A 115,343-nucleotide genomic window follows, 5' to 3' on the forward strand; every position below is an offset into this window, starting at 1 on the left:
TTTTATCAGATTTATCTTTAGCAGTTTCTACAGTTGTAGTTGTTCCGCTTGTGTTTTCTTCTTTAGCATCAGTAACAGTAGTTTTTGTAACGACTGTTTTTACTGCTTCCGGTTTAATAGTTGGAGTCAATACTTTTTTAGCAGGAGCTCTACGTGCTGCCGGTTTTGCTGTAGTTACAGCTGTTTTTGAAACAGATGCTGCCGGAGCTTTTGCTGTAGCTGCTGGTTTTTTTACAGTTGTTGCAGCAGGTTTTGCAGTTACAGCAGGTTTTGCTGTTGTAGCTGCAGGTTTAGCCGTTGTCGCAGTTTTAACTGGAGCAGGTTTAGCAGGTGCTTTTGCTGGTGTTTTATCTTCAGCTTTTGCATTTTCTGCAGCTGGCTGAATATTTTCTGTTGTAGGTGAATCGATTTTCTCTGGAGTTACTTCTTCGTTCTTGTTTTCCATATAAATGTGCTTTTAAATGAGGATTATTAATAACAATGTGATCAAATTGTTAATTTATGGTTAAGTAAAGATAACTATAAAACAAGTCTCCCAATGTTAAGTTTTTTGTTAAAATTAAGAGTTAAACGTTTGAATGTTAAATGTTTAATTTTTTTAGTAAAATTAAAACTTGAAATCTCTTAACAATTCTACATGAAAAAATAGAAGAAATTGCTGTATAAATGCGGAATATTGTTAAAAAGTGAGAGGTAAAAAGTGAATTGTAAATAATAAGACGTAAAATGTATTTTACTTGATGTTTCTTTTGAAAACGAATGTCCTAGCCCCGATGGGAGGGAAAATCCTTTTGTGCCGGGGTTCGGCACAAAAGATTTGGAAGGACAGCGGGATTAGCTCCTAAAAATTATTCTGATAAATATTAATTCTCTGCAATTTACTTCGTCAGTTCGTTATCGCTTGTGTCCAGAATTTTGAAGTTACTTTTTGGGGCTTCGCATAAGGAACAGCAATAATCTTCGCCTAAATCTATAAATAAAATACCTTTTGGAATACCTTGGCTTTCATCTCCAAATTCTGATTTATAAAGCGTTAAGCATTCCAGGCATTGGTAAATATCTTGTTGTGGTTTCTCTTTTTTTTGAGTTTTTTCGATGGATTCTGTTGCTGCATTACCGAGTTCGTCGAAATATTTTCGGCTTAATTCAATTAAAATCGTTGGCAGTTCGAGTTTGTCAATGTCTTGGGAATGCACAATATATTCACGGGTATTTGGATCGAAATTTTTTGCATATAATACATTATAGGTATCGCGAATTTTAATGGATTCTAAAGCGGCAGGAAGTTCATTTTTTTCAATTACGATAGAAGTAAAATAATGTCCGTCACGATTGTATTCGGATATTCCGAAATTCAATCCATAAGTACTAATGTCAAACTGATCGAGCGTACGGACTAAAAATGTTTTCAGATTCAAGGCCCATTCCATTGCAACGGGTAAATGCCAGTTGAGTTCTAATAGGGAATGGCGAACATTGATTCCTCTTTTGCCTAAAAATTTTTCCCATTCTAATTTTCGATCTTTTGGGATTCCTTTTATGATAAATGATTTCCAGGGCGTAATACAGATTTTCCCGATTTTACAGTCGAAACACAAATCGCACATTTCTTTTAGGAAATCGAGGTCATATAGATTATTTCGCCAATAAAGCCCCAGCCAATATTGATCGATTCCCATTCTGTTCATTCCTTCATAATACGGAAATGGATAAAAGGGAATGTTCAAAGGTTTGTCGATTGTTCTGTTATTGGTATCTAAAGCCTCACTTACGAGGTTAAAAATCAAATCGATTCCTATAGATTCTTCGGCAGTAATTTTTTCGATTTCGTAATAAAATTTGGCAATATCCCAGCTGTAAATCAAGACAGGATAAACTTCCATACGTTCCCATTTTGGTAAACGAATATATAGGTACCAATAATCTTCGTGTTCTGAAGCAATAAAATTTAAATGCCCTGTAAACAACGGAACCAATTGCTGCTTTGGATCGTTTATATTGACTTTAAGTTTTGGCTGTTCTTTAAAAAGCTCTAATATATAAAGGAATTTATTCCCGGTAAGCCAATTGGTATTTCTGAAAATATCGGTCGAAACATATGACGAAACTATATTATTCCCGCTTTTTTGATCAGGATAAACAAAATGATGTTTGCCTAAAGCAGTTTTATCCAAAGATTTAAACCCTTTCGGGAAAATAATATCCTGTCTCGATCCAAATGAAATAGAATCCAGTCCTTGATCTGCAGCCATATTAACGACTTCTCTCAATTCTCCCGGCGAAATAACGCCTCCTTTTACTATTAATCTTGTTAACTCCATTTTTTTTGTTTTAGGTTTCAAGTTTCAGGTTTCACGTTGCTGGATTGTGTTGATTTAAACGCAAAGTTCACAAAGGTTTTTCGCAAAGTTTTTAAAGGTTTATATTCTGTGTGTAAAATTGTTTTCTATTAAAAGCTCACAAAGCAATACGTTAAAGCTTTGTATACAGCTTTGCGAACTTTGCGAAAAACCTTTGTGAACTTTGCAGTAAAATTTATGTTCAAAGAAAAGTAACTTGAAACATGAAACCTGAAACAAAATTAACTAAACTTTACACTTCGCCAATATCTCTTTAACCTCTGTTTTACAGCTTCCGCAGCCTAAGCCGGCGCCTGTGTTTTTGCATAAATCGGTAAAATTATTTACGCCGCTTTTGATTGTTTCTTCGATGTTTCCGGCTCCAACCTGACTGCAGGAACAAACTAGTTTTCCTAAAACAGGTTTTGCGTTTGAGCTTCCTCTTAATAATAAATTTCGTTTGTCTGATAATTCGATTTTGCTTTCGATCATTGTTTTGAATTCGGCAAACTCGTTTTTATCGCCCATTAAAATAGCGCCTACAAGTAAATCATCTTTTACGATGCATTTTTTGTAATAGCGTTTTTTCAAATCGGCAAAAACAATTTCTTCAAATGAATCGTCATTTTCAGGAATTTCGATATCGCCAATACTGCAAAGATTTAAATCTTCGAGTTTTAAAATATTCATCAAAACGGAACCTTTATAATAACTGCTGATATCTCCCGCTAAAAAGTTGGCCAGAATATCGGCCTGTTCTTCGGCGGCAGAAGTGATTCCGAATAATTTATTATTGAATTCGGCTATTTCTCCAATCGCAAAAATATCTGGATTTGAGGTTTGTAAATACTGATTCACTTTTACCCCGCGCCCGCAGGAAAGACCGCTTTCTCTTGCAATTTCTATATTTGGAATTGTTCCGATGGTATATACAATGGCATTAGCGGTAATGATTCTGCCGCTTTTCAGTGCGATTTCAATTTCGTTTGGATTATCAGTTTCAAAAACGGTGCTGACTTCGTTATCAAAATAAATCTGAATATCACGAAGTTGTACTTCTTCGGCCAATAATTTACTGGAAATTAAATCGAGCTGACGTTCCATTAAGCGAGAAGCTCTTTGAATTATGGTTGTTTTTACTTTTTTATGTTTTAAAGCGGCAGCCAATTCTAATCCTAATAAACCTCCGCCAATAATGACAACATGTTGTTCTTCGGGCGGAAGATTGGTGCTGTCAAGATGTTTTTTTAACCGATCTGCATCTTCTTTTCTTCGTACTGTAAATCGGCCCGGTAGATGAAGTTGTGCATTTTCTGGAATAAAAGGACGGCTACCGGTGGCTAAAATTAACGAGTCGAAAGTATGTGTTTCGCCTAAATTGTCTTTTATAATTTTATTGACTGTATCTATTTTATCAATCGCAACTCCAGCTTTCATGGTAATGTTGAGCTTGTTTAGAGCTTCGCCGTCTTTTACTTTTAAAAGCTGTTCCCAAGTGAATTCTCCTGTCATATATTCCGGCAGTAAAACACGATTGTAAAACGGATTTATTTCATTCGAAAAAACAATAATTTCATCGGTTGTATTGAATTCACGATAGTTTTGAATGAACCTAAAAGAAGCTGCACCGGCACCCACAATTGCGATTTTTTGAAATGGTTTTACATATTTCGTAATCGAAACAGTTGTGAATTTAAAATCAGGTTCTTTTGAAACTGGATCAACAACTGTATTGGTTAAATTGTTGGTTCGGTTTAAATCATTTTCGAGTTGTTTTCCCCAATGCATGGGCAGGAAAACGACTTTTTCTTTAATGGAATCGGTTACTTTTGCTTTTACACGAACTTCGCCATTTTTACTTGTAACGGTAACAATATCACCATTTTTAATTTCATTTTTAAAAGCATCAATTGGATTTATTTCTAAAACCGGACTCGGGATATGAGTCAGCAATCTTGATACTTTTCCGGTTTTTGTCATGGTATGCCATTGATCGCGAATTCTTCCCGTTGTTAAAATAAACGGAAATTCAGCATTTGGCTGTACCGATGTATTTTCTATTGAAACCGGAAGGTTAAAAATGGCTTTTTGTGATGGTGTATAGAATTTTTTATCCGTAAATAGGCGGGGAGTTCCTGGATGTCCGTAATCTGGAACGGGCCATTGAAAAGTACCTTCGGTTTTTAGACGATGATAATTTAAAAATGAAATATCGATGTTTGTGCCTTTAGTAAGCGCACAATGTTCTTTGTAGATTTCTTCGGCACTATTGAAATTGAAACCGTGAAAATTCATTTTTTTAGCAAAACGAATTAAAATTTCAATATCCGGAAGTGCTTCTCCGGGTGCATTTATTCCTTTTGAAAGATAAGAAATACGACGTTCTGAGTTCGTCATTGTTCCTTCTTTCTCTAACCATCCGGCTGCTGGCAAAAGTAAGTCTGCAAATTTTGCGGTATCGGCGTTATGCGAAATATCCTGAACAACTACGAATTTAGCGTTTTGAAGTGCTTTTTCAATTCTTCTGGAATCTGGTAAACTTACTAATGGATTGGTACAAATAATCCAAACGGCTTTCATTTTTCCAGATTCTAAAGCGTCGAACATTTCGGTTGCCGTTAAACCCGGTTTGTCTGAAAGTTCGTCAACGCCCCAAAAATCAGCTACTTCTTTACGGTGCTCTGGATTTGCAATATCTTTGTGTGCGGCCAAAAGTGTTGCCATGCCGCCAACTTCACGTCCGCCCATGGCATTAGGCTGTCCAGTTAACGAAAATGGTCCAGAACCCGGTTTTCCAACTTGTCCTGTTAATAAAGATAAATTTAGTAAAGCGGTGTTTTTATCAACGCCAACAGCACTTTGGTTTAATCCCATTGCCCAAAAAGAAAGGAAACCTTTTGCTTTTCCGATAGTATCGGCGGCGAGTTTAATATCGTTTACCGGAATTCCGCAGAGTTTAGAAGCTTTTTCTAAAGAAGTTCCTAAAACTAGGTCTTTATATTGTTTGAAATTTTCTGCGTGATTTTTTACGAAATCATGATCTACATATCCTTTTTCGATAATGCGTTTGGCGATGGCATGATATAAAATAATGTCTGATCCGGGAATAATCTGTAAATGTATATCGGCAAAAGCGGCTGTATCTGTTCGTCTCGGATCAATTACGATTATTTTTGTTTTCGGATTTTTTTCTTTGTGCTTTTCAATTCGTCTGAATAAAATGGGATGACACCAAGCCGGATTTGCACCGGTAATTAAAAGTGTATCGGCAAGTTCAATATCATCGTAAGCAATTGGAACAGAATCTTCTCCAAACGTTTTTTTATATCCCACAACAGCAGAACTCATGCAAAGTCGGGAATTGGTATCTATATTATTGGTTTTCAAAAAACCTTTTACGAGTTTATTTACCAGATAATATTCCTCGGTTAAACATTGTCCCGAAATATAAAATCCAACGCTGTCAGGACCATGTTTTTTTATAATAGAAGAGAAAACAGCGGCAGCGCGATCAAGTGCAGTATCCCAACTCACACGTTCCAGCGGATAAGATTTACTGCCGCGCATTTCAGGATATAAAATTCTGTCTGAAGTATCATTTACTACATAATGCAGATTCATTCCTTTAGAACATAACATTCCTTTATTAACCGGATGATCTTTGTCGCCTTCTACCATTACGCCGTTTTTGGCATCGTTGGTTATGATTATGCCGCAGCCAACGCCACAATAGGAACAGGTAGTTTTGATTTTGGTATTTTGCATTACAGCTCTTTTTTAGATACTATTTCTTGAATCTGCAGAGATTTATATAAATCACTTATACAAAAATAAGTATTTTTACGTATAAATACGTATTTTTAGAAATTATTTTTCTATTTTTGATGAAAATAAATGAGGAACAACAAATTAGTTTTTAAATCGATTAAAATTTAGGACTCATGAAAGACGAGCAAGCCATTTGTTATTCCTGCGCCAACGAAAACTGTTTTATTAAAAAACATCTGCATCTGGAACAAATGAAACAATATGTTCAGAAGAAACATAGTTTTGTTTGCAAAAAATCGCAGCAGTTTATTATCGAAGGAGCTCCAATTCAAGGCCTTTATTTTATTTGTAAAGGAAAAGTAAAAACAGTTAAAACCGGAATTAACGGTAGAGAACAAATTGTTCGTCTTACTAAAAATGGAGACACAGTTGGTTTTCGTGGTTTCGGTACCAGCAAACGCTATCTGATTGGTGCTTATGCTTTGGAAGATACAGTTTTGTGTAATTTCAGCAATGAAACCATGATGGAAATTCTTCAAAATGTTCCTGAATTTACTTATGCCTTAATGTTGTTTTATGCTGATGAACTCAATAAAAGCGAAAACAATATACGTAAAATTGCCCATATGAATGTACGTGAGCGCGTAATCGATTTGCTATTGTACATTCACCGAAAATTTGGGCAAATAAACGGTTTAATTGAAATAGAGCTTTCAAGAAAAGAAATCGCAGACTTCGCTGGAACTACTGAAGAACAGGTTATTCGCGTTCTCTCAAGTCTTAAAAAAGAAGCACTTATCAAAACAGTCGGCAAAAGAATTGGTATTCTTACTATTGCTAAACTTCAGTCAGAAATAATGGAACATAAGTATTTTTAGGGGGTTGAGGTTGTTTCAAGTTTCATGTTTCAGGTTTCAGGTTTCAGGTTTCAGGTTCGCTAAATAACCATTGCAATCACATTCTCCATTCATCTCTCATCCCTCATCTTGCATCTCTCATCTTGCATCTTACATCTTACATCTTGCATCTTACATCTTGCATCTTACATCTTGCATCTTACATCTTGCATCTTACATCTTGCATCTTGCTTCTTTTTCACCATTCCAACAATTATCTAATTCTCTCATTATCGAATTAAGTTTAATTACGTAATTCCAGAAACCTCTTATTTTACAGAGTCTGGCGCCAAAGTCATGCGAAAACGCAGAAAACAAATTGAGTTTCAAACGCTTTTTTTGGGTTAAAAAAAATGTTTTGATATGGTATAAGTGTTGTACTTAAGTATTAATACGTATATAAATTTGCTCCATAACCAATCAAAACATATTATTATGAACAAGTTAACCAATCCTATATTAAAAACACACAGCATTAATTTTTTATCAAAACTTTCGAAATCTATCCTATTAGGTTTTGTATTTACGTTTTTGGGAATCTATGAAGCAAAAGCACAATTTACACTTACAGGTCAATTAAGAGACCGTGTTGAAGTGCGCGCCGGACAAGGAACTTTGCAGCAAGAAGGCGATAAAGCGGCTTTATTTACAAGTCAGAGAACAAGATTAAATGCGGGATATTCTGGATATAGATTTAAAATTTTTACGGCTTTGCAAGATGTTCGTGTTTGGGGACAAGATGCTTCCTCTATCAACAGAACAACGACAGAAGCGAATAACGGAATTTTATTGCATGAAGCCTGGGCAGAGATTTTTTTGAATGATACTGTAAGTACAATTCAGAATCTGTCTATAAAAGCAGGACGTCAGGAAATTGCTTATGACGATCAAAAAGTCTTGGGAAGTTTAGATTGGCTGCAACAAGGAAGACGTCATGATGCGATCGTCTTTAAATTTGCCAATAAAGGCTGGATTGCAGATGTTGGGGCTGCTTTTAATCAGAATAAAGAAAATAATACAGGAACAATTTACAATGGTACAAATCCAGCTTATGGTGCAGGAACTAACGGAATTGGCACAATGTACAAGTCGTTTCAATATGCTTATGTGGGGAGAAAATTCTTCTTTGGCGACTTGTCCTTTTTATTTTTCAAAGATGATTTCAACAAATATACTTTAACGACTGCCGGAACTCCTCCAGTCACTACAAAAGTAAACGGAACAGGAGTTTGGAGCCGAAATACAACAGGAATTTACTTCAATACCAATGTAACCCGAAAATTAAATTTAACTGGAAGTTACTATTATCAAGGCGGAAAAAATAAAGACGGACGATCACTAAACGCCAATTTGTTTTCGATTACGTCAACATTACAAGTAGGAAGAAAATTGTTTATTGGTCCCGGAGTTGACTTTTTATCTGGAGATGACGGAACAAAAACAGTTACGGCCGATTCAAAAGACAATCGCTTTGATCCACTTTACGGAACACCTCATAAATTCTGGGGAAGCATGGATTATTTTTATGCTGCAAGCGGTTTTGGAAAACAAGGTTTGCTGAATTACTTCTTCAAAATAAAATATAACGCCAAAGATAATCTAAGTTTAGCATTGGATATCCACGGTTTTGAGTCGGCAAATACTTTATCTAATGGTGCTGGTGGAAAACTAAATTCTTATTTAGGAACCGAACTTGATTTACTTGTAAAATACAATTTAACCAAAATCATCAATATCGAAGCAGGTTATTCTTTCATGAAAGCCACAAATTCTATGGCTTCTGCAGCGGTTAAAAATATTGCCAATGCTGATTTAAACCCACAGTTTGCTTATGTAATGCTAAATATCAAACCCAATTTTTTAGCTAAAAAATAATAATCAACAACATTTAAAATTTGTAAAAATGAAAAATATACAGATAAATACAACTGAAGTTTTTAAAAGAATAGTACTGACTTTAATACTCGTTTTAGCCGTTTCTTTTACAGAAGTTACAGCTCAAAATGATCCTGTAAAACTTGGATTTATTCCGTTAACAGATTGTTCTCCAATTGTAATGGCAAAAGAATTAGGATTGTTTAAAAAGTATGGAGTTGAAGTAGTGGTAACCAAAGAATCTTCATGGGCCAATGTTCGTGATAAAATTTTAACCGGTGAATTAGACGGGGCGCACTGTCTGTATTCAATGCCGTTTTCGGTTTATACCGGGGTAGGAGGGAAAGCAGGTTCTGAAATGAAAATCGCCATGATGCTGAATGTTAACGGTCAGGCCATAACACTTTCGAATGATTTTTGCGGGAAAGTAGGTTTTAAACAAATGAATAAAGTTGCACCTGTTGTGGCGGCCAAACTTAAGGCAGAAAAAGAAGTGACTTTTGCCATGACTTTTCCTGGAGGAACACACGATTTATGGCTAAGAAACTGGATGGCTATTGCTGGTGTAAATCAAAAAACATCTAAAATTATTACGATTCCACCGCCTCAGATGGTAGCAAACATGAAAGTTGGAAATATGGATGGTTATTGCGTAGGCGAGCCTTGGGGCGGTGTTGCAGTAAAACAAGGAATTGGTTTTACACAAATCGCTTCACAAGATATCTGGAAAGATCATCCCGAAAAAGCTTTGGTTGTTAATAAGGAATTTAGTGAAAAACGCAGAACTGATCTTGTAAAAGTAATGAAAGCTGTTCTGGAAGCTTGTATTTGGCTGGACAATCCGGCAAATCGCAAAAAAGCGGCTGCAATAATAGGGAAAGTACCTTATGTAAATGCTCCTGCAGATGTTATCGAAAATAGATTAATGGGAAATTACGATTTGGGCTGCAATCAGGGAACAGAAGTTTATACTAAAGATTATATGCTGTTTTACAAAGGCGGTTTGGTTAATTATCCTAGAAAATCATACGCGATTTGGGCAATGGCACAATATGTTCGATTTGGGTATTTGAAAGAAGCCCCAAATTATAAAGCAATTGCCGACAAACTGATTTTACAGGATTTATACGAAGAAGTGGCTAAAAGTATGAAAGTAAAAGTGCCAAATGATGATATGAAACCTTTCTCGCTAACGATGGATAAAACAGTTTTTGATCCTTCAAATCCGGAGGCTTATTTAAAAGTGGTTAAAAAATAATTTTCAAATTTAAATCAGAATATCATGTCTAATAAAGATACTTTAACGCTAAACGATATCGCGGATCAAACAGAAGTTTTGATAGAAAACACCGCAATGGATGCCGGAAAAAATGAGAAATGGAAATTGATTTTAAATTCAATTTCTATTAAACTAAAATCAACTGGTTTTGCAGGAATCGGAATTGCTTTGTTTATTGGTTTTTGGAGTTTATTGAGTTTTTATACTAAAGAGGCACTCCCTGGACCTTTGGCCACCTTTACAGTTTTAAAAGAAATGCTAAGTGATCCGTTTTATGATTATGGCCCCAACGATAAAGGAATCGGACTGCAATTATTCAATTCAATAAAAACCGTTTTATCGGGCTTTTTATTAGGTTCTTTAGTTGCAATCCCAATTGGGATTTTGATGGGAGCGAGTACGATTTGCAAACAAATTATGTACCCAATTGTTCAGCTTTTAAAACCAGTTTCGCCTTTGGCATGGTTTCCCATTGGATTGGTCGTTTTTAAAGATACCGGCTTGGCAACGATTTTTATCGTTTTCATTACGTCTTTATGGTCGACTTTAATCAATACTTCTTTTGGAATCGCTTCAATCCCTCAGGATCATAAAAATGTAGCAAAAGCGTTCGGTTTTTCTAAGATGCGTTATCTCACTAAAATTTTAATTCCGTTTAGTTTGCCTCATATTATTACCGGATTGCGTTTGAGCATCAGCGTGGCGTGGCTTGTAATTGTAGCAGGAGAAATGCTTTCAGGCGGTGCCGGAATAGGATTTTTTGTATGGGACAGCTGGAATGCCTTAAGTTTAGAAAAAGTAATTTCTGCTATAATCATTATTGGAATAGTTGGTTTATTATTTGATAAATTTTTCACTTATGTAGAAAATAAAGTAGCGTATAAACCGTAGGTGAAGGTTCAAAGAAGCAAAGGTACAAAGGTTCAAAGGGTTTTGCTGAAACCTGAAATTTTGAAACCATCAGAAATCTAAAATCTAAAATCAACAATCTAAAATTATATATATGAGTTATTTAGAAATCAAAAATTTAGAGATATCATTTCCAACTCCAAAAGGGAAATACATCGCTGTTCGCGATATTAATTTATCCATTCAAAAAGGAGAAATCATTTCGATTATAGGGCATTCGGGCTGTGGAAAATCGACTATTATGAATGCTATTGGCGGCATGCTGACACCAACTGGAGGTTCTGTCGAATTAGCCAGTCAAAAAATAAAAGGACCGGGACCGGATCGCGGAATCGTTTTTCAGAATTACTCGCTTTTACCTTGGTTAACAGTAGAGGAGAATATCTTTCAGGCTGTCGATTCGGTTATGAAATGTTCCAAAAAAGAAAAACACGAGATTGTGATTCAGAATCTTAAAATGGTGAATTTATTCGAACATAAAAATAAACTGCCGGGACAACTTTCGGGCGGAATGAAACAACGTGTTGCTATTGCGAGGGCTTTTGCAATCAATCCGGGAGTATTGCTTTTGGATGAGCCTTTTGGAGCTTTAGATGCCTTAACAAAAGGATCAATGCAATTGGAAGTTTTGAAATTATGGAACTTAGACAACAGAGAAAAAACAATCATAATGATTACGCATGATATTGAAGAAGCGTTGTTTTTATCTGATAGAATTGTGGTATTGAATAATGGTCCGGCATCAACCATAAAAGAAATTGTAGAAGTGCATTTACCCAGACCAAGAAACAAAATTGAAATCGTGAAGATGCCTGAATATATTGCTTTAAGAGATAAATTGCTGCATTTATTGACGGACAAATTCTCTATTGAAGATATGGGAATGAAGTATAAAAATTAATTTGAATTTAATTGAGATGTTCTGTTGAGACGTACTGCTGTGCGTCTCAACATTTGTAAATTAGTTATTTTTTCTTCCAACAAATCGAATAACAGAACCTTTTCCGTTATGAAATAACCCTTCGTTGAGTTCGATTTCTTTTTCTTCTAATTCGATGATTTCATAATTAGGAAAATCGGATTTGATTTCTTCTATAGAAAATAGAGATTCGATATCTTTTGGCCCGCCTACTTTTTCATTTACAGCAAGATATTCTAAATGCTTTTTGCTGAAAGCTTCAAAAATAATAATCCCATTTTTGTTTAATAATTTATCAAGATGTTTGTGAATTGCCGATTTAATTTCTGCCGGAAAATGAGCATAAATTAAAGCAATCGCATCAAATTGTTCTTTCTGAAAATCCAGCGTTTCTAATTCGCCAACTTGATAATCAATTGAAACATTGTTGTTTTCGGCAAGACGAATGGCTTTGTTTTTTCCTTCTTCGCTAATATCAAAAGCCGAAACGTTCCAGCCTAATTTTGCTGCAAAAATGGCATTTCGTCCTTCGCCTTCGGCAGGAAAAAGAATAGAGCCGGAATTTAGTTTTTCCAGTTGATCTTTTAAGTAATTGTTGGGTTCTTCGCCGTACGCAAATTCTTCGCTGCTATAACGGTTGTCCCATCGCTGAGTCCAATTGTTCATGGTTTATATATTAAATTTAATTATTAAAGGTTTGTGGTCACTAAGTGCAGTCCAGTCTTGATAAGTTCCTATTTCGACACTTTCCAGAGTTTCAATAAAATCATTTGAAGCAAAGCAGTAATCCAGATGATACGGTTTGTTTTCGTGTCTATAAAGATATAAAGTTGGATGCTCTTCTTTGCCTTGCATTTGATTAAAATATTTATGATAAGTACTAAAAATATTCTTGTCTCCCAATTTGTTTACAACAGTTGTATGATTTCCTTCTCTTCGTGGTTTATCCCAAATGGTATTGCTGTTGAAATCTCCAATTAAAATGGTTTTGGTTTCTTTAATTAGATTTTCATAATAATTAATTGCTTTCCAAACCTGGGTTACATATTGTCCGTCTTTATCTTCAGGATTATTGGCCCAGATTGCAAATAAGATAAAATCTAATTTTCCGCCAGTAACGGCTATTGGTAAAATGTTTTTGAAATTTGGATTATGACAATCCAGCAATTGAAATCGATAATCGCTATAAGAGAAAACGCCAATCCCTTTGTGTGGATTTGTTCCGTACCAAAGAATATCGTTTGGTAATTGTGTTCCGATTGGAAACTTTAATTTTTCAGGATTTTCACACTCAGAAATTACAGCAATATCAGGATTGTGGGCTAGAATGAATTCTGCTTTTTTTCTGAATGCCATGTTGCAATTCCAAGCTATGAGTTTCATTTGTTGAAGATTTTGAATAAACTATTTATTTAATGTAGCTTTTATTTTAGTTCTTTTAGAATTATTTCTAATTCCTTAGCTTGTTGAGTATATTGAGTAATTGTTGATTCTAAATTCACTTTTAAATAGTATTTTTCATTTTTAATATAATTTATCGAGATCATTCCTTGCCTAACTGAGGTTATCAGTGGTTTAGTCCTATCGTCATGTCTAAGTTGAGTTAAGATACCTATTAAAGGCTTATAAAATTTATCATCAATATGGTATATATTGTATAAAGCATTTTCTCGATAAGGGATTATCTCATTTTCAAACAATATTAATATAGGTTTTACTCTATCATCGTTTATTGAGCTTTTGCCAATTTCCTTATCAATTTCCACAGCATAGTCTCCAAAAATTCGATGTAATTCTTGAAGATTATTATTTAGGCTTGTTGTGTGAAGAGAAATTTCACGTAAATAATCTTTAAATTTTATATTTAAATTTTCAAATATTCCTTTTTGTATACTTATGAAAGCTTGAATCTTATTTGATATTTTTATTGACTCACTGTATTTTTTAGATCTATACTTTTCAAGATATTTTATTAATTCAGGTTTGTCCAAAGAGTCGAAAGTTTTACAATCCAAGGAAGAATATATAGTCATTTGAGGAACTTCGGCCTTTTCTTTTTCGTGTTCAATTAAAAATGTTTTTATAATCTCATTCTGCTTGTTAATAGGAGTTTCAAGTGAATTAAGTTCAATTTTCCATCTTTCACCATGTTTTTTGATTCTTTTTCTATCTGTTAAAAAATCAATACTTCTATTAATAAAAATACCAAGCAATAATGTTAATATGGGCAAAATATCTTTAAAAGTATTAGAATTACTACTAGGCTTTATATATATGTTTAAGTTTTTGTCGTTTACTTTATTTGAGTAAACTTTAGTTGAGGCTTTGGTATTGTTTTGTGAAGGAATGAGATGAAGGTTTTTTTTGGATTGAGGGAAAGATATGATCGTTGAAAAGAAAAAAATGAAAATAAAAATATGCTTCATGTTTTTAGTTATTTTTTGTTACAGTCAAATATATCCATTTAAAAAATAAAAATAGATTTCTACAGATATCAAAAAAATACCCTTTTCCAAAACTGAAAAAGGGTAGATTAAAAATGTATATTTTAGAAACTTAGATTAAAGATTGCTTTGTTTTTTTATCTTAACCAACAAATTTTGTTTCACCATTATTGATATCAATTTCTGCAAAATTATGTTTTCCGATAACGATAAGCAGTTTGTTTGTATTATATCCTACATATCTTATTTCAGGTTGCCCCACTTTTGGTTTTCCGCAAACAGAAATTACATTGGTCTGCCATTTCAATTTACTTCTTTTGTAGGCTGATATGGTTTGTAAATCATTTTCAACATAATAAATAATGTTGTCTTTTTTAATTCCTCTTTTTTGCGTTTTTGCAAAATTTATTTCTGAGTTTTTTGAAATTAAAGCATCATTGTATTTTTTGCCAATACCAGGCTGCGTAACAATGAAGGTTAACATTGATAGTTTTAAAAATTGTTTCATTTGGGGATAGAATTTGGGGTTCGTAATCGATTCAAATATAATTAATTAAACGAGATATACTAAGTTTTTTGTAAATAAAAAAAATACCCTTTTCCGAAATAGGAAAAGGGTAAAATATTGAAGTGAATTTTGAAGAAAAATTATTTTTTCCAGCTAAAAATTCTAGGATTTACAGAAATCATTAACCACGCCCAATTGTTGGTATGACTGGCATCTCCGCCTTTAATAAATTCTAAAGTTTTAGATCCAAACATTTGAGAGTAACCTCCTGAAACTGTAATGTCTTTTTTGAAATTGTAACCAAAAGTTGCATCAATCTCAGTTCCTAAATAAGAATCTAGTTTTTCAGCTGGCGTAACTACATCAGCAGCTGATAAAAATATATGCGGAATCAAAGCAAACTGCCATTTGTTTACATTATAATTCAATTTTACAAATGCATCTTGTAAACCAACATTTTTTAAGTGATTTCCAACGTAAAAATAATCCATATAACCGTTAAAACCGTGGTTGGTTCCAAAAATAGGATTGAAAGATTTAATAACAGTACTTCCGTCATTTGTATCTTTTCCAGAAAGGAATTCATATCCTAAACCTGCTTTAAAAGATTCTGTTATTTGATATCCAAAGTTAGCAGCGGCATTCCAAGCGCTTACTTGTTGATCTGTACTTTTTCCTGTTTGTCCGTATGCCCAAAAATTAGTATCAATTTTACCTTTTTTATAAGTTAGATAAGGTCCAAAAGTCTGTGTGTAATCTACTAACAGTTTGGTAGAAGGAGCAGGCTCAGGAGCATATTCGTAACCAGTATTCAGTAATAGAAAACTCACCCCTAAAGCTTCGTTAAATTGGTTATGATACCAAGCATATTGCAAAGCTTTATAATTGGCAACTGTATAAGGAGTCTGAACTACATTTTCGGCAGTAGAGTTATAAGCTCCTCCAAAATCTAATTTCTGTTTTTCAGTATGAAACGAAACCGTAAGTGCATCATGGCTTTGTGCTTGTTGTCCCCAATCTTGTTCACCCAAAATACGCTGATTATCATATGAAAGTACCTGACGTCCCATTCTGGCGCTCCACTTTTCAGTGAAATTATATTGTGCCCAAGCCTCAAAAACAGCAACTCCATTTTTATCTGCTGTAGCTGTTGGTGCAACATCTCCCCAGGTTCTGGTGTTTTGCAGGGTCAATTTTACAATTAAATCTTCTTGTTTATAATTGAAATTTAAACGAGAACGCTGTGAAATTTGAGAAGTTCCTTCCTGGCCTTCTTGCAGAAGCTGTTTATATCCGTTTCTGTATTCAAAACGAGGCCTTATTTGTAAATTTACATCTAATTCTTGTGCTTGTAGAGCTGCGCCAGTACCAAAAAGGAATAGAGCAATTAATTTTATTTTTTTCATAAAACTGGTATCTTTTTTTGATGCCATAAAATTATAAGAAAATTAAGCCTTTACTAATGATAAAAGTCATTATTTTTCAATTTAATTGGCTTACAGGCACAAGCTGCTGCTTTTCAATTGTTTTTACAGATACAGGTTGTTTTTTGCTAACGCTTTTGGTAATTGCATAATGCATCCAAACCAAGCATCCGGTTGAAAAAAGCAGTATAAAAATCCATGAACTTGACCAGATTCCGGTTGCAGTTAATAAATATCCAAAGATAATAGGACCAAAGAAACCACCCAGACCACCAATCATTCCAACCATTCCGCCCACAACGCCAACTTCATTTGGGAAATACTCCGGTATATGTTTGTAAACTGCCGCTTTTCCAATTCCCCATGAAATTCCAATTAGGATTACCAAAACCAGGAATACCCACATATTGGCATCAAACTTAATAACTGTAATTCCTTTAGCCAGAAGTTCTTTTTTCTTTACACTTTGGTTTTCTGCAACAACAACTTGCTGCCATGACGTAGAAGTTGGAAAAATAGCATTTTCAGTATTGTTTTCTTTTTTCTGTGCGACCGCAAAATCTGTTTCACCAATCTTAATATTGTCGTTGGTAACAGCTGTAATAGTTCCTTTTTTGGTTGCCAAAACTCCTGGTCCTGCAGTTGTAATTTCCATTTTCGGGACAGCTAATAAAGCACTTAAAATTACCGATGAACCTAATACCCAATACATCACTTTTCGTGCACCAAATTTATCTGATAAATAACCTCCAAAAGCTCTAATTACGCCAGAAGGAAGACTGAACATCGTAGCAAACAAACCGCCCATAACTAAACTGGTTTGATAAACGTTCATGAAATTTGGCAATAACCATTGTGAATAAGCTACAAAACATCCAAAAACTAAAAAATAATACGCTCCAAAACGCCAAACTCTTGCAGATTTTAAAGGAACCAGCATTTGAGAAACGGTTTTGGTATTGTTTTCTGGTTTTTTATTTTGAGTAAAAATCAAAAAAGCAATTCCAATTACAACTAGAGAAACAGCATATATAACAGGCAGTATTTTCCAGCCGTTTTGAGGATCTTCAATTGAAAAATGATTTAATAGGGAAGGAGCTAAAAAGGTTGTTATGGCTGCGCCGGCATTTCCCATTCCGAAAATTCCCAGAGCGCGTCCCTGCCATTCTTTTGGATACCAAATTGAGGTATATCCAATCCCGACAGCAAAACTTGTCCCAACCATTCCGAAGAAGAAACTAAGTAAAGCAAACATAAAAAAACTGTCGGCGTAAGGAAGAAGAAACAACGGAATTGAGCTGAGAAGCAGTAAAAGCGAAAAGACATATTTTCCACCATATTTATCCGTCAGGATTCCAATTGGGAGACGCATGATTGAACCCGTTAAAATAGGAATACCTAAAAGCCATCCTACCTGAACAACGCTCCAGTGGAAAATTCCGTTATCGACTAAAAAGGTTACTAAAACCCCATTTAATGTCCAGCAGGCAAAACACACAGTGAATGCCAATGTGTTTAAAAATAAAATTTTATGTGATTGCGATAATGAGTTTGTATTTTTCATAGCACTTATATTTTTTTTGTAAAAATAAGTACTATAACTTAGTTAAAAGATGCGAAAACGCAGTTTTTTAAAAATAATTACGTATTTATACGTATTTTTTAAATCAAAGAATACTCAGTTGCTTTATTAGAAAGTTCCATTAAGTTTTTTACTTTCAGCTTTTTCATCAGGTTAAAACGGTGTACTTCGGCAGTTCGTTTGCTGATGTCAAGTGCTTCGGCGATTTCTTTGTTTCCTTTTCCGGATAGCAAAAGAGTCAGAATTTCTTTTTCCCTTTTGGTAATCATCATTTCGTCACTTAAGTTTTGCTTAGGTTCTAATGGATTTGAAGGATTTGTCAATTGACCAATTAAGATAGATGAAATGTCCCCGCTGAAATATTTTCCGCCAGAAGAAACAGTATGAAGTGCTTTTAAAAATTCTTCTTTACTGGAACCTTTCAGTAAATACCCATCGGCTCCGGCTTTTATAGATTTCAATACGTATTCTTCCGATTCGTGCATCGAAAGCATAATGATTTTTATGTTGTTATTTTCGCTTCTAAGTTTTTCTACTAATTCGATACCAGTTAAATTTGGCATACGAATATCAGCTATAAGTAAATCGGGTTTGCTTTCAGCCACTACATCAAGAGCGTCGGCACCATCAATTGCTTCGCCTACAACCTCAATGTTTGCTTCATTTTCCAAAAGAGATTTGATTCCGTCTCTAACAAAAACATGATCATCTGCCAGCACTACACGAATGATATTACTCATAATTTACTTAATTTAGATTCTGGATTTTTACGTATATTCATCTATAAAGAAGACGCTAATATACGTACTTTTTTTAAAAGTAAATTCCAATTTTTTGAAATTCTAAATTCCAAGATTAAAAAATCATTAGAAAAACGCAATATCAATGACAATGGCAAAAATCAATTTCAATATATCAATGCCAAATTCCAAAATTGAGGATAGTTTTAGCTGTCAACTTTGTCAAAGTTTTGAACTTTGACAAAGTTTGGTTTTTAATTGCCTCCAGCTTTAGCTGGAGGTTTTGTAGATAAAACAAAGGGCTTTAGCCAAATGTGTAAGTTTGGCTAAAGCCTTTTTGATACTTGTTTGTGTGCCTCCAGCTAAAGCTGAAGGCAATTGATTTGGTTTATTTTGTTATTGTTGGATTTACTTTGCGTGGGCTTTGACTTCGCTCAGCCTGACAATACTACTTGCAATTTTGGAATTTGGAATTTAAAATTTGGAATTTCTACTTCAGTATCGGAATATTAAATGTAATCCTTGTTCCTTCGCCTGGAATTGAGTTAATGAAAACGCGGCCGTTAATGTATTGGATTCTTTCTTTCATGAACAATAATCCCATTCCCGATTCGCTGTTTCGTTTTTTATCGACTGAATTGATATCGAAGCCTTTTCCGTTATCATCAACAATAATACTTAAAAGGGTTTCGCTATGTGAAAGACCTACAATTATATGTGTTGAGTCTGCATATTTTATGGCGTTGTTGATGGCTTCTTGTGTAAGACGGTAAATATTGATTTCGATTAGGGAATCTAAGCGCTGGTCAAAATCGGTTTTATTGTAGAAAAGGATTTCTTTTCCGGTTAGTTTTGAAAGTTCCTGTGTCAGTTTTGCAAGAGAAGAAACGATTCCGTGATCGCTTAATTCCGGAGGCATTAAGTTGAAAGTTGCGGTGCGGACGCCTTTTATAATGTCAAGTGAAAGTTTCTTTAGATACTCGATTTTTTGAGCAGCTTTTTCTTTGTCATCTAAATTGATACTTTCCAGACTGAACTTTAAACCGGTAAGCATTTGGCCAATTCCGTCGTGAATTTCTTTCGCGATTCGGTTTTGTTCGTTTTCCTGATTTTCAACGATTTTGCTCGAAATAATTTTTTGCTGATTGATTTTTTCAGTTGTGTTTTCAAGATTTAAACGTTCGACTTCGCGCTGTGCTTTTTTGCGTTCGGTTATGTTGAAACAAACAATCAAAAGTTCTAATTCGTCTTTTTTAATTATTACGGGAACCATCGATAAATCGAGCCAAATGGTTTGATCGTCTCTGTTTAAAATTTTGATTTCGCCCTGCCAGCCGCTTCTTTGTTTTTCAAAAATAAGTCGGTCAATATTGATTTGCTCTTTTTCATCAACGGTTAAAACTTCTGAGAATTTTTTGTTGGATGAAAATTTGGTGTAGTTTAAAAGCTTAGCGAATTTTTCTCCAATATGAATAATCGAACCATCGGGTGCAACTCGGCAATAGAGTAAAGTATTTTCCATTGCGTAGTTGAGCGATTTTAATTCTTTAACCGAATTTTCTTTGATTTCGCTGATAATTTCAGTGTCGTAAGCCAGTTTTAAAGCTTTCTTTTCAGAAGATAAAAGTCTTGTAATTAATCGTTCTATTTTCTTGTTTGTTGGCTTGAAAATGAAGAAGAATTCTAGGAGAAGAACCAATAATGTAAAACCAAAAATCCAATATTCAATTTTGCGCTGCTCTGTTACTTTTTCGTGTGCCTCGAGATCATACTGTGTTACAATCTGATTCATTTTTAAAAGAAAAGAACCTTCGTTTTCTAAAATTATCTGTACGGGTTTTTGATTTTCTGCAGGTTGTTTTTTCTGTTTTAAATTCGATAAAAACAAATCAGTAGCCTGCGCGATTTTATTGAAAATCGGATTGATTTCCAGATATAATTTGTTGAGTGTTTCTGATTTTTCTTTTGGAAAAGCCAAACTGTCACTGCCGTTTTCGAGCGCGTTTTGGTTTTTCTTCCAAAGTGATAAAACGTTTTGTAAATGTGAGATTTGTTTAGAAGAAGCTGTATCAGAAACATAATGCAGAATCAGAACTTCTTTTACGATTTTCTGGCTCATCATTCTTTGTTTTCCCGAAAAGTTGATGATTTTAGAATCACTTAACTGCTGATTCAGATTGTACTGAACTAAAACCTGACTGATAATTATGGTTAGGGCAATAGTAAGAAGAGCAAAAAAATACAGACGGCGTAAATTTTTGAATGTGATTTTATCTTCTTCCTGATTGCTTTTTTTCATAGAAATCAAATTACAATCCTAAAGAAGCTTTTATAAGGTTTAAATTTTCTTCAGAATAATTGATTTTTAAGGCTTCCTGATGTCCTTTGTCAGACATTTTATCCCAGGTTTTTTTGATGATATTTTTTAGTTTTTCTTCGTCGTGTTTATGAACAAAAGGTTCTAAATAATATTCTAAAAATACAAGGCAGATAACATCTTCTAATAATTGTGTTTCGTGATCTTTTTTAAGTAATTTTTTTTCAATTAAAAACGAAACGCGATCGATGAAAGCCTGATCGTAACCTGCTTTTTCAAGAATTTCGGCGGTAGTTTTAGCGTGGAATTTTTTCAATTCTTCTCTCCATTTCAAATAACCCACACGATCCATTGGGTACGATTCGCGTGCAACTTTCCATCGGCAGATGTGCTGTGCCTTTGAAGCAATCTGAATTTCTTCGGATGCATTGGGTTCAAACTGCATCAGTCTTTCGTACATCCTGTTTGAATACAATAATTCTTTTGGATATTCTTTGTTTTGGTAGGTTTCAATGTTTGGATCCTGTGCGTTTTCAGCATCAATCCATTCGCTGGCTTTTTGAAAAGGTGTAGTCATTTTTTGGTTTGATAATAGATTTCAAAGATACGGAATTAAGTTTTTTTTCGCCACGAATTTCACGAATTAGCACGAATTATTGTTTTTGTTTTTTTTGCCACAGATTAAAAGATTTTTTGGATTTAATCTGGTGTTAAGTTTTTTTGCCACGAATTTCACAAATTCCACTAATTTAATTCGTGCTAATTCGTGAAATTCGTGGCAAACAATTTTAATCCTTTTAATCTGTGAAATCTGTGGCTTTAAAATTAATCTACAAATCCCACGAATACTTCGTTTTCAATAACTTTAATTGGATAGGTTGCAATTTTTAAATCATCACCATTTAAGTTAGAACCATCTACTAACGAGAATGTTTTTTTATGCATAGGGCAGGCGATTTTTGGGATATCATCTGCAGATCCTGTCATTCCTCTTGAAAGTACCATTTCCATTTTGTGCGGACATGCGTTTTGACAGGCGTACCATTCGTTACGGCGTGTAAAATTAAAAATAGCAATCTGTTTGTTTTTGTATTTAATACAGCCTCCGCGATTAGTAGGGAAATCTTCAACTTTGCCCGCTTTGAACCAAATTGTTGCGTCGCTTGGATGAACTGTTTCGTATTGACTTAAGATTTCTTCCATTTTGATTGAGTTTTGATTTCCTGTTTCTTAGCCCTCTTTTTACAATCAAGAGAGTTTTGATGGCGCAGTAAAAAAGAGGGTAAGAAGGACAGCAAACGTTATTGATATTTTTTTATTTTTTGGAGCTTATTTTTTATTTTTTGAAACACATAGAGACATAGACTTAAAATTGAAAAAAGAATTGTCAAAAGAAAATCATTTCTAAACTAGAGAAGTGAAAAACATTTTTGGGTTGCAAAATCTATGTCTCTATGTGTTTTGTATATTTTAATTTATGACCAGGCTTTTGGCGCTTTTTGATCTCTTAGCGGAACAAAAACAGCATTATCGTCTTTCTCGTCTGAGTTTACAAAATGATTAAAGCGTTTTAATAATCTTGGTTTTTCCAGAACTTGTTTCCATTCGCATTCAAAAGTGTTAACTAAAGTCTGCATTTCAGCTTCTAATGTTTCACAGATTCCTAAGCTGTCTTCAATGATAACTTCTTTTAAATACTCTAAACCTCCGTCTAATTTTTCTAACCAAGTTGAAGTTCTAATCAGCGGACCAGCGGTACGGATATAATACATTAAGAATCTGTCCATGTATTTGATAACCGTTTCTTTGTCGATTTTTTCGGCTAATAAAACAGCATGTTTTGGATTTGCACCGCCATTTCCGGCGATGTATAAATTCCATCCGCCTTCAACTGCAATTAATCCGAAATCTTTTCCTCGGGCTTCTGCACATTCGCGAATGCAAGCCGAAACACCACCTTTTAATTTATGCGGAGAACGGATTCCTTTATATCTGTTTTCAAGTTCGATAGCAAATCCGGCACTGTCGTCCATTCCGTAGCGACACCAAGCGTTTCCAACGCAGCTTTTTACAGCACGAAGAGATTTTCCGTAGGCGTGACCGCTTTCAAAACCGTTATCGATTAAGATTTTCCAGATTTTAGGCAAGTCGCTTAAATGTGCCCCGAATAAATCGACTCTTTGCGCTCCGGTAATTTTAGTATATAAATCGAATTGTTTGGCAACTTCTCCAATAACAATAAGCTTTTCAGCTGTAATTTCTCCTCCGGCAACTCTAGGAACTACAGAATATGTTCCGTTTCGTTGAATGTTGGCTAAAAATCTATCATTTGTATCTTGAGTAGTAACGTGTTTATTTGCCGTATCGTTGTAAATACTAGAGAAAATCGAAGCCACAACAGGTTTACAAACCTCGCAGCCGTCGCCTTTTCCGTGATGATCTAAAACATCATAAAAGTTCTCGTATTTATTGATTTTTACCAAATCGAATAATTCCTGACGAGTATAGCTAAAATGCTCGCAGATTACTTCTTTAACTTCTTTTCCAAGTGATTTTTGAGTGGCTTTTACCAAATCTGAAACCATTGGTTTACAGCCGCCGCAGCCAGAAGTAGCTTTTGTTGCTTTCACAACATCTGAAAATGTAGCGCAGCTTTCGTCTAAAATTTTACAGCAGATTGCACCTTTAGTAACATTTTCGCAAGAGCAAATTACGGCAGTGTCCGGCAAATCCATTACGCTTCCTAAACTTGAACCTTCAGAACCGTCGCGAGAACCTAAAATTAAATCTTCTGGATTTTTAGGCAGAGCCATTGCATTGTTATAAATCTGAAAAAGAGAGTTATAATCGCTTGCATCTCCAACCAAAATGCCGCCTAAAAGCGTTTTAGAATCCTTGGTAACGTTGATTCTTTTGTAAACACCACTTAATTTATTCTCATAAATAATGGCAGTTACGTTATCATTTTCGATAAAAGGATCACCAAAACTCGCAACTTCGACACCAATTAATTTTAGTTGTGTCGACATATCGATGGTTTCTCTCATGGTTTTAGAACCATTTAAGATTTGCTCGGCAGCGACATCGGCCATTTCGTAACCTGGAGCAACAAGTCCGTAAATGTTTTGATTGTAAAGTGCCGCTTCGCCAATCGCATAAATAGAAGGATCTGATGTCTGCATTTGATTGTTTACCACAATTCCGCCTCTTAAACCCACCTCAAGTCCTGAAACTCGAGCTAATTCGTCGCGAGGTTTAATTCCGGCAGATATAACCAACATGTCTACTTTTAACAATTCGTCGTCAGCAAACATCATTCCCGTTATACTTTCTTTTCCATCTATATATTGTGTTGCTTTGTTAAGATGAATTCCAATATTTAATTCTTCAATTTTTGCTTGCAGCATATCGCTTGCGCCTTTATCTAATTGTCTCGGCATTAATCGCGGGGCAAATTCGACAACATGCGGATTCAATCCTAAATCCCTAACGGCTTTTGCTGCTTCAAGACCTAATAATCCTCCGCCAAGAACAGCGGCTTCGGTTGCACCTTTTAGTTTTATCTTTTTGGCATAAGCCATAATAGCATCTAAGTCTTCAATGGTTCTGTATACAAAAACACCTTCTTTTTCAACTCCGTCAATTGGCGGCACAAAAGCCGATGAACCTGTTGCTAAAACTAAGTAATCGTACGTATGTGTTTTTTCTAAATGGGTATGTATTGTTTTTTCGGTACGATTTATATCTGTAATTAATTCAGATGTGTTTAGAATAATATTGTTTTCGGCGTACCATTCGGTTGTTGACAATGATAAATCATCGGCGGTTTTTCCTCCAAAATATTCACTTAAGTGAACACGGTCGTAAGCGCGTCTTGGTTCTTCACCAAAAACGGTAATTTGATACTTTTCCTGTCCTGATTTTGCAATGAATTTTTCGCAAAATTTATAACCAACCATGCCGTTTCCAACTACTATTACTCTAATCATGATTTCTTTAATTAAGTATTACTACGCAAATATAAGTATTTATACTTATAAAATACGTATTAAGTATGTTTTTTTAAGTAGAAGCAGTTTCTTTTGAATACGTATTTCATCGTAATCTTTTACGTAGTGCGGGTTTTTAGCGAAATGGAATACTAATAATTATTTTAAATTTGAAAAGATTCTAAATAAGAAATTCAAAATAATGTCGTAAATTCATAAGAATTTTACTTGTATTTTGTTAAAAGGTCTTATTTCAAATAAAACGTTATGAAAAATATATTTTCACTTTTGTTCGTACTTTCTTTAATAGCAGGCTGTAAATCTACAACGGGCAAAACTTCAAATACACAAACTACTTCTGAATATGGCTCTCAGGAAGATGAGATGAAATATTATTTTACTGCAACCGGAAATGAGCCTTTTTGGGGTTTAAAGATGGGAAATGAAGAAATCATATTCACTTCTTTAATTCCGGGAAAAGAAAAACTTGTTTTTGCGCCTGTTGAAGCAATCAAAGCGATGGATACAAATGTTAAGATGTATAAAGCTGCTAATGAAACTTCGATAACGACCATTACAATTCAACAGGTAGATTGCCAGAATTCAATGTCGGGTGCCATTTCACCTTATAAAGTTTCGATAGAAATTAAAAATAATACTGAATTAGAAACAAAAAAGATTGGAGGCTGCGGAAAATATAATACCGATTATCGATTACATGATATTTGGGTTTTAGAAGAACTCAACGGATTTAAAGTTTTCACAACCGATTTTCAAAGGGAATTGCCAAGAATCGAAATTAACTCTTCTGAAAATAGATTTATGGGTTACGGAGGCTGTAATGCGATCAGCGGGACTATTTTTTATGAAAAGGATTTGCTTCGATTCTCTAAAGTTATTTCGACTTTAATGGCTTGTGCGCCGGGAAATAAAGAAGGGGAGTTTACTAAAGCACTTCAAAGTACGACTACTTATAGTATTGAAAATAACAGATTGACATTATCAAATCCTTCTGCTAAACTTTTAGTTTTTAGAAAGGTAGATTGATTTTTAGGCTTTTAAAAATGTCTTAGAATGGTTTAAAAATAACTTATAGTATATATCTAAGGTTTAGCGCTAGAATATTTTTGTAAAATAAAACTTATATTATTTATTTTACATGAAAAAGATTTTAATGTTATTTATTGTTGTATCATTAGCTTACAGCTGCAAATCAAGTAAAACTACAAATTCTGTAGCTGCGACTAATGAAAACGCAATCGAAAAGAAATTACAGCAAACCTGGATTTTAGAAAACTTAAACGGAAAAGTAATTACTGATAAAGATTTTTCTAACGCTCCAAAATTAGAAATGTCTTCATCAAGTTTTTCTGGATCAACAGGATGCAACGTTATTAAAGGAAGTTTGGAATCTGATGGTGCCGGAAAACTTAAATTCCCTAATCTTACATCAGAAACTAAAAAATGTGATGCAAAAAAAGAAGGTGAATTTATGCAGTTATTAAGAACGACTTCTGGTTATTCTATTGAAAATAACAAACTTTATCTTTCTAATCAATTTGGACTTACAATGTCTTTCAAAAAAGGTTAATTCACAAAAGGCTTCGATTAATTTCGAAGCCTTTTTTTATTGAATTATAAGATAAAAAATCCGCACACACCCGCATTTTCGCGTAAGCGAATCCGTTTAATCCGCATGCCATCTCACATTGCTATTCCAATAATTCTTTAGGATCTTCATCATCACCTTCAACAAAATCTAATTCTAAAGCTCTCACAGTCTGCACTGCATTTCCTGCAATTCCACGAATCGATCCGTACATTCCTAAAGTATTGTGAACTACTTTTTCGATTTGTTTTTCACGTTGTTTCCAGATTCTTTGCATCGCTCTTTTTTCAGCATCAAGATCGCCTTGCATTTGCGTAAAACCTTCTACAATTCCTTCAATCTGTAAACGGAATTCGTTGCTGGTTAAAAAGTCATACAACATCGACATTTTATCACCTTTGTTTTCCTGTGCCTGAACGGCCTGACTTACCTGAATTAATGACTGACGTAAAACAGCGCTTAAACCTTTAAATTCTTCATAGGTACAAATCCAAATTCCGTCGCGCATTCCCATACGTTCCATTCCGGTCGGCATAACTTCGGTTACTAAAACACCAATATTGGCTCTTTTGGTTCGAATATCGTTTTTAAACTTTTCAATCCATGAAGGTTGAAAAGCTTTTGTTCTTTTACTTTCGTAATAAATAGAACCACAATTTTGCAGTTCGCGCGTGTTTACAATTTGAAGACAATCGGCGCCATTTGCGCCTTTTTTGATTTCATCAATAGTGTCAAGAGGGAAATTATTTGCCAGCCATTCTTCAATTGCTAATTCCATTACTTCACCTTGCAATTGCATAGAACCTTGTTCCTGCTTGCGTTTCATTTCTTCAATCAGCTTTTTTTGATCGTCAGATTGTTTTTGGTATTCTTTGATTTTCAGCTCGTTTTTTTCTTCTTCCTGTTTGCGGATTTTATCACGTTCTAAAACCAAAGTGGCATTTAATTGCTTTTGCGCTTCGGCTTCAATTGCTTCTTTCATTTCCAGTTTTTCACGCTGTAGTTTTGCAATTTCGCCTTCCATTTTATTTAATTCCCTGATTTTTTCTGATTTTTCAGAGAGTTCTTTTTCCATTAAAAGCAAACGATCTTTGTTTTCTTCTTCTAGTTTGGCTTTTACTTTTTCCGAAATTTCTTTTTCGGCCGTTTTTTTCTCACGCTCTAAACGCTCGGCAAAAAGTTCGTTTTCCTGTTTTTTTTTAGCTTCAAATTCGGTTTTGGCTTTTTCAAGCTGCTCGTTTTTAAGTTCTAATTCTTTATTTTGGATGGTAGCTTTTTGTTGAAATTCTTTGCGTATACTATCTTCCAATTGATGTTTTAAAACATCATTGACATCGATGGGGGTTCCGCAGTTTGGGCACTGAATTGAAGATTGTTCAGCCATTTTTATTGATTTTATTTTGTAGCATTATAATTTGCTAAGGTATTTAAAAGTTCTCTTTTTATGATATGGATTTCTGTACTAAATTGTAACGAATTTTTTGTATAGCTACGAATTACACGAATTTTCACGAATTGTTTTTTGAAGTGCAAATGTTTCTTAAGATTTTTATTAATGAATCTCGCAAAGTCGCGAAGGCGCAAAGTTTTTTTTAGCCACAGATTAAAAGATTAAAAGGATTTTTTGAATTGCCTCCAGCTTTAGCTGGAGGTATAAAAGTTGATTTAGATAAGGCTTTAGCCAAATCAGTAGCTGTTTGGCTAAAGCCTTTTAAACTTAATTATTTCCCCATCCAGCTAAAGCTGGACGCAACTTATAAATGAAAACTTTGCGTCTTCGCGACTTTGCGAGATTAATTTCAGCACAAAACTTAGCGAGGCGCAAAGTTTTTTTAGCCACAGATTAAAAAGATTAAAAGGATTTTTTGAATTGCCTCCAGCTTTAGCTGGAGGTATAAAAGTTGATTTAGAAAAGGCTTTAGCCAAAAAAACTATTAGATTTGGTTAAAGCCTGTAAACTTAATTATTTTTCCATCCAGCTAAAGCTGGAAGCAGCTTATAAATAAAAACTTTGCGCCTCTGCGACTTTGCGAGATTAATTTCAACACAAAACTTAGCGTGAACCACTTTTCTTCAATAAAAAATCGACAGCAGTTTTTATTATTTCAGAATCGTCTTCTTTTGAAGTGATAATTGAAACATCTGTACGCAAATTGACTTTTTTCAATTCAATAAAACCAATTTCAGGATCTTGATTATTCTTGGCAATATTTATAGGAACAATCGAAATTCCTAATCCGTTTTTGACTAATTGTACGATTGAATTAATATTATTCGCTTCGTGAATAATCTTCGGCGTAAAGCCATAAAATGCACAAAGTTCTAACAAAACTTCATGATAATGCGGTGCGTAATCTTTATTGAAGAATACAAAAGTTTCCTCTTTTAAATTTAAGATCTCTTTTTCAGATTTTAACTGAATGTCATTCTTATTGAATACAATTGAAAATCCATCCTGAAACCATAAATGCGATTTTATTTTAGGAGATTTTATAGGAGAACGTATAATTCCCATTTCGATTTTTCCTTGTTCTAAAGCATCAATTTGCTTTGTGGTAGAAACTTCAAAAAGCTTGAAATTCACATATGGAAATTGTATTTTTAAATGTTTTATTAAATCTGAAATAACTGCCGAATAAATGGAGCTGATATAGGCAATCCTGAATTCGCCCGAAACATTTTCGGCAATCTTTTTTGTTTTCAATGAAACACGCTCCAAATTCTGAAAAAGTGCTTTTGCTTCTTTTTCGAAATATTTTCCAGCTTCGGTAAGTTCTACTTTTTTATTGTTCCGAATGAAAAGCTTCGCCTGAAGTTCTTCTTCCAATTCAATAATTTGACGGCTTAATGGCGGCTGAGAAATAAAAAGTTTCTCTGAAGCCTTTGTAAAGTTCAGTTCTTCGGCTACAGCCAAAAAATATTTTAGATGACGTAATTCCATGATACTTTAAAAGTATTGTTAATTGATAAAAATAGTATTTTTAACGTATTTATGAAAAGGATAGTTTTGAAAAAAATATATGGACCACGGGTTTTACGGATGAAACTGGTCAACACAGATTATATTATTCTGCTTTTACATAAAAAATAAACCAGCGTAAACCTGTTTAATCCGTAAAACCCGTGGGCAATAAAAAACAAAACACATGAAAAAATCAACTATTACTGAAATTAAAGAACGATTTGACAATGATGTCGAACGATTTTCGAATTTAGAAACGGGGCAATTGTCTACAATAGATGCGAAAGTTTCGCTAGAATTAATTACGGAAGCTTCAAAAAGAATTGTTCCTAATGCCACTCATGTTTTGGATATTGGCTGCGGTGCCGGAAATTATACTTTAATGATGTTGTCTAAATTGCCAAATTTAAACTGCACGTTGGTCGATTTGAGTTTACCAATGCTGGATAAAGCTTTAGAAAGAGTTTCGGCAGAAACAAATGGTAAAGTTGAAATTAAACAAGGAGATATTCGGGAAGTTGATTTACCAGAAAATGGTTTTGATATTATTTTGGCAGGAGCTGTTTTGCATCATTTAAGAGATGACGGAGATTGGGAAACTACTTTTACAAAGTTGTTTAAATTATTAAAACCAAGCGGCTGTTTTATGATTTCAGATTTAATCACGCAGGATATCGATTTGCTGAATGAATATACCTGGCAGAGATATGGGGAATATTTAGAAGGAATAGGAGGGGCAGAATATCGCCAAAATGTATTTGATTATATTGCTAAAGAAGATACGCCAAGATCTATGAATTACCAATTGGATTTGATGAAAAAAGTGGGTTTCAAAAGCGTAGAGATTTTACACAAGAATATGTGTTTTGGTGCTTTTGGCGGAATTAAATAAAAAAGATTTGCCACGAATTGCACGAATTTTTACGAATTATTTTTTATTTAAACTGTTTTAATCAGAACAAAAAATTAGTGAAAATTAGCGAAATTCGTGGCAAAAGCTTTAAATAATATCTACAACAATTTTTCCAATTGCAGAATTATCACTAACGGCTTTGTGGGCTTCTATAGCATTGTCTAAAGTGAATGTTCTAGGATCAATTAGTGGTTTTAGTTTTCCTTCTTTAATTAATTTTGTGGTTTCTTTTAAGATATCGCCGTGATGTTTTCTTCCTTCGTTACCAATCATTGGGCGTAAAACAAAAACACCGTGAATACTTGCAGAATGAAGTGAACTTATTGCTAAAGTATGGGTTCCAAATGCATAACAGCTGCTAATTTGACCGTAATGACGAATGGCTTTAAATGAATCATCAAGAGATTGACCTCCAACGGTATCATAAATAATATCAAAACCTTTTCCGTCAGTATATTTATTCACGTAATCTTCAACAGTTTCGGTTTTATAATCAATAGGAGTTGCTCCATACGATTTTACAATTTCTGCTTTTTGAGAAGAAACCGTTGCGTAAACATCAGCACCAAAAATTTTAGCCAGTTGTACAACCATGTGTCCAACGCCTCCTGCGCCTGCGTGTACCAAAACTTTGTCCCCTTTTTGAACTTTTGCTCTGTCAATTAAACCTTCCCAGGCTGTAAGCAATACCAGCGGAATCCCTGCTGCTTCTTTCATGGTTAGGTTTTTTGGTTTTATAGCTAATAAATCAGCATCAACGGCAGTATATTCTGCTAAAGTTCCCTGAAGACCAAGAACACCACCGGCAAGTCCGTATACTTCGTCACCAACTTTAAACTCCGTTACGCCTTCGCCAATTTCTTCAATAACTCCGGCAAGATCTGTTCCTAAAACAGCAGGTAAAACAGGCGATGCATAAGGCGAAAGTCCAAGTCGGATTTTGTTATCGATTGGGTTTACGCCGCTTGCGTGTATTTTAACTAAAACTTCTCCTTTTTTAGGAGCTGGTTTTTCAATCTCAGTTTTTACGAATTCAGATTCGTATGTATTTGTGAAAAGTGCTTTCATAGCTTTACTTAATTAAAGTATTTGGGTTGTTTTGTAAACCTGAATTGGTGCAGAAGTTAATGCTTCGCTTTTGCTGATGAAATCCTGTAAATGTGATTGATTGTTGTGAAGATCTAGGCCAGTTTGGTCTTTCCATTCTTCCCAAATAATAAATACGTTTTCAGAATTGTGAAGATCATAGCGTACACAAGCAGCTTCTTTTCTTGTTTCGGTAACCAAGTTATTCAATAAGCTTTGAAGTTGTTGAATGTTTTCTTTTTTACTTTTAATAATGGCTGTAATAGATATCATGATTATAAGGTTTTAAAGGTTTCTTCTAAATGTTTGGTATAATTTTCTTTGAAGATGACAATGTTTTCTGCAGTTGCACCTTTTTCAACGTCGTGGAAATGGAACCCGTTTAATTTTTCCATTCCTACAAATTTATTCATTTTATGGAAACCAAACATAACTCCTTCGTCTACAGATGTTTCTTCGAAGAATTCTCCCGGAAGTGTAAAGGCTGTTGCAGGTGCATTCCAACTTGTGGTCAGCATATATTTGCGTCCGTGTAACATTCCGCCAGTTCCGTAATTGATGTCAGGGTTTACTCGGCTTCTTCCGTCGCTTTTGTAAATTCCTTTTTGGTGTCCGGCTGTAAAAACGTCGTCGATGTATTTTTTGAAAAGATTTGGCAATTGAAACCACCAAACTGGTGTGTGATATACTACAACATCTGCCCAAACGAATTTTTCTACTTCTTCGTCTAAATCAAAATCTTGTTTGATGTCGGTTGTTTTAATCTCGAATTTGTTACTGTTTTTTAAGTATTCGATTGTCCAATCTGTAACGGTTTCATTGAATTTTCCACCTGAATGTGCAAAATTCTGACTTCCGTTGATGATAAATATTTTCTTCATTTTACTTTTTGTTCTGATGAATCTGGGTTGCGTGAGGGATAGGAGTGGAAATCCTTTTGTGCCGGGGTTCGGCACAAAAGATTGGAACGGATAGCCCGGCCCTTGGGACACGCCCGAATTCTAATTATTTAATTTTTTGAGATTTTTTTTTTGAAACACATAGAGACATAAATTTTTTTTTAAGATAGTTGAAAGAAACTAGTTTCTAACACATAGCCTATGTATGTTAATGCAAGTGAAACGTCTTTAACGACATTGTAAATCTATGTTTCTATGTGTTTAAATATTATTTAAGTTTCGAAATCGCCTGATTAATGAAATCCAATTCTGAAGCTGATAAATCGAAATCCATTGTTTTTGCGTTTGAGATTGCTTGTTCTGCGTTTCTGGCTCCGGCTAAAACAATTGTAATTCCTTTTTGTAAAGTTGTCCAGCGTAAAACTAATTGCGAAATTGAAATGTGTTTTGCATTTGCCAATGAACTTAATTCTTCTACCAATGTTTTTACTTTTTGAAGATCGAATTGACCAAAATAGCCATTTCTATGGTCGTTATCTTTTAATTTACTGTTGGTGAAATATTTTCCGGTTAACAAACCTCTTTCCATCGGACTGTAAGCAATGATTCCGATATTTTCCTGAATCGTAAGCGGCACTAAATCGGTTTGAATTGCCTGATTCAGCATACTAAAAGGAACTTGATTTGAAGCTAACTGAATTGTTTTTTGTGCTTCTTTAATTTGTTCTGCATTGTAATTACTAACTCCGGCTGCTCTGATTTTTCCTTGTTGAATAAGGATTTCTAAAGCTTCCATAGTTTCCTGAATTGGAGTAGTGGAGTCTGGCCAGTGAATTTGCAATAAGTCGATATAATCAGTTTGAAGACGTTTTAAGCTTTCTTCAACTTCTTTTATTATGTTGTTTTTTGAAGCGTATTTATAGATTGGTAATTTTTTTCCGTTGTCATCGGCATCAAAAAAGAAATCGCCTTTTCCGTTATTGCTTCCGTCCCAAACCAAACCAAATTTGGTTAACAATTGTACTTTTGAACGATCTTGAGATTTTAAAGCTTCGCCAATCATTTCTTCACTTAAACCAAATCCGTAAAAAGGAGCGGTGTCGATTGTGGTTACGCCATGAGCGATTGAAGCGTGAATGGAGTCGATTGAATCTTTCTTTTCGTTTCCGCCCCACATGTTTCCGCCAATGGCAAATGCACCGTAAGTTATGGTTGATAATTCAAGTTCTGAGTTGCCTAATTTTCTATATTCCATGATGTTAAAATTGATGTCTTAAAATTATTTGACAAAATTATACCATTTTTTTAACTGTTAAATTGTATAAATTTGTCTTTTTTAGGTATATTTGCATACTGAATTAATTGCTGCAGATTATGAAAAAAGAAAATCTATATGAACCGTTTACAGTATCTTTTGAAACATTGGATGAATATCCGGATGTTGGAGATCGTCATAATTTCTTTGAATTGGTTTACATTTTGGGCGGAACAGGAACGCAGTGTATCAACAAAAATATTTTTGAATATGATGCCGGACATATGTTTTTATTAACGCCTGAGGATTGTCATAATTTTACAATTGAAACCGAAACGAAGTTTTTCTTTTTAAGGTTTAATGATATTTACTTGAAGAATTCCAGTCTGCAAAACGAAAATATTCAGCGTTTAGAATATATTCTGCAAAATGCTAATCATCAGCCGGGTTGTATTTTGAAAAATGATGCCGATAAATGTTTGGTGAAAGTGATGGTGGAAGCGATTATTCGTGAACATCAGGATAAGGATGTTTACAACCAGGAATTGATTCAGCAATTGGTCAATACGTTGATTATTATTGTAGCACGAAACATTGCGAAGTATTTACCGGAGCAGGTAAATATAGGTTCTGAGGCAAGAGCGATGGATATTTTACAATATATTCAAACTAATATTTATTATCCGGAGAAAATTAAAGCGGAATCTATAAGTGATTATTTCGGAATTTCGAATACGTATCTAGGCCGTTATTTTAAGAAACATGCCAGCGAAACGATGCAGCAATATATCAGCAATTATAAAACGAAGTTGATTGAGCATCGTTTACAATTCAGTGATAAGCGTATTAACGAAATTGCGTATGAATTTGGTTTTACGGATGAAAGCCATTTTAATAAATTCTTTAAAAAACAGAGAGGGAATAGTCCTTCGGAGTTTAGAAAAACGATTCGTATTAGTGCGTGATATGATGGCACGCGGATGACGCTGATTTAGACAGATTTTTTTATTTTTTTGCCACAGATTTAGAGGATTAAAATGATTTTTTAATCTGTATTATTTGGTTTTAAATCTTGAATCAAAAGCCATTCTGGCTGTACTTAAGACTTTAATTTTTGATGCGTCTTTATGTTGCGGATTTATCAAATAATTAAATTCCTGCGGTACAATACTGCTTGGAACTTTTAGAACTGCGGCTTCGTTATAATCTATAAAGTCGTCGCCAATTGTCTGGGTTATTAAAATAGGTGGTTTAGAATCCCAGTCTTCGGGTAAATCTTCCAGATGCACTTCTTGAATAGTGATTTCGTCCGGGATTTCAATTTCTACATAAAAACGATCGACAGGTAAGTCTTCACTTAAATCTAAATGAACTGAAACTTCGAGTGTTGCCAGGGCTCTGCTTTCTGCTGCATATACCATTCGGGTATTAAGGCTGTTCCAGCGATAACCTTCAGACATTGATGCGCCAATTCCCTTTAAAGTTGCTGCCAAGTATTTTTCTCTTTCAATTCTAAATACTATCATTATGCCAGGTTTCCGAATTCCAATCGATTCAAGCTGAATTTTACTTCGTTAATTCCTGTAATTGTATCTAGCATATTTTCTGGTGTATTTCCTCCAATAGACAGATTTGGTTTTTTTAGCCATCGTTGAAATTTTTCTTCTTCATCATTGAAAACCTCCAAACCGTAATCTATTAATTCATTAATTAAAATCACCAATTCGCTGTCTCTGCTGTCTAAAAGAAGATGCTCACTTTTCTTTTTGTTATAAGTTGTCTGCGGAATTCCAACAATTGTCAAAACTGATTTTACAGGATTGTTTAATCTTCTGCTGATGACTTCAATAGAATCATAGGGAATGCCTGATCTTATGACTTCAACGCGCTCAAGTTTATTGCCCCAGCTGTATTCTTTACCTCCAGAGTTTAAGGTAGATCTCTTAATTGAGATTACTTTTCCTGATGCATTTTCAATACTTCTTTTAGTATCAAAAGGTTCTGTTTTTTGTTTTATATTTTTCATAAGACAACTTATTTGCTGTAAAGATACAACAATTTTGTTGCACGATCAGAAAGTTGTTGAAAAATGTAAGCGTAATAGTCCTTCGGAGTTAGAAAAACGATTCGTATTAGTGCGTAAACACGAATTACACGAATTACACGAATTTGCACTAATTTTTTTTACCCACAGATTAAAAGGATTTTTAATTTGTGCTAATTCGTGGAATTTGTGTTTTAAATAATTTTCTTGATTACGCGTAGTTTGTGAGTGTGTTTGTTTAATTCTGGATTGTAAATTCCTGTGTGATCTAAACGGTCAATACGTACTTTTCCACTTGCGTGAATGATGTAATTATTCTCCATAATGATTCCAACGTGGATGATGTTACCTTCGTCGTTGTCAAAAAAGGCTAAATCACCAACTTCACTTTCTTCAATAAAACTTAAAGATTCTCCTTCGAGTGCCTGCTGTGACGCATCGCGATGAATTTTATATCCGTTTAGTTTGTAAACCATTTGTGTAAAACCGGAACAATCGATTCCGAATGGCGTTTTTCCGCCCCATAAATACGGAGCATTCAAATACATGAAAGCGGTATTTATTAATGCACTTTTTGGTTTTATACCGCTAGTTTTTGTTCCTTCAAAATCAAAATTAGAAGTATTGATTTCGTTGTTGTTCAGAAATGATAAAGATGCTCCAAGCGGAATTGGAAGTAATAGGTTGTTAGGTGCAGTGATGTAGTCAATCAAATCTGCATTCAAAATAATGGCTTCTTTGCTTAACTGATTATACTGTTCCTCAGAAATTATCTGATATTGTTTAGAATCTACCCAGCCTATATAATCATCAAACTGAATTTTTATTCGTGCCCACTGATTTTGGCGTTCTAAAATTTCGATGTGTTCGCCAAACAAAAGTTGTGTAACGATTTCACTTCTGTCACTAGGCTCAGATCGAACGGGTACTATGGCAAGATTGCAGATTCCGAACATTTAGATAATGTATTAGTTAAAAATTAGGAGTTATTAATTTTTAATAACTCCTAATGAAATATTATTTAAGCTCTTTCGATAACAATTGCAGATGCGCCGCCGCCGCCATTGCAGATTGCAGCAGCTCCGGTTTTAGCATTGTTTTGTTCTAAAACGTTTAGTAAAGTTACAATAATACGAGCTCCTGAACAACCCAGAGGATGTCCTAATGAAACTGCACCACCATTTACGTTTACTTTATCGTTATCTAGATTTAAGATTTTTGAATTGGCAAGTCCAACAACTGAAAATGCTTCGTTGAATTCGAAATAATCAACATCGCCAATTGCAATTCCTGCTTTGTTTAAAGCTTTTGGTAATGCTTTTGCCGGGCTTGTAGTGAACCATTTTGGTTCTTGTGCAGCATCGGCATAACCTTTTATGTAAGCTAAAGGTTTTAGACCTAAAGCAGTCGCTTTTTCTTCAGACATTAAAACTAAAGCAGCAGCACCGTCATTGATTGTTGAAGCGTTTGCAGCCGTAACTGTTCCGTCTTTTGTAAAAACAGCACTTAACGAAGGGATTTTATCCAATTTTACATTGGTATATTCTTCGTCTTTAGAAACAATAATTGGTTCTCCGCGTCTTTGCGGAACTTCAACTGGAACAACTTCATTGTCAAATTTTCCGGCATCCCAGGCTTTTGCGCTTCTTTCATAAGACTGAATAGCGAAATTATCTTGTTCTTCACGGCTGATGTTGTATTCAGTTGCACATAAATCAGCGCAAACTCCCATTGCGTTATTATCGTAAGCATCTGTCAAACCATCTTTTTGCATTCCGTCGAGCATTGTTGCAGGGCCAAATTTGTTTCCGGCACGCATTTGTACGTAGTGTGGAATTAAGCTCATGCTTTCCATTCCGCCGGCAACTACAATTTCTGCATCACCGCAGGCGATTGCCTGTGCGCCAAACATTACAGCTTTCATCCCAGAGGCGCAGACTTTGTTTACTGTTGTGGCAGCAACTTCTACTGATAATCCTGCAAAAAGGGCAGCCTGACGAGCCGGAGCTTGTCCAACGCCTGCCTGGATTACGTTCCCCATGAAAACTTCATCAACTAATTTTGGGTCTAGGTTAATTTTTGAAAGGGCTCCTTTTATGGCAGCAGCTCCTAATTTTGGTGCGGGTACGGTAGATAACCCTCCCATGAAACTTCCGATAGGTGTTCTAACGGCAGAAACGATAACAACTCTTTTGTTCATTTTCTGTTTAATATTAGTTAATGTAGCAAATTTACTCTTTATTTGAATAAATTCAAATTTTGCGTCAATTCGAATGGATTTTAAATTTAAGATCAATTTTTTGTTAATTCTATTTGTTTGATTGTGAAGTGTTTTAAAAAAAAGTTTGAAAAAAGATAAAAAAAAGCACAAAAATAGTTGTGAGAAATAGAATGTTGTTCTACATTTGCAACCGCAAAATAGGACACGTTTCCTTGAGCTTGGAGAGGTGCCAGAGCGGTAATGGAGCAGATTGCTAATCTGTCGACGGGTAACCGTCGCCAGGGTTCGAGTCCCTGTCTCTCCGCTTAATTTTTGCCTCGGGGTGTAGCGTAGCCCGGTTATCGTGTCCCGATTGAGATCGGGAAGACCACAGATACAAATCTATGTCTAATTCGGGGTGTAGCGTAGCCCGGTTATCGCGCCTGCTTTGGGAGCAGGAGGCCGCAGGTTCGAATCCTGCCACCCCGACTAAAACTTTAAGCGATAAAGTTTTAAAATAAATGGACGCATAGCTCAGCTGGATAGAGCACCTGCCTTCTAAGCAGGCGGTCGAAGGTTCGAATCCTTCTGCGTTCACGAAAAGCCACTCATATCGAGTGGCTTTTTTGTTTTTATACAATCCATCAATTTTATAAAAATTTTACTGAGGAGTTTGTTTTTTGGTAACTTGTTTATTTTGTTGATTTTAGAATTGTATTTTTATACTGCAAATTAAAATCTTAATCAATGGAATCTCTTATATTAAAATATAAAAGTTTAGGAATAGCTGATGTATTGCATTATGAGAAATTCAATTTAATTTCCATAAGTCATCATTCTACCAAAATTGAAGGTTCTACTTTAACAGAATTAGAAACTCAAATTCTGCTAGATGACGGTTTGACTCCAAAGGGAAAGCCTGTTAATGATACTTTAATGGTCACTGATTATTTTAAGGCACTACATTTTATTGTTGATAAAGCAAGAAATAAAACAGCAGTTACAAAAAAGTTAATAAAAGATATTAATTCTTTTGTGATGAAAAGTACAGGAGGAATCTACAATACTATTCTTGGAGAAATTGATGCTAGTAAGGGGATGTTTCGAAAAGGAAATGTTACAGCCGGGATTTCTTATTTTCCAAATTATGATAAGTTTGAAAGACTGACGAATGAATTGGTCTTGTCTATTAATTCACGAATGAATACTGATTTATCAATAGATGAAAAATTAAATTTATCTTTTGATGCCCACTTTAATCTTGTAAGCATTCATCCATTTTATGATGGAAATGGTAGAACTTCTCGTTTGATAATGAATTATATTCAGGCTTTTTATGAGCTTCCTTTAGCAATTGTAAATAGTGAGGATAAACAAGAATATATTCAGGTTTTGATTGATACAAGAGAAAAAGAAGATATTAAAATTTTTAGAAACTTCATGAAAAAGCAATATGAAGAATATCTTTTAAATGAAATAAAAAAATTCGAAGACAGCTTTTCATCAAAATCAAATAAAGGATTTAGTTTTCTTTTTTAAAATGAATTTATAGAATATCTGTTTTGATTGGGATAGTCGAAGGTTCGAATTCTTCTGCGTTTACGAAAAGCTACTCAAATCGAGTGGCTTTTTTGTTTTGGTATATTTACTTAAAAGTGCTTTTTGTATAAAAATTTGTACATATTTTTAATAGTATAAGCAAAAAAGTCCCACCGAAGCAGGACTAAAGATTTTCATCTACGGCATATAGCCTTATTGTGATAAGATTAAAGATTAGAAATTTTAATCAGTCACAAATATATAGAAAAAATATTCTGGTTAGAAAAAGGAAAACCGTAATTGTCTTAATTTTTTTTATAGTAAATTCCATGCAGATTAAATTTTAATAACTATGGCAAAAATTTTAGGATTAGATTTAGGGACTAACTCAATAGGTTGGGCGTTAATTGATGATAAGTTAAATAAGATTTTAGGAATAGGAAGTAGAATATTTCCAATGGGTGTAGAAAATCTTGGCGATGGTGATAACGAAATGTCTAAAAATGCTAGTAGAACTGGAGCAAGAGGAGTCCGACGCCAATTTTTTAGAAGAAGATTAAGAAAGAAAATTTTACTTCAAAAACTTTCTGAAAATAAGATGTGTCCAATGGATGCTAAAGATTTTGAAGATTGGAAAAAAACAAAATTATTTCCAACTGAAAAGCTGGCAAAATGGTTTGCATTAAATCCGTATGAACTTCGACAAAAAGCTTTAAATGAAAAATTATCATTAGAAGAAATTGGCAGGATTTTTTATCATTTAATTCAAAGACGTGGATTTTTGAGTAATAGCAGAAAAGGAGGTAATGACGATGGGGCTATTTTTAAAGGGAATGCAAAGGAAGGAAAAATAGGAATTGATGATACGTTAGAAAGTATTGAAGGGAAAACATTAGGTTCTTATTTATATGAAATATACCCAAAACAGAACCAACCTTTTCAGGATGGCTTGGAAAGAATTAGAAATAGATATACAACTCGTAAAATGTATGTTGACGAATTTGAATTGATATGGAGTAAACAAGCACAATTCTATTCAAATTTAAATGAAGAATTGAAAACTTTATTTGGAGGAAGAAAACTGGATGGTTACAAAGAAGATGGAGTTTTATTTCATCAACGGCCATTGCGCTCGCAAAAACATTTGGTTGGCAATTGTTCTTTTGAGCCAACGAAAACTAAATGTCCAATAAGTGCTATTCCTTTTGAAATGTTCAGAATTTATCAATGGGTAAATACAGTTGAATATAATGGAAAGAAGATTGCTCAGGAAGAAAAAGATAAAATAATTGAGCAATTATTATCATCCGATAAAATTGAGTTTAAAAAATTACGAAAAGCGATTGGTAAAGAAAGTGCTGAGTTCAAATTCAATTATAAAGATGATGATAAAATTGTTGGAACATATACTATTTCTAATCTGTCAAATAAAAAATTCTTCGGTAAAAAATGGTTTGATTTTTCAGATAAAGAACAAGAAGATATTTGGCATGTTTTATATTTTTTTGACAGTAAATCAAATCTTAAAGAATATGCTGTTAAAAATTGGAATTTTACAGAAGAACAAGCTGTTGCAATATCAAAATTTAATGTAAAAGATGGTTATGCAAGTTTGAGCAGAAAAGCAATAGGAAGTATTTTGCCATTTATGCAACAAGGATATATGTATGATGTTGCTGTTGTAATGGGAGGAATTAAAAATGCTTTTGGCGATAGTTGGCAAAATGATACTGTTGAAAATAATCAAAAGCAATTAGATTTAATTGATAATGTTGAAGGAATTGTCAGATCAAAAACTTCTGGAGGTTTTATAGATATAGTAAAAGATTTACTTCGTAAAGAGTTTGGATTTAACGAAAAACAATTAAAAAAACTCTATCATCATTCTGCGACAATTGATGTAGCAGCATTGTTAGAAAAATTGCCTGTTGGCAAAGAAGCCGATAAGGAAATTCAAGCTATTAGAAATCCTATAGTTATTACTGCATTGTTTGAATTGCGGAAGCTTGTTAATGAATTAATTGATGAATATGGGCAATTTGATGAAATAAAAGTAGAAATGGCTCGTGATTTAAAAATATCTAAATCACAACGAAATAAAATTCGCAGAGATCAAAAACGATTGGAACGAGAAAATGATAGAGTAAAAAAGGAAGTAGAAAAATACACAAGAGTTTCTCACGATAATATTTTGAAATTTAAACTTTGGGAAGAGTGTAAACAGACTTGTGCATATACAGGTATTCCAATTCCTATTGCTAAATTATTTACAGGTGAAGTTCAAATAGAGCATATCCATCCTTGGAGTCGTTCGCTAAACGATAGTTTCAATAATAAAACATTGTGTTATGCGGATGAAAATAGACGAAAAGGAGATAAAACACCTTTTGAATTTTATGGAAATGATGAATCTAATTGGTCAAGTATTAAAGAAAGAGCATTGAAATTATTTTCTGATACAAAAGAATATCCAAATGCATATCAAAAATTCAAACGATTTGTACAACAAAAGTTTGATGATGACTTTTCTTCAAGACAATTAAATGATACACGATTTATAAGCAAGGAAGCTAAAAATTATTTGACTCAAATATGTAATAAAGTATCAGTTTTTCCAGGGCAAATGACTGCAAATCTGCGTCAGAAATGGGGTTTAAATACTGTTTTAAATGATGAGAATGCTAAAACGCGTGAAGATCATCGTCATCATGCAATAGATGCTTTGGTTATGGCTTGTGGCAAGGCCAGTTATTTGCAAGAATTATCAAAATGGAATCGTTATAATAGAAATTATGATTTAAAAGATTTTCCTATGCCATGGGAAACATTTCGTTTTGATGCGGAAAAAGCAGTTGATAAAATATTGATTTCTCATAAAAGACTAAATAATATTGTAACCATTAGAACACATAAAGTAGAAAAAAATGGAAAAACATATATCAATAAAGGAGTTGCTGCACGAGGTCAATTACATAAAGAAACGGTTTTTGGAAAACGAAACTTTAATGGAGAAGAAGCATTTCACGTTAGAAAAACAATAGATAGTTTAACCACCGAAAAGCAATTAGAAAAGGTAGTTGATGAAACCATTAAAGAATTAATACATAAAAGAATTCAAGAATTAGGAGGATTTGTAAAAGGATCCATTCCTTTAAATACATTTTTTATTGTTGATGAAAATGGAATTAAACAACCGCAAATATTTTTGTCTAACAAAAATGGAAGTCCAGTTCCTGTTTTAAAAATAAGAATGAAAGAAAATATAGGTGGTGCTGAGCAGTTAAAAGATAATCTAAATCAATGGGTAAATCCAAGAAATAATCATCATGTATTAATTTATAAAGATGAAAAAGGAAATTTAAAAGAAGAGGTAGTTACATTTTGGACTGTTGTAGAAAGAAAAAGAAAAGGATTTCCAACTTATCAATTGCCAGCAGATGGAAGTAAAATAATTACCACTTTGCATATTAATGATATGTTTTTATTAGGATTAAATGAAGATGAAATTAATTGGGAGAATCCTGATTTTGATTTACTAAAAGAACATTTGTATCGAGTGCAGAAATTGTCATCTAAGTTCTATGAATTTCGACAAGGTTCACAAGCATCGATTCAAAATAATTTTTTGCCATTTTACAGAAGAATCACTGGTTATGGAGAAGGAATAGGAGGTTGGTTAACTCACAATCCGATAAAAGTAAAAATTTCAGTTTCAGGAAAAATTTCAAAATATAATTTTATTTAAAAATTTGGTGTAAATTTACACCAATTGAAATTATTGTTATGACACGACAAAGTATATCCTTAACTGCACCTAATGAAGAGTGGTTAAAAAATCAGGTTAGTAAAGAAGAATTTAGTAGTAAAAGTGAAGCTATTAACTATTTGATTAAGCAAGCTCGTTCACAAGATGAATATTATGAGTTTGTGAGGGCTAAAATAGATAAAGGAGAAAAAAGCGGTTTTGTAAAAAAACAAACTAGAGAAGAAATGTTATCAGAATTCAAAAAAGATCTGCCTAATGTATAGCTATTATTTAAGTAGCGAAGCCAAAGAAGATTTAAGAAGAATTTATTATTATGGGGTTGGTAAGTTTGGCGTTAATCAAGCGGATAACTATTTTAATATGTTTTATGATTGTTTTGATAGAATAGAGGGAAATCCTTTTTTATTTCCATCAGCCGACCACATCAAGAAAGGATATCGGTATTGTGTTTGTGGTGTTGATACTATTTACTATCAAATCAATGGGAATAAAAGGATAGAGATTATTACCATTATTGGAAGACAAGATTTTGATAGTAGTTCTTTGACATAAGCAATTCAAATCTTAAACATCCAAACCACAACGGAAAGGTATGGCATTCACCCAGTAGGAATACCATACCTTTCCGTTGTGGTTTGATTAAAGATTAGAAAACACGATATTTCTATAGCCATTTTAAGGTAATTTCATTATGTTGTGGTTTGATTAAAGATTAGAAAACACGATATTAACATTTATTGGATATATTTTTAATCAAAAGTTGTGGTTTGATTAAAGATTAGAAAACACGATATTTCAATCAATTTATTAAATTCTGTCCAGTCTGTTGTGGTTTGATTAAAGATTAGAAAACACGATATTAATTGAAACAGTATTATTTTATCAAAGCGGTTGTGGTTTGATTAAAGATTAGAAAACACGATATTAGGATCCGGGACACACGACATGTAATACTGTTGTGGTTTGATTAAAGATTAGAAAACACGATATTTATCCTATAAAGTAATGTTCGAGATAGACAGTTGTGGTTTGATTAAAGATTAGAAAACACGATATTCCCTTTTACTTTTAAAGTTTCAGGATCACAGTTGTGGTTTGATTAAAGATTAGAAAACACGATATTCAAACGTAACTGAATTTATGCTTTGGGATGGTTGTGGTTTGATTAAAGATTAGAAAACACGATATTGGAACAATGCAATTAGTTGAAGAAACTATGTTGTGGTTTGATTAAAGATTAGAAAACACGATATTTATCGAATAACATTCCAATTCTTATAGATGGTTGTGGTTTGATTAAAGATTAGAAAACACGATATTTGAACTTGCACAACTTATTACTAAAAACAGTTGTGGTTTGATTAAAGATTAGAAAACACGATATTCAAAAGGCCTTACACCAAAACTTTCTTTATGTTGTGGTTTGATTAAAGATTAGAAAACACGATATTTCGTTGTTTTTTATTGATGTTCTCATTGTTGTTGTGGTTTGATTAAAGATTAGAAAACACGATATTGCTTACAAAGAATTACGCTTACAACAACATGTTGTGGTTTGATTAAAGATTAGAAAACACGATATTTGGAATATTTTTATAATTTTACAGTCTAACGTTGTGGTTTGATTAAAGATTAGAAAACACGATATTTATTTTATCATTTATCCAACCGTATTTATTGTTGTGGTTTGATTAAAGATTAGAAAACACGATATTAAAAATCAAAGTCAAACTTTTGATTATATGGTTGTGGTTTGATTAAAGATTAGAAAACACGATATTCCTCCATAAATTATGAAGCATAAAACAATAGTTGTGGTTTGATTAAAGATTAGAAAACACGATATTTAACTTAAAAAATGCAACATAACCTATTAGTTGTGGTTTGATTAAAGATTAGAAAACACGATATTGATAAATCATTAAAGTATTCATCCCAGTCAGTTGTGGTTTGATTAAAGATTAGAAAACACGATATTGACGATATAATGCTCCGTCATGCACGTATAGTTGTGGTTTGATTAAAGATTAGAAAACACGATATTGAAAAATATAAATCCCTTGACCTGAGTCTGTTGTGGTTTGATTAAAGATTAGAAAACACGATATTCAGATTCAAAAACCACTTGAAGAGGGATCTGTTGTGGTTTGATTAAAGATTAGAAAACACGATATTATAGTTTAATTAGTGCTTAAATCGGTTATTGTTGTGGTTTGATTAAAGATTAGAAAACACGATATTCTTTTCGTACTTTATATCATACAATTCAGGCGTTGTGGTTTGATTAAAGATTAGAAAACACGATATTTGAGCGGCTTATTTAATCTATCATAGAAATGTTGTGGTTTGATTAAAGATTAGAAAACACGATATTCTGTTGATTAATTCCCGTAGCCCCGGCCGTGTTGTGGTTTGATTAAAGATTAGAAAACACGATATTCTAGATATAGATTACTTATACCTTTATCTAGTTGTGGTTTGATTAAAGATTAGAAAACACGATATTAAGCAAAACCGATAAAACAAACCACAAACGGTTGTGGTTTGATTAAAGATTAGAAAACACGATATTACAGGTTTGTTGTTGGTGTAATCCCATATTGTTGTGGTTTGATTAAAGATTAGAAAACACGATATTTCTTCCGGCAAATGAGAGCCATTCTCAAGGTTGTGGTTTGATTAAAGATTAGAAAACACGATATTTTTCTTTGTTTGAAAATTTATCACCAGCCAGTTGTGGTTTGATTAAAGATTAGAAAACACGATATTTGTGGAATTTTTAACGTCTTTTGCTGTTATGTTGTGGTTTGATTAAAGATTAGAAAACACGATATTATAACCTGCTATTTCGATACGATAGTCTTAGTTGTGGTTTGATTAAAGATTAGAAAACACGATATTAAGATAAAACGAACATTATCGCCTTTTCCTGTTGTGGTTTGATTAAAGATTAGAAAACACGATATTAAATGAAAAAATATATAAATGAAGCTGAAAGTTGTGGTTTGATTAAAGATTAGAAAACACGATATTATTTTACCGTCGTGTTTCATTTTGATCTTAGTTGTGGTTTGATTAAAGATTAGAAAACACGATATTTTTGTTCTGCCATCTGAACTAACACCCGAACGTTGTGGTTTGATTAAAGATTAGAAAACACGATATTAGTTGGCTTGTTTCCTTCTGATATATAATGGTTTAGATTCGAATATCGTTTAAAAAAATGTCTCTTTTATGGTTTGATAACCCATAATTGAGGCATTTTTTCTATTACAGGGTTTAGTGAATAAGGTTTTAGTCTATGAGACTTATTGAAGATTATAAAGCAATATTAAAATAACTCTAATTGTGTAGGTTGAGGTGCAGAAGGTAAGGCTGCTTTTCCCCAAAAATTCAAAATATTACCAAATTGTTTATCAGTTATTCGAAGTACACTTACTTTTCCTAAAGGTGGTAATAGTTTGTGGATTCTCTTTTCATGGACATCAGCGCTTTCACTGCTTGCACAGTGGCGTACATAAACAGAATATTGCATCATTGAAAATCCATCTTTCAATAAATTGTTTCTAAATCCAGATGCATTTCGTCTGTCTTTTTTTGTTTCTGTGGGGAGGTCAAAAAAAACAAACAGCCACATTATTCGATATCCGTTAAGCTCCATAATGCAGGATATTTAATTTTTTTTCGATTTCCTGTAAAACATTGTTGGAGTGAACTGGCAGTCTTTTGTAAAGCAACCATTAAAGGACTTTTCTCATCTTTAAAATAAACCGTTCTGGTTAATATTTGTAATAACTCTGCCTTAATAACAGTGTTTAATTCTTGTTCATCAAAACGCTGCATGATATCAAAGACTTTTTCATCTACGATAGGACGAAAAGGTTCCATAATATCGTCGGCAAGGGCAAAAGCATTGTATTTACTTTTGTGATGGATTCCTAATGTATTCAGCAGCCCGCTTCCAGAAAGAGCTCTTGCAGTTGCAGCTCTTAAAATTGCATAACCATAATTCAGAAAATTATTAGGGTAGTCACCATATCGTTCTCGTTTTATCCCATCAAATTCTAAATTTGGCTGAGGGAAATATTTCCAGTATTGCTGCGCTGCAACTCCTTCCATATTAGATGAATCCCCGCTTAATACTTTACTGGCCAGAAATACAAAACTATTTTTGGAATTAGTTATTTTTTCGAGTAATTGGCCTTGGTTTTTAATTTTTTCAATTATAGTTTGCTGCCATAACTGCTTTTTTAACGGTATAGAAGCATCAATTTGATTTTTGAATATTTCCTGTTGAATATGATGACTGTTAAGATTTAAAAGCATTCCGTTAGGGAGGTGATTCTTTCCGCAGATAATAATAGAAGTATTGTTATCAACAAGTAAATTCATAGCAGGAATACTGAGGTAGATTTCATTATGATCAAGTATAAGAAAGCCAATATCCTCAATAGGAATAGTGCTCTCTTTCATTTCTGATTTTAGTACTAATTGATTATTTTTTACAGTTATCGAAAACTTGTTTTCAATTAAAATAGATTTTTTTAGCATAAATTTAATTTGAAATTATAAATAATCGTTTCCTCTGCCTAAATATGCATATTTAAATTATTTGTATAAAGTTCGGCTTTAAAGAAATGTTGTTTTTACGGTTTTCCATAATTTACGATTTTAGTTTCAATATTAATAGAAACAAAACCTGGCGATAAAGAAGAAAAATTCGTCTTTGTAACTTTAGCAGCAATTGAAAAAAGGAACGAGAGTTAAGTGATATGAAAGAAAACTTACTGTAATTAAACAAAATTGAATAGGCAAATGAAATAAAAAAGACAGTTTTAAATTACATATTGATACATTTCTTAGATTTGTATAACCACTCAAAAACTTTTAATCATGCCGGTAATTGAACAATCAGAATATAATTTTCCTTCTATTATTCATCGCAACAGGCACGTTTCGACTATTTATGCTGCGTTGTTTAAAAAGTTTGATGTTCCAGGATACACAAGGGAAAAACTGGAATTGAATGACGGTGATTTTATCAATATTGATTTTCTTATAAATGATCCAAAAAAAGCAGTAATTCTGTGTCATGGTTTAGAAGGTGATTCCCGAAGAACGTATAATAATAGCTGCGCGGCTTATTTTCAGCAAAAAGGATTTTCTGTTTTCGCATGGAATAACCGTACCTGCGGAGGAGAAATGAACCGCCTTCCGAGACTGTATCATCACGGAGCAGTTGATGATCTGGATGAGGTGGTTCAGTTTGTTTTGCGAAAAGGATTTGAAGATGTTTATATGATTGGATATTCAATGGGAGGTGTTCAGCTTCTGAATTATTTTGGATGGACAAAAATCGATGAACGCATAAAAGCCGGAGTTTCTATTTCTGTGCCAACGCATATTGCAACAAGTGCCGAGATATTGAAACAAGGCTTTAACAGGGTATATTTAAAGAATTTTACAATTGATATTAAGAAAAAGCTGAAATACAAAGCGGCACAATTTCCTGATTTTATAAACCGTGATCAAATTGATAAAATTACTTCTTTTGATGAGGTTGACCAATATTTTACAGCACCGCTGCACGGATTTGCAAGTCGTGACGATTATTACCAGCGAGTTTCTCCTGAATTTTCACTTAAAAATATTACTACTCCGGTTTTAATTATTAATTCTTTAGATGATCCTTTTTTAGGTGAAAGATGTTATCCAAGAGCCATAGCGCAAGAAAGCGAATATGTTTATCTGGAAACGCCAAAGTATGGCGGGCACTGTGCTTTTCCGCTGCGAAACTCAACGTATTCTTATGCAGAAAAAAGAGCGTATAAGTTTTTTAAATCTTATAGAACTACGGAGAATAGTAAAACGGAATATTAGTAATTTCTTTTTTGAGTCATTTCCAGTAAATTTTCCATACTATCCGGAATCATATATAATAACAGATTGTCTGAAGTTGTTGGAAGCCCCTCATAGGAAACGGCGCCCAAATACTGCTCGGCAAAATCAAAACTATATACCTGCCAGTTCTGCGTGTTTTTTACCAGTTTAAATTCTAAATTGTGCTGTCCGTCTGTGCAGGGAATATATTTAAAATCTTCATCAATTCCTTTTCCTAATGCTTTCACAAAAGCTTCTTTGCGTGTCCATAACGTATAAAACATGGTTTTTTTATCATCAGCATTCTGAATCATTGACCTTTCGTGATCGTCAAAGATATCCGGAAGCAGGTTTGTGAATTTAAAATCGTTAGATAAAAATTCAATATCCAGCCCCACTTTTTTATGTGAAACCGCTATCGCCGCATAATCTTCCGAATGCGAGATATTGAAGTGCAGCCACGGGTGTGAGGCTAGATATGGTTTTTTATTAAAGTCATAATCAAGATGAATATTTTTTATATCTGATTTTGTGTAAGCTCCTAAAATAAGTTTTAAAATCGATCTGTATATAATGAATCGGTCCCGGTCTATTTCCTTATAAAAACGTTTTGCTTTTTTGAGTTCAGGTGAATTTAGAAACTGCGATAAATTAGATTTAAGCTCAATGAAACTGGGCAGATAAATACTGTAAATGATGATGTCACTAGTATCTAAAGAATATTCTTTACCAGAAACCAATGTAGCGCCCTTTATATCCGAAAAAGAGATAAAGAGCTTAGATGTTTTCATTTTTTTCATCTAAGATGTCTTGAAGTAATCTCGCTAAAAATATATCATTTGGCGGGGCTACAATGTCTAAATGATTCCCAGAGATATTATGAATAGTTACGCCTCCCAGCGCAGCCTTTTTCCAGCCAAGATGTGTAGGGTCAAGTCTGTAATTAATGTCATCTTTAGAGCGAAATAAATCGACTTCAAAGTTTTGCGGTTTAAGGTGATAACGATCTACAATTTTTTTAACCATGCTGTCAGCTTCTATAAACTCTTTAAGCGCCAGTTCTTCTTGTTCGGTCATTTCATCTTTTTTACCAAAATGTCTTTTCAGGATATATTCTTTTTTTCCGTTAATACGCATTTTAAAAGCTTTCCAGCTCAATAACATTTCTTTTAAAAAATCTAACCTTCTATGCGTAATATCAAAGTATCTAACGAGTTGTTTACGTCTGTAACTTCCATAATAATAAGAAGAGTCCACATAAGAATCCAGTAATGCTGTTAAGCTTACTTTTCGTCCTTGTTCCTTTAATTGACGCGTCATTTCGAAAGCCACAATTCCGCCAAAAGAAAAACCAGCCAAAGCATAAGGCCCTTTTGGATTTACTTTTATAATAGCATCAATATAATGAGCAGCCATAGCTTCAATGGATTCGTACCAACCATCAAAACCTTTGGGTTTAATACCCTGAATGGCATAAATAGGCTGATCTTCATCAAAGTGTTTACTCAAATTGATAAAATTTAAAACATTAAGCCCAGCTCCGTGAATGATAAAAAGAGGCACTTTATTTCCGCTTGGGCTTATAGGAACTAAACAATCAGAATAAATTTCGGTACCCGTATTCAGCAGTTTTGCAAATTTCTCAACAGTCGAATATTTAAATAATGCCGATAGAGGAATTCGTATACCAGTATATTTCTCTATTTCGATCATGACTTTTACTCCTTTAATGGAATGTCCTCCCATTTCGAAGAAATCACTAAAAATATCGATATTCTCTAAACCAAGGCTTTCTTTCCAAATAGCAGCCACAATATTTTCTTCTTCTGTGCGGGGAGCAGTATATTCAAGTATTTTGCTTGTTTTATATTGTGATAATGCTTTACGATCTATTTTGCCGTTAAGCGTTGTTGGTATTTTATCCAATAAATTAAAATCATGCGGCATTAATTGTGCAGGCAAACGTGCAGCCAAAGTTTCGCGCCATAAAGGGATTTGAATTTCGGCATCCTCTATACGGGAATCAGGAACAACATGAGCTATAAGAAAGTTTTCATTAGCTAATACAACAGCATATTTTATACCGTCAAGCTGCAGCAATGCGTGTTCTACCTCACCGGGTTCAATACGCTGTCCTCTAATTTTAACCTGTTGATCCAGACGTCCTAAACATTCTATTTCATTGCTTGGAAGTAATCTTCCTAAATCACCTGTACGATAAATGATGTCGTCTTTATTAGTAGAAAAACCGTTTTTAATAAATTTTTCTGAGGTAAGTTCAGGTCTGTTCCAATATCCTTTTGCAACACCATCACCGCCTATGGCAATTTCACCAACCTTACCCGGAGCCACAAGCTGTCCTTGTTCATCAATGATATAAATTTGTGTATTGGCAATAGGCTTACCAATAGTTATTAAAGTATCATCGGCTTTTACTTGTTTTACAGCAGAATATATCGTGGTTTCCGTTGGCCCATAAACATTCCACAGTGTATTACATTTACTTGTAAGTTCTCTGGCAAGATCTGCTGGCATTGCCTCACCGCCGCATAATGCCTTAAGCGGTAAAGGTTCATCCCAGCCAGAATCCAAAAGCATGGACCAGGTTGTGGGAGTAGCTTGCAGAAAACTAATATTTCCCTTTTTTACTAATTCAAGTAAAAGTCGTCCATCTCTGGCAGTTTCCTGATCCGCAAGTATTAAAGTTGCACCTATAGTGAGCGGTAAATACAGTTCCAGACCAGCAATATCAAAAGAGATAGTAGTAATCGAAAGCAATCTGTCGTTTTTACTAATACCGGGTTCTAAAGTCATACTACAAAGTAGGTTAACTAAGTTTTTATGCGTTATAGGAACGCCTTTTGGATTACCCGTTGATCCAGAGGTGTAGAGTATATACGCCATATTATCAGGACTCACAACAGAAGATAACGGCGATGCATCATAATGGTTTAAGGATTCCATAGCATCTTCTATAAAAAGCGTTTGCGGCCATGATGGCAAGGATGCAAATAATGTTTTACTGGTCAATAAAACTTTTGCTCCAGAATCAGTAAGCATAAATTCTAAACGGCCTTTAGGATATTCAGGATCCAGCGGAAGATAAGCCGCACCACACTGCATTATGGCTAACAAACTATAAAGCAGTTCCGGACTGCGCGAAACAGAAACAGCAATAATATCTCCGGACTGAACGCCTTGTGCTTTTAAATAATGGGCTAATTGATTTACTTTTTGGTGTAACTCCAGATAAGTAGTTTTTGTTTCATGAAATTCTAAGGCTATGTTGGTTGGCGTAAGTTCAGCTTGTTTTTTTAATAACTCGGTTATGGAAACATCCGGATAAGATATTTCAGTATTATTTAGAGCTTCATAATCAGCTAAATAATGACTTCCAAGGATGTCTGATAAAGGCTTATCTGCACCAGTTATTAATTTATGGATGATATCTTCAAAGGTATGCATCATTTGATTGATCGTTTCCGGCTTGAATAAAGTAGTATTATAAGACCATTGAAATATAGGCCCTTTTTTGGTTCTAAAAATATGAAGCTGAATTTCAAAAGTTGCATATTCTCTCGGGTTAACCTTAAATTCATGGGAAAGTTCCGCAAATGAAAAATCGCTTTCTATATCCCGATTCATATCGGCTGTTAATACAGCTGGCACCAAAGGAATTCTGGAAGAATCTCTGGCAATAGCCAAACTTTTAAGAAGATGTCCAAAACTTACCTGCTGATTTTCGTAGGCATCAAATAATTGTGAATTTCTTTGTTTTAAGTATTCTAAGAAAGTAATATCGGGATTAATTTTACTGCGTAAAGGAAGCAGGTTTGCACAATCCCCAATCAATTGTTTCATGCCATATAATGTATTTCCCGATGAAGGAAACCCAACAACTAAATCATTCTGACCCGTGATTTTGCATAAAAAAACTTCAAACGCAGCAAGCAAAGTGGTAACTAAACTGCAATTAACACTTATGCCTATATTTTTTAAGGAATCGGTCATGGTATTATCAAAAGGAAAATCAATACGATTGCTATTATAAGTTCGCAAAGAAGGTCTTGGATAATCCAGTGGTAATTCGATTGTAGGAGTCGATTCTTTATAAATAGTAAGCCAAAAATTTTCCTGCTGTTTGTGTTCATTCGTTTCCATAAATGAATTCGCTTTTTCGGCATATTCGCTAAAGCGTTCCGGATTTGGAAGGTTTGTTTTTTTGTTTTCTACAGAGGCAGAATAAAGTATACCAAGTTCTTCTAATATGATATCGACGCTTAGTCCGTCTCCAACAATATGATGAATGGTTAAAGTTACCAGATATTCAAATTCGTCAATTTTAACCAAATTAACTTTGAATAATGGGCCGTTAACAAGATCAAAAAGTGCATTTACTTCTTCTTTCACTAAAGCTTCTATCGAAAGTTCTTTTTCAGCTGTATTTAGGTCTGAAAAATTATTATGTGAAATTTTAAAATCAATATCGCTGTAAATACACATATAGTGTCCGTCTGGACTAAAAACGGCTCTCAAGCATTCATGACGCTGCACTAAAGTTTTTACGGCCTGTTCAAATGTGTCTATTATTAAGTTGCCTTTCAATTTAATAGAAACAGACAGGTTGTACGCCTTATTAGCATCACTGCCTCCAAAAATACAATCTGACCATATTTCCTGCTGTGAATTTGTGGTTTGAATTACTCTTTCAATTTCAGGTAAAAACGGATTAAATTGAACTTCAGTTTCAGTTTTTATTTGAGATTTATTTTTCATTGTTATCATAATTCTATTTTTAAAAGTAATTGCACAGTTTTTAAATTGACAATCTGAATTATTAATTATGTTTATCTGACTCTAATAACATCGTTTTATTAAACTTTCCTTTTTGAACAGGATCTTCAATAAACCATGCCGGATTTCCGTTTTCGTCCCGTCCCAGTTTACTGCCATGAATAGGAGGTTCGTTTGCCATTATGGTATATTTCTTTTCTTCAGAATTAGTTTCAAGAAACAGCTGTCCGTTTATTTTTGAAAGGTCAAAAGCTTTTTCTTTTTTATGAGCGCCATTCGATCCGTTTGTGCCGACTCGATTTTCAGGATTAAATGTAAGGGCATCAAAATGTTTTACTTTTAAATTGACGAATGAAGTACTTCCGTTTGCAGATGAACTTTGAAAACCTTGCAGTTGATCTACTTTTTGGCTCAAAAGCTGAATTTGCTGGATAATTTGTTCTAATGAAGTTTGATTTTGATTTACTGATAATGGAGCTTCATTTGTTAAAACAGAAGGCAGAACAGTTTGGTTAGAAACAATTTCGGTTTCTTTAATTTCAACTTCATTTTCTTCAGGAAGATTTAAATCAATATAATCTGCCAAAAGCAATGGAGTAGGATATCCTTCATTGAGTTGTCTAAAAGTGATAGGTAAATCAAATTCTTTTTTCAGTCTTCCTGATAATTGAGTGAGCGATAAAGAATCCAATCCTAATTCCAGGAAAGTAATAGAAGCCGAATCAGGATCATAAGTTATGCCCGACGCTTCTCTTATAATTTCTGAAATTCTAACTGATATAGATTCCTTTCTTGATTCTTTTGTTGTAGCAGGAACACTTTCTGTTTCTGCTGAAATGGCTATATTCGGAATTATATCAGAAACTGTACTTTTTTGAACTATGGTTTCAATAACATTTAAAGGCTCAATCCAGCACGGTTTTCGATCAAAAACATAACCCGGTAATTCTATTTTTTGTCTTTGCTGTTCGTTGTAGAAAGATTTCCAATCTGGGCTTATTCCTTTTGCCCATAATTCACCAACAGTATTTAATAAAGTCGAATATTCATTGTCTTGTTCTTCTTTAGGAAAATTGATGCTCGAAAAAGCAGGTATAACTTTACCAGCCGCCTGCTGACGTGCCAGCGTAATAAGGGTTTGACCCGGGCCTACTTCTAATAAGATATAATCTTCTAATTCAAATGCAGTATCCATTGCATCGGCAAATCGTACCGTATTTTTTAAATGGCTAACCCAATAACTTGAACTTGTGGCTTCTGTATCTGTAAGCCAGGTTCCGGTTGCTGTTGAAATAATAGGAAGCCTCGGAATACTTAGTTTTATTTTTTCTATTTCATCTTTAAAAGAATCTAAAATTGGTTCCATCATAAAGGAGTGAAAAGCATGACTGGTAAGAAGCAGTTTGTTTGGAATATCCTGCGCATCCAATTCCTGATTAAATAAGGCAATATCCTCTTTTGTACCCGAAGCCACACAAAACTGACTTGAATTTATGGCAGCTACAGAAAGTGTATCAGGAATCAGTTCATATAATTTTTCTACCGGAACACGTACCGCTAACATTGATCCGCCGGGAAGTTCGCTTATCAATTTCCCTCTAATGGCAACAATATGAAGGGCATCTTTTAAACTCATAATTCCGGCTAAATGTGCTGCTGCAAATTCACCAATACTATGACCGCAAAGAAAAGTAGGTTTTATTCCCCAGCTCATCCATAACTGCGCCAGTGCATATTCTGTAACAAACAAACTTGGCTGCGTTAAGCGGGTATCTTTTAAGCGTGCTTCGGCCTCAGGCGAATTTGTTTTTGGATAAAGGATTTCGCGGATATCTAATTTTAAATCCTCCATCAGCAATTCGGCACATTTGTCTACGGCTTCACGATATACTTTTTCGTTATCATAAAGCGTTTTTCCCATTTGCAGATACTGTGCGCCTTGTCCCGGAAACAGAAATCCCATTTCACTAGGAACACTTTTTAATATGGAAGATTTAGTACTTTTTGCTTTTAAGGAAATTAATTTTTCGACCGCATCATCTGTAGAATTTGTTACCAAAAAGCTGCGTTGATTAAAACCCTCTCTCGTAATATTCAATGAATAAGCAATGTCTGCTAAAGGAATATTTCTTGATTTATCAATAAAATGACCCAATGCGTTTTCATAACCTAATAAACTGTTTTGGCTTTTTGCAGACCACATTAATAATTGAAGCGGTCGGCTAGCTGAAGAGGGTAAAGGTTCTGCTGTATATTCTTCAACAATGGCATGAACGTTTGTGCTGCCAATTCCGAAAGAACTTACACCGGCTCTTCTGATGCTGTCCGTTTCCCATTCAATTAATTTATTATTGATGTAAAAAGGACTGTTTGCAAAATCTATATTTGGATTGGGTTCGTTGAAATTAACCATTGGCGGAATCTGTTTATGGCGCATGGCTAATAATACTTTCATTAAACCCGCAACTCCGGCAGCCGCGGTGGTATGTCCCATATTGCTTTTTATAGAACCTAAAGCGCAATAATTGTTTTTTTCCTGTTTGCCATAGGCTATTTTAAGTCCTTCTATTTCTATTGGATCTCCTACGGGAGTTGCAGTTCCGTGGGCTTCCATATAGCTGATTGAGGAGGGGGATATTTGGGCATCATTAAAAGCATTTATAATTGCTCCGGCCTGACCTCGCGGACTTGGTGCCATAAAACTACCTTTGTCTCCGCCGTCATTATTTACTCCAACTCCTTTAATTACGCCGTATATAATATCGCCATCTTTTTCTGCTTCTTCCAGTCTTTTTAGCACCACAACTCCGGCGCCATCACTAAAAACAGTTCCTTTTCCGGCAGCGTCAAAAGATCTTGTCGATCCGTCAGGGCTTTTGATAAAACCGTCATCATAAAGATGACCGCTGTTTATGGGACACGTTACGCTCGATCCTCCTGCAAGGGCAATATCGCACATGCCGGTTCTTATGGCTTTTACGGCTTCGGCAACAGCTAATAGTGAAGTTGAGCAGGCAGAATGTACGCTAACCGAAGGCCCTTTTAAATTTAAATGATAAGAAGTACGCGGTGCAATAAAATCTTTTCCGTTTACGGTATAGATTTGTAATTCGCCTACAGAACTTTTCAATTCTTTGTTGTTGAATATATTATTCTCATAATAGGTATTGATTTCACTTCCTGTATATACGGCGATGCTTCCTTTATAATGTTTCGGAAGATGTCCCGCTTGTTCCAAAGCTTCAAACGAAATTTCCATAAACACACGTATTTGAGGATCCATAGCGGCGGCAAGCTGCGGATTTAGTCCGAAGAAATGAGCATCAAATGTTTTAGCCGAAGGTAAAATTCCTCTTGCACCTATATAAAATGGGTCTTTACGAAGACTTTCGGGTAAACTTGGATCTAATTCTTCTTTGGTAAATAAAGAAATGGTTTCTTTTCCCTCTTTTAGGTTTTCCCATAATTCTTCTATAGTATCAGAACCTGGAAATCTTCCGGCCATACCAATTACAGCAATGTCTCCGGTAGTGGTTTGTTTGCCCGTTTGTTTAAATGCAAATGAATCTTCTTTAGTATTATTTTCTTCTAAAGTACTGGCAAGTTCCCTAATGGTAGGATGAATATAGATTTTTGAAACCGATATATCCAGTTCTAATTGCTGTCTCATTAACGAGGTTACTTTTTGTGCCAATACAGAACTTCCGCCCATATCAAAAAAATCATCATCGATACCAATGCTTGCTATTTGTAATTCTTCGCTCCAAATTTTTACAATATCTTTTTCTAATTGCGTATTCGGTTTTTTGAACGGCGGTGCAGAATCTGGTCTGTTATGTTCAGGAACAGGTAAGTTTTTTTTATCCACTTTTCCATTTGGAGTAATTGGAAATTCGTCTACCCAGATGTATTTAGATGGTAATAATATTTCGGGCAACACTTTTGAAAGTGCCTCATGAATTGGTTTTTCATCCTGTAATTCAGCACTAGATTTTAAATACGCCACCAGTTTATCTTCATTACCAAAATAATTGCTGACGATTACGGAAGATTGTTTTATTTCAGGAATACTATTTAAGGCGGCTTCTATTTCGCCTAATTCAATACGGTGCCCTCTTATTTTTACCTGATGATCGATGCGGCCTAAGCATTGAAATTCTCCATTTGGGAGTAATTTCCCCAAGTCTCCGGTGCGATACAAAATAGCGTTTGGTTCTGAAGAAAACGGATCCGGAATAAATTTTTCAGCAGTAAGTTCCGGACGATTCCAGTAACCTTGTGCGACTCCGTCTCCGCCAATTACGATTTCTCCAATTGTTCCGGTTTCAACGGCTTTTCTTTCTTCATCTAATAAATAAATTTGTGTATTGGCAATTGGAAAACCAATTGTTATTAGTTCATCATCTGCCTGAATTTGTTTTACTGCCGACCAAATCGTTGTTTCCGTCGGGCCATACATATTCCAAAGTGAATCGCATTTTGAAATTAATTGGCGGGCCAGGTTTAAGGGCATAGCTTCTCCACCGCATAACGCTTTTAAAGCCAGTGGTGTTTCCCATCCGGAATCAAGAAGCGACTGCCACGTAGTAGGTGTAGCTTGTAATATTGTAATTTCTTTTTTCTGTAAAAGATCAAGTAAAAGATGACCGTCACGAGTAGTTTCATAATCGGCAAAAACTACTGCTGCACCTTTAATTAGCGGCAGAAATAATTCAAGACCAGCAATATCAAAGGAAATTGTGGTGATGGATAATAACCTGTCTTCGATATGTATACCCGGTTCAATTGCCATACTGAACAGGAAGTTTATTAAATTTTTATGTGTAACAGTTACGCCTTTAGGTTTTCCGGTAGATCCGGAAGTATACATTATATACGCTGCAGCATCATAAGAAACAGAAGCTGAAACAGGAACTGCAGGATATTGATCAAGTGCAGCTAAAACGTCTTCAATTACTATCGTTTTAGAATAAGCAGGCAATGAATTGACAAGTGATTTTGTAGTCAGTAAAAAACTGGCCCCAGAATCTTCGAGCATAAATTCTAAACGAGCCGCCGGAAATTTTGGATCTAATGGTAAATAGGCCGCGCCACATTGTAAAATGGCTAAAAGAGAAGCAACTAGGTTAGGAGTTCGCTCCATAGATACAGCAACAATTTGTCCGGAAGATAAACCTTGAGCTAAAAAGTAATTCGCCAGCTGGTTTGTCATTTTTACTAACGCTGTGTAGGTAACCTGTTCTTCTCCAAATTCAAGTGCTATTGAATTTGGAGATAAAGCAGCCTGCTCTGCAAAAATCTCCGGTAACGTACTTTTAGGATACGCCATTTTGGTCCAACTTCTCTCGTTGGCTAAATCATTGTTGTTAGCTCTTTTCATTTTAATGGTATTAAAATTAGAGTGGAACAAATAATAAGATTCAATTAATGGGAAACTAAAGAAAAACACGACTTACATCCGGGTTTACAGCTCATTATTAAAAATGACTGTATTTTTTATTTACAATGGTCTGCTTCGTTAATAAATAAATGAGAGGTTATAAGTAGTTTTTAATCATTGATTTGGCATTTATTGAAATTATAATTATGTCCTAGTAATCAATATGTTAATCAAAAAAAGTAATTTTTTTTTACTAATACTTGCATTTTCTGTATAAAGCTATTATTATCGATGAATTGCATATTTTAAATTATTTGAGACATTTTTTTTTAAATTGACCTTCGGTTTTAAATCAATTTTATGCTTGCAATTTTCTCATAAAATAAGGCGGGCTTTTTTTAAGATAAAATTACAGTCAAAATTATCTGCGGACTTATTTTTAAAAGTCAATAATTCCTTATTCAGACCATTTTTTCCTTTGTAAGGAAAAACTTTATTTTGGTAATTGTTTGTTGTAGAAAAATATTTAGCTTTGCTGTTTGTAAATATCTTGTATTCAATAAGATAACTGTTAATTTAATACGGAATTTTTTATAAAGGCACCCCATAATTAAAGATTAAATAAAAAGGATTTAGTGATATAATTTAGTGAAATAAATTGCCGTTGTATTTAAGTATCAACCAGTTTATACTAGCGTTAAATATTTAATTTTTAGAACTATTATTTAAGTTATATCGGCAGCTATTTTTTTAAAATAATCGCAGTAATTTATAGAAAAACATTTTTTTGATGTAGGTAAATAGTCATTAAAATACTACATTTTGTGTAGTTTATCGGAAATAAAATTCGTTATATCGATTTTATTTTGCTATTAAATATTTTTGCAGCATAAATTATAAGGCTTATAGAACTGTGAAGTATTTAAACATAAAAACCCTAAACCTACTCATAATTATGATGGCGTTTATCCCTTTTAAAGGGATTAGCCAGACGCAGACAAATGATACCATGGAAACTATAATTCCATCCGGAAGCAACGCAACCGGAAGTTCAGGTTCTGTAACATATTCAATTGGACAAGTATTCTATACCTACATTGGAACAGGTTATAACGTAGCTCAGGGGATACAGCAGCAAGAATCAGATGAAACTCTGGATAATCCGGAAGTTGAGGTGCCTGTAGTATCCATATTAGTTTTCCCAAATCCGGCAGCAGATTTTGTTAATGTAAGCATGAAAGCACCAGAGTTAGAAAGTAAAGACCGATCGTACAGACTTTATGACATTCAGGGCAGGCTATTAAAACAAAACAAAATTAATCAAACAGAAACTCAGGTTAATTTAAATAACCTAACACCTTCTCTTTATATACTTGTGGTATATGTAGACGGCAAAATTTTGGAATCATTTAAAATATTAAAAAAATAAAGAACAAGACAATGAAATCTGCGCTTACCATACTAGTATTATTTGTGACTGTTACGCTTAAGTTATATGCACAATCACCAGAAAAAATGAGTTATCAGGCAATTATTCGATCACAGAATAATGATCTGGTTGCGAACTCGCGAATAAGCCTAAGAGTTATTGTACATCAAAGCAGTGCAGCGGGAACTATTGTTTATCAGGAAACACATTCTGCGACTACCAATAACAATGGTTTGGTTTCTCTTGAAATAGGAACCGGAAATATTACTACTGGTACCTTTAGTGCAATTGCATGGGAAAAAGGCCCATACTTTATAGAGACACAAGTTGATGTAAGCGGCGGAGCTAATTATAACATTATGGGAACTACGCAGCTTTTGAGTGTGCCTTATGCATTACATGCAAAAACAGCCGAAAGGTTGGTAGGCACTGCTACTACAACGCCAAGAGCGGCAGTTATTCCGTTTACCTCTTCCAGAAACATTACTACTACAGATGTAAATAATACAATAGAATGTACCGCAACATCTACATTAACATTAACCTCTAATTTTACGAGTATGCTAACAGGCGATACTATTAATTTAGAAGCTCATAATGGTGCGGTATTAACCATTCAGGCATCTTCTGGAGTAACAATAAACTATACGGCAAGCGGAAGCGCAAAGTTTACCAGCGCTGCCGGGAACGTAAGATTTGGATTTCTTAGAAAAACAGGCACAAATTCCTATATTATATCGGGACAATGAAAAAGTTACTATTTTTTTTACTCTTTTCAACAGCAGTTTTTTCACAAAACTATCAATATGCTCTTGAAGAAGTTCCGGTTACCGTACCGGAACCACCAACAGGCGTAAACAATCAAATAGAAGAAATTAAATATTTTGAAGCCCACTTATTGCCGCTTGCGCAAAAAGGAACGCTTCAGGCTGCTTTAGATCAATACGGTTCTGTACGTTTAGAAAAAGGAGATTACTCTGGAGTTGATCTTGTGATGAAAAGCAATCAACGATTATACGGACATCCTACATTATCTAAAGTATCGAATATTAAAATCGCTGCCGGAAGTACCAATGTTCACATCGAACAACTTTCGTTTGTAGACCGCACCGTTACTTTTGAACCTGGCGCGCCCATAACAAATTGCGTTCTTAAAACTTTAAGATACGTTTACATCAATGCAAGCGGAGCACAATTAAATAATAATGAGCTGATCAATATCGGCGGACAAATTAAGTTTGACTGCAGTGCATCAGGTTATTTCAGAAATAATAAGATTATCAAGCATCAAGCACAGTCTATTTCCAATCAATTAATCATGAAAGGAAATACCACAACGCCAAGTTATGGAAACGTAAATCTGCATTCTAATTATTTAACTCCGGCTGGGGACGCAACAGATATTGACGGATTACAATCGGCTACTTTTGTTGGTGTTGACAGTGAAGGATGGAACTTAAACGGACAGGGCACAAAAGCAATGTTTACGGCTAAAAATATGGGTAATTTAAAGATTACCGATTTTGGAGGCGGAAATGCTTATTCTGCTGTTCAAACAGGATCTTATGATATTGATGCTCAAAATGTATCCTTCTTAAATAAATACCTGCGTACTTCAAATGATGTGATATCGGCAAGAACCAATATGTTTTTAATTGATGGAGAAGGGGCATACAAAAGAGGAAGCGGAACTGTAACAGGTTTTGATTTACTGGGGAATTTAGACAAAAGCAATGCGATAAAATATAACGGAACAGAGCAAACCAGTACGATTACAAATACAGCTGTTACAACTGCTATTAGCAATACTATTTTAGGAACAAAATATACACCTTGGGCGAGAACAGCATGGGAAACACTGCCAGATCCGTTGGGACCAAACTGGAAAACTGAAAGAACCGGAAAAACAGATCAAAGAGCTTATATTCAAGATCTTATTGATAAGAATGGAATTGCAGAATTACCGGAAGGAATATTCTATATAGGTGGTACCTTAAATGTTCATCTTGATGGAAATCATGGTATAATAGGAAAAGGAACAGGTAAAACGGTAATTGTGGGTCTAAAAGATGATTTTCCTTTAATTACATTAGACACAGGAACTGATACTAATTTTGTTTTGGCCTATTTAACATTACAAGGCGGCAGCACGGGTATATATGCAGGTAAAAGAAATGGTGTTGGAATTGGCCAGATTGCTTATGCAAATTTAAGGTTTATTACTTTTAGAGATCAGACAAACGGAATTCACCTGTATCAAATTATGGGACTTGATAATAACTTTTTTGAGTATTTAGGTTTTGTAAATTGTACAAGAGGTTTCTTCCAAGAACCATTATTACCATACGCAGGTGATTATAACACATCGAGTTATGTTGATAAAACGATGTATTACAAAAGTCAGTTTATAAATTGTACAACGGCAATGTCAATGAAGGCAACCCGACCAAATAACTTAAATGCCTGGGTAGACTGTAAGTTTGATAGAGGCCAGACTGCTTTAGATATGGGAGCACAAAATTATCCTGTAATTGCTAATTGTGATTTTAGTAATTATACCGGAGCGAGCGTAATCAACAGTAATTCAATTTCGATATACAGTTCTAACTTTTTCAATAACACTTCATCAGCGGCAACTTTAAATGCTATGATTACTTATATTGAAGGATGTAAATTCTCAGACAGTTCTAATATGTTTGCACCTGTAGTCTACAATTCGACTTTTCATTATATTTTAAATTCAACAGTTGCAGGAAATGTAGTCGTAGCAAAACCGTCGAACTTATATTATGATTCTTCTGCGATTTATGTAAATTCTACATTATCAGCAAATCCTACATTAAGTAAGCTGTTAGTAAATGTAAAAGTGGGCGTGCCGACCGTAATAATTAATACAACACCAAATCCGTATCCTCAGTTTTTGGTAACGCAATAAAAAACTTACATAACAATATAATTAGAGGTTCAGGTTAATTTAATCTGAACCTCTTTTTTATTCTTCAATTTCTGATTAACAAGAATATTTTTTAATTACTTCAAAAACCATCAAAATCTTATTATAAATCTTACATAATCAAGGTTTTAATGCGGCTGATAATGCTGGGTTTCATATTTTTTTGAGAAGTTTTTTTGCCGTTTTCACCTCAATATGATAGCTGTAAAAGGCTGCAAATTGTATTTTATCGGATTTTAAAATCCGTTGAACAGATTTATTATTATAAACTGAAAACAATATATATTTTTAACCACGATTTAAAAAGAATACTAAATAAAAACGGTCATTTAGCTTTATTCTTTATTAATAATTAAACAGTTATTGAAAAATAGTAATTTTTTTACAAAGTATAATGAAAAACAGATTATCACTCTATTGTATTTATTGAGGTGCAATAGTAATTTCAAAATAAGGATTATTTATATTTTTTTGTTTTATGAAATATAGTGTATACGAAAATATTAGAAAAATAAGAGAATTAAAAAATTTAACCAGAGAGTTTGTAGCGGCAGAACTAAAAATGAGTACCAGCGGTTATGGCAAAATTGAAAGAGGTGATGTTGATTTAACAGTATCTAAATTAATTGAAATTTCAAAAGTTTTAGAGGTCTCAATTGAGTTCATATTCAAATTCGATGTTTCGATTTTTTTTAATGATACAAATAGATAAAATATCTGGAAAATAGTAAAGAAGCTTAAATAGATAAAATAAATAATTAAAATTGAAGGTTATGGAAAATTACTACTTAAGAATAAAAGAGTATCGGTTGCAAAATAATCATACTCCAGAATATGTTGCCATTCAGATGGAAATAAGTGTAAAAAAATATGAAAAAATTGAAAATGGAATGATTGACCTAAAATTGTCAAAACTGGATAAACTGGTTAAAATTTTAGGAATCAAAAAAAGTGAAATTTTCAGATTAAGCAATTAATATTTTTTTTTTAAAAAAGAGTTCACTTATAAGAACTCTATTTTTATTTATGTTATTACTTATGTTTTACTTTTAAAACATATCCCAAAGATTCTAAAATTAAAACATAATGCGTTTTTGTAATGTCTTTTATAACGGCATTCTGATCACAAAAAGGCCCGGAATTCAAATGTATTTTATCTCCTATTTGGTACTGCATAACTGAAATTTCCTTAGCAGTATCTCCACAATTAAGCCATTCTTTTATCGTCTCGATTTCCTGGTCTTTTACAATTGCATGTCTTCCTAACCAAAATAAATACCTCACAACACCGGGAGAATAAAACACCATATTTCTATCTTTTTCGGGTATTTGCACAAAGATATAGTTGTTAAATAACGGTACTTCTACCTTTATTTTTCTATCAGATCTTTGCTGTGTTTTTTTAATCAAGGGGCAGTAACAATTAATGTTATACTTCGTTAATTGTTCTGCTGCTCTTTTTTCCCATTTAGGTTTTGTATAGACTACATACCACTTCATAATTCTTAATTTATTTATAGTAATTGTAAATCAGTTTAAAATAAGATAAGCTGTATTGGTATTTATTTTTTCTGAAAATTGTCTTTCTTAATAACTGTTAATAATCGTTAAAAGATAAAGCTGTTTTGGAGGAACATTTCAGTATTAATATAGGATGTAAATTTAATCTGGAGAGACTAAAATTATTTACGGTTTTCATGCTAATTTTTCCTTATTTAGGACATTTAGTTACAAAAAAGTAATCCCTTATCAGCTTCATTATCATAATTTTATCTTAAATTATTGTTGTATTTAGATTGATGTTATGGATTTTAATTTTCTGTTTTGCATAACAGGATTTAATCTTTTTAAAACAGTCAAAAAGCACAATTTTTTAATTTTTATACCCTTAATTTTTTTCTTTTTTGAGTAGTACGAATTGTAACTATTCACGGGGAACCCATTTTTTAATTTAAAAAAATAGTGCCAAAACCCCAGTAAACAGGTTCACAATATTTTTTCACAAATCATTACTCCATTCATAAACTGATTATTTAATTTAAAACATTAAAAAGATGAAAATTGGAATAACCTTTAGTGCTTTTGACTTGTTACATGCGGGGCATGTAAAAATGCTTGAAGAAGCGAAACAAAATTGTGATTATTTAATTGTTGGCCTGCAGACTGATCCAACGTTAGACCGCCCAACAAAAAACAAACCAACACAAACTGTTGTCGAAAGATACATACAGTTAAAAGCGTGTAAATTTGTTGATGAAATTGTACCTTATGCAACAGAGCAGGACTTAGAAGATATTTTGAAATCTTTTACTATTGATATGCGTGTTTTAGGAGATGAGTATAAAGAGAAAGACTTTACCGGAAGAGCCTACTGCGAAGAAAAAGGAATTGAGTTGTATTTTAATACCAGAGACCATCGTTTTTCGAGTACTAATCTTCGTCATGAAGTATATCAAAAAGAAATTTTAATACATTCTAATGGCAATTAGTACTACTATTACTCATGTAGTTTTAACCGGCGGAATTGGCAGCAGATTATGGCCTCTTTCCAGAAAAACACTTCCAAAACAATATCTTGAACTTTTTGACGGAGAATCACTTTTTGAAAAAACAGTAGCTCGTAACGAAAATGTTTCAACAAAAATGATAGTAGTTGGAAATATTGAAAACTACAAAATGACGAATGTGATTATGTCAAAACTGAATAAACATTTTACTCATATTGTAGAAGCCGTCCCCCGTAATACAGCCGCAGCAATTGCCTTTGCCGCATTTGCATCAAAACCAGACGATATTTTATTGATAACCCCCTCAGACCATATTATAGAAGGCAGCGATTTATACAATAATGCTTTATGGCACGCTATTGTATTAGCCAATCAGGATTATATAGTAACCTTTGGCATAGAACCAACTAAACCGGAAACGGGTTACGGTTATATCGAATTTGAAGATGAAAATGTAATTGCATTTCATGAAAAACCCGATTTTGAAACGGCAGTAAAATATCTTAAAAAGAAAAATTATTTCTGGAACAGCGGACTTTTTTGTTTCAAAGCCGGAAAGTTTTTAGCAGAACTCGAAAAACAGGAACCCGAAGTTTTCAAAGCTTCAAAAATAGCTTGGGAAAACAATACAAATGGCTTTTTGAATTACGAGTTGTCGATAAAAATTCCTTCTACAAGCATTGATTATGCGGTTATGGAAAGAAGTAAAGATATTAAAGTGGTTCCCGCTCATTTTGGCTGGTCAGATTTAGGTTCTTTCGAATCGGTTTATGATTATTTGGTTCAAAAAGGACATCCCATTGATGCCAACAGAAATATTGTTATAGGAACTTCATTGCATACCACTTTTATTGGCGTTAAAAATTGCATTTTGATTTACACCGCCGATGCTTTGATGGTTTTGCAAAAAGAAAATTCTCAGGAAGTAAAACAAGTTTACCAGCAATTAGAATCGATTGCTTCGCCGCTGCTGTAAAATAAAATTTACGCTATGATCAATAAAAAATCCATAATATATATTGCTGGACATAACGGAATGGTGGGAAGCGCCATTTGGAGAACGCTGACTGCAAAAGGCTACACGAATCTTATTGGAGCATCCAGCAGAGAATTAGATTTAAGAAAGCAAAAAGCAGTTCGGGATTTTATCAGAAAAACAAAACCCGATGTAATTATCGATGCCGCCGCAAAAGTGGGAGGAATTCAGGCAAACAATGATTTTCCGTACGATTTTTTGATGGAAAACATGCTGATTCAAAACAACCTTATCAATGAGGCACATCGTTTGGCGGTAGATAAATTCATTTTTTTAGGAAGTTCCTGTATTTATCCAAAATTTGCACCGCAGCCGTTAAAAGAAGAATATTTGCTCACAGCTCCTTTAGAACCCACTAACGAATGGTACGCTTTGGCCAAAATCTCCGGAGTAAAATTATGTGAAGCCATCCGCAGACAATACCAAAAAGATTTTGTCAGCATGATGCCAACCAACTTATACGGCACTCATGACAATTTTGATTTAAACAGTTCGCATGTTTTACCTGCCATGATCCGCAAGTTTCACGAAGCCAAAGAAAGCAATAATGCCGTAGTAATTTTATGGGGAACGGGAACCCCCATGCGTGAATTTCTATTTGTAGATGATATGGCAGAAGCAGTAGTTTTTGCTTTAGAAAATGAGCTTCCGGAGCATTTGTATAACATTGGAACAGGAAAAGATTTAACCATAAACGAACTGGCCGCATTGGTACAAAAAATTGTAGGTCATACCGGAGATATTCTTTGGGACGACACAAAACCTGATGGTACACCACGAAAATTAATGGATGTTTCTAAAATGCACAGCATGGGCTGGAAACACCAAACAGAACTCGAAGAAGGAATACAAAAAACCTACACTTGGTTTTTAGAAAACATCGAAAATTTCAAACAAAAGGTTTACTGATCTTTTGCCCTTCAAATTACCCCAAACCCCTTTATCGTTAAGACTTTACAAAATTTGCGACTTTGCAGCATAATGCCTTTGTGCCTTACAATCAGATTATGAATCCATTGAAAAAAACAGCCCTAATTACAGGAGTTACAGGACAAGACGGAGCCTATTTAAGTGAATTTTTATTAGAAAAAGGCTATATCGTACACGGATTAAAAAGACGTACTTCTTTATTTAATACAGATCGAATTGATCATTTATACCAGGATCCTTATGTAGAAAACAGAAATTTTATTCTGCATTACGGAGATATGACAGACAGCACGAATTTAACCCGAATCATTCAGGAAGTTCAACCCGATGAAATCTACAATCTGGCTGCCATGAGCCATGTAGCCGTTTCATTTGAAACTCCGGAATATACAGGAAATGCTGATGGTTTAGGAACCTTACGACTTCTGGATGCCGTTCGTTTGCTTGGATTAGAAAAAAAGACACGAATTTATCAGGCATCGACTTCAGAATTGTATGGAAAAGTACAGGAAGTTCCGCAGTCTGAAACAACGCCGTTTTATCCGCGTTCGCCTTATGCCGTAGCCAAAATGTACGCCTATTGGATTACTGTAAATTACAGAGAAGCTTACGGAATGTACGCCTGCAATGGGATTTTGTTTAATCACGAATCACCCATTAGAGGCGAAACTTTTGTAACACGTAAAATTACCAGAGCAACGGCACGAATAGCTTTAGGACTTCAGGATAAATTATATTTAGGAAATCTTGACGCACAGCGCGATTGGGGACATGCAAAAGATTATGTACAAATGATGTGGATGATTCTTCAGGCCGATGAACCGGAAGACTGGGTAATTGCGACAGGAAAAACCACAACAGTTCGTGAATTTGTACGAATGAGTTTTGCCGAAGTAGGTATTGAACTAGAATTCAAAGGAAAAGGAATAAATGAAAAAGCTCTTGTAAAATATTGCAGCAATCCAGATTATCAAATTCCGATTGGTAAAGAAGTATTAGAAGTTGATGCCAATTATTTTAGACCAACAGAAGTAGATTTACTGGTAGGCGATCCCACAAAAGCCAGAACCAAACTGGGCTGGAAATGCAAATACGATTTAGAATCATTGGTAAAAGAAATGATGCAGTCTGATTTAAAATTAATGGAGAAAGAACAGCATTTAAAAGAATTCGGTTATACGATCTTAAATTATTTCGAATAAAAAAGTATCTAAATGAAAATCAAAAATATTTGCTGCTTAGGAGCCGGTTACGTCGGAGGACCAACAATGTCAGTAATAGCATTGAAATGTCCCGAAATAAAAGTAACAGTTGTAGATTTAAATACAGATCGTATTTTAGCATGGAATGAAGAAAATTTAGATAAACTTCCTGTTTACGAACCCGGACTTGCAGATGTAGTTCGTGAAGCAAGAGGACGTAATTTGTTTTTTTCAACCGATGTTGATGCAGCAATTGAAGCCGCAGATATGATTTTTATAGCCGTAAATACGCCAACAAAAACATACGGTGAAGGCAAGGGAATGGCTGCCGATTTAAAATTTGTAGAATTATGCGCCAGACAAATAGCCCGAATAGCTAAAAATGATAAAATTATAGTCGAAAAATCTACGCTTCCTGTTCGAACAGCCCAAACTTTACAGACTATTTTAGATCATACCGGAAACGGAGTAAAATTTGAAGTACTTTCTAATCCCGAATTTTTAGCCGAAGGAACTGCCATCGAAGATTTATTTAATGCCGATAGAGTTTTAATTGGAGGAAATCAAACTGAAAGCGGTCAAAAAGCCATTCAGTCTTTGGTTGATATTTATGCACATTGGCTTTCGCCGAAACAAATTTTAACTACAAATGTATGGTCTTCCGAATTATCAAAATTAACCGCCAATGCCTTTTTAGCACAGAGAATTTCATCCATTAATGCCCTATCTGCTTTATGCGAAGCCACCGAAGCCGATGTTGATGAGGTTGCCGCAGCCATAGGAACCGATAGTAGAATTGGTTCTAAATTCCTTAAAGCTTCGGTTGGGTTTGGAGGATCTTGTTTTCAAAAAGATATTTTAAACTTAGTGTATTTGTGCCGTTATTTTAACCTGCCGGAAGTTGCTAATTATTGGGAACAAATTATTATTCTAAATGATTATCAAAAATACCGTTTCGCTAAAAATATTATCTGTTCACTTTTTAATACCGTAAGTGGAAAAAAAATAACCTTTTTAGGCTGGGCTTTCAAAAAAGATACCAACGATACCAGAGAATCTGCAGCAATTTATGTAGCCGAACATTTAATCGAAGACGGAGCAGAAATTCATGTTTACGACCCTAAAGTTTCTGAAGAAAAAATTAAAGCTGATATGCGCTATTTATGGGAATTAAAAGGACTTTCTGAAGAAAAAATAAAATCAAAATTAAATCAGATTTTCGTTTACAAAACAGCGATTGAGGCACTCGATGAAGCTCATGCCGCTGCGATATTAACAGAATGGGATGAATTTAAAACCTACGATTGGGAAAGTATTTACAACAACATGTACAAACCCGCTTTCCTGTTTGATGGACGAAATATTCTTGATTTTAAAAAATTAGCCGCAATAGGTTTTCAGGTAAAAGGAATTGGAAAAAATAATTCTTTTAGTGCTAAATTAAAAGTAGAAAATGAACTGGTCATTAGATAAAATAAGACAGCACCAGCATTTCGATAAAAGTCTAAATTTTATAAAATTAATTTCGATTGTAGGAAGTACAGAAGTAATCCTAAAATTAATTGGATTTGTTTCCGGGATATTAATTGTCAGAATGCTGCCTGTTCAGGAATACGCTCTATACACGCTCGCTAATACTATGTTAGGAACTTTAGTAATGTTTACAGATTCCGGTATTTCAAACGGAGTCATGGCACTAAGTGGCAAAGTATGGAAAGATCCTAAAAAACTAGGCGAAGTGCTAGCGACAGGTTTAGATTTAAGAAAGAAATTTGCCTTTATAGCCTTAACCGTTTCTACCCCCATAATCATTTATCTATTATTAAAAAATAACGCAAGCTGGTTATCGGCAGTTTTAATTTTTCTGTCCTTGATTCCGGCTTTTTACGCAGCCTTATCAGATTCTTTACTAGAAATAACACCCAAGTTACATCAGGATATTTCGAGTTTACAAAAAAATCAATTACGAGTTGGATTTGGACGATTGCTATTAGTTATCCTTACAATTTTTATTTTTCCCTGGACATTCGTCCTTATTTTGGCTTCAGGAATTCCGCAGATATACGGCAATTCAAAACTCAAAATAATCAATAAAAAGTTTGTAGACAGCCACCAAAAGCCAGATCCCGTAATTCGTAAAGAGATACTCAAAATTGTAACCCGCATCCTGCCCAATATTATATTTTATGCGCTATCAGGACAAATCGTAATTTGGATATTATCTGTTTTTGGCAACTCTACTGATTTGGCAAGTATAGGAGCGTTGGGCAGATTTGCGGCACTCATGGCTTTTTTTACCACAATATCAGGCACTTTATTTTTACCCCGATTTTCAAGATTAGCAGATGATAAAGAAATCCTTTTAAGATATTTTTTATTTTTTCAGTTGATCCTTTTTTTGGCAGCAGGCTTTATAATGCTGATCGTATTTTTATTTCCTGCCCAAATGTTATGGCTTTTAGGAGGTTCTTACAGTTCATTATCATCTGAACTTTTTTTGATTATGTTATCCAGCTGCATCGGATTAATTGCTGCCATGAGCGGTAATTTAATAGGCAGCAGAGGACATTTTTTAAACCCAATTTTTGTAATTGCGCTCAATTTAGGAACCGTTATACTAGCTTATTTTATTTGGGATTTAACAAAGCTTCGAGGCATTTTGTACTACAGTATTTTTAACCAGTGTCTTTCATTATTAGTAAATTATATATTTAGTTTTTTAGTAATAATTAGAGTCAAGAAATAAATTAAAAATTAAAAATTAAAAATTAAAGGAATAGATTATCAATATAAACATAGCCCGCGGTTTCAACCGCGGGAACGCAAGATTGTCACAACCCGTTTCCCGTGGTTGAAACCACGGGCTATGTTTGAATAGGTTTGAGTGAATTATTTGGAACACAAAGAGATTAACACAATCTATATCTTCATGATTAAAACCAAGAGCTATATTAAAAACTATAGAATTAAAACATGAATAAATTACCAGGTCAAGGCGGACTTACTAAAAAAATAACCATAGCAAAAGGCAGAGCAAACCGTAAAAAGTTTGCCAGACAAGTAGCAATAGGATTATATCATTTGGTAAACCAAGTCAGTAAAAAAAAAACTATTGAAATGGAGGTCGCCAGTTTTTCCTCTTTCAATGATTTTCACGAGCAAGTTTTGTCTGTTTTATCGTTTATTCGCTACGTAGGAAAACCAATTAAATGGACACTTTATTCAGACGGTACACATACTCAGGCACAAATAAACCAACTCGAAAGTAATTTTGATTTCCTTAAAGTATCCGAAGGACTCGACTGGAGCGAAATAGAATCCTTAAAAGGTTTATGCAAAGAAGAATTAGAACCTTATGAAAACTATCTAATCGATTATGCTAAAAAATATCCATTAGGAAAAAAACTGTTTTACTATTTAAATCATCCAATCGAAAAACCAACACTATTCATAGATTCAGATATTCTATTTTATGAACACGCCAATGTTTTAAAACTAATACTAACAGAAAAACCAAAAGCAAACGGCTGGTATATGCCAGATGTAAGCTGGGGTTGTTTAGACAGCCGTTACAAAGCCCTAAACTCTGAACAAATATATCAGGTAAACTCCGGTTTTATTTTTGCCAATGAAGCTTTTAAGAACATAAAAGAATCGCTGGACTTTTTTAAAACCTATAATTTCACCTACGAATATTTTAGCGAACAAACCGTTTACCATCATTTGCTAAAAAATAATTCCTATATGCCTTTAACACCTAAAACCTTCATTTTAGACTCAGGCGATCAATTTGATTTTTCGTATTTATTCAGTCCAAAACAAATGGCAGTTCGGCATTATACAGGGCCTGTTCGTCATAAAATGTGGCAGAAAAATTATAAATGGCATTTAAGCTTATAAACCGATATAGATGAAAAAAGGTATTGTTTTAGTGGCCAATTTAAAAAGTCAGTGGTACAGCGAAAACCTAATTTATTCCATTAGAAAAAGCGGCTGTACATTGCCAATCCGATTAATTCATTTTGGAGGAGAAAAAGTAAATTCTCAATATATCTTAAATGAAGTTGAATTTTTAACCGTAGAAGATTTTTCGGAAGAAGCCAGAAGTTTTATAAAAAACCTGAGAAGTGTTTTAACAGAATGCCCAATGGGATTTTTGTACCGTTTTTTAGCATTCTTTTCAGATTGGGATGAATTTATTTATACTGATAATGATATCGTGGCACTAATGAATTGGGAACGTTTGTTTGAGTTTGCAAATGGACATGATTTAGTTCACGCCGATACAGAATACACAACTTGCGGCATACACAATTATCTGCTTCCTGAAAAAGTAAAAGAAAATTTCGGAAAAGACAGTTTAAACTCCGCCATAACAGCCGGACACATATTGGTCAGAAAAAGTTCAAAAATGATTGCAGATATGAACGCAGCTGTAGAATGGTTCAAACAGCATCCTGAAATTCCAAAAAAACACGATCAGTCCTTATTGCATATCGCTTCATTATTGGGAGACTGGAAATTACTCAATTTATGCAAACCTCCATACAACTGGCTCAGTTCATGGTCTGGAGATTATACCAATAGTTTAGATTTAATTCATGCCATTCAGGGCGGATACAAACAAAACACAGATTCATACAAAATTTGGTATTCCCAATTGTCTGAAGAATCTAAAATAGTGGTCAATAAACAATCTTCTTTTCGCGCTTTAAATGTACCCATTAGTCATTTGCATTATTCCGGCAGAGGCCGTTTGGGAGCAGAATCAATCGATGAATTAATGTATTCCAGCCAGACTGATAAAGAGCGAATGATGAATTTGTATAAAGTGCAAAGCTCTGATTTATTTTATATTACCTATATCAAACATCAATCAAAACGTGTTACAAGAAGACTCAAACGCATCTTAAATTTATAATACTATATGATGAATGCAGCAGTTTGCACTATTTTCGAGGGTCACTACCATTTTGGAGTAGCTGCACTTTCTAATTCACTATATCAAAATGGATTTAGAGGCGATATTTATGTAGGTTATCGAGGCAGATTACCCAAATGGGTATTAAGAGGCGAAAAAGAAACAATTGGTAAATGGAAAGAAGCCATTGTCCTAACTCCGGTGCAGGACATAAAATTGATTTTTCTGCCCATAGTGACCAATTATAATATGGCAAATTACAAGCCTGATTTTATGCTGGAACTCTGGGAAGGCCCGGCAAAAGAAGCAGACGCCATGTTTTATTTTGATCCTGATATTGTGATAAACGATTCATGGGCGTGTTACGAACAATGGATAAACTGCGGTGTTGCACTTTGCGAAGATGTTAATTCACCTTTGCAGGAATTCCATCCCCGGCGGCAAGGCTGGAAAAACTATTACAAACACTACCACATCGATTTGCACTTTAAAAACGCGATTTATGTAAACGCCGGTTTTGTTGGACTTCTTAAAAAAAACAGCTCATTTTTAAATTTGTGGGTTCAGATGCAGGAACTTATGGGACCTGCAATTGGGGGTTTAGAGAATTCTATTTTTTTGAATCAATCCTACAATTCAACGGTTTTAAAAAGAGAAGGATTCCAGATTTTTGATAAACCGGATCAGGATGCTTTAAATGTGGCGATTGAAGTTTATAATGATCCTGTAAGTTATATGGGAAAAGAAGGAATGGGTTTTTCTGAAGGTGATTCAACAATGTCCCACGGAATGGGAAGTCCAAAACCCTGGAAAGCACACCATTTATTAAGGGCCGCTCAGGGAAAAATCCCTAGAAATTTAGATGTTATTTATTGGAAATATTGCAGTGAACCCATATTGGCACATTCTAAATGGGAAATTACACGAAAATTAATAGGTATTAAAGTAGCCAAAGTTATTGGAAGATTCTATAAAGTGTAAATTTTTTTAAAACGGATAAAAAATTATGATTCCAAAAACAATTCATATTTGCTGGTTTAGTGGTGAAGATTATACGCCATTTATAAAAGAATGTATGGCTACATGGAAAATTCACCTGCCTGAATTTGAAATACGAATATGGAATAAAGATAGTTTTGATTTTGATTCGATTCCTTTTGTAAAAGAAGCTTTTCAGGCCAAGAAATGGGCTTTTGCAGCAGATTACGTTCGCTTATATGCCTTATATACCGAAGGCGGTTTATATCTGGATTCGGATGTTAAAATACTGAAACCGTTTAAGGAAACCTGGTTTGATTATGACTTTTTCAGCGCGCACGAAATACATCCCGGTTTATTTGAAGATGCAGGCGGACTTAAACAATTAAACGCTTCTTATTTACCTGTAAACGGGGAAACTATTACAGGATTTGCAGTTCAGGGAGCCATTTTTGCATCGGTGCCCAATCATCCGTATGTCAAAGATTGTTTAGAACAATATAAAAACCTGCAGCTATTTGGTGAAGACGGAACTATGAATTTAAAAAAAGTCATAATAGGTTCTGTAATAACTCCGGTAGCCGAAAAATACGGTTATACGTATCAAAACAAAGAACAGGTTTTAAGAGAGAATATGCTGATTCTTCCGGCCAATATTCTCGTAGGAAATTCTATTTATTTAGACAGAAGATCCTACGCAATTCATTTAATAAACGGCAGCTGGCGCGGAAAAAAAGGCATCGAAAAGTTCCTGCATTTAGTCCGGAACCATTACCCCAGATTGTTTCCCGTCGTCAATTTTATTGATAAAAGCATTAAAAAAACCTATCGTACATCAAAATACCTGAAAACAATTATAACAAAAAACACATCCATTTTTTTGAATTGAAATTAGATCAGTTTGATTCACGAGAAACTAAAAGACCTCCCCTATAAAATTCAATAATTAAATCACGAAATGGAAATACTCTTCATTTGCGGCTCTGCAGAAATTGGTAACGATGGTGTAGGCGATTATACCCGCCGCTTATGTGGTAAACTTATAAAATCCGGCCACGATGCACAGATTTTATCTTTATGCGATCACGAAGCCGTTTCTTTTACCAGTGAAACTCAGGTTGTAGAAGAAACTCCCGTAATCGTACATCGAATTCCAGTTGCAGCACCAAACGATCAGCGTTTAATTTGGCTGCAAAAAATCCTGAAAGATTTTGAACCAGACTGGATTTCGCTGCAATACGTTCCGTACAGCTTCAACCCAAAAGGATTACCGTTTTGGCTTCCTCCATACTTAAAAAAAATTAGAGGCAATCATAAATGGCATATTATGTTTCATGAATTGTGGCTGGGAATTGATACCGAATCTTCTATTAAACACAAATGCATTGGAAAATTACAGCAGGTAATCGCCAAAAAAATAGTTCACAATACAAAAACACATTCCATAAATACTCAAAATAAATTATACCAGTTCTTTCTTCAATCTCAAAATATCAAGGCTGAAGTTTTGCCCATTTGCGGTAATATTCCGTTAACAGCCGTGAAAAAAGAACCAATAGCATTTGCTCAGTTTGTTTTGTTTGGCACCATTCATAACGGCGCTCCTTTTGAAGATTTTATTAAGGATTTAAACAGCAATTCAGATAAGTTTGAGAAACCTATAAAATTTGTTTTTATCGGTAAAAATGGGCCAGAACTTACTAATTATACATCGATATTAGAAAAATATAATATCCGGTATGAAGTTCTGGGCATACAATCTGAAAATGTAATATCGCAGGTTTTGAGAGACAGCGATTTTGGAATATCAACAACACCGTATTTTCAAACAGAAAAAAGCGGTGTTTTTGCAGCGTACAAAGAACATCAAATCAATACGATTTGTGTTTCAAGAAATTGGACTCCAACAAAAGGGCAGTATGTAATTCCGCAGATTATCAAATACGAAAAAAACAATCTGAATATAACACCGCAAAACGTTGAGGTTTCAGATCTAAATGCAATTGCTGCGCAGTTTATCAATTCAATTTCGGCAGTATGAAATTATTGGTTTCACATCCAACTTTAAACGCAAATTCAAAAAATCTGGTAACCGGTTTATTGAAAGAACAGCAGCTTTTTAAACTGTTTACTTCAATTGCGATATTTCCCGGACAGTTATTATTTAAGCTTGGAAATAATCCGAAACTAAAAGATTTAAAAAGAAGAAGTTTAGACGAAACCTGGCAGCCTTATACACGATCAAAATCCTTTTTTGAATTGGGACGTTTGCTGACTTTAAAATTCAAATTAGATTTTTTAATCACACACGAAAAAGGTTTTTTCTGTATTGACAAAGTGTATCAAAAACATGATAAATGGGTTGCTGATAATTTAGCCGAATTTAAAAAAGAAGGCCTTTTAGGAGTTTATGCATACGAAGACGGAGCTTTATCTACGTTTAAAGCAGCAAAACAATTAGGACTTTACTGTATTTACGATTTACCAATTGGGTATTGGAAAAGCGCCAGATTATTAATGCAGAAAGAATTTGACATTAATCCGGCTTGGTCAGACACGCTTATAGGTTTCAACGATTCAGTGGGGAAACTGAGCAAAAAAGATGAAGAATTAGCTCTGGCAGATGTAATTTTTGTCGCCAGCAGTTTTACCAAAAAAACATTAGAAAACTATAAAGGAAACCTGCCCGAAATAAAAGTAATTCCATACGGTTTTCCGGCAGTTACCAGAAAAAAATACTACGAACCTCTTTTAGATCGAAAACTTAAAATTTTATTCATTGGCGGTTTATCGCAGCGAAAAGGAATTTCCTATTTGTTTGATGCAGTCGAAAAAATGGAAGACAAAGTAGAGCTCACAATTGTAGGACATAAAGCTGTATCAAATTGTGAAGCATTAAATCAGGCTTTAGAAAAACACAATTGGATTCCGTCATTATCTCACGATGAGGTTTTAGAGTGTATGTACGAACATGACGTATTTGTTTTTCCTTCTCTTTTTGAAGGGTTTGGTTTGGTTATTACCGAAGCCATGTCGCAGGGAATTCCAGTTATTACAACCAATCGTACCGCAGGCCCGGATTTAATAGAACACGGAAAAGACGGATGGATTGTTCCCGCCGGATCTTCAAAAGCCATAAAAGAAGTCATTACTCAAATACTCGAAAAACCGGAACTATTGGAACAATTCGGGTTTGCCGCTCAAAACAAAGCACAAACCAGACCGTGGTCAGTGTATGGAAAAGAAATGGCCGATGCACTTTCTTCATTAAAAGATTTTGTAAACAATTAGAAAAATGGACACCCCAAAAGAACAAGATTTAGAACAATCTTATAAAACCTTAAAAATAGCCATTTGGCTGTATTTTTTACTGTGGGTTTTTGAAGGTGCACTCCGTAAATGGATTTTGCCAAGTCTGGCTACGCCGCTTTTAATTGTGCGTGACCCAATTGCAATTTTCATCATCATAAGAGCTTTTTATCTGGATGTAAAATTTATAAACGGCTATGTAGTTTTAAGCGCCATTTTTACATTATTAGGTTTGGCGATTACACTTACTTTCGGACACGGAAATCTATTTGTAGGCCTTTACGGGGCAAGAATTATGCTTATTCATTTTCCGCTGATTTTTATAATTGGAGCCGTATTTAAAAAAGAAGATGTCCTTAAAATGGGACGTGTCATGCTGGCTGCCAATATTTTGATGACTTTGATTATTTATCTTCAGTTTACAAGTCCGCAGACAGCTTACATTAATACAGGTTTGGGCGGAGAAGGAAGCGCAGGTTTTGATGGCGCAATGGGATATTTCAGGCCATCGGGAACATTTTCGTTTACAACAGGATTATCTGCTTACTATATTTTGGTTTCGGTATTTGTATTTTATTTCTGGCTTTCAAAAGAAGCCTGCTCTAAACTTTTACTTATTTCCAGTACTATCGCCTTAATAATTGCTTTGCCGCTAACCGTGAGCAGAACAGCAGTTTTAGGCGTTTTATTAGTTGGTTTTTTTGCTTTTGCAGGATCAACAACCAGTGTAAAATCATTAATACGATTAATATCGACCGTTTTAGTAATTGTAGTTTTATTTATGGTTTTACAAAAAACAACTTCCATTTTCAATTTGGGAACTCAGGTTTTTATGAGCCGTGTCGATACAGCAAAAGGACAAGAAGGAGGATCAATCGTAATGCGAACCATAAACGGATTTACAGAACCTATCACGACATTATTAAAAGCACCTTTATTTGAAGGGAATCTAGGAATGGGAACCAATGCAGGCGCACAGCTGTTGACAGGCCAAAGAAAATTTTTAGTTTCAGAAGGCGAATTAAATCGTGTGGGCGGCGAGCAGGGACTTATTTTAGGCGGCGGTCTTGTCGTTTTGAGATTAGTTTTGGCCTTTGGACTTTTTTATAGCTCTATAAAATTACCGGGAAACTATAAACTATTGCCCTTAACATTTTGCGGAACGGCTTTGTTTTTAATTACCCAAGGCCAATGGGCTCAGCCAAGTATGCTGGGCTGCGCGGTGATTGCAACAGGTTTATTATTGGCTGGTATGAACATCAATTTGAAAACAGAATGATGAAAATTGTCCTTTTTACGCATCCTTCCTTTACAGCTCATCAAAGCATGCCTCGCTATGCCAATATGCTGCTGAACGGAATGAAAGAAAGAGGACATGAAGTAGCAGTCTGGAGTCCGAAAGCGAGATTTTACAAACTTCCTATAATGAAATCCTTTAAAAAATGGCTGGGTTATCTGGATCAATATTTTGTATTTCCATTAGAAGTAAAACTAAAATTACGCAATTCATCACAAGATACTCTTTTTGTATTTGCAGATCAGGCGCTTGGTCCGTGGGTTCCATTGGTAAAAAACAGAAAACACGTTGTACACTGCCATGACTTTTTAGCCTTAAAATCGGCATTGGGAATGGTGCCTGAAAATCCGACATCTTTTACAGGAAAGCTGTATCAAATTTATATTAGAAGAGGTTTTTCAAAAGGAAAAAATTTCATTTCCATTTCAAAAAAAACACGACAAGATTTACACCAATTGCATTTGGGAGAAATCGCCAATTCAAAAGTATGTTACAACGGATTAAGCCGTCCGTTTTTTTCTCTGCCAAGAGAATCTTCAAGGGATTTATTAGAAGCAAAATTTAATATACTTTTATCTCAGGGTTACATTATGCACATTGGAGGGAATCAATATTATAAAAACCGACAAGGTGTTTTGGAGATTTACGAAACCTGGAGAAACCTATACCATACAAATATACCCTTGGTTTTGATTGGTGAAGAACCATCAGAAGAATTAAATCTTCTGCACAAAAAATCACCATTCAAAAACGATATTCATTTCATCACAAACCTATCAGATGAACATGTTAATAATGCCTATTCCGGAGCAATTTGTTTATTGTTTCCGTCATTAGATGAAGGTTTTGGCTGGCCTATTATTGAAGCAATGGCTTCTGGATGTCCGGTAATCACGACCAATAAAGCTCCAATGAATGAAGTAGGCGGAATGGCCGCTTTTTACATTGAGAAAAAACCAGCAGATCCTGCACAATGGCAGCAATGGAAAGAGGAAGGCGCAAAAACAATCGAAAAAGTATTGAAATTAAGCCGGCCTCAGCAAACGGAAACAATTGAAAGATCTTTTACCCAGTCGCAAAAATTTACAACAGAATATTTCCTTGATGCTGTCGAAGTTATTTACAAAGAAATAAATCAAATTGTATGAAAGTAATCCATTTTATTGCGGGGATTGACAAGGTAGGCGGAGGAACTACAGAATATATGCGATTATTAAGCACGGCTTTATCAAAACATATGGAAATAGTGGTAGCAACAAAAAAAACGGCTCATCCTATAGATATTCCGGGCGTAAGAATTAAATTTTTTAAAGGCGGCATTTTGAGATGGTTTGATATGCTTGAAGACTTTAGAATCTTTTTAATGGCCGAAAAACCGGATATAGTTCATATTAACGGAATCTGGAGTCCGCAAAACTGGGGTTTTCAAAAAGTAGCGCAGGAAATAGGAATAAAAGTAATCCTGTCTCCACACGGAATGTTAGAACCGTGGATCATGGCTAACAATCCGTGGAAGAAAAGATTAGGATTGTTTTTATATCAAAAAAAAGCCATTCAGGATGTTGCCTTTTTACATACAACTGCCGAAATGGAAGCACTCAATATTCAGTATTTAGGATTTAAACCGCCTATTTCCATCATTCCAAATGGTATTGACCTGAACGATATTAAAGGAATTAAAGAATGTTACGGAACAAAAAAAATGGTTTTTATATCCAGAATTCATCCCAAAAAAGGAATTGAATTACTGCTGGAAGCCTGGCGTCATTGCAAGACTGATGGATGGAATCTTGAAATTGCAGGAAATGGCGATAAAAATTATATAGCGCATTTAAGCAACAGTGCCAGAGATCTCAAAAATGTAAATTTTGTCGGCGCAAAATACGGTAACGAAAAATGGGATTTTTTACGATCTGCAGATGTTATGGTGCTGCCAACACATAGCGAAAATTTCGGAATTGTAATTGCTGAAGCGCTGGCTCTTGGAGTTCCGGTAATCACAACGCAGGGCACGCCGTGGGAAGATCTTGAAATACACGAATGCGGCTGGTGGATAAATTTATCGGTTCCAAATCTTGAAAAAATCATTACGCAAGTATTGAATACAGCAGCTTATGAACTAGAAAGTATGGGCAGAAAAGGAAGAAGACTTGTAGCAGAAAAATATGAAATTAAAGCTGTTGCCAATCAAATGAACGACTTGTATAAAAAAATACTTAATTAATTACAGTTTTGGATTTATCTACTTATAGTCATTCTTTCAGCTTAAAAAACAAAATTTCAAGATTGATCTGGAATTTTGCACGGCTGATAATATTTCGCCCATTTGCTTCCCGTTTTTTTAAAACATGGAGAGTTTTGGTACTGAAATGTTTCGGAGCAAAAATAGATTGGTCGGCGCATGTGTATGCTTCCGTAAAAGTATGGGCGCCGTGGAATTTAGAATTGGGCAAAAATTCCAGTTTAGGCCCTAAAGTCGATTGTTATAATCAGGGAAAAATAAGCATTGGCGATAATACTATAATATCTCAAAAAGCCTATTTGTGCGCCTCAACCCATGATTATACTAAAAAAGATTTTCCTCTACTATTAAAACCAATTACAATAGGAAACGGAGTATGGATTGCTGCCGATGCTTTTATTGCGCCGGGAGTTTCTGTAGAAAATTATTCGGTTATTGCCGCCCGTTCCGTAGTTATTAAAGATGTTGAGGAAAATTCCATAGTAGGAGGAAATCCTTCCAAACTAATAAAATTTAGAAGCTTTGAATAAAATTCCAATTTCCGTAATCGTTTCTGTCAAAAACGAAGCGCAGAATTTACCCTTATGTCTGGATAAATTAAAGCGATTTTCACAACTAATTGTGGTCGATTCAGGCAGTACTGATGATACCATAATTATTGCAAAAGCTATGGGAGCCGAAGTATTGCAATTTCAATGGAATGGTAAATTCCCTAAAAAACGCAATTGGGCATTGCAAAACGCAAACCTTCTTAACGAATGGATTTTGTTTCTCGATGCCGATGAATTTGCTACAGATGAGTTTGTCAACGAAATAGAACATAAAATTCAGGATCCCATTTATAACGGTTTCACGATTCGTTTTGAAAACTATTTTATGGGAAGAAAACTCAAGTACGGATATGGGTTTCAAAAATCGGCACTATTTAAGAAATCAAAAGGGGCTTACGAAAAAATCGAAGAAGATTTATGGAGCCATTTAGATATGGAAGTGCATGAACATCCTATTATCGAAGGTAAAGTAGGCGTTATCAAAGCAAAAGTGGTTCATAAAGATTTTAAAAATCTGGAACATTATATAGACAAACACAATGCTTATTCTAGTTGGGAAGCCCAGAGATATTTACAAATCAGGAAATCTAAAAACACGCTTTTATCCTTAAACCAAAAAATTAAATACGGACTTCTTAATACAGGATTGCTTCCTGCGGTTTATTTTTTTGGAGCTTATTTTTTAAAGCTGGGTTTTTTAGATGGAAAAGAAGGATTTTATCTGGCACGTTTTAAGTCACATTACTTTTTTCAAATTCAAACAAAAATTGATTTAATCAAAAATAAATAGAATTATCATGAAAAGAATTTTGATAACGGGAGGAGCCGGATTTGTAGGTTCACATTTATGCAAAAGATTATTGAATGAAGGAAACGAAGTAATTTGTCTCGACAATTACTTTACCGGAACCAAATCGAATATTATTGATTTAATCGATAATCCGTATTTTGAAATGGTGCGTCACGACATAACAGAACCTTATTATGCTGAGGTCGATGAGATTTACAATTTGGCTTGTCCGGCATCTCCGGTACATTACCAGTACAATCCAATTAAAACCATAAAAACATCGGTTATGGGCGCAATCAATGTATTGGGATTAGCAAAACGCGTTAAGGCAAAAGTGCTCCAAGCCAGTACAAGTGAAGTTTACGGCGATCCTTTGGTACATCCGCAAACCGAAAGTTATTGGGGACATGTAAACCCAATTGGAATTCGTTCTTGTTATGACGAAGGAAAACGCTGCGCCGAGACTTTGTTTATGGATTATCACAATCAAAATAAAGTGGCCATTAAAATCATCAGAATTTTTAATACCTACGGCCCAAACATGAACCCGGCAGACGGAAGGGTGGTTTCGAATTTTATTGTTCAGGCATTGCAGGGAAAAGATATTACCATTTTTGGAGACGGTTTGCAAACGCGTTCGTTTCAATATGTCGATGATTTAGTCGAAGGCATGATTAGAATGATGGCTTCAGATCGTGATTTTTTAGGCCCTGTAAATCTGGGAAACCCAAACGAGTTTACCATGCTGGAACTGGCGCAGGCCATTATTGAACTGACAGGTTCATCATCAAAAATCATTCATCTTGGTTTACCGCAGGATGATCCTAAACAAAGACAGCCGGATATTTCTTTGGCGCATAACAAATTAAATGGCTGGAAACCTCAAATAGAATTACGCGAAGGTTTGACTGCTACAATCGAATATTTTGACCAATTATTGCTAAATCAGGCAAAGCCTTCTTTTTCTCAATTTCCTTATTAAGGAAATAATATAAATAATTTTCAACTTAAAACTTTGACTTTTAGGGGTTTTAACGACAATTGAGGCGGTTCATCGAGAACTTTTTTTAGTAGAAATCTTTTGTTTTAGTTTTATATGGAAATTATGTAACATTTTTATCTTAAAGTATAATTGCTGATGAAAATTACCATAATTACAGTATGTTACAATCGTAAAGCTACGATTGAAAAAGCGATTCAAAGTGTGCTTTCACAAAATTACCCTGATATCGAATACATCATTATCGATGGTAATTCTAAAGATGGAACACAGGAGATTATAGAATCTTATAAAGATCGAATTTCCAAATATATTTCAGAGCCTGATAAAGGAATGTATGATGCCATTAACAAAGGTTTTCAACTGGCAACAGGAGATGTAATTGGTTTAATGCATTCTGATGATGAGTTTTACGATCGAAAAGCGATTTCAAGAATTGCGGCCCGTTTTGAAAATGATAATACTATTGACGGAGTTTACGGCGACGGAATTTATGTCTCCAATGATAAAGAGGAACGTTTAATCCGCGATAGAATAGGAGGCGTTTTTAGTCTCAAAAGAGTTAAAAAAGGATGGCTGCCCCTTCATCCTACGGTTTATTTAAAAAAAGCTGTAATAGATAAACATGGTTTATACAACCTTGATTTTAAAATAGCATCAGATACCGAGTTTCTGCTCCGCTATTTGTACAAGCACAAAATTAATATGAGTTACATCGATGCCTATATCGTAAAAATGAGAATGGGCGGCATGAGTACCAGTTTAAAACGTGCTTTTGAGGTTTTATACGAAGACTATAAGATTTATAAGTTTCACGGTCTGGCAGCAATATTTGTTGTCTTTCTTAAAAAAAGTATCGCTTTGAGGCAGTATATAGTTCATTAATAAAAGGATAAATATTGATCGATCAGTATTTTTTTCATCATAGTGAACATAGGTCTTAAGCAGATTTATTTCAATAGAATTTAGAGTAATTAAAAAACACTAAAATATACTACGATGAACATGAAGAAAATTTTACTTCCGATATTTTTATTGCTTTTATTAATGCTTCAGTCTTGTACCACAAAAAAAGAAATGCTGTATTTACAAGATTTAGACAGCTATGCAAACTCGACTTTAGTTTATACATCGACCAAAATACAGCCTAACGATATTTTAAAAATTGATGTAGGAGATCTTAATCCTGTGGTAGCCGCGCCTTTTAATATGAATGTGGGAACTACCAACGGACAAACTTCTGTAGAAATGATGAAATTATCAGGTTATTTAGTAACTCCGCAAGGAAATATCATGATGCCTATTTTAAATGAAGTGAAAGTAGGCGGCTTAACGCCAACTAATGTTGAACAGAAAATAAAAGAGCGTTTAATAGGCGAAGGTTATTTAGTAAATCCTACCGTTCAGGTTAGAGTTCTCAATAATAAATTTACCATTTTGGGAGAGGTAAATTCACCCGGCGTAATCCCTTTTAGCGAAGAATCTATCAGCTTGCTCGACGCCATAGGACTGGCAAAAGATTTAACCTATTCTGCCGTTCGAACAGATATAAAACTGATTAGGGAAGTTGACGGAAAACGTTTGGTTTTTCATATTGACCTAACCACAGCTTCCTGGATGAACAACCCAAATTTCAGAATCAGGCAGAACGATGTTATTGTGGTTGAACCTAATAAACTAAAAGCAAACAGCGGTGGTTTAATCAAAGATCCTATACAGGTTTTGGGAATAACAGCTTCTCTTTTAGCCGTCGTTTTACTTATAGCTCAGTAAAAATGAGCAGTTTGAAATTATGATTATTGTTACGAATTCTGTTGTATAATTAATTGAATAATTATGGATTTTAAAAAAGAATTTTTAAAGTATCTCAAGTTTTGGCCTTGGTTCCTGCTTAGTTTAATTTTATGCGTAGGTGCAGCATTCATTTTTATTAAAATAGTGCCGCCAACGTACCAGACTTCGGCTATGATTTTTTTGGATAAAAAACAAGAAGACAAAACGAAAATAATAACCATTAGTACCGATCAAAAAAATAACGAAGATAATTTAGACGATGAAATCAGATTGATTACATCCAACGAGTTTTTGCTGGGTGTAGTAAAGAATTTGAAACTAAATGTGAGTTATTTTGAGAAAGTATATACCACACAAAATAATGCTGTTAACGAAGTTCCCTTTGTTTTAAAACTAACGGTTTCCAGAGATTCTTTACCTCAGGTTTCGTATGAAATTAAAATAGACAAAGGAGGATTTATTATAACCGATCCTGTTGCAGAAAAAAAATTCCGTGTGAATGGATATGATGGAAAAGAAGCGGTATTCGGTCTGCCATTTAAAATTAGATTAGCCTCAAAAGCAAAGAAAAATGCATCGTATTATTTTGATAAAGAATATAAAGTAAATCTGGAACCAACAGATGCTGCTTTAAAAGAATTAAAATCATCACTTATTGTTTTATCCGATGAAAAATCAAAAGGAACAATCGAACTAAATCATATCAGTTCTGACCCTGTACGTTCACGAAAAATATTAAATGAAATTATCGTTTTACTGGATAAAAGCATTGTAATCAACAAACAAAAAACGTTTACCAATACGGTTACTTATCTAAATCAAAGGATAAAAAGTTTTACTAAAGAAAAAGATTCTATTGAAAGTGTAAAAGAAAAATATCTGCAAAACAATGAAATAGCCGTAATGGACAATTATATTGCCGAAAAAACTGCCGACAGAAGTCAGAAAACGGAAAGTTCCTTACTCAACGAAAAACAAATTTCACTTGCCAATTATGCCATTAACGATATCAGAAAAAGAGAACCCGGACAAACTTTAGGCACTAATTATAATTTAGAATCATCGATCGTCAATCAAATGCTTTTAAATTATAATACAAAGCTCATGGACAGTGAATTAATCCTGCAGAGAGCACAAAAAAACAATCCGGCTTATATTACTTTAATGACGCAGTTAAGAGTTTCAAAACAAGAAATATTGAATTCTTTAGAAGGGTATTTAAACTTTCTGAACCAAAACAATATCGTCAATAAAACTCAGGAAACTATTGCGGCTTCAAAAATTAAAAACATTCCTACGCAAGATAAAATATTGGGTAACATCAATAGTAATCTTAGTATGAAAGAAGAAACCTATGTAGCATTATTACAAAAGAAAGAAGAAGCAGTTTTAAACGGAGCAATTCTGGAATCCAATTTAAAAACCTTAAACGCACCTGAAACAAATTATTCAGCCATATTTCCTCAGCCTAAATCCTTTATGCTGGGCGCGTTTCTGTTTGGTTTACTGCTTCCTTTTGGGATAATATATGTTCGTTTATATCTGGATACCAAAATACATAACGAAGAAGATATTCAAAAAGTAATTACCAATATTCCTATTTTGGGACACATTCCTAAAATAAATACCAGCGAAAAGTTAGAAAATACAGCGACTTCTCATTCGTTAATAGCAGAGGCAACGCGTACTTTAGTTTCAAACATTCGCTATTTACTGCACAAAAAAAAGGAAGACAAAGGAAATATAATCCTGTTTACGTCTTGTATTCAGGGAGAAGGAAAATCCTTTTGTGCCTTTCATAATGCGGTAACTATTAGTAATCTCAATAAAAAAGTATTACTAATTGGCGTTGATTTAAGAAATCCTCAATTGCATGAATATTTCAATATCAATAAAAACGTATCAGGTCTTACCAATTATCTGGCGAATAAAAATGATGACTGGAAAGAATTCCTGCAAAAAGACACTAATTATTCTAAAAACCTTGATATTCTGCTTGCTGGCGAAGTTCCTCCAAATCCTTCTCAATTAATCACCAACTCTAATTTTGAAGCCTTAATTGAAGAAGCAAAAGACCTGTATGACTTTATAATATTAGATACCGCTCCGGTACAAATAGTGTCTGATACGCTCAATTTTAGTCATTTGGCAGATGTTACCGTATTTGTTGTAAAATACGATTATACAGATAAGAGCAATTTAGTTCAGGTAAGTAATTTTATTAAAAAAGAGCAATTAAGGAATGTTGGTATTTTGATCAATGCCGTAAATATGAAAACGGCATACGGATATGGTTATGGCCGAAACTACGGTTATCAGTATCAGGAATTGAAAATAAAAAGACCTTGGTATAAAAGAAGTCTTAGAATAAAAGAAGCCTAAGTTATATTTTTCTCCGCCGCAAATTCACCCCAAATAATAAAAGCACATTTATTAAAAAATTAAAGAGTGAACAATGTTTCAAAAAATAGTTCTGTTGATATTGCTTTTCGTTATTGGTGTTGTTTTCTATTTTTCCTGGCTCCCCGATCCTAGTTTAAGAACCGAAAGTTACCTGCCAAGATGGCTTTTAAACTGGAGTAATCATTATTACAATCTGCGTACTGCTGTCCCTTTTTTAGCCGTTGGTTTTCTGTTAGAAGCATATGTACAGCAAAAGAGCCCGAATGAAACAAATCAAAGCAAAAATTTAAACTTTATACAAAACATAGGCATCGCTGCCATAATTGTTTGTATAGCCGAAGGAGGACAGTTTATAGTTCAAAAAAGAAACCCCGATATAATGGATGTTTGTTATGGAATTATAGGAAGTATAGCAGGAGGATTGTTTTACAATTTATTCAAAAAATTTAAAAAATGCGAAACAGACATAAATTTACCTTCATAATCTGCTGTGCAATTGCAGACATGATCGCTATGATACTTGGTACTATAGTGTTCCTGAATTTTGCAAGCGAAGAGAGGATAGGCTGGAATGCTTTGCTTTTGGATAAAATGATTCCTATTACAATTTTAAGCTGGTTATTCTCGGTAACTTATTTTCAATTGTATCGAATAGATGTTCTTTTTAGTCTGGAATATTTTTTTCGCAACAGCTGGCGTGCTTTTTTTACACAAAGAATCTTGTGGCACAGTTATATTTTTATTTTTCAGGATAACGTTCTTTACTTTTTTGGAAGTAGGGCTAATTTGTTTCAATTGAGCTTTTTACTGTTCTATTTTCTGCTGTCCAGAATTTTATTTACACTGGTAATAGGAGAAATTAAAGGATGGGTTTTTAAACAATATACAGTTGCCATATGGGGTTTCAATAAAACGAGTATTGAGTTAGCTTCTCATCTGGAAACCAATTCTTTTTTTATTCAATTTTTGGGTATTCTTAATGAAAATTCAACTGCAGATTATAAAAGCAATGAAGAATTTAGTGAAGCACTTTCTGAAGCCATTCATAACGCATCCAGAGATCATATTAATGAATTATACATTGTATCGAAGCCGGATTTTATTTCAGATTTAAATTATTTTTTTGAGCTTGGTGATAAATACTGCATGCGCTTGAAGTTTGTCCCTGACTTTTCATCCATATCAAAAAAACATTTTAACTCCAGTCATTTAAATAATTTCCATGTTATTAAGCCTCGTTTTGAGCCGTTGCAAAATGCCTATAATAGATTGATTAAACGAATATTTGATATTATTTTCAGCCTTATGGTGATTGTTCTTATCATGTCCTGGCTTTATCCTTTATTAGCTATTTTGATTAAAAGACAGAGCAAAGGCCCGGTTTTATTTAAACAAATGCGAACAGGCAAAAAAAATGAACCTTTTTGGTGTTATAAGTTTCGAAGCATGTATATGAATTCCGGCGATGAAAGCCAGCAGGCCAGAAAAGGGGATTCGAGAGTTACGCCAATTGGAAAATTCCTGCGAAGGACAAGTTTAGATGAAATGCCCCAGTTTTTTAATGTTTTGATGGGAAATATGAGTATTGTTGGGCCGCGCCCGCATATGATTAAACACACAACAGATTACAATTGTCATATCAATAATTTTATGGTTCGCCATTTTGTTAAACCAGGAATTACAGGATTAGCTCAGGTTTCAGGACTTAGGGGAGAAACCAAAAGAGTAGTCGACATGAAACGCCGCGTTACTACAGACATACAATACCTGCAGCGCTGGAGTTTAATTACAGATATTAAGATTTGCTTGTTAACCGTTATTGTGACTCTGAAAGGAGATAAAAATGCTTTTTAAATTTAAAAACTAGAAATTATGGACATTACTAATTACTTTATTGGTGTACTCACAGGAGTTTCTGTGACAACCTTTTTTATTGGAAAAGAATGGTATAGATATTATACTAAATACACGATTCAGCAAAAACAACTCGACAGGGTTTTGAAATTGAATGATAAAATAAAAAAGCTAAAAAGCTTAAGTACCGCAGATACACCAAACCTTAACGCAGGTATTTAAGATTTTTTCTAATTTGCAATTGAACTCAAACACTTACTTACAGCTTAAAAAGAAAACAACAAGCCTTTTATTTTTTTATGAAGTAAACATCTTCGTTGATTTTTTGATTCTTTACTAATATTTTTACCAAGAACCACCTACAAATAAACTGCACTCAAAAGTTTACACGATTTATAAACCAAATAAGATAAAAATGAGCTCGATATTTATTGGGCTCATTTCCTTTTACATTTATCTTAATTCCTCATTGTTGTACTACCTTTAGACACTCTTTAATTTCTTGTTTTAAATATCCTTTTATCTTTTAAATTTCATGATATAAAAGTGGCTCTGATTTTATATTCCAAAGAAATTTTCTATCACTGTATTATTAAAATATAATTTATTTATAAGAAAAGTTAAATGCTAATTCTTAAGAGATGATCAGAAAAAAAAGAGTTTTAGTTAGGGACAATAAAGGGATTTTTTTAAAAATGTTTAAAAGAAAATTTAAAAATGACTTTGAATTTTCTGAAGACTCTTTTTTATTGAAAAACGAGAATAAATCAAACCAATACGATTATTCTGTATTTGTAATCTATGAGTATTCGGAACTCGTAGAATTTTTCAAATTAGAAAGTATAAAAGCAAATTTTATGGTTTGCCTGTTTAGTAAACACCTTTACAATAGCATGTCATTAATAGGCGAAATCAAAGGCTTATTTTTAATAGATGCCTCAAAAACCAAAATAGAAGTTTTACAGGATTTAAAATTCAATTTTAAGAAATCCTCCAGCCACATTCCAAAATTACCGGATAAGAAATTTGTAATATCCAACATGATCGAAAAACAACTCGAAATACTGCAGAGAGCCCTGTATTTTATGATGTAAATAAACCACTAAAAGCTAAAAACCATCCGCCGGCGCAGATGGTTTTTTTATTATTTCTAACAACAATTTTTAACTAATTATTTACGCTTCGCCATTTGCTATTGCAGTAAGTGCCGAAATAGAAGGCAGAAGCAAATAAGCCGTTCCACGGGTTACCACAAATTGAGGCAGAGGCCCATCGATAACAATGTTGTTTCCATCTTCCATAGGAATCGTAAAATTAGGATCGATATTGCCCGGTAGAGGCACAATACGATTCGCAACCAAGGGATCTTGCGGCGTATTTTCGGCAGGATCAAAAACATTGCTGAAATTATTCAGGTTAATCCATCCGTAAAGCGTTTCAAACTGACTGCTTAAATCGCCACAAAGAAATAAACCAATCAATCCGCGGTCTGCTTTAGGATCAATTGATAAAGGCGGACCATACGGCATTCCTCGTCTTATAATACGCGGCACAGTATCTGAACCAGCTACTTCAACACCTTCATCACGTGGATTTGATACTCTTGTATGTGCAGAAAACGGACATTTAAGCCCTTGCATATCATCTTTTAAATAACCAAAATCAGTAGCTTTAGAAGTATCGTGTTCCGGTTTGTCTGGCGAAAGTACTAATGGAGAACCATTTCTCCATCTTCCGCACATTTTCGCAGCAAGCCATTCTTCTGCATAATCCTTCGTGTTTTTAATTTGCGGTGCAATCGATTCTGCCTGTGTATCAAGAAAGTTATTAAAAGCTTCAACATCCTGATACAAAATTCGAAACGCATTATAACAGCCGTTTTTAGCAAAAGCAGCTTCCGGCCCTGAAAGTGGCCCCGGAATTGGATTTGGAAGCGTACTGTAACCTATTAAAAAGTTGTTGAGGTCTTGCTGATCTTTTCCCGCAGGATTATCATTCAAATTAGGTTCATCAATTGAATCCCTGTAGCGAAAATGAATATAATCGGATGGCACTAATAGATATTGTTCTAATCTTCCGCTTTCAGACTCTAATGGTTTCAACTCCGTAACCATTCCGTTGCTTTTCAGGGCAGCATCAGTTATAATGCCTACAATTTTTTCCTGTGCCGTTGGGTTCATTGCATACGCATGCACCACACAATGCACATCTTCATTGCTGAATTTTTGATTCCACCATTGATCAGGTGCACCTGTGCCATAATCTCCTAAAGACTGCTGTGCATTATTGACATCCCACGGGCCTTTTTTAAACGTAGAAGGAAAGCTGGAGTTTTGAACATTAAGACTTGGTTTTACAATTTCAATTCCGTTAGCCGTAAGACCTATATTCAACATGATTTCAGGTTTTAAAGCGCCCCAGTCTTCTGCACTTTGCAGGTATGGAAGCAAATCCTTAAAAAAATCCTGAATATATTTTAAATTAGAAATGTCGTTATCGAATTTAAAAAGCATATGTACAGAACACGGATGCGTATAACCGTTTATGATAAGGCCTTGTATATCGCTTAATTCTGGTGCTGCAGCCTGAGGTGTTTGTGTATAATTCATAAGATTAAGTTTTGGGTTAAAGAAAAAAACAGCCGGATCAAATGACACAGCTGTAATTATGAATACTTTTTCTTATTTATTATTTAGAAAACTTAGCTACAATTTGCTTTACAGATTGTGGATAAGCATAATAAAGATCCTGAGACTGGCTAAGATTACGTTCATTAATAAAATTAGAGAAAATCGTATATGTAATATCGTCCGGGTTAGTTGGGAAATCTGCCGGTTTGTTTGCCCATAAGGTAATAACTAAAATAAATGCGGCTCTAATAGTAGTCGAATTATTAAAAAATGCTTCTAAGTAAGAATTCATATTTCCGTCAAATTCTGTAATAATTAAAATTCCCGCAATACCTTTTCCGTCAGTATTAGGTACAAGGGCAATTCGTGCATAATGCACAATCGCCATTTTATCCAGAGAAGCTTTTGTTATAGGATTATTAAAATTTTCATAAGCTGTCTGAGCTGTTGCCTGTGCTTCATCAGTTTGATAAATAGGAACATACATTGTTAATGGATTCACGGTTTGCATAATAGATTCTGTTTTTGGATTTTGCTTACTCTTTGTTCCCGTTTTCAGCATCGCGGGTAATTGAGGTGATTGAAGCCGAAATTACTCGAGATAGAAAAGGCATTAGGAAAAAATGACACCAAACGGGAATTATCAGTCATAAAAGAGACTTTATGCGGGATATTTCTATGATTAAGTTTATTGGGTTAACTCTTGTTTTTATTGCGTTAATACCATTAATCGAGACAGAGTACATTTAATTATTAAAAATACGCCTCAACTTAAATTATAAGAATGTACTTTAAATACCTATTGACTTGTATCGTTTTGTTTTCAATTAATGCAAATTCACAAATTGTAGAAGAAAAAAAGAATTTCCGCGCCGCAGATTCACTGTTAAAAGAATCCAGTTTTTCTGTTCACAGAGACAATTATTTTTTAACCGGCGTCCCCGTAAATGAAGCAATTACCCGAAATTCTGCCGACGTAAAATACCAGATCAGTTTTAAACTGCGATTAACATCAAAACCCTGGGTAGGCGGTTTTTTCCCTTATTTAATGTATACCCAAAAAGCATTTTGGGACATTTACGCCAATTCAAAACCATTTTCTGAAATCAATTTTAATCCCGGTTTTGCTGTTGTACGTCCGTTTTATTTAAAAGGAGGAAGGCTGACTTACGGAACAATTTCCTTAGAACACGAATCAAACGGAAGAGATTCTATTTATTCCAGAACCTGGAATATGCTTGCTTTTTCATTAAAATCTCAGGTTTCTCCACGATGGACAGTAGGAATCAGAGGATGGATTCCGCTTGTTGATAAAGAAGATAATCCCGAACTGACCAAATATGTGGGTTACGGCGAAGCCAGTGCAACGTATCAAATACAACCCGGACGCTGGAGTGCCGACATTTTGTTTAGAAAAGGAAGCGGTCTTATCAATTATGGATCTTTGCAGACACAGGTAAACTGGAAACCATTTAAACATGAAAACTATTATCTCACGCTGCAATGGTTTGTAGGTTTTACCGAAAGTTTAATTGATTATCAGGAACACAAAAGCATGGTACGTTTAGGATTTACGATCAAACCTGAAAATATGGGAATTTTTTAAGGCAAAAGAATTATCATTTTTTACTCGCCGCCCAAAAAATGGAATTCCTCAAAAGAGTAGTGTAAGCTTCATTTTCAAACAATTCAGGAGAATGTCCCATAAAAATATAAACGTTTCGGGATTTAAAATGATCGTTTGTCCAAACAACCGGATGATCGCCCATTTTTATCTCTGAATTAGGTTCATAAGTAGCTTCATCAACTGAAGCCAATACATGAACATTCGGGCGCGGACTTTTATCATAAGTATACCATTCTTCTTTTTTGATAAGAAATTCAGGTGAAATTCCTTTGATTACCGGATGAGATTTGTCTTCAATATTCACTTTCGCATTTGCAAAAGTGGCAATGTAATTTTCAAACTTTATTCCGCCCATAAAATCAGAAAACCATTTCCACATGGGGTAACCGTCAAATTCGCCCAGTAAAGTAGCGTGATGCAAACCAACCCATCCGCCTTTGCCGTCGTTCATGTATTTTTCAAATGCTTTCATAGATTCCTCGCTCCAGGTATATGGATGATAATCCAGCTGAATAAAAACCTTATATTGTTTTAAAAAGGCGTCGTTAATTTTTGCTGTGTTTTCAATATAATCAATCGTAAAACTACTGTCTGCTGCCAGTTTGTTCAGCCACGGTTTTGCTGCTTTAGAAAAGGCCAAATGATGTCCGCCGTTTTCATACAAAACCAAAACTTTAAACTTTGATTTTTTAGATTTCTGTGCGGTACAATCTACCTGAAAAATGAAGACTGTTATAAATAGGATTAGAAAATTTTTCATCCAATAATTGAAGTTTTTTTATCTAAATTTTATTTGTCTGCCAAAGCTGTAATTGCCTGTAAAAACCATGCTGAATGCGGAATCCATTGTTCTGTCCAGCGCCATTCGTCATTGCCGCTAACATCCATATTAAAATCAATTCCAGAGCCGTCTCCGTTTCCTTCTTTACCCGTAATTCCATTAGAAATTCCGCCCTTTTCAGAACCGTGCCCGTAATTAGAATGCATGTACGGGACATTTTCTTCTCCAAATCCATATAAAAAACATACCGAATACGGATTGCATCCTAAAATCCATGATAACTGCTGTGAAGCATATAAATCAAGCGGTTTTTTCTCAGTACCATTATTTTTTACAGAAACTACTTTTCCGCCTTCAATTGCAGCTGTAGCCAGCGAAGCTAATCGGGCATTTTCTCCCTGCCACCACCAACCGGTTTCATTATCATGCGGAATAAAAAAGCCATCTTGTACCTTACCGTTAAACAAGAAACTTTGGCGTGCATAACCAAACGGATTTTCTACATTATTGGTAACGGCTAAATTATATTCTAAAGCCTTTTTGATCACATTTTTGGCATTCTTTATTTCGTTGCTGTCGTTTTCTTTTTTCAAATATCTTGTCAAAGAAACTATTGGTAAACCTGCATCGGCAGCATGCCAAAACGGACGATTTCCGTCATTGCTTCTAAACCAGCCTTGATCGGTTATTCGGTTTTCGAGATTGTGCGTCCATTTTCTGGCTTCGTCTTTATAGAAATTATCATTGGTAGCAATCCATAACTCAGTTGCCGCCATTAAAGCACAATAATCATCAATAATATTTTCTTTTCTGTCATCATCATATTTAGTGTTATTTACTAAAAGATGTGCATAAGCACGTTTAGCTCCGTCTAAATATTGCTGTGATGTAAAATCACCATTTTTTTTCCATTGCGAAATTCTGGCTAACGAAGCAATTGCCATTCCTGCGCCTTCGCGAAAAGCACTTTGATATTCGTCTGTAGTAACACTATTGGCCTTTAAACCCACAATTCTTCGGGCAGCAGGATTTTTATCAAAATAACTGAAAACAATCATATAAAAATAATCCTCTTTTGATAAACAGCGCATCATATAATCTGCTCCCCAAATGGCTTCGTTATCAAGAGAATCTTTTATTTTCCATTGCGTCAACTGTTTCGGAATTGTTTCTGAGGTATTAATAAGCGACCAGGTTACCAAAGGCGTTTGCTGCGGCGATACAAAATTGGCGTAAGCCAAATGCGAAAAATATTTACTCACATCGCCAGATGCATCACACCATCCGCCGCGAACATCTGCCGTTTTTGTACTGCCGTATAAGATGATGTTTTTGTCGGCTTCGAGTTCTTCCGGAGTATTGGCTCTTTGTTTATTATAATAGTGAACTATGGATGAAATAACTCGTTTTGCCAGTATATTTTCTTCAATAGAAAAACTTGCGAAGTATAAATCTGATCTGCAATTTTAAAAGTGATTTTATACGTTCCGGGTTTTTGAAAAGAGGAGAAATCAGCTTTATAAAATTTTTCACCAAGTTTCCAGTCGTCCACGTTTTGCGGTTTCCCAATTAATGCCGTAAACACTATTTTATGAGTTTGAGTATCAACAACATCAAAAGATGCATTTTCACGAAGATTAGTTGGATATGCTATAATGGCTATTTTTGGACTTTTCGGATCAAAACCAACCTGATTTACATAAATAATAGGTTTACTGTAAGCCATAACAGAAAGAAACAGCACTATTATGAGATATCTAAATTGCTGACGGAGTTTTAGCATAGTTTATTTTTTATAAAGCAAATTACAAAAAAGTGAAAATTTATATCGCTTTTCTATTCTTCTAAATTTCATTAAAAAGTCAGGAATAACTTGGGGAACTTATTTTTACTGCGTTTGTAAGTAAAATCAAGATAAAAGTGATGTGTATTTGATGTGCTTTTTATAACAAACAATAAGCTCACATCTCATTTTTTATTAAAAATTTCTATCATTTATTTTCTTTGTAATGTTTTGAAATCGTGAGTTTTAACTTTTTTTTATTAAATTTGATATGACAATTTCTAGCAATAGTGATTATGGAAAAATTAAAACGCCCGGTTTATCTTAGAGCTGGTACTGATGATTTTTTTAGAAAAATGCGCAACGAAGTCACCGAAACGGTATTGCAAAATTCATCATTGTACCTTTTAAATGTTATAAAGTCTTTAGGTCTTTTGGTTTTGTTTTTTTTATTTTATGGCTGTATTTTATTTTTTGGAAACAGCACACCTTTACTTTTCCTTTTTTATATTTTGTGTGGTTTTACCATGATTGTACTTTTTATAAATGCCTTTCATGATGCTGCGCACGGAGCTTTATTTAAAAAAGCAAAGCACAATGAATGGTTCTTATATGTTTTAGAACTCTTTGGAAGCAATCACTGGCTCTGGATGCGCCGCCACATCAACCTGCATCATGCCTATCCAAATGTTCAGGATTGGGATATTGATATCAAACAAAGCGATATCATCAGGATTTTTCCAAATGCTCCCGTGCTTAAATATCATAAATACCAGCACATTTATATGTGGTTTATTTATCCGCTTTACAGTTTAAACTGGATTTATATTCGGGATTTTAAAGACTTTTTTGGAACAAAAAACAACTACGTAAAGAAGATTGTTGAAACGATTCCGCGAAAGCAGATATTTATATTATTTACAGCAAAAATTATAAACCTGTTTTATATTCTTTTTGTTCCAATGATTTTGCTCAATCAGCCATGGTATTTAGTTTTAGCAGGATGGTTTGCGATGCATTTATCCGGAAGCGTTTTGGGAGTTGTCGCATTAGTTTCTACCCATGTCGATGAAGATGCCAATTTTCCTGGAACCGACGAAGAAGGAAATTTATCTGCAACCTGGGCTTTACACCAAATGATTGTAACCAAAGATTTTAGTACCAACAGCAAATTGGCCAATTTTTTATACGGAGGTTTTACACATCATGTAGCGCATCATCTTTTTCCGGGTGTTGGTCATACCTATTATCCCTACATTACGCCAATAATAATAAAATATGCCGAAGAATATGATCTTCCTTACACGTCATATCCTTTTTATTATGCCGTACGTTCGCATTTCAGGATGTTGAAGAATAAGGGCGTGAAAGAAAATATTTTAATGACAGGAGAGATTTAAAAAGCTCGGTTACTTCTTACTTACAGAAATAAATAAACATTTATTTAATGCTTGTTTATTGTTAAATTTCTGTAATTCAGTAAAATACGTAAATATACTTGCGTATTCCTCATTTAATTATGCTAACTTTATTCTTACAAAAACAACGTTTCGATAAAATAGCGTTGATTTTTTATTGCAGCTTAGTAAAAGTCATTTTCTCTTTTGAGTTGTGATACAGCATTCAATTTTTAATACTGTTTCCGTTATCGATAATAATTCGAAAAGCGGGATAGAATATTGTTTTTAATAACTAATATGTCTGGCACTATGAAAAAAGAAACCTATGCACAACAAACAAATCTTGAAGAAATCCCATACTACTATCCTTCGACCTGGCCTGCTGATGGGGCAATTGATTTACGCATTCATGATCTTCCTCACCATGAATCATTAATCGAGTGGTGGTATCAAAATTGTCATCTCACTTCTAAAGATGGAAAACGACTGTCCTTATTTGCTTCTTTTTTCAGAGTGGCAATAAAAGAGGAAACAACAGGAAACCTGAACTATACCCATTCTGTAATCTGGTCATTGTCAGATAAAACAGATGGCAAATATTATATGGACTCTCTGGTAGATCCTAGTACACCGGGACAGGTATTAAAAGCGATAAAAAAGGCCGAAGAAAAAAATGAAGGAAGCAGATGGATTCGCCGTGCATTAAAAGAAGTATATGAAAAAGGAAATATGCCGCTGCCGGACAGACTTCTTAAACAACCAGCAAAAATAGGTTTAAAGAATCTCTCCCTTGAATACGATGAAAATTCCTTTAAAAAAGAAGAACAAGGAAATTATCATTTAAAACTCGAAAATCCATCAAACGAAATTTTGTGCAAACTTGATTTTATTCCCTTAACAGAACCTGTACGACATGGAGATGATGGAGTAGTAAGCGGGATAAGGAAAGAAGAAATGTTTTATTATTTTATTCCAAAGTGTGAGGTGAGTGGAGAAATTCAGATAGGCAATACGGTTTATGAAGTAGAAGGGAACGGTTGGTACGACCATGAATTTAGCAGACCTGCTGATGAAACTTCCACATTTGAATTTAAGCATGAAATGGACTGGAACTGGATTGCACTTCAGTTAGACAATGGATATCAGTTATCTGGTTATGATCTTTTTGATAATACAAAAAATGGCGAACACGCCGGAGGTACTATAATTATCATTGATCCCGATGGTAAAAATACAAGCGTAAAACAGTACTCATTTTTACCCGAAAAGTATTGGACAAGCGCCAGAACTTTTATATCCTATCCCGTTTCCTGGAAAATAGAAATACCACAGTTTAATATTTTTCTTTCTATAACCGCAGATTTTCCAGAGCAGGAATTTATTACAATTCTTTCTGCACCCGCATTTTGGGAAGGCAGTGTAAGTGCTGCAGGAAAATTTATGGAAACAGAAGTTTCTGGTAACGGATATATTGAAAGAAATGGATTTAGTACCAAAACAAATATTGAAAGCTTCTTAAAAGCAGTAGGTGACACCACCCAAAAATCGGTAGAATCTTTGCTTCCCTTAAATCCTACTGACGATCAATTTTACAAGTTGGTTAATAGTCCGTTGGGAGTTTCTTTTTTGAGCGCTGCAGATAAAGAGCAATATGTCTCGTCTGTTATAAAACCTATAAGGGAAATCGTAGACAGAAGTAAAAAGGCCTGGCGTTCTTATATATTTTTAGCTTGTATAGATAGTGTTGGAGGAAACTCTCAGCCGTTTATCGACTGGCTGGCAATGCCGGAGTTCATACATACAGGATCCTTAATTGTAGATGATGTTCAGGACAGATCTGACACACGCAGAGGAGGCACCGCTTTGCATCATCTTTATGGTGAAGCACTTGCAATTAATGCCGGTAATGCCAGTTATTTTATTTCAGAATTATTTATGCATGATCCTAAACTTCCGGATGATATTCGGATAAAAGTATATGAACTTTATTTTGAAATGATGCGTGCAGCACATGCAGGTCAGGCAATGGATATCAGCGGACTTCATGATCTTATGCCAGAGGCTGTTAACAAGGGAAATAGTTCAACGCTTGAGAATAGAATTTATACTATACACAGATTAAAAACTGCAACTCCCGCCTGTACATTAGCCAAGCTGGGAGGATTAATAGGAGGTGGAAAACCTGAAGAAATTGAGGCATTAAGCAGTTTTTTAGAAGCAATAGGTGTTGCTTACCAAATAATGGATGATGTACTGAATTTGCAAGGCTATGAAAATAATCTTAAAGATAAAGGAGAGGATATTACAGCCGGAAAAATAACCATGCCAGTGGCAAAAGCAATGGGATTAATGCCTTTAAAGCAGCGCGAATATGTATGGGAAACCATTCAGACACTGCCAACGGACAGAGCGGTAATTGCATCTGTAATTCATTTATTGCAAGATTGCGGAGCCATCGAAGCCTGCAGACAAGAAGCCGATGAACTTGTAGAAACCGCATGGGAAAAATTGGATAAGCTCCTGCCAGATTCCTTTTTTAAAGTTAGATTACGGGCTTTTGGCTGGTATGCCTTAAAAAAGGAATGATTTTAAAATTACATTCATTTCAAAACCGGAATTTTCACAAAACTGTCATTATACCATTTTATTTGCAAAGGTACTTTTGCATCCAGAATTGTTTCATCGCTTACTTCTTTTCCGGTTCCATAATTTAACTGCGAAAACGGATTTTTATTTACATTAACGGCAATCAATAAACGGCTTCCTTTACTTAGTTGTTTGCTGACAAAATGAGTATTAGTAAAAGAGATTGTTTCCAATTTATTAGGTTCTAAAAGCTGTCTTTTTTCAATATCTTTTGCATAACTGGCGCGGCCTATGTAATACGATAAATGAAAGTATTCGTCATTTGGAGTAACCTCATAAAGCGTTACGCCCAGATCCATATCTTTTTTGTTGATGCTGCATTTGATTTCTCCCAAAAATGACCCATTTACAATCAAAGCTTCTTTTAACGGTTCGCTTATAAAAAAATATCCGTCATATTTGCTGACTTCTTTTTGAATAATCGGGCTTGGATAATAATTGTTATTGCTCGTTTGTCGGTCTGCAAAATCAACTTCCTGCGATAGGAATTCTTTTTTCTTAGGTTTTTGAGAATCGGCTAAATGGAAATCTCCTGATTTATTTGCTGTTAAATAAAAAGTCAGGAAACCGTTGTGCATTTTTTCGAATGAGGAAGCACTTTTCCATTCATTCGCGCCCATAACTTCATAATTGATTTTGTCTTTTAGAATTTCAGGTTTAGTGCTATTCTTCAAAATAAAATCAAACCATTGATAGGTAATTTTTTTAATATCGATTAAAGCATTGGAGTCGACTTTATAATCATTTAAAATGGCCTCGCCGCCAATCTGGGTTCCAAAATGTCCATAAGGGCCAATTACAAGATAAAAAGGTGTTTTCGGACTATACTTTTGAAGTTCTTTCAAATAGTATAAACTAGAGTTTTGAGAATCATTATAATAACCATCAAAAGCTAAAATGGGAATATTAATCTGCGAAAAATCATTTTTATAAGGCGCCATTTTTTGCCAGTAATCATCAAATGACGGATGTTTTATCCATTTCTGAAACCATCGGTTAGGCTCTCCGTCAATACTGTCTAATGTTTTATAAGCAGCACCAGATTCCCACCATCTAAATTTTAATCCTCTAAAACGTGGTCTGTTATTATTGGTAACTGTATCAAGATATTTGTTGTTTCCCACATAAAACGCCCATTCGTAATTTGGGTTTATAAAAACATTATTTTCCATTGGTAATCCCATTCCGGGTCTGTTTGCAACGTAGGGAACAATTGTTTTAAGCGCCGGATGCATCTTTTTACAAGCCGCCCATTGTGTAAAACCGTTATAACTGCCGCCATACATTCCAACACTTCCGTTACACCATTTTTGTTTGCTGATCCAGTCAATTGCATCATAAGCATCGCTGCTTTCATTTTCATACGGATCAATTTCGTTAGGGCTGAAACGCTTTCCGCGAGAATAAACAATTACGCCTGTATACCCTTTATCAACAGATTCTTTTATGGTTTTGAGATCCCTGTCTTTGTCACGAACATAAATCGTGTATTGAAGAATTACAGGTTTTGCATCAGTATCATTCTTTTTTCGGGCAACCATTGCAGATAATATGGCACCGTCCCGCGTTGTAATCGAAACACTGTCCTGAATATCATAATTACTTTCGTTATTTGCTAATTTTGTGGCTTTTGTCTGCTGGGCAGAAAGTCCGCAGATTGTAAAAAATAAACTCAGAAATAAAAACAATGCTTTCTTATTCATCATTTGTAAGTTTTTTAGTTAAACGAATTTAATTATAAATTTATATATTTATATATTTATATATTTATATATTTATATATTTATATATTTATATATTTATATATTTACTTCAATAATGACTCAAATTATAACTTCATGTTACAATATATTAAATCTTCATTTTTTTTAATATGCTTTTGCTGGATAATTTCTGCGAAAGCACAAAATGAAGCATATGCAGAACCTGTAGAAAATAAAATTGAGGATACAACCTTTGTAAATCTTAAAGACTACAGCAAAGATTTTATTTATGATATGAAATATGCCACAGAAGATAATTTCCTGAAGGCAAAAGTATATGATTGTGCAGAATGTTTCCTGCGATTAAAAACCGTAAAAGCTTTAGTCGAAGCTAATAAAGATTTTATCAAAAAAGGATATAAAATAAAGCTGTACGATTGTTACAGGCCTTTATCGATTCAGCAGAAAATGTGGGCAATTGTTTCGAATCCGGAGTATGTGGCAGATCCAAAAAAAGGCTCCATTCACAATAGAGGAGGAGCCGTAGATATTTCGTTAGTCGATTCTAACGGAAAAGAACTTGAAATGGGAACCGCTTTTGACTTTTTTGGTCCAGAAGCTGGTCACAACTACACTAAATTTTCTAAAGAAGTTTTATCAAATAGAAAATTCCTTAAAAAAATAATGATCCAAAACGGTTTCAATTCCTTTGATTCAGAATGGTGGCATTATAATTTAAAAACCGGATTAAAAGATCCGGTTGCGAATCAAAAATGGAATTGCGAATAAAATTACTCAACGCATCTGATATTCTGCATGAAATATGTATTGGGCTGATACGTTTTGTTATTCATTTCAGAAACTAATTCTCTTTTTACAATATAATCTTCTGTATCTGTAAGATATTTAATTCGCATAATCAAAATAGGCGAAGTTTTTAAATCTTCATAATTATCTTTCATAAACATAAAAATCCCGGTATTTACACGATTGTCAAAACCCTTGTCGTCGCGAATTAAAGTACCGCAGTTTTCCTGGTTAATATGCATAAGCGTAACAATTTTTCCGTTTTCTAATTGTAAATAAACTTTAGAATTTTTATCAAAACAATTCGCTTTTATAAAGTCTTTGCTTTTTTGAATAAGCTGTAAATTTAAAGTAGGTAAACCGTCTGTCTGCGCAAGCGAAAAGAAAACATAACTAAAAGTACCGCCAAAGTTCTTCTCACTTATCAAATATTCATTAGTTACTTTATAAGTTCCAATCGAGTCTGTTACATTGGCACTGTATTCACAAGGTTTTTGAGCAAATGCGGTAAAGGTTAATAAAAAAAGAGTTAGAGTAATTAGTTGTTTCATTTTTAGATTTAGATTATTTTTCTGCAAATTAAAACTATTTTGCTTTCATTTTTATCTGTTGTAAAAAAACAATAAATATTTCCACCATTTTTTATTTTCCATTTCTTCCGAATGTTTTCTACAGTTTCAGGAAAGTTGCGGGTTGTAACGTTTGCCTGCTGATTTAACAGCTCGGTTTTCATCTCATTTTTGCTGTATGAAATTACTTTCTCAATCTCAAAACGGCGTCCCGGAAAATCAATTAAATCTTCAGATGTATATAAATGAGAATGTTTATGCAACTTATTGATTTGGAATATCGTGCTTACTTCATCAAACCCGCCCGACTTCATAATTGCCGAATTAGCTTCGTAAAGATATTTTTGAGGAAGATGATATGATGGAAATGGAGTATCATCGCCTAAAACAAATTCAAACGTTTCTATTTTATCTTTTAAAATATTGGCTGTTTTTAAAGTTATTTCTCCCGAATAATTTTTATGAATTTCAAAAAGCAATTCTTTAACCTCATTTTCGAGTGCGATAATATGAATGTTTTTTACAAATTTCAATTCAGATAAACCTGCAGAAATATCTAATAAAGGCGCGGTTTTAATTAAAATAGAATCAGCCTTTTCAAAATAAAAATCTAAAGAATCGGGAACATTTGGCAAGCAGTCTTTCAGCATAAAAACTTTACCTTTTGCATCATTTCTTCTAGAAGGATCAATATAAATCCAATCGAATTTCTGGTTTAAACCATTTAAAACATTGGCAGAATCATCGGCATAAAAACTGCAGTTTTCAACACCTAATTGTTTGAAGTTATGTTTTACAATTGCAGATAAATCTTCGTTTATTTCGCAATGTGCAATAGTTTTAAATTGTTTGGAAAAATAATAATCATCAACACCAAAGCCTCCGGTAAGATCAATTAAACTTTTTCCCGAAATTAAAGAAGCTTTATAAGCCGCTGTCTTTTCAGAAGAAGTCTGCTCGACAGAAATTTTACTCGGATAAATAATATTTTCTGCAGCAAACCAGGTTGGTAATTTGTCTTTTGCTTTTGACTTCGCTTCGATTTGGTTTAAAATTAAAATCCATTCCACCTCTGGAAAAGGATTTTTTTGAAGCGCTAATTTTGTAATGGATTCACTGCTATTCAGCGTTATAAAATCTTGAATATTTTTACTTAAAATAGAAGTGTTCAAAGCTAAATTCTTTCGGTTAAAACAGATATAATTTTGTTATCAGGAAAAAATTCTTTTAAAATTACTTTTATCATAGTAAAAAGCGGAACTGCGATAATCATTCCTACGATTCCAAAGGTAATGCCGCTAACTAAAGTAATCAGGAATATTTCCAGCGGATGCGAATTTACGCTTTTTGATGAAATTATAGGCTGGCTGATGTTATTATCAATCGCCTGTACCAGTAAAAACCCAATCACAACATAAATAGTAGTTGGTAAAATTTCAGATCTAAAATCCTGCCCAATTAAGCTGATCATAGTTAAAAGCGCAGCTAAAGTAGTCCCAATGATTGGCCCGATGTAGGGAATGATATTTAAAACGGCACATAAAAACGCAATTACAAAAGCATTTTTATTTCCGAAAATCACTAAAACAATCAGATAAAGAATAAATACAACCGTTAATTGAAGCAAAAGCCCAATAAAATAGCGGGTTAACATATGGTTTATCTTGGTGATCGAATTTAAAATTTTGTCTTCGTTTGAATCTGGAAGTAATTTTCTTGCTGTAGATTTAAACTGATCCTGATCTTTAATAAAGAAAAAAGTAATGAAGAATACAGAAACTAATCCCATTCCCATATCAGCCATAAAATTCAAAATCGAGTTGATAAAACCAGTAAAATAACTAAAATCCAACATCGAAGTAACTTTTGAATCTCTCAGTACTTTATTGAGATCAAAATGCGGAATATTAAAGTAGGTTTCAATAGTTTGTTCCGTTTCCATGAACTGAGATTGCAGCTGATTGGTATCTAAAAGCGATAAATTATTGGCCTGAGAAATGATTAATGGAACAAATAAAAAGATAAAGCCAACCATTAATAAAACAAAAATTACAATGGCGGTTGTCGCGGCAAGTGAATCTTTGAATTTTAATTTATTCTTTAAAAACAAAACCAGCGGATTTGATATTAAACACAAGATCAAAGAAATACATAAGTAAACAATGACAGTTTGTATTTCGTATAAAAAGTATAAAACAATACCAATTATTAATATTGTAGTTAATGCTCTTAAGATTCCGTTAGAAATAGTTTTTGACGTTATCATATTTAAATTTTAGACTATAAAAATAGGAAAAACCTTTTAATATTCTAGCTTTAAAATAAAAAAGCGAGATGGAAACATCTCGCTTTTATAGGGTATTTTAAGACTGTTTAAAAGTTTATGGCTGTCCAAAAGAAAATCTTGCACCTCCGCTTACGAAGATAGCAGCCATTCTGTTTTTCTGTCCTGTAGAGAACATATACATTCCAGCATCATCAGTGTAATCCATGTAGTTCATTGTCATTTCTACCGGAGTACCAGAACAAGTACTGTAGTGTGGATAAGCAGGAACGCCATAGTTTGCAGTGTTGTGAGTAGGAGTATCTGAAACTAAATCGCTTCCGCAAGTTGCATCTCCCCAAATGTGACGTAAGTTCATCCAGTGTCCAACTTCGTGAGTACCAGTTCTTCCTAAATTATAAGGAGCCGCAGAAGCACCAGATAATCCGAAATATTTAGAATCAATTACAACTCCGTCTGTAGAAGAAGATCCTCCAGGAAATTGTGCATAACCTAAAATTCCGCCGCCAATAGTACAAGCCCATAAATTAAGCTTTGTAGTAGGAGAAGTTGGTGCTAAACCGCCCTGAGCTGTTTTTTTCATAGCATCATTGGTTCCCCAAGAAGTTTTAGTTGTAGATTTTCTAATAACCTGGTCTAAAACAAATGAAATTCCAACGTTAGCTTTAACACCTGCAAAAAGTGCTGGTACGCTGTTATAATCAGAGTTTTGTGCGTTGAAATCTTTGTTTAGAACATCAATTTGAGATTGAATTTGAGCATTTGAGATATTCTCTGCAGTTGTTCTGTACAAAACGTTTACTACAACAGGAATTTGAATTTTACCATTTACAAGTTTACCTGTAAGTAAAGTTTTGTTTGTAAAAGCTTCAATTTCGTTCATTCTGATCGCTAATGTAGGATCAGCTTTTAACTGAGCTTCTAAAACATCCTGAGTTGCGCAAGAACGAAGCGTTGCTTTTGCAGCAGAAGCTTCAGATCCGCTTGCGTCAGCAGATTGATCGTTTTGACAAGAAAACAGCACTAGTGCTGTAAATGCAGTAATAATAACTTTTTTCATAATAACGGGGTTTTTTGTTATAAAATATTAGTTTTGGTTAACCAGATCGCAATTTTATAACAAAAACATTTTGTAGCCAAATTTTTATATGGAATTATTTGTGTGAAATTTTACAATCCCTTGTATAGTCTAGTTCTTACAAAAAAGTTAAAATTATTTTTATGATGTAAATTCTTATTTATGAATGTTTTTAGGAGTAAAAAAACTATAATTAGATTAAAATTTAACCTTTTGGTAAAATGTTTGTATTAATTTTAACACTGTTTCCTACGTATTTCTACTTTTTTTAGAAAAGTATCTTTTATGTTAAAGAGGGAAAGAAGTAATCTCATATAGCGCAATACTCGCAGCTTGTACAACATTCATACTAGAGTTTTTTCCAAACATATTGATGTGTACAATTTGATCACAGATTTTTAAAAGTTCATTTGAAATTCCATTGATTTCATTTCCTATCAAAAGGGCTGTTTTTTTATTTGGAAGCACAACTTCTTTTAGAGGTTTGCTATTGCTTGTAATTTCTAAAGCAATGATTTCGAAGCTGTTTTGTTGTAAGTATTCAATTAATTCTGAAGTTTCTTCGATAATTTGATGCGGTACATGAAGATGCGTACTGCGGGAAGTTTTGTTAATTTTTCTTGGCGTAAGCGGAATATCTTTCCCCAGAAAAATAATATTTTCGACACCAAAAGCCTCAGAAATTCTAAAGAGTGAACCAATGTTTTGCTGAAAATAAATATGATCGCAAACCAAAGTTATAGGAAATGTTTTTCTCTCAAATTGATTTTCTTCGTGAGTAAGCTGCATTTTTGTTAGTAAAAAGTAATTAGTAAAAAGTAATTAGTAAAAAGTAATTAGTAAAAAGTGATTAGTGTTGAGAGGTGACGTTGTTTTTTTAAAATTGATTGAATTACTAGTTACTTATCACTTGAGACTAGTCATTAATTAGTAAAAATATAATTGATAATGTTGGCACCCATTTTTAAAGCTTTGTCGCGAACATTTGCAGGGTCATTGTGCACTTCAGGATCTTCCCAGCCGTCGCCTAAATCGCATTCGTAAGTATATAATAAAACTAATTTATTTTCTACAAAAATTCCAAACGCCTGCGGACGGGTTCCGTCGTGTTCGTGAATTTTAGGTAATCCGTTTGGGAACGGAAATGGTTTTTGGAAAATCGCGTGATTTGCAGGAAGTTCTACTAAATTATTATTCGGAAATATTTTTTTGATTTCTTTTCGAATGTATTGATCCATACCGTAATTATCATCGATATGAAGAAAACCGCCTCCGTATAAATAATTTCTAAGATTGGTTATGTCTGAATCGCTGAAAACAACATTTCCGTGTCCGGTCATGTGTACAAACGGATACGAAAGCAAATCAGGATTACTTGGTTCTACTGTCGATGGTTTTGCTTTTATTCTGGTATTGATGGTTGAATTGCAAAAACGAATTAAGTTGGGCAATGATGTTGGGTTTGCATACCAATCGCCGCCGCCGCTGTATTTAAGCAAAGCAATTTCCTGAGAAAATGAAGAGATTGAAAAAAGTAAAAACAGGTAAAATATTTTTTTCATGTAATTTTTAATTATTGATCTGTCATTGCGAGGAACGGAGCAGCCTCACTAATAATTCGTATTCTAAAACTTTGGCAAGCTCAGTAAGTTTAATTTGAAAGTGTGATTGTTTCGTTCCTCGCAATGACTAAACTAAACTTAATTCGGCGTTTCATTAAAAAACACAACACTATGGCAAGCGACAACTGCAGCAGTTTCTGTTCGCAAACGTGTATTTCCTAAAGTTACCGGCTGATATTTATTTTCGATGGCCAAAGCTATTTCTTTTTCTGAGAAATCTCCTTCGGGACCTATTAATAAAGTTACATCTTCATTTGGCTTTAAAGTTTCCTTCAACGATTTTTTATCGGTTTCTTCACAATGTGCAATAAATTGTAAACCCTGATTTTTTTGTTTTATGAATTCCTTAAACGAAATAGCATCATTTAATTTTGGAAGAAACATTTCATTTGATTGTTTCATTGCCGATAAAATAATCTTTTCAAAACGCTCTAAATTAATTACTTTTCGTTCAGAACGATCGCAGATAATAGGCGTAATTTCCTGAATTCCAATTTCTGTAGCTTTTTCTAAAAACCATTCAAAACGATCATTCATTTTGGTTGGTGCAACGGCTAAATGCAGGCGAAATTTTGGTTCTGGAGATTTTGTTATTGAACGAACGGCAACAATACATTTATTGTCTGAAGCCAGCGTAATTTCAGTTTCAAACAATAAACCAAAACCGTTTGTAACATGCAGGATATCTGAATCTTTCTTTCGTAAAACTTTTATAATATGTTTGCTTTCTTCTTTATCAAAAGAAAAACTCTCGGTTGATTCGTCAATATCAGGATTGTAAAATAACTGCATAATTAAAATTGAATTCGCGCTTTAGAAACCACCGCAGAAGTTTCGAAACGACTTGATAAATATTTTTGATAGCCCACAATTCCAATCATTGCAGCATTATCTGTAGTATATTCAAATTTCGGAATAAAAGTTTTCCAGCCGTATTTGGCTTCGCTTTCTTTCAAAGTAGTCCTGATTCCTGAATTTGCCGAAACTCCTCCGCCAATGGCAATTTGTTTAATTCCGGTTTCTTTGACAGCCAGTTTCAGCTTGTCCATCAAAATTTCGATAATTGTATGCTGAATAGAAGCGCAGATATCGTTTAGGTTTTCATCCACAAAATTTGGATTCTCCAGTTTATTCTTCTGTATAAAATATAGAATTGCTGTTTTCAATCCCGAAAAACTAAAATCTAATCCCGGAACTTTTGGTTTTGTAAAAGTAAAAGCTTTTGGATTTCCTTCTTTAGCATATTTGTCAATCAAAGGTCCGCCCGGATAGGGAAGCCCTAAAATTTTTGCACTCTTGTCAAAAGCTTCTCCAACGGCGTCATCAGTCGTTTCACCAATAATTTCCATGTCAAAAAAGCTGTTCACTTTTACAATTTGGGTATGTCCGCCGCTGATAGTTAAAGCCAAAAAAGGAAACTCAGGTTTATCGTAGCCTTCTTCATCAATAAAATGAGCTAAAATATGAGCATGCATATGATTTACAGCGATTAACGGAACGTTTAATGCTAATGCTAATGATTTACTGAAAGAACTTCCTACTAACAATGATCCCATTAAACCCGGACCTTGTGTAAAGGCAATGGCAGTTAGCTGTTCTTTTTGTACATTTGCTTTACGAAGCGCTGCGTCGATTACAGGAACTATATTTTGCTGATGGGCTCTTGAGGCTAGTTCAGGAACCACACCGCCATATTGATTGTGAATTAATTGATTAGCCACAACATTTGAGAGAACTTTATCGTTATGTAAAACTGCGGCGGCAGTATCATCGCATGAACTTTCGATGGCAAGAATAAAAACCTCTGAATTTTGCATATAAAGGCACGAATTTTGAATTATATTTGACAAATCAAATTTTGAATTGCTTTGATTTGAAGCAGAGCCCCAAAATTAAAGAATTTTTATCAAAACAGCCGCCCTTTGTCTGTTCAAATTAAATTAAAACAAAATCTATAATAATACCAGTTATCAAAAGAGTTAAGAAAATAGTATCCAGAACCCTAATTGGCTTAATTTTACTTTTGCTGGTACTTGCTATCACTCTGTCACTTCCTGTCGTACAGACAAAAATCGCAAAATATATTACCGAAACTTTAAATACAGACTTCAAAACAAACATTAGTGTTGATAAAGTTGCCATTAATATTTTTGGCGGTGTAAAACTTAAAAAAGTCCTGATTTTAGATCATCACAAAAAAACGATGATTTATTCTGATATTATTACGACTGATATTTTAAGCATAAAACGACTTATTGACGGCGATTTACTTTTTGGTGATATTCGTTTAACGGGTTTGATTTTTAACCTAAAAACCTATAAAAACGAAGACGAAAACAATATTAATAAGTTTATTAAATTGTTTGAAACCAAGGAAGAAAAGAAACAATCAGGTAAACATTTTCTTTTTACAGCCAAAAACGCCTACATCACAAACGGAAATTTTTCTGTTGTGGATGAAAATAAAAGAACCCCGCAATTTTTAGATTTTAAAAAACTGAACGCTTACATAAGCGATTTCAAATTATATGGGCCTGATGTAAATACTACAATTCACAGATTTTCATTTTTAGATCACCGCGGTTTGTATGTTTCTAATTTTACAGGGAAATTCAGCTATACTAAAAAACAAATTAAAGTCGAAAATCTGGCAATTAAAACCAAAAGATCATGGATTTACGGAAAAGCGATTTTGAATTATAAAATCAAAGATTTTCTCGATTTTACAGATAAAGTGCAGTTTGATGTTGCGTTAGATTCGTCTTCAATTGCTTCAAACGATATTCGTTATTTTTATGATGGCTTAGGAAAAAACCAGCATTTTAAAGTTAGGACTAAGATAAAAGGAACTTTAAACAACCTGAATTTAAACCGCCTTAGACTTACTGATACAAACGGTTCTAAAATTTTTGGAACAATCAATTTTAGAAATCTTTTAGGATCAAAAGAGCAGAAGTTTTCTATGGACGGAAAGTTTGATAAATTGATTTCAAGCTATGATAATCTGGTAGTTTTACTTCCGGGTATTTTAGGCAAAAAGCTTCCGAAAGAACTAAAAAGAATCGGGAAATTTAATATTGTTGGAAAGGCAAAAGTCTCGACAACAGATCTAGAAGCAGATTTTAAAATGGCAACTGATTTAGGAAACGGCAAAGTCGATCTTCATATGAATAATATGGATTTTATTGATAAAGCTTCTTATGCGGGAAATATAGTTCTGGATAATTTTAATGTTGGCGCTTTATTAGATCGAAAAGATATAGGGAGAACAACCTTAGATATTGATGTTGACGGCGTTGGTTTTACAGAAAAATATTTGAATACTATCGTAAAAGGAGATATTGCCAAATTAGATTACAATAAATATACCTACAGTAATATTGTTGTAAATGGAAATTTCAAACTTCCTTATTATAAAGGACAAATTTCTGTAAATGATCCAAATCTAAGCCTGACATTTGATGGTTTGGTTGATTTAAGCAAAAGAGAAAGCCGTTACGATTTTCATATCAATGTCGAAAATTCTGATTTGCGAAAACTGAAATTCATAAGCGATTCGATTTCTCGTTTTAAAGGGGATGCCGTTGTGCAGTTAACCGGAAATTCGATCGAAAATCTTCAGGGAAATATTTACATTAAAGATGCTGTATATCAAAACCCAAAAGCAACGTATGCTTTTGATGAAGTTACGGTAAGCTCGAATTTTGATGCAGACAGACTCCGTACCATAACCGTTAATTCATCGGATATTGTTGAAGGAAAAATTGTGGGTAAATTTCAGTTTGCACAATTAGATAAATTGGTAATGAATTCTGTTGGAAGTCTTTATACCAATTATAAACCTTTTAAAGTTAAAAAAGGGCAGTTTCTGCGTTTCAACTTTCATGTATATAATAAAGTTGTCGAAATGCTGTATCCAGAAATGAAAATTGATTCGAGTACAGTAGTTCGCGGAAAAATCGATTCAGATTTACAGGAATTTAAATTCGGATTCAGATCAAAACAAATCAGTGCGGCTAAAAATACTTTTGATAACATCAGAATTAGTATTGATAATAAAAACCCGCTTTATAATGCTTTCATTGAGTTAGATAGTATCAAAACGCCGTATTATAAAATACGAGATTTCAATTTAATCAATGTAACCGCAAAAGATACTTTGTTTGTTCGTTCTGAGTTTAAAGGCGGCGACAAAGGGCAGGATTATTTCAATCTCGATTTGTTTCATACCATTGATAAAAACAAGAATAATATAGTCGGCATCAAGAAATCTGAAATGAAATTTAAAGACTATTTATGGTATTTAAATGAAGATGCGAAAAAAGACAATCAGATTGTTTTTGATCAGTATTTTAAAAACTTCTCAATAGATAATATTGTATTGTCGCATGAAAACCAGAAAATTGATTTAAACGGAGTCATAAAAGGAAAAGATTATAAAGATCTCGTCCTCAATTTTGAAGATGTAGATATCAATAAAATTACACCTTTTAACTCCAAGTTTGTTTTTAACGGAAACTTAAACGGAAATATAAATTATAAGCAGAATAAAGATGTCTTTCAGCCCACGGCAAGTATTGTGGTAGATCATCTTAATTTAAATAAAGTCGATCTGGGAACTTTGAATTTTGATATTTCGGGAGATCAGAGTTTTAAAAAGTTTACTATAAATTCTTCGATTGTAAATGGTTTTGCCGAGTCGTTTAGAGCAAACGGAACAATTGCTGTCGAAAATAAAGAGACATTCTTAGATTTAAATTTAAAACTCGAAGGATTTAATCTGGCAACTTTAGGAACTGTCGGCGGCGATGTATTATCAAATGTAAGAGGTTCTGTTTCAGGAAATGCTGCTGTTGTGGGGAATTTGAAAAAACCGGAAATCAACGGACGTTTGTATGTGGAGAAAGCCGGAATGACAATTCCGTATCTTAATACAGATTATGCATTGAGCGACAGAACAGTTATTGACTTAACCGATGAAAAATTCCTGTTTAGAAATAATCAGTTAACTGATACAAAATTTGGAACAAAAGGATTGCTGAACGGAACAATTGAGCATCATAATTTTGGAGACTGGAAATTAGATTTAACCATAACTTCAAAACGATTATTGGCACTTGACACAAAAGACAGTGAAGATGCGGCGTATTTTGGAACGGCGTTTATAAACGGAACTGCCAGCATAAAAGGTCCAACGGAAAGTTTATTTATTAAGGTTGATGCAAAATCTGAAAAAGGAACAGAGGTTAAAATTCCGATTAGTAACGTACAAAATTCGAGTGAAAGCAACTGGATTCATTTTGTAACGCCAAAAGAGAAATACAATTTAGCTAAAGGTATTGTTGAGAAAACCCGAAATTATAACGGACTTGAATTAGAGTTTGATTTTGATATTACACCAGATGCCGAGGTTGAAGTAATTCTGGATCGAAATTCCGGTCACGGTATGAAAGGAAAAGGATACGGATCGTTATTGTTTAAAATCAATACGCTGGGTAAATTTAATATGTGGGGAGATTTCCAGGCCTACGAAGGAACGTATAATTTTAAATACGGTGGTTTAATCGATAAAAAGTTTGCGGTTAAAAAAGGAGGTTCGATTATTTGGGAAGGTAACCCAATGAAAGCCCAGCTGAATTTAGAAGCGGTTTACAAAACAACGGCAAATCCTGCGGTATTATTAGACAATTCATCTTTCAATAAAAAAGTTCCGGTAGAAGTTGTAATTGGTTTAAGGGGAGATTTAACGAGCCCTGAACCTAATTTTGATATTCAGTTTCCATCCGTGAGTAATGTTTTAAAATCGGAGATACAATATAAGTTAGACGATAAAGATGTACGCCAGACACAAGCCTTGTATTTATTGTCGACAGGCTCATTTATGAGTCAGGACGGATTTAA

93 protein-coding genes, 3 tRNA genes and 1 CRISPR repeat array (2 of these 97 only partly in view) are annotated in these 115,343 nt (G+C 34.1%); of the genes, 52 read left to right on the plus strand and 44 right to left on the minus strand.

Annotation, left to right across the window (positions count from 1 at the left end):
* The 3 genes from BUE10_RS10965 to BUE10_RS10975 form a co-directional block, all read right to left on the minus strand.
* On the minus strand, window positions 1–445 hold the 5' portion of the coding sequence (locus BUE10_RS10965; protein WP_073485012.1) for a hypothetical protein. 233 nt of this gene lie to the left of the window's left edge; the window shows 445 of its 678 coding nt (coding positions 1–445); it begins with the start codon at window positions 443–445; its stop codon lies off the left edge, out of view.
* 433 nt (window positions 446–878) lie between these two features.
* Window positions 879–2,321, minus strand: a complete 1,443-nt coding sequence (locus tag BUE10_RS10970) for a rubredoxin (protein ID WP_073485275.1) — start codon at window positions 2,319–2,321, stop codon at window positions 879–881.
* 264 nt (window positions 2,322–2,585) lie between these two features.
* Window positions 2,586–6,104 (minus strand): nitrate reductase, encoded by a 3,519-nt coding sequence (locus BUE10_RS10975; RefSeq protein ID WP_073485014.1) that lies wholly within the window; start codon window positions 6,102–6,104, stop codon window positions 2,586–2,588.
* A gap of 176 nt (window positions 6,105–6,280) precedes the next feature.
* Here BUE10_RS10975 and BUE10_RS10980 point away from each other — a divergent pair, with 176 nt between their 5' ends.
* The 5 genes from BUE10_RS10980 (at window position 6,281) to BUE10_RS11000 (ending at window position 11,967) form a co-directional block, all read left to right on the plus strand.
* Complete coding sequence (locus tag BUE10_RS10980) at window positions 6,281–6,985, plus strand: Crp/Fnr family transcriptional regulator (RefSeq protein ID WP_073485016.1); 705 nt, start codon at window positions 6,281–6,283, stop codon at window positions 6,983–6,985.
* Window positions 6,986–7,438: 453 nt separating this feature from the next.
* Window positions 7,439–8,878 carry an alginate export family protein gene (locus BUE10_RS10985; RefSeq protein WP_073485018.1) on the plus strand — a complete coding sequence of 480 codons (1,440 nt, stop codon included), beginning with the start codon at window positions 7,439–7,441 and terminating at the stop codon, window positions 8,876–8,878.
* Between the two features lie 28 nt (window positions 8,879–8,906).
* Window positions 8,907–10,136: a CmpA/NrtA family ABC transporter substrate-binding protein gene (locus BUE10_RS10990; RefSeq protein ID WP_073485020.1), complete on the plus strand. Its 1,230-nt coding sequence runs from the start codon at window positions 8,907–8,909 to the stop codon at window positions 10,134–10,136.
* Window positions 10,137–10,160: 24 nt separating this feature from the next.
* Window positions 10,161–11,048 (plus strand): nitrate ABC transporter permease, encoded by an 888-nt coding sequence (gene ntrB, locus BUE10_RS10995; RefSeq protein ID WP_083598037.1) that lies wholly within the window; start codon window positions 10,161–10,163, stop codon window positions 11,046–11,048.
* A gap of 112 nt (window positions 11,049–11,160) precedes the next feature.
* The gene (locus BUE10_RS11000) at window positions 11,161–11,967 is read left to right on the plus strand and encodes an ABC transporter ATP-binding protein (RefSeq protein ID WP_073485022.1); all 807 of its coding nucleotides are present in this window, start codon (window positions 11,161–11,163) and stop codon (window positions 11,965–11,967) included.
* A gap of 60 nt (window positions 11,968–12,027) precedes the next feature.
* Here BUE10_RS11000 and BUE10_RS11005 read toward each other — a convergent pair whose 3' ends face one another.
* From BUE10_RS11005 to nirB, 11 genes are all read right to left on the minus strand, one after another.
* Window positions 12,028–12,651 carry a class I SAM-dependent methyltransferase gene (locus BUE10_RS11005; RefSeq protein ID WP_073485023.1) on the minus strand — a complete coding sequence of 208 codons (624 nt, stop codon included), beginning with the start codon at window positions 12,649–12,651 and terminating at the stop codon, window positions 12,028–12,030.
* 3 nt (window positions 12,652–12,654) lie between these two features.
* Complete coding sequence (locus BUE10_RS11010) at window positions 12,655–13,368, minus strand: exonuclease/endonuclease/phosphatase family protein (protein WP_073485025.1); 714 nt, start codon at window positions 13,366–13,368, stop codon at window positions 12,655–12,657.
* Window positions 13,369–13,409: 41 nt separating this feature from the next.
* Entirely contained in the window at window positions 13,410–14,411 is a 1,002-nt protein-coding gene (locus tag BUE10_RS11015) for a hypothetical protein (RefSeq protein ID WP_073485027.1), read from the minus strand.
* A 160-nt stretch (window positions 14,412–14,571) separates the two neighbouring features.
* Entirely contained in the window at window positions 14,572–14,937 is a 366-nt protein-coding gene (locus BUE10_RS11020) for a hypothetical protein (protein WP_073485029.1), read from the minus strand.
* A gap of 140 nt (window positions 14,938–15,077) precedes the next feature.
* Complete coding sequence (locus tag BUE10_RS11025; protein WP_073485279.1) at window positions 15,078–16,343, minus strand: alginate export family protein; 1,266 nt, start codon at window positions 16,341–16,343, stop codon at window positions 15,078–15,080.
* A gap of 76 nt (window positions 16,344–16,419) precedes the next feature.
* Window positions 16,420–17,925 (minus strand): MFS transporter, encoded by a 1,506-nt coding sequence (locus tag BUE10_RS11030; protein ID WP_073485031.1) that lies wholly within the window; start codon window positions 17,923–17,925, stop codon window positions 16,420–16,422.
* A gap of 98 nt (window positions 17,926–18,023) precedes the next feature.
* On the minus strand, window positions 18,024–18,683 hold the full coding sequence (locus BUE10_RS11035) for a response regulator transcription factor (RefSeq protein ID WP_073485033.1): 660 nt from the start codon (window positions 18,681–18,683) through the stop codon (window positions 18,024–18,026).
* Window positions 18,684–19,173: 490 nt separating this feature from the next.
* A complete protein-coding gene (locus tag BUE10_RS11040; protein WP_073485035.1) occupies window positions 19,174–20,982 on the minus strand; it encodes a sensor histidine kinase in 1,809 nt (602 codons plus the stop codon).
* A 10-nt stretch (window positions 20,983–20,992) separates the two neighbouring features.
* On the minus strand, window positions 20,993–21,577 hold the full coding sequence (locus BUE10_RS11045; protein ID WP_073485037.1) for a DUF4202 domain-containing protein: 585 nt from the start codon (window positions 21,575–21,577) through the stop codon (window positions 20,993–20,995).
* Between the two features lie 248 nt (window positions 21,578–21,825).
* Window positions 21,826–22,203: a nitrite reductase small subunit NirD gene (nirD, locus tag BUE10_RS11050; RefSeq protein ID WP_073485038.1), complete on the minus strand. Its 378-nt coding sequence runs from the start codon at window positions 22,201–22,203 to the stop codon at window positions 21,826–21,828.
* Window positions 22,204–22,475: 272 nt separating this feature from the next.
* The gene (nirB, locus tag BUE10_RS11055) at window positions 22,476–24,989 is read right to left on the minus strand and encodes a nitrite reductase large subunit NirB (RefSeq protein ID WP_073485039.1); all 2,514 of its coding nucleotides are present in this window, start codon (window positions 24,987–24,989) and stop codon (window positions 22,476–22,478) included.
* A 267-nt stretch (window positions 24,990–25,256) separates the two neighbouring features.
* Between nirB and BUE10_RS11060 the strand changes: the two genes are divergently transcribed.
* Together BUE10_RS11060 and BUE10_RS11065 are read left to right on the plus strand one after the other, a co-directional pair.
* On the plus strand, window positions 25,257–26,036 hold the full coding sequence (locus BUE10_RS11060) for an META domain-containing protein (RefSeq protein WP_073485040.1): 780 nt from the start codon (window positions 25,257–25,259) through the stop codon (window positions 26,034–26,036).
* Window positions 26,037–26,148: 112 nt separating this feature from the next.
* Complete coding sequence (locus BUE10_RS11065; RefSeq protein ID WP_073485041.1) at window positions 26,149–26,580, plus strand: META domain-containing protein; 432 nt, start codon at window positions 26,149–26,151, stop codon at window positions 26,578–26,580.
* Window positions 26,581–26,701: 121 nt separating this feature from the next.
* On the opposite strand, the gene BUE10_RS11070 is transcribed toward BUE10_RS11065, so the two are convergent.
* Complete coding sequence (locus BUE10_RS11070) at window positions 26,702–27,982, minus strand: DUF2130 domain-containing protein (RefSeq protein WP_073485042.1); 1,281 nt, start codon at window positions 27,980–27,982, stop codon at window positions 26,702–26,704.
* Window positions 27,983–28,651: 669 nt separating this feature from the next.
* Window positions 28,652–29,539: a LysR family transcriptional regulator gene (locus BUE10_RS11075; protein WP_073485044.1), complete on the minus strand. Its 888-nt coding sequence runs from the start codon at window positions 29,537–29,539 to the stop codon at window positions 28,652–28,654.
* Between the two features lie 205 nt (window positions 29,540–29,744).
* Here BUE10_RS11075 and BUE10_RS11080 point away from each other — a divergent pair, with 205 nt between their 5' ends.
* On the plus strand, window positions 29,745–30,452 hold the full coding sequence (locus BUE10_RS11080) for a class I SAM-dependent methyltransferase (RefSeq protein WP_073485046.1): 708 nt from the start codon (window positions 29,745–29,747) through the stop codon (window positions 30,450–30,452).
* Between the two features lie 108 nt (window positions 30,453–30,560).
* Here BUE10_RS11080 and BUE10_RS11085 read toward each other — a convergent pair whose 3' ends face one another.
* From BUE10_RS11085 to BUE10_RS11100, 4 genes are all read right to left on the minus strand, one after another.
* Window positions 30,561–31,541 carry a zinc-dependent alcohol dehydrogenase family protein gene (locus BUE10_RS11085; protein ID WP_073485048.1) on the minus strand — a complete coding sequence of 327 codons (981 nt, stop codon included), beginning with the start codon at window positions 31,539–31,541 and terminating at the stop codon, window positions 30,561–30,563.
* Window positions 31,542–31,553: 12 nt separating this feature from the next.
* Complete coding sequence (locus BUE10_RS24105; protein WP_083598039.1) at window positions 31,554–31,832, minus strand: putative quinol monooxygenase; 279 nt, start codon at window positions 31,830–31,832, stop codon at window positions 31,554–31,556.
* Between the two features lie 2 nt (window positions 31,833–31,834).
* On the minus strand, window positions 31,835–32,440 hold the full coding sequence (locus BUE10_RS11095; protein WP_073485051.1) for an NAD(P)H-dependent oxidoreductase: 606 nt from the start codon (window positions 32,438–32,440) through the stop codon (window positions 31,835–31,837).
* A gap of 286 nt (window positions 32,441–32,726) precedes the next feature.
* Window positions 32,727–33,713 (minus strand): aldo/keto reductase, encoded by a 987-nt coding sequence (locus BUE10_RS11100; RefSeq protein WP_073485052.1) that lies wholly within the window; start codon window positions 33,711–33,713, stop codon window positions 32,727–32,729.
* Window positions 33,714–33,832: 119 nt separating this feature from the next.
* Here BUE10_RS11100 and BUE10_RS11105 point away from each other — a divergent pair, with 119 nt between their 5' ends.
* On the plus strand, window positions 33,833–34,678 hold the full coding sequence (locus tag BUE10_RS11105) for an AraC family transcriptional regulator (protein WP_073485054.1): 846 nt from the start codon (window positions 33,833–33,835) through the stop codon (window positions 34,676–34,678).
* A gap of 90 nt (window positions 34,679–34,768) precedes the next feature.
* Here BUE10_RS11105 and BUE10_RS11110 read toward each other — a convergent pair whose 3' ends face one another.
* From BUE10_RS11110 to BUE10_RS11130, 4 genes are all read right to left on the minus strand, one after another.
* Complete coding sequence (locus tag BUE10_RS11110; RefSeq protein ID WP_073485056.1) at window positions 34,769–35,239, minus strand: RES family NAD+ phosphorylase; 471 nt, start codon at window positions 35,237–35,239, stop codon at window positions 34,769–34,771.
* Window positions 35,239–35,739, minus strand: a complete 501-nt coding sequence (locus BUE10_RS11115) for a type II RES/Xre toxin-antitoxin system antitoxin (protein WP_073485057.1) — start codon at window positions 35,737–35,739, stop codon at window positions 35,239–35,241. The genes BUE10_RS11110 and BUE10_RS11115 overlap by 1 nt, the downstream gene beginning before the upstream one ends.
* Window positions 35,740–35,951: 212 nt before the next feature.
* Window positions 35,952–36,713 carry a C40 family peptidase gene (locus BUE10_RS11125; RefSeq protein WP_073485061.1) on the minus strand — a complete coding sequence of 254 codons (762 nt, stop codon included), beginning with the start codon at window positions 36,711–36,713 and terminating at the stop codon, window positions 35,952–35,954.
* 65 nt (window positions 36,714–36,778) lie between these two features.
* Window positions 36,779–37,957, minus strand: a complete 1,179-nt coding sequence (locus BUE10_RS11130) for an acetyl-CoA C-acyltransferase (protein WP_073485281.1) — start codon at window positions 37,955–37,957, stop codon at window positions 36,779–36,781.
* A 241-nt stretch (window positions 37,958–38,198) separates the two neighbouring features.
* On the opposite strand from BUE10_RS11130, the gene BUE10_RS11135 reads away from it, so the two are divergent.
* The 7 genes from BUE10_RS11135 (at window position 38,199) to BUE10_RS11165 (ending at window position 43,814) form a co-directional block, all read left to right on the plus strand.
* A tRNA-Ser gene (locus tag BUE10_RS11135) sits at window positions 38,199–38,282 on the plus strand.
* A gap of 89 nt (window positions 38,283–38,371) precedes the next feature.
* A tRNA-Pro gene (locus BUE10_RS11140) sits at window positions 38,372–38,446 on the plus strand.
* A gap of 34 nt (window positions 38,447–38,480) precedes the next feature.
* A tRNA-Arg gene (locus BUE10_RS11145) sits at window positions 38,481–38,554 on the plus strand.
* Window positions 38,555–38,704: 150 nt separating this feature from the next.
* Complete coding sequence (locus BUE10_RS11150) at window positions 38,705–39,496, plus strand: Fic family protein (protein WP_073485063.1); 792 nt, start codon at window positions 38,705–38,707, stop codon at window positions 39,494–39,496.
* A 352-nt stretch (window positions 39,497–39,848) separates the two neighbouring features.
* Window positions 39,849–43,241 carry a type II CRISPR RNA-guided endonuclease Cas9 gene (gene cas9, locus BUE10_RS11155; protein WP_073485065.1) on the plus strand — a complete coding sequence of 1,131 codons (3,393 nt, stop codon included), beginning with the start codon at window positions 39,849–39,851 and terminating at the stop codon, window positions 43,239–43,241.
* Between the two features lie 38 nt (window positions 43,242–43,279).
* Entirely contained in the window at window positions 43,280–43,525 is a 246-nt protein-coding gene (locus tag BUE10_RS11160) for a ribbon-helix-helix domain-containing protein (protein WP_073485066.1), read from the plus strand.
* Window positions 43,518–43,814 (plus strand): type II toxin-antitoxin system RelE/ParE family toxin, encoded by a 297-nt coding sequence (locus tag BUE10_RS11165; RefSeq protein ID WP_073485068.1) that lies wholly within the window; start codon window positions 43,518–43,520, stop codon window positions 43,812–43,814. Before BUE10_RS11160 ends, BUE10_RS11165 begins: the two co-directional genes overlap by 8 nt.
* A 75-nt stretch (window positions 43,815–43,889) precedes the next feature.
* Window positions 43,890–46,428: direct repeats of the CRISPR family, unit length 36 nt; unit sequence GTTGTGGTTTGATTAAAGATTAGAAAACACGATATT.
* 165 nt (window positions 46,429–46,593) lie between these two features.
* On the opposite strand, the gene cas2 is transcribed toward BUE10_RS11165, so the two are convergent.
* Both cas2 and cas1 read right to left on the minus strand, forming a co-directional pair.
* Window positions 46,594–46,923, minus strand: a complete 330-nt coding sequence (gene cas2 / locus BUE10_RS11170; protein WP_073485070.1) for a CRISPR-associated endonuclease Cas2 — start codon at window positions 46,921–46,923, stop codon at window positions 46,594–46,596.
* The gene (gene cas1, locus BUE10_RS11175; RefSeq protein ID WP_073485072.1) at window positions 46,899–47,813 is read right to left on the minus strand and encodes a type II CRISPR-associated endonuclease Cas1; all 915 of its coding nucleotides are present in this window, start codon (window positions 47,811–47,813) and stop codon (window positions 46,899–46,901) included. Before cas1 ends, cas2 begins: the two co-directional genes overlap by 25 nt.
* A 342-nt stretch (window positions 47,814–48,155) precedes the next feature.
* Between cas1 and BUE10_RS11180 the strand changes: the two genes are divergently transcribed.
* Window positions 48,156–49,142: a YheT family hydrolase gene (locus BUE10_RS11180; RefSeq protein ID WP_073485074.1), complete on the plus strand. Its 987-nt coding sequence runs from the start codon at window positions 48,156–48,158 to the stop codon at window positions 49,140–49,142.
* On the opposite strand, the gene BUE10_RS11185 is transcribed toward BUE10_RS11180, so the two are convergent.
* Genes BUE10_RS11185 through BUE10_RS11195 form a run of 3 tightly spaced genes read right to left on the minus strand, consistent with a single transcriptional unit; the run spans window position 49,139 to window position 59,316 of the window.
* The gene (locus BUE10_RS11185; protein ID WP_159439058.1) at window positions 49,139–49,933 is read right to left on the minus strand and encodes a 4'-phosphopantetheinyl transferase family protein; all 795 of its coding nucleotides are present in this window, start codon (window positions 49,931–49,933) and stop codon (window positions 49,139–49,141) included. The genes BUE10_RS11180 and BUE10_RS11185 overlap by 4 nt on opposite strands.
* Window positions 49,920–53,927 carry a non-ribosomal peptide synthetase gene (locus BUE10_RS11190; RefSeq protein WP_083598041.1) on the minus strand — a complete coding sequence of 1,336 codons (4,008 nt, stop codon included), beginning with the start codon at window positions 53,925–53,927 and terminating at the stop codon, window positions 49,920–49,922. Before BUE10_RS11190 ends, BUE10_RS11185 begins: the two co-directional genes overlap by 14 nt.
* Before the next feature lie 52 nt (window positions 53,928–53,979).
* Window positions 53,980–59,316, minus strand: coding sequence for a hybrid non-ribosomal peptide synthetase/type I polyketide synthase (locus tag BUE10_RS11195; RefSeq protein WP_073485079.1), 5,337 nt, complete (start codon window positions 59,314–59,316; stop codon window positions 53,980–53,982).
* A gap of 955 nt (window positions 59,317–60,271) precedes the next feature.
* Here BUE10_RS11195 and BUE10_RS11200 point away from each other — a divergent pair.
* The 5 genes from BUE10_RS11200 to BUE10_RS11220 all read left to right on the plus strand — a co-directional run bounded on the left by BUE10_RS11200 (window position 60,272) and on the right by BUE10_RS11220 (window position 64,675).
* A complete protein-coding gene (locus BUE10_RS11200) occupies window positions 60,272–60,745 on the plus strand; it encodes a T9SS type A sorting domain-containing protein (RefSeq protein WP_073485080.1) in 474 nt (157 codons plus the stop codon).
* A gap of 11 nt (window positions 60,746–60,756) precedes the next feature.
* Window positions 60,757–61,494, plus strand: coding sequence for a hypothetical protein (locus BUE10_RS11205; protein ID WP_073485082.1), 738 nt, complete (start codon window positions 60,757–60,759; stop codon window positions 61,492–61,494).
* Window positions 61,491–63,680: a hypothetical protein gene (locus BUE10_RS11210; protein ID WP_073485084.1), complete on the plus strand. Its 2,190-nt coding sequence runs from the start codon at window positions 61,491–61,493 to the stop codon at window positions 63,678–63,680. The genes BUE10_RS11205 and BUE10_RS11210 overlap by 4 nt, the downstream gene beginning before the upstream one ends.
* A gap of 496 nt (window positions 63,681–64,176) precedes the next feature.
* Window positions 64,177–64,410, plus strand: a complete 234-nt coding sequence (locus tag BUE10_RS11215; protein ID WP_073485086.1) for a helix-turn-helix transcriptional regulator — start codon at window positions 64,177–64,179, stop codon at window positions 64,408–64,410.
* Between the two features lie 61 nt (window positions 64,411–64,471).
* Window positions 64,472–64,675 carry a helix-turn-helix domain-containing protein gene (locus tag BUE10_RS11220; protein WP_053470230.1) on the plus strand — a complete coding sequence of 68 codons (204 nt, stop codon included), beginning with the start codon at window positions 64,472–64,474 and terminating at the stop codon, window positions 64,673–64,675.
* A 55-nt stretch (window positions 64,676–64,730) separates the two neighbouring features.
* Here BUE10_RS11220 and BUE10_RS11225 read toward each other — a convergent pair whose 3' ends face one another.
* Window positions 64,731–65,198, minus strand: a complete 468-nt coding sequence (locus BUE10_RS11225) for a UpxY family transcription antiterminator (RefSeq protein ID WP_053470229.1) — start codon at window positions 65,196–65,198, stop codon at window positions 64,731–64,733.
* 554 nt (window positions 65,199–65,752) lie between these two features.
* On the opposite strand from BUE10_RS11225, the gene BUE10_RS11230 reads away from it, so the two are divergent.
* The 25 genes from BUE10_RS11230 to BUE10_RS11350 all read left to right on the plus strand — a co-directional run bounded on the left by BUE10_RS11230 (window position 65,753) and on the right by BUE10_RS11350 (window position 91,606).
* Entirely contained in the window at window positions 65,753–66,187 is a 435-nt protein-coding gene (locus tag BUE10_RS11230) for an adenylyltransferase/cytidyltransferase family protein (protein WP_073485088.1), read from the plus strand.
* Entirely contained in the window at window positions 66,177–67,181 is a 1,005-nt protein-coding gene (locus tag BUE10_RS11235; protein ID WP_073485090.1) for a mannose-1-phosphate guanylyltransferase, read from the plus strand. Before BUE10_RS11230 ends, BUE10_RS11235 begins: the two co-directional genes overlap by 11 nt.
* Window positions 67,182–67,199: 18 nt before the next feature.
* Entirely contained in the window at window positions 67,200–68,150 is a 951-nt protein-coding gene (locus tag BUE10_RS11240) for a GDP-L-fucose synthase family protein (protein ID WP_073485283.1), read from the plus strand.
* Between the two features lie 98 nt (window positions 68,151–68,248).
* The gene (gene gmd / locus BUE10_RS11245) at window positions 68,249–69,373 is read left to right on the plus strand and encodes a GDP-mannose 4,6-dehydratase (protein ID WP_073485092.1); all 1,125 of its coding nucleotides are present in this window, start codon (window positions 68,249–68,251) and stop codon (window positions 69,371–69,373) included.
* A 12-nt stretch (window positions 69,374–69,385) separates the two neighbouring features.
* Complete coding sequence (locus BUE10_RS11250) at window positions 69,386–70,846, plus strand: UDP-glucose 6-dehydrogenase (RefSeq protein ID WP_073485094.1); 1,461 nt, start codon at window positions 69,386–69,388, stop codon at window positions 70,844–70,846.
* Entirely contained in the window at window positions 70,827–72,119 is a 1,293-nt protein-coding gene (locus BUE10_RS11255) for an MATE family efflux transporter (protein ID WP_073485096.1), read from the plus strand. Before BUE10_RS11250 ends, BUE10_RS11255 begins: the two co-directional genes overlap by 20 nt.
* Before the next feature lie 227 nt (window positions 72,120–72,346).
* Entirely contained in the window at window positions 72,347–73,273 is a 927-nt protein-coding gene (locus tag BUE10_RS11260) for a hypothetical protein (protein ID WP_073485098.1), read from the plus strand.
* 10 nt (window positions 73,274–73,283) lie between these two features.
* On the plus strand, window positions 73,284–74,294 hold the full coding sequence (locus BUE10_RS11265) for an alpha-mannosyltransferase (protein ID WP_073485100.1): 1,011 nt from the start codon (window positions 73,284–73,286) through the stop codon (window positions 74,292–74,294).
* A 6-nt stretch (window positions 74,295–74,300) separates the two neighbouring features.
* A complete protein-coding gene (locus tag BUE10_RS11270) occupies window positions 74,301–75,275 on the plus strand; it encodes a hypothetical protein (protein WP_143055961.1) in 975 nt (324 codons plus the stop codon).
* Window positions 75,276–75,300: 25 nt separating this feature from the next.
* On the plus strand, window positions 75,301–76,161 hold the full coding sequence (locus BUE10_RS11275; RefSeq protein ID WP_073485104.1) for a glycosyltransferase family 32 protein: 861 nt from the start codon (window positions 75,301–75,303) through the stop codon (window positions 76,159–76,161).
* Window positions 76,162–76,230: 69 nt separating this feature from the next.
* A complete protein-coding gene (locus tag BUE10_RS11280; RefSeq protein WP_073485106.1) occupies window positions 76,231–77,313 on the plus strand; it encodes a glycosyltransferase family protein in 1,083 nt (360 codons plus the stop codon).
* Window positions 77,310–78,563, plus strand: a complete 1,254-nt coding sequence (locus tag BUE10_RS11285; protein WP_073485108.1) for a glycosyltransferase family 4 protein — start codon at window positions 77,310–77,312, stop codon at window positions 78,561–78,563. Before BUE10_RS11280 ends, BUE10_RS11285 begins: the two co-directional genes overlap by 4 nt.
* Window positions 78,564–78,567: 4 nt before the next feature.
* Window positions 78,568–79,860, plus strand: coding sequence for a hypothetical protein (locus BUE10_RS11290; RefSeq protein WP_073485110.1), 1,293 nt, complete (start codon window positions 78,568–78,570; stop codon window positions 79,858–79,860).
* A complete protein-coding gene (locus tag BUE10_RS11295) occupies window positions 79,857–81,026 on the plus strand; it encodes a glycosyltransferase family 4 protein (RefSeq protein WP_159439059.1) in 1,170 nt (389 codons plus the stop codon). Before BUE10_RS11290 ends, BUE10_RS11295 begins: the two co-directional genes overlap by 4 nt.
* Window positions 81,023–82,102, plus strand: a complete 1,080-nt coding sequence (locus BUE10_RS11300) for a glycosyltransferase (RefSeq protein ID WP_073485113.1) — start codon at window positions 81,023–81,025, stop codon at window positions 82,100–82,102. The genes BUE10_RS11295 and BUE10_RS11300 overlap by 4 nt, the downstream gene beginning before the upstream one ends.
* Before the next feature lie 134 nt (window positions 82,103–82,236).
* Complete coding sequence (locus BUE10_RS11305) at window positions 82,237–82,650, plus strand: putative colanic acid biosynthesis acetyltransferase (protein WP_234984734.1); 414 nt, start codon at window positions 82,237–82,239, stop codon at window positions 82,648–82,650.
* A complete protein-coding gene (locus BUE10_RS11310) occupies window positions 82,643–83,461 on the plus strand; it encodes a glycosyltransferase family 2 protein (RefSeq protein WP_083598045.1) in 819 nt (272 codons plus the stop codon). The genes BUE10_RS11305 and BUE10_RS11310 overlap by 8 nt, the downstream gene beginning before the upstream one ends.
* A 7-nt stretch (window positions 83,462–83,468) precedes the next feature.
* Window positions 83,469–84,443 (plus strand): UDP-glucuronic acid decarboxylase family protein, encoded by a 975-nt coding sequence (locus BUE10_RS11315; RefSeq protein ID WP_177178035.1) that lies wholly within the window; start codon window positions 83,469–83,471, stop codon window positions 84,441–84,443.
* A gap of 156 nt (window positions 84,444–84,599) precedes the next feature.
* Entirely contained in the window at window positions 84,600–85,346 is a 747-nt protein-coding gene (locus BUE10_RS11320) for a glycosyltransferase family 2 protein (protein ID WP_053470211.1), read from the plus strand.
* Between the two features lie 114 nt (window positions 85,347–85,460).
* Window positions 85,461–86,234 (plus strand): polysaccharide biosynthesis/export family protein, encoded by a 774-nt coding sequence (locus BUE10_RS11325; RefSeq protein ID WP_083598047.1) that lies wholly within the window; start codon window positions 85,461–85,463, stop codon window positions 86,232–86,234.
* 63 nt (window positions 86,235–86,297) lie between these two features.
* Complete coding sequence (locus BUE10_RS11330; RefSeq protein WP_073485119.1) at window positions 86,298–88,637, plus strand: polysaccharide biosynthesis tyrosine autokinase; 2,340 nt, start codon at window positions 86,298–86,300, stop codon at window positions 88,635–88,637.
* A gap of 73 nt (window positions 88,638–88,710) precedes the next feature.
* Window positions 88,711–89,142: a VanZ family protein gene (locus BUE10_RS11335; RefSeq protein ID WP_073485121.1), complete on the plus strand. Its 432-nt coding sequence runs from the start codon at window positions 88,711–88,713 to the stop codon at window positions 89,140–89,142.
* Window positions 89,112–90,512: an exopolysaccharide biosynthesis polyprenyl glycosylphosphotransferase gene (locus BUE10_RS11340; RefSeq protein ID WP_073485123.1), complete on the plus strand. Its 1,401-nt coding sequence runs from the start codon at window positions 89,112–89,114 to the stop codon at window positions 90,510–90,512. The genes BUE10_RS11335 and BUE10_RS11340 overlap by 31 nt, the downstream gene beginning before the upstream one ends.
* Window positions 90,513–90,530: 18 nt before the next feature.
* Window positions 90,531–90,734 (plus strand): hypothetical protein, encoded by a 204-nt coding sequence (locus tag BUE10_RS11345; protein ID WP_053470206.1) that lies wholly within the window; start codon window positions 90,531–90,533, stop codon window positions 90,732–90,734.
* Window positions 90,735–91,207: 473 nt separating this feature from the next.
* On the plus strand, window positions 91,208–91,606 hold the full coding sequence (locus BUE10_RS11350) for a hypothetical protein (RefSeq protein ID WP_123959181.1): 399 nt from the start codon (window positions 91,208–91,210) through the stop codon (window positions 91,604–91,606).
* An 81-nt stretch (window positions 91,607–91,687) separates the two neighbouring features.
* On the opposite strand, the gene BUE10_RS11355 is transcribed toward BUE10_RS11350, so the two are convergent.
* A complete protein-coding gene (locus tag BUE10_RS11355; RefSeq protein ID WP_073485125.1) occupies window positions 91,688–93,121 on the minus strand; it encodes a Dyp-type peroxidase in 1,434 nt (477 codons plus the stop codon).
* 79 nt (window positions 93,122–93,200) lie between these two features.
* A complete protein-coding gene (locus BUE10_RS11360; RefSeq protein ID WP_123924567.1) occupies window positions 93,201–93,653 on the minus strand; it encodes a hypothetical protein in 453 nt (150 codons plus the stop codon).
* A 273-nt stretch (window positions 93,654–93,926) separates the two neighbouring features.
* Between BUE10_RS11360 and BUE10_RS11365 the strand changes: the two genes are divergently transcribed.
* Window positions 93,927–94,748, plus strand: coding sequence for a phospholipase A (locus BUE10_RS11365; RefSeq protein WP_073485129.1), 822 nt, complete (start codon window positions 93,927–93,929; stop codon window positions 94,746–94,748).
* Window positions 94,749–94,761: 13 nt separating this feature from the next.
* On the opposite strand, the gene BUE10_RS11370 is transcribed toward BUE10_RS11365, so the two are convergent.
* Genes BUE10_RS11370 through BUE10_RS24110 form a run of 3 tightly spaced genes read right to left on the minus strand, consistent with a single transcriptional unit; the run spans window position 94,762 to window position 97,333 of the window.
* On the minus strand, window positions 94,762–95,529 hold the full coding sequence (locus BUE10_RS11370; protein ID WP_073485131.1) for a ThuA domain-containing protein: 768 nt from the start codon (window positions 95,527–95,529) through the stop codon (window positions 94,762–94,764).
* Window positions 95,530–95,558: 29 nt separating this feature from the next.
* The gene (locus BUE10_RS11375; protein WP_200801713.1) at window positions 95,559–96,980 is read right to left on the minus strand and encodes a glycoside hydrolase family 9 protein; all 1,422 of its coding nucleotides are present in this window, start codon (window positions 96,978–96,980) and stop codon (window positions 95,559–95,561) included.
* On the minus strand, window positions 96,938–97,333 hold the full coding sequence (locus BUE10_RS24110) for a cellulase N-terminal Ig-like domain-containing protein (protein ID WP_200801712.1): 396 nt from the start codon (window positions 97,331–97,333) through the stop codon (window positions 96,938–96,940). The genes BUE10_RS11375 and BUE10_RS24110 overlap by 43 nt, the downstream gene beginning before the upstream one ends.
* A 296-nt stretch (window positions 97,334–97,629) precedes the next feature.
* Here BUE10_RS24110 and BUE10_RS11380 point away from each other — a divergent pair, with 296 nt between their 5' ends.
* Both BUE10_RS11380 and BUE10_RS11385 read left to right on the plus strand, forming a co-directional pair.
* Window positions 97,630–98,733, plus strand: a complete 1,104-nt coding sequence (locus tag BUE10_RS11380) for a fatty acid desaturase family protein (RefSeq protein WP_073485133.1) — start codon at window positions 97,630–97,632, stop codon at window positions 98,731–98,733.
* A 309-nt stretch (window positions 98,734–99,042) separates the two neighbouring features.
* A complete protein-coding gene (locus BUE10_RS11385) occupies window positions 99,043–101,319 on the plus strand; it encodes a polyprenyl synthetase family protein (protein ID WP_073485135.1) in 2,277 nt (758 codons plus the stop codon).
* Between the two features lie 14 nt (window positions 101,320–101,333).
* On the opposite strand, the gene BUE10_RS11390 is transcribed toward BUE10_RS11385, so the two are convergent.
* Window positions 101,334–103,085 (minus strand): CocE/NonD family hydrolase, encoded by a 1,752-nt coding sequence (locus BUE10_RS11390; protein WP_234984735.1) that lies wholly within the window; start codon window positions 103,083–103,085, stop codon window positions 101,334–101,336.
* 132 nt (window positions 103,086–103,217) lie between these two features.
* Here BUE10_RS11390 and BUE10_RS11395 point away from each other — a divergent pair, with 132 nt between their 5' ends.
* Window positions 103,218–103,871 carry a M15 family metallopeptidase gene (locus BUE10_RS11395; RefSeq protein WP_073485138.1) on the plus strand — a complete coding sequence of 218 codons (654 nt, stop codon included), beginning with the start codon at window positions 103,218–103,220 and terminating at the stop codon, window positions 103,869–103,871.
* Between the two features lie 2 nt (window positions 103,872–103,873).
* On the opposite strand, the gene BUE10_RS11400 is transcribed toward BUE10_RS11395, so the two are convergent.
* From BUE10_RS11400 to tsaD, 8 genes are all read right to left on the minus strand, one after another.
* The gene (locus tag BUE10_RS11400; RefSeq protein ID WP_073485139.1) at window positions 103,874–104,440 is read right to left on the minus strand and encodes a hypothetical protein; all 567 of its coding nucleotides are present in this window, start codon (window positions 104,438–104,440) and stop codon (window positions 103,874–103,876) included.
* A gap of 8 nt (window positions 104,441–104,448) precedes the next feature.
* The gene (locus BUE10_RS11405) at window positions 104,449–105,630 is read right to left on the minus strand and encodes a THUMP-like domain-containing protein (protein WP_073485141.1); all 1,182 of its coding nucleotides are present in this window, start codon (window positions 105,628–105,630) and stop codon (window positions 104,449–104,451) included.
* A gap of 2 nt (window positions 105,631–105,632) precedes the next feature.
* Window positions 105,633–106,724 carry an AI-2E family transporter gene (locus tag BUE10_RS11410; protein WP_073485143.1) on the minus strand — a complete coding sequence of 364 codons (1,092 nt, stop codon included), beginning with the start codon at window positions 106,722–106,724 and terminating at the stop codon, window positions 105,633–105,635.
* A gap of 115 nt (window positions 106,725–106,839) precedes the next feature.
* Window positions 106,840–107,802, minus strand: a complete 963-nt coding sequence (locus tag BUE10_RS11415; protein ID WP_073485145.1) for a zinc metalloprotease — start codon at window positions 107,800–107,802, stop codon at window positions 106,840–106,842.
* A gap of 306 nt (window positions 107,803–108,108) precedes the next feature.
* The gene (locus BUE10_RS11420; RefSeq protein ID WP_073485146.1) at window positions 108,109–108,609 is read right to left on the minus strand and encodes a TrmH family RNA methyltransferase; all 501 of its coding nucleotides are present in this window, start codon (window positions 108,607–108,609) and stop codon (window positions 108,109–108,111) included.
* A gap of 134 nt (window positions 108,610–108,743) precedes the next feature.
* Window positions 108,744–109,382, minus strand: coding sequence for a DUF4159 domain-containing protein (locus tag BUE10_RS11425; RefSeq protein WP_073485148.1), 639 nt, complete (start codon window positions 109,380–109,382; stop codon window positions 108,744–108,746).
* Window positions 109,383–109,520: 138 nt separating this feature from the next.
* Window positions 109,521–110,234, minus strand: coding sequence for a 16S rRNA (uracil(1498)-N(3))-methyltransferase (locus BUE10_RS11430; protein WP_073485150.1), 714 nt, complete (start codon window positions 110,232–110,234; stop codon window positions 109,521–109,523).
* A 2-nt stretch (window positions 110,235–110,236) separates the two neighbouring features.
* The gene (gene tsaD / locus BUE10_RS11435; RefSeq protein WP_073485152.1) at window positions 110,237–111,259 is read right to left on the minus strand and encodes a tRNA (adenosine(37)-N6)-threonylcarbamoyltransferase complex transferase subunit TsaD; all 1,023 of its coding nucleotides are present in this window, start codon (window positions 111,257–111,259) and stop codon (window positions 110,237–110,239) included.
* A 206-nt stretch (window positions 111,260–111,465) separates the two neighbouring features.
* On the opposite strand from tsaD, the gene BUE10_RS11440 reads away from it, so the two are divergent.
* Window positions 111,466–115,343 carry the 5' portion of a translocation/assembly module TamB domain-containing protein gene (locus BUE10_RS11440; RefSeq protein ID WP_073485154.1) on the plus strand. The gene runs 613 nt beyond the window's last position, so only the first 3,878 of its 4,491 coding nucleotides appear in the window; its start codon is at window positions 111,466–111,468; the stop codon falls past the right edge of the window.

Origin of the sequence: Flavobacterium sp. CF108, assembly GCF_900129795.1 — a bacterium.
In the GTDB taxonomy this organism is placed as follows: domain Bacteria; phylum Bacteroidota; class Bacteroidia; order Flavobacteriales; family Flavobacteriaceae; genus Flavobacterium.

What these genes read in the sequence shown, in the direction of transcription:
- BUE10_RS10970 (WP_073485275.1), bottom strand. Translation starts at nt 2,321, where the DNA reads ATGGAGTTAACAAGATTAATAGTAAAAGGAGGCGTTATTTCGCCGGGA.
- BUE10_RS10975 (WP_073485014.1), bottom strand. Translation starts at nt 6,104, where the DNA reads ATGCAAAATACCAAAATCAAAACTACCTGTTCCTATTGTGGCGTTGGC.
- BUE10_RS10980 (WP_073485016.1), top strand. Translation starts at nt 6,281, where the DNA reads ATGAAAGACGAGCAAGCCATTTGTTATTCCTGCGCCAACGAAAACTGT.
- BUE10_RS10985 (WP_073485018.1), top strand. Translation starts at nt 7,439, where the DNA reads ATGAACAAGTTAACCAATCCTATATTAAAAACACACAGCATTAATTTT.
- BUE10_RS10990 (WP_073485020.1), top strand. Translation starts at nt 8,907, where the DNA reads ATGAAAAATATACAGATAAATACAACTGAAGTTTTTAAAAGAATAGTA.
- ntrB (WP_083598037.1), top strand. Translation starts at nt 10,161, where the DNA reads ATGTCTAATAAAGATACTTTAACGCTAAACGATATCGCGGATCAAACA.
- BUE10_RS11000 (WP_073485022.1), top strand. Translation starts at nt 11,161, where the DNA reads ATGAGTTATTTAGAAATCAAAAATTTAGAGATATCATTTCCAACTCCA.
- BUE10_RS11005 (WP_073485023.1), bottom strand. Translation starts at nt 12,651, where the DNA reads ATGAACAATTGGACTCAGCGATGGGACAACCGTTATAGCAGCGAAGAA.
- BUE10_RS11010 (WP_073485025.1), bottom strand. Translation starts at nt 13,368, where the DNA reads ATGAAACTCATAGCTTGGAATTGCAACATGGCATTCAGAAAAAAAGCA.
- BUE10_RS11015 (WP_073485027.1), bottom strand. Translation starts at nt 14,411, where the DNA reads ATGAAGCATATTTTTATTTTCATTTTTTTCTTTTCAACGATCATATCT.
- BUE10_RS11020 (WP_073485029.1), bottom strand. Translation starts at nt 14,937, where the DNA reads ATGAAACAATTTTTAAAACTATCAATGTTAACCTTCATTGTTACGCAG.
- BUE10_RS11025 (WP_073485279.1), bottom strand. Translation starts at nt 16,343, where the DNA reads ATGAAAAAAATAAAATTAATTGCTCTATTCCTTTTTGGTACTGGCGCA.
- BUE10_RS11030 (WP_073485031.1), bottom strand. Translation starts at nt 17,925, where the DNA reads ATGAAAAATACAAACTCATTATCGCAATCACATAAAATTTTATTTTTA.
- BUE10_RS11035 (WP_073485033.1), bottom strand. Translation starts at nt 18,683, where the DNA reads ATGAGTAATATCATTCGTGTAGTGCTGGCAGATGATCATGTTTTTGTT.
- BUE10_RS11040 (WP_073485035.1), bottom strand. Translation starts at nt 20,982, where the DNA reads ATGAAAAAAAGCAATCAGGAAGAAGATAAAATCACATTCAAAAATTTA.
- BUE10_RS11045 (WP_073485037.1), bottom strand. Translation starts at nt 21,577, where the DNA reads ATGACTACACCTTTTCAAAAAGCCAGCGAATGGATTGATGCTGAAAAC.
- nirD (WP_073485038.1), bottom strand. Translation starts at nt 22,203, where the DNA reads ATGGAAGAAATCTTAAGTCAATACGAAACAGTTCATCCAAGCGACGCA.
- nirB (WP_073485039.1), bottom strand. Translation starts at nt 24,989, where the DNA reads ATGATTAGAGTAATAGTAGTTGGAAACGGCATGGTTGGTTATAAATTT.
- BUE10_RS11060 (WP_073485040.1), top strand. Translation starts at nt 25,257, where the DNA reads ATGAAAAATATATTTTCACTTTTGTTCGTACTTTCTTTAATAGCAGGC.
- BUE10_RS11065 (WP_073485041.1), top strand. Translation starts at nt 26,149, where the DNA reads ATGAAAAAGATTTTAATGTTATTTATTGTTGTATCATTAGCTTACAGC.
- BUE10_RS11070 (WP_073485042.1), bottom strand. Translation starts at nt 27,982, where the DNA reads ATGGCTGAACAATCTTCAATTCAGTGCCCAAACTGCGGAACCCCCATC.
- BUE10_RS11075 (WP_073485044.1), bottom strand. Translation starts at nt 29,539, where the DNA reads ATGGAATTACGTCATCTAAAATATTTTTTGGCTGTAGCCGAAGAACTG.
- BUE10_RS11080 (WP_073485046.1), top strand. Translation starts at nt 29,745, where the DNA reads ATGAAAAAATCAACTATTACTGAAATTAAAGAACGATTTGACAATGAT.
- BUE10_RS11085 (WP_073485048.1), bottom strand. Translation starts at nt 31,541, where the DNA reads ATGAAAGCACTTTTCACAAATACATACGAATCTGAATTCGTAAAAACT.
- BUE10_RS24105 (WP_083598039.1), bottom strand. Translation starts at nt 31,832, where the DNA reads ATGATATCTATTACAGCCATTATTAAAAGTAAAAAAGAAAACATTCAA.
- BUE10_RS11095 (WP_073485051.1), bottom strand. Translation starts at nt 32,440, where the DNA reads ATGAAGAAAATATTTATCATCAACGGAAGTCAGAATTTTGCACATTCA.
- BUE10_RS11100 (WP_073485052.1), bottom strand. Translation starts at nt 33,713, where the DNA reads ATGGAATATAGAAAATTAGGCAACTCAGAACTTGAATTATCAACCATA.
- BUE10_RS11105 (WP_073485054.1), top strand. Translation starts at nt 33,833, where the DNA reads ATGAAAAAAGAAAATCTATATGAACCGTTTACAGTATCTTTTGAAACA.
- BUE10_RS11110 (WP_073485056.1), bottom strand. Translation starts at nt 35,239, where the DNA reads ATGATAGTATTTAGAATTGAAAGAGAAAAATACTTGGCAGCAACTTTA.
- BUE10_RS11115 (WP_073485057.1), bottom strand. Translation starts at nt 35,739, where the DNA reads ATGAAAAATATAAAACAAAAAACAGAACCTTTTGATACTAAAAGAAGT.
- BUE10_RS11125 (WP_073485061.1), bottom strand. Translation starts at nt 36,713, where the DNA reads ATGTTCGGAATCTGCAATCTTGCCATAGTACCCGTTCGATCTGAGCCT.
- BUE10_RS11130 (WP_073485281.1), bottom strand. Translation starts at nt 37,957, where the DNA reads ATGAACAAAAGAGTTGTTATCGTTTCTGCCGTTAGAACACCTATCGGA.
- BUE10_RS11150 (WP_073485063.1), top strand. Translation starts at nt 38,705, where the DNA reads ATGGAATCTCTTATATTAAAATATAAAAGTTTAGGAATAGCTGATGTA.
- cas9 (WP_073485065.1), top strand. Translation starts at nt 39,849, where the DNA reads ATGGCAAAAATTTTAGGATTAGATTTAGGGACTAACTCAATAGGTTGG.
- BUE10_RS11160 (WP_073485066.1), top strand. Translation starts at nt 43,280, where the DNA reads ATGACACGACAAAGTATATCCTTAACTGCACCTAATGAAGAGTGGTTA.
- BUE10_RS11165 (WP_073485068.1), top strand. Translation starts at nt 43,518, where the DNA reads ATGTATAGCTATTATTTAAGTAGCGAAGCCAAAGAAGATTTAAGAAGA.
- cas2 (WP_073485070.1), bottom strand. Translation starts at nt 46,923, where the DNA reads ATGGAGCTTAACGGATATCGAATAATGTGGCTGTTTGTTTTTTTTGAC.
- cas1 (WP_073485072.1), bottom strand. Translation starts at nt 47,813, where the DNA reads ATGCTAAAAAAATCTATTTTAATTGAAAACAAGTTTTCGATAACTGTA.
- BUE10_RS11180 (WP_073485074.1), top strand. Translation starts at nt 48,156, where the DNA reads ATGCCGGTAATTGAACAATCAGAATATAATTTTCCTTCTATTATTCAT.
- BUE10_RS11185 (WP_159439058.1), bottom strand. Translation starts at nt 49,933, where the DNA reads ATGAAAACATCTAAGCTCTTTATCTCTTTTTCGGATATAAAGGGCGCT.
- BUE10_RS11190 (WP_083598041.1), bottom strand. Translation starts at nt 53,927, where the DNA reads ATGATAACAATGAAAAATAAATCTCAAATAAAAACTGAAACTGAAGTT.
- BUE10_RS11195 (WP_073485079.1), bottom strand. Translation starts at nt 59,316, where the DNA reads ATGAAAAGAGCTAACAACAATGATTTAGCCAACGAGAGAAGTTGGACC.
- BUE10_RS11200 (WP_073485080.1), top strand. Translation starts at nt 60,272, where the DNA reads ATGATGGCGTTTATCCCTTTTAAAGGGATTAGCCAGACGCAGACAAAT.
- BUE10_RS11205 (WP_073485082.1), top strand. Translation starts at nt 60,757, where the DNA reads ATGAAATCTGCGCTTACCATACTAGTATTATTTGTGACTGTTACGCTT.
- BUE10_RS11210 (WP_073485084.1), top strand. Translation starts at nt 61,491, where the DNA reads ATGAAAAAGTTACTATTTTTTTTACTCTTTTCAACAGCAGTTTTTTCA.
- BUE10_RS11215 (WP_073485086.1), top strand. Translation starts at nt 64,177, where the DNA reads ATGAAATATAGTGTATACGAAAATATTAGAAAAATAAGAGAATTAAAA.
- BUE10_RS11220 (WP_053470230.1), top strand. Translation starts at nt 64,472, where the DNA reads ATGGAAAATTACTACTTAAGAATAAAAGAGTATCGGTTGCAAAATAAT.
- BUE10_RS11225 (WP_053470229.1), bottom strand. Translation starts at nt 65,198, where the DNA reads ATGAAGTGGTATGTAGTCTATACAAAACCTAAATGGGAAAAAAGAGCA.
- BUE10_RS11230 (WP_073485088.1), top strand. Translation starts at nt 65,753, where the DNA reads ATGAAAATTGGAATAACCTTTAGTGCTTTTGACTTGTTACATGCGGGG.
- BUE10_RS11235 (WP_073485090.1), top strand. Translation starts at nt 66,177, where the DNA reads ATGGCAATTAGTACTACTATTACTCATGTAGTTTTAACCGGCGGAATT.
- gmd (WP_073485092.1), top strand. Translation starts at nt 68,249, where the DNA reads ATGAATCCATTGAAAAAAACAGCCCTAATTACAGGAGTTACAGGACAA.
- BUE10_RS11250 (WP_073485094.1), top strand. Translation starts at nt 69,386, where the DNA reads ATGAAAATCAAAAATATTTGCTGCTTAGGAGCCGGTTACGTCGGAGGA.
- BUE10_RS11255 (WP_073485096.1), top strand. Translation starts at nt 70,827, where the DNA reads ATGAACTGGTCATTAGATAAAATAAGACAGCACCAGCATTTCGATAAA.
- BUE10_RS11260 (WP_073485098.1), top strand. Translation starts at nt 72,347, where the DNA reads ATGAATAAATTACCAGGTCAAGGCGGACTTACTAAAAAAATAACCATA.
- BUE10_RS11265 (WP_073485100.1), top strand. Translation starts at nt 73,284, where the DNA reads ATGAAAAAAGGTATTGTTTTAGTGGCCAATTTAAAAAGTCAGTGGTAC.
- BUE10_RS11270 (WP_143055961.1), top strand. Translation starts at nt 74,301, where the DNA reads ATGATGAATGCAGCAGTTTGCACTATTTTCGAGGGTCACTACCATTTT.
- BUE10_RS11275 (WP_073485104.1), top strand. Translation starts at nt 75,301, where the DNA reads ATGATTCCAAAAACAATTCATATTTGCTGGTTTAGTGGTGAAGATTAT.
- BUE10_RS11280 (WP_073485106.1), top strand. Translation starts at nt 76,231, where the DNA reads ATGGAAATACTCTTCATTTGCGGCTCTGCAGAAATTGGTAACGATGGT.
- BUE10_RS11285 (WP_073485108.1), top strand. Translation starts at nt 77,310, where the DNA reads ATGAAATTATTGGTTTCACATCCAACTTTAAACGCAAATTCAAAAAAT.
- BUE10_RS11290 (WP_073485110.1), top strand. Translation starts at nt 78,568, where the DNA reads ATGGACACCCCAAAAGAACAAGATTTAGAACAATCTTATAAAACCTTA.
- BUE10_RS11295 (WP_159439059.1), top strand. Translation starts at nt 79,857, where the DNA reads ATGATGAAAATTGTCCTTTTTACGCATCCTTCCTTTACAGCTCATCAA.
- BUE10_RS11300 (WP_073485113.1), top strand. Translation starts at nt 81,023, where the DNA reads ATGAAAGTAATCCATTTTATTGCGGGGATTGACAAGGTAGGCGGAGGA.
- BUE10_RS11315 (WP_177178035.1), top strand. Translation starts at nt 83,469, where the DNA reads ATGAAAAGAATTTTGATAACGGGAGGAGCCGGATTTGTAGGTTCACAT.
- BUE10_RS11320 (WP_053470211.1), top strand. Translation starts at nt 84,600, where the DNA reads ATGAAAATTACCATAATTACAGTATGTTACAATCGTAAAGCTACGATT.
- BUE10_RS11325 (WP_083598047.1), top strand. Translation starts at nt 85,461, where the DNA reads ATGAACATGAAGAAAATTTTACTTCCGATATTTTTATTGCTTTTATTA.
- BUE10_RS11330 (WP_073485119.1), top strand. Translation starts at nt 86,298, where the DNA reads ATGGATTTTAAAAAAGAATTTTTAAAGTATCTCAAGTTTTGGCCTTGG.
- BUE10_RS11335 (WP_073485121.1), top strand. Translation starts at nt 88,711, where the DNA reads ATGTTTCAAAAAATAGTTCTGTTGATATTGCTTTTCGTTATTGGTGTT.
- BUE10_RS11340 (WP_073485123.1), top strand. Translation starts at nt 89,112, where the DNA reads ATGCGAAACAGACATAAATTTACCTTCATAATCTGCTGTGCAATTGCA.
- BUE10_RS11345 (WP_053470206.1), top strand. Translation starts at nt 90,531, where the DNA reads ATGGACATTACTAATTACTTTATTGGTGTACTCACAGGAGTTTCTGTG.
- BUE10_RS11350 (WP_123959181.1), top strand. Translation starts at nt 91,208, where the DNA reads ATGTTTAAAAGAAAATTTAAAAATGACTTTGAATTTTCTGAAGACTCT.
- BUE10_RS11355 (WP_073485125.1), bottom strand. Translation starts at nt 93,121, where the DNA reads ATGAATTATACACAAACACCTCAGGCTGCAGCACCAGAATTAAGCGAT.
- BUE10_RS11360 (WP_123924567.1), bottom strand. Translation starts at nt 93,653, where the DNA reads ATGCAAACCGTGAATCCATTAACAATGTATGTTCCTATTTATCAAACT.
- BUE10_RS11365 (WP_073485129.1), top strand. Translation starts at nt 93,927, where the DNA reads ATGTACTTTAAATACCTATTGACTTGTATCGTTTTGTTTTCAATTAAT.
- BUE10_RS11370 (WP_073485131.1), bottom strand. Translation starts at nt 95,529, where the DNA reads ATGAAAAATTTTCTAATCCTATTTATAACAGTCTTCATTTTTCAGGTA.
- BUE10_RS24110 (WP_200801712.1), bottom strand. Translation starts at nt 97,333, where the DNA reads ATGCTAAAACTCCGTCAGCAATTTAGATATCTCATAATAGTGCTGTTT.
- BUE10_RS11380 (WP_073485133.1), top strand. Translation starts at nt 97,630, where the DNA reads ATGGAAAAATTAAAACGCCCGGTTTATCTTAGAGCTGGTACTGATGAT.
- BUE10_RS11385 (WP_073485135.1), top strand. Translation starts at nt 99,043, where the DNA reads ATGAAAAAAGAAACCTATGCACAACAAACAAATCTTGAAGAAATCCCA.
- BUE10_RS11390 (WP_234984735.1), bottom strand. Translation starts at nt 103,085, where the DNA reads ATGATGAATAAGAAAGCATTGTTTTTATTTCTGAGTTTATTTTTTACA.
- BUE10_RS11395 (WP_073485138.1), top strand. Translation starts at nt 103,218, where the DNA reads ATGTTACAATATATTAAATCTTCATTTTTTTTAATATGCTTTTGCTGG.
- BUE10_RS11400 (WP_073485139.1), bottom strand. Translation starts at nt 104,440, where the DNA reads ATGAAACAACTAATTACTCTAACTCTTTTTTTATTAACCTTTACCGCA.
- BUE10_RS11410 (WP_073485143.1), bottom strand. Translation starts at nt 106,724, where the DNA reads ATGATAACGTCAAAAACTATTTCTAACGGAATCTTAAGAGCATTAACT.
- BUE10_RS11415 (WP_073485145.1), bottom strand. Translation starts at nt 107,802, where the DNA reads ATGAAAAAAGTTATTATTACTGCATTTACAGCACTAGTGCTGTTTTCT.
- BUE10_RS11420 (WP_073485146.1), bottom strand. Translation starts at nt 108,609, where the DNA reads ATGCAGCTTACTCACGAAGAAAATCAATTTGAGAGAAAAACATTTCCT.
- BUE10_RS11425 (WP_073485148.1), bottom strand. Translation starts at nt 109,382, where the DNA reads ATGAAAAAAATATTTTACCTGTTTTTACTTTTTTCAATCTCTTCATTT.
- BUE10_RS11430 (WP_073485150.1), bottom strand. Translation starts at nt 110,234, where the DNA reads ATGCAGTTATTTTACAATCCTGATATTGACGAATCAACCGAGAGTTTT.
- tsaD (WP_073485152.1), bottom strand. Translation starts at nt 111,259, where the DNA reads ATGCAAAATTCAGAGGTTTTTATTCTTGCCATCGAAAGTTCATGCGAT.